The 115,343-nt window shown below is 61.4% G+C and carries 91 protein-coding genes and 5 pseudogenes (2 of these 96 cut by a window edge); 48 read left to right on the top strand and 48 right to left on the bottom strand.

All coding sequences use genetic code 11. The features are described from left to right. Positions 1–347, bottom strand: partial view of a helix-turn-helix domain-containing protein gene (locus AB5K84_RS14360; protein WP_028174327.1) — the 5' portion only. It extends 586 nt beyond the left edge of the window; only the first 347 of its 933 coding nucleotides appear in the window; its start codon is at positions 345–347; the stop codon falls past the left edge of the window. A 1,381-nt stretch (positions 348–1,728) separates the two neighbouring features. Here AB5K84_RS14360 and AB5K84_RS14355 point away from each other — a divergent pair. After that, positions 1,729–2,889: an MFS transporter gene (locus AB5K84_RS14355; RefSeq protein ID WP_028175692.1), complete on the top strand. Its 1,161-nt coding sequence runs from the start codon at positions 1,729–1,731 to the stop codon at positions 2,887–2,889. Positions 2,890–2,891: 2 nt separating this feature from the next. Here AB5K84_RS14355 and AB5K84_RS14350 read toward each other — a convergent pair whose 3' ends face one another. Continuing rightward, positions 2,892–3,881 carry a Bug family tripartite tricarboxylate transporter substrate binding protein gene (locus tag AB5K84_RS14350; RefSeq protein WP_110116856.1) on the bottom strand — a complete coding sequence of 330 codons (990 nt, stop codon included), beginning with the start codon at positions 3,879–3,881 and terminating at the stop codon, positions 2,892–2,894. 293 nt (positions 3,882–4,174) lie between these two features. Here AB5K84_RS14350 and AB5K84_RS14345 point away from each other — a divergent pair, with 293 nt between their 5' ends. Further along, the gene (locus AB5K84_RS14345; protein ID WP_110116857.1) at positions 4,175–7,015 is read left to right on the top strand and encodes an ATP-binding protein; all 2,841 of its coding nucleotides are present in this window, start codon (positions 4,175–4,177) and stop codon (positions 7,013–7,015) included. Positions 7,016–7,060: 45 nt separating this feature from the next. Here the strand turns inward: AB5K84_RS14345 and AB5K84_RS14340 are convergent, their stop codons facing one another. From AB5K84_RS14340 to AB5K84_RS14330, 3 genes are all read right to left on the bottom strand, one after another. Next, positions 7,061–7,999: an aldo/keto reductase gene (locus tag AB5K84_RS14340; RefSeq protein WP_011088996.1), complete on the bottom strand. Its 939-nt coding sequence runs from the start codon at positions 7,997–7,999 to the stop codon at positions 7,061–7,063. Positions 8,000–8,069: 70 nt separating this feature from the next. Next, complete coding sequence (locus AB5K84_RS14335) at positions 8,070–9,563, bottom strand: MDR family MFS transporter (RefSeq protein WP_011088997.1); 1,494 nt, start codon at positions 9,561–9,563, stop codon at positions 8,070–8,072. Beyond that, positions 9,560–10,633, bottom strand: coding sequence for an HlyD family secretion protein (locus tag AB5K84_RS14330; protein ID WP_375762219.1), 1,074 nt, complete (start codon positions 10,631–10,633; stop codon positions 9,560–9,562). The genes AB5K84_RS14335 and AB5K84_RS14330 overlap by 4 nt, the downstream gene beginning before the upstream one ends. A gap of 212 nt (positions 10,634–10,845) precedes the next feature. Between AB5K84_RS14330 and AB5K84_RS14325 the strand changes: the two genes are divergently transcribed. Beyond that, positions 10,846–11,487: a TetR/AcrR family transcriptional regulator gene (locus tag AB5K84_RS14325; protein ID WP_060912643.1), complete on the top strand. Its 642-nt coding sequence runs from the start codon at positions 10,846–10,848 to the stop codon at positions 11,485–11,487. Between the two features lie 178 nt (positions 11,488–11,665). Here AB5K84_RS14325 and msrA read toward each other — a convergent pair whose 3' ends face one another. The 7 genes from msrA to AB5K84_RS14290 form a co-directional block, all read right to left on the bottom strand. Beyond that, on the bottom strand, positions 11,666–12,181 hold the full coding sequence (gene msrA / locus AB5K84_RS14320) for a peptide-methionine (S)-S-oxide reductase MsrA (protein WP_038966770.1): 516 nt from the start codon (positions 12,179–12,181) through the stop codon (positions 11,666–11,668). Between the two features lie 29 nt (positions 12,182–12,210). Then, positions 12,211–12,651: a cupin domain-containing protein gene (locus AB5K84_RS14315; protein ID WP_011089001.1), complete on the bottom strand. Its 441-nt coding sequence runs from the start codon at positions 12,649–12,651 to the stop codon at positions 12,211–12,213. 21 nt (positions 12,652–12,672) lie between these two features. Then, positions 12,673–13,095, bottom strand: a complete 423-nt coding sequence (locus AB5K84_RS14310; protein ID WP_011089002.1) for an OsmC family protein — start codon at positions 13,093–13,095, stop codon at positions 12,673–12,675. A gap of 206 nt (positions 13,096–13,301) precedes the next feature. Further along, positions 13,302–14,150 carry an enoyl-CoA hydratase/isomerase family protein gene (locus AB5K84_RS14305; protein WP_110116859.1) on the bottom strand — a complete coding sequence of 283 codons (849 nt, stop codon included), beginning with the start codon at positions 14,148–14,150 and terminating at the stop codon, positions 13,302–13,304. 72 nt (positions 14,151–14,222) lie between these two features. Next, positions 14,223–15,536: an epoxide hydrolase family protein gene (locus tag AB5K84_RS14300; RefSeq protein ID WP_110116860.1), complete on the bottom strand. Its 1,314-nt coding sequence runs from the start codon at positions 15,534–15,536 to the stop codon at positions 14,223–14,225. Between the two features lie 237 nt (positions 15,537–15,773). Further along, on the bottom strand, positions 15,774–16,463 hold the full coding sequence (locus AB5K84_RS14295; RefSeq protein ID WP_110116861.1) for a VOC family protein: 690 nt from the start codon (positions 16,461–16,463) through the stop codon (positions 15,774–15,776). 151 nt (positions 16,464–16,614) lie between these two features. Next, on the bottom strand, positions 16,615–17,280 hold the full coding sequence (locus AB5K84_RS14290; protein ID WP_110116862.1) for a sensor histidine kinase: 666 nt from the start codon (positions 17,278–17,280) through the stop codon (positions 16,615–16,617). Between the two features lie 327 nt (positions 17,281–17,607). Between AB5K84_RS14290 and AB5K84_RS14285 the strand changes: the two genes are divergently transcribed. The 5 genes from AB5K84_RS14285 to AB5K84_RS14265 all read left to right on the top strand — a co-directional run bounded on the left by AB5K84_RS14285 (position 17,608) and on the right by AB5K84_RS14265 (position 24,173). Then, the gene (locus tag AB5K84_RS14285; protein WP_110116863.1) at positions 17,608–20,451 is read left to right on the top strand and encodes an ATP-binding protein; all 2,844 of its coding nucleotides are present in this window, start codon (positions 17,608–17,610) and stop codon (positions 20,449–20,451) included. Between the two features lie 118 nt (positions 20,452–20,569). Then, positions 20,570–21,277, top strand: coding sequence for a hypothetical protein (locus AB5K84_RS14280; RefSeq protein WP_011089008.1), 708 nt, complete (start codon positions 20,570–20,572; stop codon positions 21,275–21,277). Positions 21,278–21,458: 181 nt separating this feature from the next. Next, positions 21,459–22,160, top strand: a complete 702-nt coding sequence (locus AB5K84_RS14275; RefSeq protein WP_171463800.1) for a type 1 glutamine amidotransferase domain-containing protein — start codon at positions 21,459–21,461, stop codon at positions 22,158–22,160. An 82-nt stretch (positions 22,161–22,242) separates the two neighbouring features. Continuing rightward, positions 22,243–23,199 carry a heme-binding protein gene (locus AB5K84_RS14270; protein WP_110116864.1) on the top strand — a complete coding sequence of 319 codons (957 nt, stop codon included), beginning with the start codon at positions 22,243–22,245 and terminating at the stop codon, positions 23,197–23,199. Positions 23,200–23,216: 17 nt separating this feature from the next. Continuing rightward, complete coding sequence (locus AB5K84_RS14265) at positions 23,217–24,173, top strand: alpha/beta fold hydrolase (protein ID WP_110116865.1); 957 nt, start codon at positions 23,217–23,219, stop codon at positions 24,171–24,173. Between the two features lie 93 nt (positions 24,174–24,266). On the opposite strand, the gene AB5K84_RS14260 is transcribed toward AB5K84_RS14265, so the two are convergent. Continuing rightward, complete coding sequence (locus AB5K84_RS14260; RefSeq protein WP_162603708.1) at positions 24,267–24,407, bottom strand: hypothetical protein; 141 nt, start codon at positions 24,405–24,407, stop codon at positions 24,267–24,269. Positions 24,408–24,655: 248 nt separating this feature from the next. Here AB5K84_RS14260 and AB5K84_RS14255 point away from each other — a divergent pair, with 248 nt between their 5' ends. Further along, the gene (locus AB5K84_RS14255; RefSeq protein WP_162603709.1) at positions 24,656–25,642 is read left to right on the top strand and encodes a helix-turn-helix domain-containing protein; all 987 of its coding nucleotides are present in this window, start codon (positions 24,656–24,658) and stop codon (positions 25,640–25,642) included. Between the two features lie 316 nt (positions 25,643–25,958). Here the strand turns inward: AB5K84_RS14255 and AB5K84_RS14250 are convergent, their stop codons facing one another. The 4 genes from AB5K84_RS14250 to AB5K84_RS14235 form a co-directional block, all read right to left on the bottom strand. Continuing rightward, a complete protein-coding gene (locus AB5K84_RS14250; protein ID WP_162603710.1) occupies positions 25,959–28,280 on the bottom strand; it encodes a molybdopterin guanine dinucleotide-containing S/N-oxide reductase in 2,322 nt (773 codons plus the stop codon). A 212-nt stretch (positions 28,281–28,492) separates the two neighbouring features. After that, positions 28,493–29,542: an Ldh family oxidoreductase gene (locus AB5K84_RS14245; RefSeq protein WP_110116868.1), complete on the bottom strand. Its 1,050-nt coding sequence runs from the start codon at positions 29,540–29,542 to the stop codon at positions 28,493–28,495. A gap of 2 nt (positions 29,543–29,544) precedes the next feature. Continuing rightward, on the bottom strand, positions 29,545–30,426 hold the full coding sequence (locus AB5K84_RS14240) for an alpha/beta hydrolase (protein ID WP_110116869.1): 882 nt from the start codon (positions 30,424–30,426) through the stop codon (positions 29,545–29,547). 78 nt (positions 30,427–30,504) lie between these two features. Further along, on the bottom strand, positions 30,505–31,407 hold the full coding sequence (locus AB5K84_RS14235) for a VOC family protein (protein WP_028175707.1): 903 nt from the start codon (positions 31,405–31,407) through the stop codon (positions 30,505–30,507). Positions 31,408–31,430: 23 nt separating this feature from the next. Between AB5K84_RS14235 and AB5K84_RS14230 the strand changes: the two genes are divergently transcribed. Then, the gene (locus AB5K84_RS14230) at positions 31,431–31,724 is read left to right on the top strand and encodes a hypothetical protein (RefSeq protein WP_162603711.1); all 294 of its coding nucleotides are present in this window, start codon (positions 31,431–31,433) and stop codon (positions 31,722–31,724) included. Further along, positions 31,717–32,448: a GntR family transcriptional regulator gene (locus tag AB5K84_RS14225; RefSeq protein WP_028175709.1), complete on the top strand. Its 732-nt coding sequence runs from the start codon at positions 31,717–31,719 to the stop codon at positions 32,446–32,448. Before AB5K84_RS14230 ends, AB5K84_RS14225 begins: the two co-directional genes overlap by 8 nt. Positions 32,449–32,595: 147 nt before the next feature. On the opposite strand, the gene AB5K84_RS14220 is transcribed toward AB5K84_RS14225, so the two are convergent. Then, entirely contained in the window at positions 32,596–33,483 is an 888-nt protein-coding gene (locus AB5K84_RS14220; RefSeq protein ID WP_110116870.1) for a branched-chain amino acid aminotransferase, read from the bottom strand. A gap of 653 nt (positions 33,484–34,136) precedes the next feature. Here AB5K84_RS14220 and AB5K84_RS14215 point away from each other — a divergent pair. Beyond that, positions 34,137–35,009 carry an acyl-CoA acyltransferase gene (locus tag AB5K84_RS14215; RefSeq protein WP_171463801.1) on the top strand — a complete coding sequence of 291 codons (873 nt, stop codon included), beginning with the start codon at positions 34,137–34,139 and terminating at the stop codon, positions 35,007–35,009. Positions 35,010–35,046: 37 nt separating this feature from the next. Here AB5K84_RS14215 and AB5K84_RS14210 read toward each other — a convergent pair whose 3' ends face one another. Genes AB5K84_RS14210 through AB5K84_RS14190 form a run of 5 tightly spaced genes read right to left on the bottom strand, consistent with a single transcriptional unit; the run spans position 35,047 to position 41,147 of the window. Further along, entirely contained in the window at positions 35,047–36,411 is a 1,365-nt protein-coding gene (locus AB5K84_RS14210; RefSeq protein WP_171463802.1) for a cytochrome P450, read from the bottom strand. Beyond that, positions 36,408–37,556 (bottom strand): homoserine O-succinyltransferase MetA, encoded by a 1,149-nt coding sequence (gene metA, locus AB5K84_RS14205; protein ID WP_110116872.1) that lies wholly within the window; start codon positions 37,554–37,556, stop codon positions 36,408–36,410. The genes AB5K84_RS14210 and metA overlap by 4 nt, the downstream gene beginning before the upstream one ends. Before the next feature lie 26 nt (positions 37,557–37,582). Continuing rightward, positions 37,583–38,857, bottom strand: a complete 1,275-nt coding sequence (locus AB5K84_RS14200; protein ID WP_110116873.1) for an O-acetylhomoserine aminocarboxypropyltransferase/cysteine synthase family protein — start codon at positions 38,855–38,857, stop codon at positions 37,583–37,585. A 32-nt stretch (positions 38,858–38,889) separates the two neighbouring features. Continuing rightward, positions 38,890–39,894 (bottom strand): amino acid--[acyl-carrier-protein] ligase, encoded by a 1,005-nt coding sequence (locus tag AB5K84_RS14195; protein WP_110116874.1) that lies wholly within the window; start codon positions 39,892–39,894, stop codon positions 38,890–38,892. Between the two features lie 26 nt (positions 39,895–39,920). Next, the gene (locus AB5K84_RS14190; RefSeq protein ID WP_110116875.1) at positions 39,921–41,147 is read right to left on the bottom strand and encodes an acyl-CoA dehydrogenase family protein; all 1,227 of its coding nucleotides are present in this window, start codon (positions 41,145–41,147) and stop codon (positions 39,921–39,923) included. Positions 41,148–41,390: 243 nt separating this feature from the next. Between AB5K84_RS14190 and AB5K84_RS14185 the strand changes: the two genes are divergently transcribed. The 6 genes and pseudogenes from AB5K84_RS14185 to AB5K84_RS14160 form a co-directional block, all read left to right on the top strand. Next, positions 41,391–41,660, top strand: coding sequence for a phosphopantetheine-binding protein (locus AB5K84_RS14185; RefSeq protein ID WP_038966761.1), 270 nt, complete (start codon positions 41,391–41,393; stop codon positions 41,658–41,660). Continuing rightward, positions 41,657–43,540 (top strand): long-chain-acyl-CoA synthetase, encoded by a 1,884-nt coding sequence (locus AB5K84_RS14180; protein WP_110116876.1) that lies wholly within the window; start codon positions 41,657–41,659, stop codon positions 43,538–43,540. Before AB5K84_RS14185 ends, AB5K84_RS14180 begins: the two co-directional genes overlap by 4 nt. Before the next feature lie 34 nt (positions 43,541–43,574). After that, complete coding sequence (locus AB5K84_RS14175) at positions 43,575–43,820, top strand: acyl carrier protein (RefSeq protein ID WP_038966762.1); 246 nt, start codon at positions 43,575–43,577, stop codon at positions 43,818–43,820. Next, positions 43,807–45,192, top strand: coding sequence for an AMP-binding protein (locus AB5K84_RS14170; RefSeq protein ID WP_110116877.1), 1,386 nt, complete (start codon positions 43,807–43,809; stop codon positions 45,190–45,192). The genes AB5K84_RS14175 and AB5K84_RS14170 overlap by 14 nt, the downstream gene beginning before the upstream one ends. Next, positions 45,185–45,310, top strand: a pseudogene (locus AB5K84_RS14165) (SDR family NAD(P)-dependent oxidoreductase); the annotation flags it as partial. The gene AB5K84_RS14170 and the pseudogene AB5K84_RS14165, both read left to right, overlap by 8 nt. Then, positions 45,297–45,419 (top strand): annotated as a pseudogene (locus AB5K84_RS14160) (SDR family NAD(P)-dependent oxidoreductase); the annotation flags it as partial. The pseudogenes AB5K84_RS14165 and AB5K84_RS14160, both read left to right, overlap by 14 nt. Before the next feature lie 17 nt (positions 45,420–45,436). On the opposite strand, the gene AB5K84_RS14155 reads toward AB5K84_RS14160, so the two are convergent. Both AB5K84_RS14155 and AB5K84_RS14150 read right to left on the bottom strand, forming a co-directional pair. Then, complete coding sequence (locus tag AB5K84_RS14155; protein ID WP_161533867.1) at positions 45,437–45,697, bottom strand: hypothetical protein; 261 nt, start codon at positions 45,695–45,697, stop codon at positions 45,437–45,439. Between the two features lie 692 nt (positions 45,698–46,389). Beyond that, positions 46,390–47,076 carry a LuxR C-terminal-related transcriptional regulator gene (locus AB5K84_RS14150; protein WP_246790647.1) on the bottom strand — a complete coding sequence of 229 codons (687 nt, stop codon included), beginning with the start codon at positions 47,074–47,076 and terminating at the stop codon, positions 46,390–46,392. Positions 47,077–47,807: 731 nt separating this feature from the next. On the opposite strand from AB5K84_RS14150, the gene AB5K84_RS14145 reads away from it, so the two are divergent. Next, positions 47,808–48,707 carry a LuxR C-terminal-related transcriptional regulator gene (locus AB5K84_RS14145; RefSeq protein WP_246790648.1) on the top strand — a complete coding sequence of 300 codons (900 nt, stop codon included), beginning with the start codon at positions 47,808–47,810 and terminating at the stop codon, positions 48,705–48,707. Between the two features lie 1,322 nt (positions 48,708–50,029). Further along, positions 50,030–51,139, top strand: a complete 1,110-nt coding sequence (locus tag AB5K84_RS14140) for a Wzz/FepE/Etk N-terminal domain-containing protein (RefSeq protein ID WP_162603712.1) — start codon at positions 50,030–50,032, stop codon at positions 51,137–51,139. 151 nt (positions 51,140–51,290) lie between these two features. Here the strand turns inward: AB5K84_RS14140 and AB5K84_RS14135 are convergent. The 4 genes and pseudogenes from AB5K84_RS14135 to AB5K84_RS14120 form a co-directional block, all read right to left on the bottom strand. After that, positions 51,291–51,579, bottom strand: a pseudogene (locus tag AB5K84_RS14135) (hypothetical protein); the annotation flags it as partial. A 65-nt stretch (positions 51,580–51,644) separates the two neighbouring features. Continuing rightward, positions 51,645–52,652 carry an NAD-dependent epimerase gene (locus AB5K84_RS14130; RefSeq protein ID WP_110116884.1) on the bottom strand — a complete coding sequence of 336 codons (1,008 nt, stop codon included), beginning with the start codon at positions 52,650–52,652 and terminating at the stop codon, positions 51,645–51,647. A 12-nt stretch (positions 52,653–52,664) separates the two neighbouring features. Further along, complete coding sequence (locus tag AB5K84_RS14125; protein ID WP_110117350.1) at positions 52,665–53,948, bottom strand: nucleotide sugar dehydrogenase; 1,284 nt, start codon at positions 53,946–53,948, stop codon at positions 52,665–52,667. 393 nt (positions 53,949–54,341) lie between these two features. Beyond that, entirely contained in the window at positions 54,342–55,595 is a 1,254-nt protein-coding gene (locus AB5K84_RS14120) for a glycosyltransferase family 4 protein (RefSeq protein WP_110116885.1), read from the bottom strand. A 330-nt stretch (positions 55,596–55,925) separates the two neighbouring features. Here AB5K84_RS14120 and AB5K84_RS14115 point away from each other — a divergent pair, with 330 nt between their 5' ends. The 4 genes and pseudogenes from AB5K84_RS14115 to AB5K84_RS14100 form a co-directional block, all read left to right on the top strand. Next, a complete protein-coding gene (locus AB5K84_RS14115; protein WP_210268983.1) occupies positions 55,926–56,786 on the top strand; it encodes a hypothetical protein in 861 nt (286 codons plus the stop codon). A gap of 38 nt (positions 56,787–56,824) precedes the next feature. Then, positions 56,825–57,709: a heparin lyase I family protein gene (locus AB5K84_RS14110; protein WP_162603713.1), complete on the top strand. Its 885-nt coding sequence runs from the start codon at positions 56,825–56,827 to the stop codon at positions 57,707–57,709. Continuing rightward, the gene (locus AB5K84_RS14105; protein ID WP_162603714.1) at positions 57,706–59,199 is read left to right on the top strand and encodes an O-antigen ligase family protein; all 1,494 of its coding nucleotides are present in this window, start codon (positions 57,706–57,708) and stop codon (positions 59,197–59,199) included. Before AB5K84_RS14110 ends, AB5K84_RS14105 begins: the two co-directional genes overlap by 4 nt. 215 nt (positions 59,200–59,414) lie before the next feature. Then, positions 59,415–59,734: pseudogene (locus AB5K84_RS14100) on the top strand (IS481 family transposase); the annotation flags it as partial. A 225-nt stretch (positions 59,735–59,959) separates the two neighbouring features. Here the strand turns inward: AB5K84_RS14100 and AB5K84_RS14095 are convergent. Then, positions 59,960–60,228: pseudogene (locus AB5K84_RS14095) on the bottom strand (IS66 family transposase); the annotation flags it as partial. Between the two features lie 255 nt (positions 60,229–60,483). Here AB5K84_RS14095 and AB5K84_RS14090 point away from each other — a divergent pair. Both AB5K84_RS14090 and AB5K84_RS14085 read left to right on the top strand, forming a co-directional pair. Then, the gene (locus tag AB5K84_RS14090; RefSeq protein ID WP_110116889.1) at positions 60,484–61,278 is read left to right on the top strand and encodes a class I SAM-dependent methyltransferase; all 795 of its coding nucleotides are present in this window, start codon (positions 60,484–60,486) and stop codon (positions 61,276–61,278) included. A gap of 102 nt (positions 61,279–61,380) precedes the next feature. After that, complete coding sequence (locus tag AB5K84_RS14085; RefSeq protein ID WP_390895271.1) at positions 61,381–61,920, top strand: IS3 family transposase; 540 nt, start codon at positions 61,381–61,383, stop codon at positions 61,918–61,920. On the opposite strand, the gene AB5K84_RS14080 is transcribed toward AB5K84_RS14085, so the two are convergent. The 6 genes from AB5K84_RS14080 to AB5K84_RS14055 form a co-directional block, all read right to left on the bottom strand. Then, positions 61,907–62,746 carry a class I SAM-dependent methyltransferase gene (locus AB5K84_RS14080; RefSeq protein WP_110116891.1) on the bottom strand — a complete coding sequence of 280 codons (840 nt, stop codon included), beginning with the start codon at positions 62,744–62,746 and terminating at the stop codon, positions 61,907–61,909. The two genes, AB5K84_RS14085 and AB5K84_RS14080, sit on opposite strands and share 14 nt — an antisense overlap. 173 nt (positions 62,747–62,919) lie before the next feature. Continuing rightward, the gene (locus tag AB5K84_RS14075) at positions 62,920–63,105 is read right to left on the bottom strand and encodes a hypothetical protein (protein WP_110116892.1); all 186 of its coding nucleotides are present in this window, start codon (positions 63,103–63,105) and stop codon (positions 62,920–62,922) included. 510 nt (positions 63,106–63,615) lie between these two features. Then, entirely contained in the window at positions 63,616–64,401 is a 786-nt protein-coding gene (locus AB5K84_RS14070) for a GNAT family N-acetyltransferase (protein WP_162603715.1), read from the bottom strand. A gap of 23 nt (positions 64,402–64,424) precedes the next feature. Continuing rightward, the gene (locus AB5K84_RS14065; protein WP_162603716.1) at positions 64,425–65,933 is read right to left on the bottom strand and encodes a lipopolysaccharide biosynthesis protein; all 1,509 of its coding nucleotides are present in this window, start codon (positions 65,931–65,933) and stop codon (positions 64,425–64,427) included. 648 nt (positions 65,934–66,581) lie between these two features. Beyond that, positions 66,582–67,691 (bottom strand): glycosyltransferase, encoded by a 1,110-nt coding sequence (locus tag AB5K84_RS14060; RefSeq protein WP_162603717.1) that lies wholly within the window; start codon positions 67,689–67,691, stop codon positions 66,582–66,584. Between the two features lie 1,123 nt (positions 67,692–68,814). Beyond that, positions 68,815–70,563, bottom strand: coding sequence for a hypothetical protein (locus AB5K84_RS14055; RefSeq protein WP_110116896.1), 1,749 nt, complete (start codon positions 70,561–70,563; stop codon positions 68,815–68,817). Between the two features lie 149 nt (positions 70,564–70,712). Between AB5K84_RS14055 and AB5K84_RS14050 the strand changes: the two genes are divergently transcribed. From AB5K84_RS14050 to AB5K84_RS14000, 11 genes are all read left to right on the top strand, one after another. Beyond that, complete coding sequence (locus tag AB5K84_RS14050; protein ID WP_110116897.1) at positions 70,713–71,945, top strand: glycosyltransferase family 4 protein; 1,233 nt, start codon at positions 70,713–70,715, stop codon at positions 71,943–71,945. Between the two features lie 395 nt (positions 71,946–72,340). Continuing rightward, positions 72,341–73,459 carry a Gfo/Idh/MocA family protein gene (locus AB5K84_RS14045; protein ID WP_110116898.1) on the top strand — a complete coding sequence of 373 codons (1,119 nt, stop codon included), beginning with the start codon at positions 72,341–72,343 and terminating at the stop codon, positions 73,457–73,459. Continuing rightward, positions 73,446–74,105, top strand: coding sequence for a sugar transferase (locus tag AB5K84_RS14040; protein ID WP_110116899.1), 660 nt, complete (start codon positions 73,446–73,448; stop codon positions 74,103–74,105). The genes AB5K84_RS14045 and AB5K84_RS14040 overlap by 14 nt, the downstream gene beginning before the upstream one ends. Positions 74,106–74,146: 41 nt before the next feature. Further along, positions 74,147–75,325 (top strand): DegT/DnrJ/EryC1/StrS family aminotransferase, encoded by a 1,179-nt coding sequence (locus AB5K84_RS14035; RefSeq protein WP_110116900.1) that lies wholly within the window; start codon positions 74,147–74,149, stop codon positions 75,323–75,325. A gap of 23 nt (positions 75,326–75,348) precedes the next feature. Next, positions 75,349–76,074, top strand: coding sequence for a hypothetical protein (locus AB5K84_RS14030; protein WP_441232528.1), 726 nt, complete (start codon positions 75,349–75,351; stop codon positions 76,072–76,074). Between the two features lie 105 nt (positions 76,075–76,179). Next, a complete protein-coding gene (locus tag AB5K84_RS14025; protein WP_162603718.1) occupies positions 76,180–77,097 on the top strand; it encodes a glycosyltransferase in 918 nt (305 codons plus the stop codon). A 317-nt stretch (positions 77,098–77,414) separates the two neighbouring features. Further along, positions 77,415–77,678 carry a DUF968 domain-containing protein gene (locus AB5K84_RS14020; RefSeq protein ID WP_439711371.1) on the top strand — a complete coding sequence of 88 codons (264 nt, stop codon included), beginning with the start codon at positions 77,415–77,417 and terminating at the stop codon, positions 77,676–77,678. Between the two features lie 887 nt (positions 77,679–78,565). Next, entirely contained in the window at positions 78,566–79,594 is a 1,029-nt protein-coding gene (locus tag AB5K84_RS14015; RefSeq protein WP_110116905.1) for a polysaccharide deacetylase family protein, read from the top strand. 427 nt (positions 79,595–80,021) lie between these two features. Next, the gene (locus tag AB5K84_RS14010; RefSeq protein WP_162603719.1) at positions 80,022–82,307 is read left to right on the top strand and encodes a heparin lyase I family protein; all 2,286 of its coding nucleotides are present in this window, start codon (positions 80,022–80,024) and stop codon (positions 82,305–82,307) included. Positions 82,308–82,416: 109 nt separating this feature from the next. Continuing rightward, positions 82,417–85,065, top strand: a complete 2,649-nt coding sequence (locus tag AB5K84_RS14005; protein ID WP_110116906.1) for a type I secretion system permease/ATPase — start codon at positions 82,417–82,419, stop codon at positions 85,063–85,065. Further along, complete coding sequence (locus tag AB5K84_RS14000) at positions 85,052–86,476, top strand: HlyD family type I secretion periplasmic adaptor subunit (protein ID WP_162603720.1); 1,425 nt, start codon at positions 85,052–85,054, stop codon at positions 86,474–86,476. The genes AB5K84_RS14005 and AB5K84_RS14000 overlap by 14 nt, the downstream gene beginning before the upstream one ends. Positions 86,477–86,554: 78 nt before the next feature. Here AB5K84_RS14000 and AB5K84_RS13995 read toward each other — a convergent pair whose 3' ends face one another. Both AB5K84_RS13995 and AB5K84_RS13990 read right to left on the bottom strand, forming a co-directional pair. Continuing rightward, positions 86,555–87,895 carry a carboxylate--amine ligase gene (locus AB5K84_RS13995; RefSeq protein WP_110116907.1) on the bottom strand — a complete coding sequence of 447 codons (1,341 nt, stop codon included), beginning with the start codon at positions 87,893–87,895 and terminating at the stop codon, positions 86,555–86,557. Between the two features lie 10 nt (positions 87,896–87,905). Beyond that, complete coding sequence (locus AB5K84_RS13990; protein WP_162603721.1) at positions 87,906–89,183, bottom strand: NAD(P)-binding domain-containing protein; 1,278 nt, start codon at positions 89,181–89,183, stop codon at positions 87,906–87,908. An 829-nt stretch (positions 89,184–90,012) separates the two neighbouring features. On the opposite strand from AB5K84_RS13990, the gene AB5K84_RS13985 reads away from it, so the two are divergent. Further along, positions 90,013–91,395 (top strand): polysaccharide biosynthesis/export family protein, encoded by a 1,383-nt coding sequence (locus tag AB5K84_RS13985; protein WP_110116909.1) that lies wholly within the window; start codon positions 90,013–90,015, stop codon positions 91,393–91,395. 532 nt (positions 91,396–91,927) lie between these two features. Next, positions 91,928–92,986 carry a UDP-glucose 4-epimerase GalE gene (gene galE, locus AB5K84_RS13980; protein WP_110116910.1) on the top strand — a complete coding sequence of 353 codons (1,059 nt, stop codon included), beginning with the start codon at positions 91,928–91,930 and terminating at the stop codon, positions 92,984–92,986. Between the two features lie 903 nt (positions 92,987–93,889). Here the strand turns inward: galE and AB5K84_RS13975 are convergent. After that, positions 93,890–94,270 carry a VanZ family protein gene (locus AB5K84_RS13975; protein ID WP_110116912.1) on the bottom strand — a complete coding sequence of 127 codons (381 nt, stop codon included), beginning with the start codon at positions 94,268–94,270 and terminating at the stop codon, positions 93,890–93,892. A gap of 321 nt (positions 94,271–94,591) precedes the next feature. Between AB5K84_RS13975 and AB5K84_RS13970 the strand changes: the two genes are divergently transcribed. From AB5K84_RS13970 to AB5K84_RS13945, 6 genes are all read left to right on the top strand, one after another. Next, positions 94,592–94,813, top strand: a complete 222-nt coding sequence (locus tag AB5K84_RS13970) for a hypothetical protein (RefSeq protein WP_162603722.1) — start codon at positions 94,592–94,594, stop codon at positions 94,811–94,813. Positions 94,814–95,241: 428 nt separating this feature from the next. Continuing rightward, entirely contained in the window at positions 95,242–97,611 is a 2,370-nt protein-coding gene (locus tag AB5K84_RS13965; protein WP_110116913.1) for a hypothetical protein, read from the top strand. Positions 97,612–97,704: 93 nt separating this feature from the next. Further along, positions 97,705–98,748, top strand: a complete 1,044-nt coding sequence (locus AB5K84_RS13960) for a TAXI family TRAP transporter solute-binding subunit (protein WP_110116914.1) — start codon at positions 97,705–97,707, stop codon at positions 98,746–98,748. After that, entirely contained in the window at positions 98,745–99,365 is a 621-nt protein-coding gene (locus AB5K84_RS13955) for a hypothetical protein (RefSeq protein ID WP_171463803.1), read from the top strand. Before AB5K84_RS13960 ends, AB5K84_RS13955 begins: the two co-directional genes overlap by 4 nt. 36 nt (positions 99,366–99,401) lie before the next feature. Then, positions 99,402–100,007 carry a DsrE family protein gene (locus tag AB5K84_RS13950; RefSeq protein ID WP_011089058.1) on the top strand — a complete coding sequence of 202 codons (606 nt, stop codon included), beginning with the start codon at positions 99,402–99,404 and terminating at the stop codon, positions 100,005–100,007. Between the two features lie 819 nt (positions 100,008–100,826). Further along, complete coding sequence (locus AB5K84_RS13945; RefSeq protein ID WP_441232527.1) at positions 100,827–101,723, top strand: LysR substrate-binding domain-containing protein; 897 nt, start codon at positions 100,827–100,829, stop codon at positions 101,721–101,723. A 10-nt stretch (positions 101,724–101,733) separates the two neighbouring features. Here the strand turns inward: AB5K84_RS13945 and AB5K84_RS13940 are convergent, their stop codons facing one another. From AB5K84_RS13940 to AB5K84_RS13905, 8 genes are all read right to left on the bottom strand, one after another. Then, positions 101,734–102,813, bottom strand: a complete 1,080-nt coding sequence (locus AB5K84_RS13940) for an isocitrate/isopropylmalate dehydrogenase family protein (RefSeq protein ID WP_279084188.1) — start codon at positions 102,811–102,813, stop codon at positions 101,734–101,736. A gap of 81 nt (positions 102,814–102,894) precedes the next feature. Continuing rightward, the gene (locus AB5K84_RS13935; RefSeq protein WP_441232526.1) at positions 102,895–104,376 is read right to left on the bottom strand and encodes an aldehyde dehydrogenase family protein; all 1,482 of its coding nucleotides are present in this window, start codon (positions 104,374–104,376) and stop codon (positions 102,895–102,897) included. A 98-nt stretch (positions 104,377–104,474) separates the two neighbouring features. Next, entirely contained in the window at positions 104,475–105,386 is a 912-nt protein-coding gene (locus AB5K84_RS13930; RefSeq protein ID WP_271551602.1) for an NAD(P)-dependent oxidoreductase, read from the bottom strand. Between the two features lie 68 nt (positions 105,387–105,454). Further along, on the bottom strand, positions 105,455–106,948 hold the full coding sequence (locus tag AB5K84_RS13925; RefSeq protein WP_441232525.1) for a sugar ABC transporter ATP-binding protein: 1,494 nt from the start codon (positions 106,946–106,948) through the stop codon (positions 105,455–105,457). 4 nt (positions 106,949–106,952) lie between these two features. Beyond that, complete coding sequence (locus tag AB5K84_RS13920; RefSeq protein ID WP_441232524.1) at positions 106,953–107,981, bottom strand: hypothetical protein; 1,029 nt, start codon at positions 107,979–107,981, stop codon at positions 106,953–106,955. A gap of 50 nt (positions 107,982–108,031) precedes the next feature. Further along, the gene (locus AB5K84_RS13915) at positions 108,032–110,152 is read right to left on the bottom strand and encodes an ABC transporter permease (RefSeq protein WP_441232523.1); all 2,121 of its coding nucleotides are present in this window, start codon (positions 110,150–110,152) and stop codon (positions 108,032–108,034) included. 51 nt (positions 110,153–110,203) lie between these two features. Further along, positions 110,204–111,217 carry a sugar ABC transporter substrate-binding protein gene (locus AB5K84_RS13910; protein ID WP_028176110.1) on the bottom strand — a complete coding sequence of 338 codons (1,014 nt, stop codon included), beginning with the start codon at positions 111,215–111,217 and terminating at the stop codon, positions 110,204–110,206. A gap of 38 nt (positions 111,218–111,255) precedes the next feature. Further along, entirely contained in the window at positions 111,256–112,254 is a 999-nt protein-coding gene (locus tag AB5K84_RS13905; RefSeq protein WP_011089068.1) for an ABC transporter permease, read from the bottom strand. Between the two features lie 378 nt (positions 112,255–112,632). Here AB5K84_RS13905 and AB5K84_RS13900 point away from each other — a divergent pair, with 378 nt between their 5' ends. Next, positions 112,633–113,142, top strand: a complete 510-nt coding sequence (locus tag AB5K84_RS13900; RefSeq protein ID WP_404521450.1) for a hypothetical protein — start codon at positions 112,633–112,635, stop codon at positions 113,140–113,142. Between the two features lie 143 nt (positions 113,143–113,285). On the opposite strand, the gene AB5K84_RS13895 is transcribed toward AB5K84_RS13900, so the two are convergent. Next, positions 113,286–113,786 carry an Lrp/AsnC family transcriptional regulator gene (locus AB5K84_RS13895; RefSeq protein WP_011089070.1) on the bottom strand — a complete coding sequence of 167 codons (501 nt, stop codon included), beginning with the start codon at positions 113,784–113,786 and terminating at the stop codon, positions 113,286–113,288. A 125-nt stretch (positions 113,787–113,911) separates the two neighbouring features. Here AB5K84_RS13895 and AB5K84_RS13890 point away from each other — a divergent pair, with 125 nt between their 5' ends. Next, entirely contained in the window at positions 113,912–114,232 is a 321-nt protein-coding gene (locus AB5K84_RS13890; protein ID WP_028176112.1) for a hypothetical protein, read from the top strand. Beyond that, positions 114,229–115,343, top strand: the 5' portion of a protein-coding gene (locus AB5K84_RS13885; protein ID WP_028176113.1) for a 3-methyl-2-oxobutanoate dehydrogenase (2-methylpropanoyl-transferring) subunit alpha. The gene runs 118 nt beyond the window's last position; the window shows 1,115 of its 1,233 coding nt (coding positions 1–1,115); it begins with the start codon at positions 114,229–114,231; the stop codon falls past the right edge of the window. The genes AB5K84_RS13890 and AB5K84_RS13885 overlap by 4 nt, the downstream gene beginning before the upstream one ends.

The raw sequence follows: 115,343 nt of genomic DNA, 5'->3' as shown, positions 1-115,343 counted from the left end.
GAACGTGGAATGTAGAAGAACAGGGAATGGAACGGCTTGTCGATCACGTAGCGCGGATCGCACTTGAGGTCATACAAATAGGTCGTACCCGCATGGACGTCCGCGGTCATGATGCATTTGCCGCGCTCCCAGAGCTCGCAATCCGGGTAGTCGTGCAGCTTCAGGCTGACGAGAAAGGCGTCTTCGGCGGCGAGCGATCCGGACAGGCCGGGCACCGGGTTGTCATTCCGGGTTTCGGTCACCGCGAGCTCGGCGCTACGCAGCGAGCGCGTAACCAGCGAGGGCGGCGCATCCTTCAAACGCAGGAACTGCCCTAGCCTCTGTCCGTAGGCGCCTGCCTGTGTCATCGGGTCAGTCCTTCCGCGGGTCCAAGTGCAGGCCACAGCGCCCCGCAATTTGCCGAAGGTATTATCGGACATCCGCCGCAGGCTGTCCACGCGCGCACGAGGCGAACAGCTCTCGCCCGACACTTTCACATCGGCGCAACAGGACGATTTGGCAGCAACTTCAATGCGGTTTTGACGTTCCCTCTCCATCCGGAAGCTGATCACGCGTTTTCACAAATGCACGACAAAATGCCGCGACGTCCCGTGCGGGTGTCGCAGCGCTGGAACGAGGCTCCGCCGCCGAACCTGAACTCCTGGACGTTGTCGTATTTGCCCTTGGTCAGCGGCAGTATCAGACTTGCCGGTCGTCATTGCGAGCGCAGCGAAGCAATCCAGAGTCTTTCCGCGGAGGGATTCTGGATTGCTTCGCTGCGCTCGCAATGACGGAGGATGAGGTATGGGCTGGTTCTCCAGATGATACTCCCGCGAAGGCGGGGAATCCAGTACGCCGCAGCTTCTCGGCTCCATCACAACCGCTTCTGGAATACTGGATCGCCCGCCTTCGCGGGCGAGGACAGCGAGCGTGTGGTCGCAGACACGCCTTCGCATCCTCGCGGCGTAATTCGCCCGAGCTTTGCTTGATCTCTCCACCTCTCAATCAAGAGGGCGCAGGGAAGGCCGGGTGCCGGCTGGCACCCGCGGTCCGCTGCGCGAAAAGCACACGCAGGAAGAACCGCACAGCAGCATACAGGTGTAGCCAATCACTCGGCCTTCCCTGCGCAGTGGTTGGACGGCTTATGCCGTGCTCTCCCGGGAGCCGAGTTCGTTCTGGCCTCCCTCGTCCTTGCGAAAGTCACCGGCACCGCGCCGGTTGACGCGACTGCCGCATCCGCAAGCACTTGACCGTAGCAACGACGGCCAGGACCACACGGTTTTGCCGTACGCACGGCCCGCCATTTCGCCGCAGTTTTCCCGGCCCTGTCGACGGAGCCGGAAACTTACAGACGAGACGAACCTGACAGCGCCGCTCATCCAGCACGAAGTCTTGGGCTCACGGAGAGCAATCCGCCCTGCCCACGCCTCTCGCGCCCGACGCTGCCGCGTCCACCGCAAGCCCGGCTCGCGAAACGTGACGACACAAGATCGCCCCTCAAGGATGAGCCGGGATGGGCGACACATACGACAAATCAGAATTTCTGTAAATCGGAATATTTTCATGACGAGGGATTGACGGGGCAGCGAAACAGGGCCGGTGTGTTGCCCGACAGGCAATCCGCCGGCGCCGAGATGCTCCGCAACATCTGGGAACTGCTGCGACAAATCGGGCACATCAGGACATAAAGTCGCGGTAATCGTCGGGCTTGTCGACCGCGCCCTCCTTGCCTCTGCTTCCGGAGTTCTCATGCTTTCTGCCGACCGGCCGGCGACACGGCTTGCGACGCGACTTGCCTTCCTCGTCGCGGGCTTCGGCATCGCGTGCTGGGCGCCTCTGGTGCCGTTTGCGAAAGCACGGCTCGGCGTCGACGACGGCGTTCTCGGACTGCTGCTGCTCAGCCTCGGCATCGGCTCGGTCGTCGCAATGCTTCTGACCGGAATCATGAGCGCGCGTTACGGCAGCAGGCCGATCATCATCGCCGGCGGGCTCGGTCTGGCGCTGGTCCTGCCTCTGCTGGCCATCGCAAGCTCGCCGGCGACGCTGGCACTGGCGCTGCTCGCCTTCGGCGCCGCGCTCGGCTCCATCGACGTCGCCATGAACATCCATGCGGTGGAGGTGGAGCGCGCAGCGAAACGTCCGCTGATGTCCGGCTTCCACGCGCTGTTCAGCATCGGCGGCTTCGCCGGATCAGCGCTGATGACCGCGCTGCTCTCCCTGCAACTCGGCGCGCTCGCCTGCACGCTTATTTGCTCCGTCCTGATGCTGATTGCGATGCTTGTGACCTGGTCGCGCCTGCTTCGCTCAGTGCAGGTACAGGACGGACCGCTGTTCGTGCTGCCGCACGGCTCCGTGCTTCTGCTCGCGCTGCTCGGCGCCATCACCTTCCTGGTCGAAGGCGCGATGCTCGATTGGGGCGCACTGCTCGTCATCGGCGCCGGCCTTGTCTCCGAGGCGCAAGGCGGGATCGGCTACATCGTGTTCTCGATCGCGATGACGATGGGGCGACTCGGCGGCGACGCCGTCGTTGCGCGCATCGGGGATCGCACCACCCTGTTCTGGGGGAGCATCATTGCGGTCGCGGGCTTTGCGGTGCTGCTCACGGCTCCGGTTGCGGCGGTCGCCATAGTCGGCTTCCTGCTCATCGGCCTCGGCGCCTCGAACCTCGTGCCGGTGCTGTTCCGCCGGGCAGCCCGGCAGACGGTGATGCCCACGGGGCTCGCCGTCGCGGCGATCACGACCGCGGGCTACGCCGGCATCCTCGTTGGTCCCGCCGGCGTCGGCTTCGTCGCACGACTTGGCGGATTGCCGACGGCGTTCTGGCTGCTGGCTGTGCTGATGGGACTGGTCACGCTGTCGGCGCGCATCGTCACGACGGAGCAGCGCGAGGTATCACCTGCCGGCACGTGAGCTCATGACTTGCTCAATCCAATCGATCTGATCACGGGCGCCAGGCTTGCCGTTGTCGCATCGATAATGCGCTGGAATTTGTCCGGACTTGAATCGCTGTCCGGCTCCATGCCCTGGGCACGGTAGCTCGCCTGAAGCGCCGGATCGGCCATGGCGAGGCGCGTCGTCTGCGCGATCCGATCGATGATCGCATCATCGGTGAGTTTGGGAGCAAAGATGCCGAACCAGCCCTCATATCTGAGATCCGGCATGCCGGATTCGACGGCGGTCGGAATATCAGGTGCGCCGCTCAGCCGCCTTTCGGTCGTGACCGCAAGCAGCCGGATCTTTCCGGCCTGGCTCAGCTGCTGCAATTGAACCGACATGACGCCGATGACGAGCGAGATCTGGCCGCTGACGAGGTCGTTGGTCGCCTGCGCGATACCCCGATAGGGAACGTGGACGATGTCCAGTCCGCCCGCCTGCTGCTTGAACGATTCCCCGACGAGATGATTGCCGGTGGCGATCCCGGGCGTCCCGTAGGACAGCTTGCCCGGATTGGCCTTCGCGTAGGCGATCAGTTCGCGCAAATTTGCGGCAGGCACCGACGGATGGACGGCGAAAACCAGCGCACTGTTGATCAGGCGATAGATGGCCCGGAAATCGCCGACGGAATAGCCGGGATTTGACGAGGTCAGGGGAATGATGACCTGCGTGCTGCCATTGCCGAGCAGCAGCGAATAGCCGTCGGGCTCCTCGCGCGCGACCGCTGCGGTTCCGATCGCGCCACCGGCGCCGCCGATGTACTCGACGAAAGTCGGCCCGAGCAGCGCCGACATCTTGTCCACCCAGGGGCGCCCGATCTGATCGCCCGCTCCGCCGGCTCCATACGGAAGCACGAGGCGAATGGGACGAGACGGATAATCGGCGGTTTGTCCGCTGCGTGGGATGGCGGCGAGCGCCGCCGCGCCCGATAACACATGAACGACCTGTCGCCGCGAGTAGGAGGGCATGTCTCAATTCCGGAAGCGGTAGTCACTGTCGAGGCGGGACCGGCTCCCGAACCAAGCAATCGCAGCAATCCGCGACCGCCGTCAATGCTCCGCCCGGACAAGTCCCGGCGCGGTCGCCATGGGACGGCGACCTAACCCCTTACGTTCTAAGTCTTATTCCGGCGGGCCGGTGGCGACCCAAGCGATCTGCGCAGGTCTGCCAGCCATGCTGCTTTCGGACAGTTTACTGTACGCCTCGTTCTGCTAGACCAAAAAATAATACCTTTTGACTCCCGTCGTGGGGGCAATGGCGCGTGCCAGAGCATAACGAAGACTCGGCCATTTCATTTGGGCCATTTCGCCTGTTTCCAAAGTCCCGGCTCTTGGAGAAGGAGGGCTCGCCGCTTCATGTCGGCGGCCGCGCGCTCGATATCCTCATCTTCCTGGCCGGGCGCCCCGGTGAAGTCGTCGACAAGAGAGAGCTGGTCAAGCGCATCTGGGCCGACGTCAATGTCGACGAGGGCAGCCTGCGCTTCCATGTCGCAGCGCTGCGCAAGGCGCTCGGCGATACCGGCAAGTCGGCCCGTTATGTCGTCAATGTGCCCGGCCGCGGCTATTGCTTCGTCGCGTCGCTCGCTCAAGCGGCCGCTCCGGTCGCGCCGGTCTCCCTCGACATCGTTCCTCCGCGCTCCCTGCCCGTTCAGCTCGCGAAGATGGTCGGACGAGAGGAGGTCATCGAAAAGATCTCGAACGGACTGTCGCTCTATCGCTTCATGACCGTGGTCGGCCCGGGCGGGATCGGCAAGACCGCGGTCGCCGTCACCGTCGGGCATCGGCGTTCCCAGGATTTCGGCGGCCGCGTCTTCTTCGTCGACTTCGGCCCGCTGCGGGATGCCAGCCACATTGCAACCACCATCGCCTCCGCGCTCGGGCTGACCATCAGCGCGGAGGATCCGACGCCGGCCCTGCTGACATTTCTCAAGGCCGGCCCGGCCCTGCTGATCTTCGACAGCTGCGAACACGTGCTGGACAATCTGGCCCCGCTCGTCGAGCGCATCGTTCGCGAAGCGCCGCAGCTTCGTGTTCTCGCGACCAGCCGCGAGTCGTTCCGGAGCGAAGGCGAGCGGATCTTCCGGCTGTTCCCGCTGGATTGTCCGCCGGAACGGGAAGACCTGGGTGTCGCCGAGGTCCTCACCTACCCCGCGGCCCAACTCTTCATCGAGCGTATTGCCCAGAGCTCGGGTCCGTTCCAGCTCAGCGCGGAAGAGGCCCCGCTCGTCGCGAGCATCTGCCGGCGCCTCGACGGCATTGCGCTGGCAATCGAGCTCGCGGCGGGCCGCGTCAATGCCTATGGCATCGCAGGCACGGCTTCCCTGCTCGACAGCCGTTTTTCGCTGCAATGGCGCGGACGACGCACGGCCGTGCCGCGGCACCAGACGCTCGCCGCGGCCCTCGACTGGAGCTATGACCTGCTGCCCGCGGCGGAGAGCGCCACCTTGCGGCGACTATCGGTGTTCGCCGGCCCCTTCGCGCCGGAGGCGGCCGCCACGGTCGCGGCAGGCGACGGCGTCAGCGCATCGGAAACGCTCGAAGCGATCGACAGCCTGGTCACCAAATCGCTGATCTCGCCGTCCGGCTCGCGGACGTTGCGCTATCGCCTGCTCGACACCACGCGCACCTACGCGCATGGAAAGCTCAACGAGCTCGGTGAAACCAGGCAGTTCGCGCGGCGCCACGCGGAGCATTTTCGCGATTTCTTCGAGCGGGCCGAGGCCGACACGTCGACGCCGCTGCCCGAGTGGCTGCACGTGTATGGCGCGGAGCTGGACAATGTGCGCTCCGCGCTGGACTGGGCCTTCGGGCCCGACGGCGATCCCGCGCTGGGAATCGCGCTGACGGCGGCCGCAGTCACGCTGTGGGTGCGGCTTTCGCTGTTCGCCGAATGCCGCGAGCGCTGCAGAACGGCACTGGCAGCGCTCGGAGACAGCGGCGGTGACGGCCGCGTCCGCATGCAGCTCCTGTCGGCACTCGGCTGGTCGCTGATGTATGGCGAGGGCCGTGCGCGCGAGGCGCGCCCGATCCTCGAGACAACCCTCGAGATCGCCGACAGGCTCGACGACAAGGATTTCCGCCTGCGCGCGCTCTGGGGCCTGTGCATCGACCAGTTCAACAACGGACAGTTCGGCAAGGCCCGCGCACTCGCCGACCGTTTTGCGAACGCGGCGGCGAATTCTCCCGACAAGTCCGATGTCCTGCTGGGTGACCGGCTGATGGCCGTCGCGCTGCATTATCTCGGTGACCAGAACGACGCGCGGCTGTGCATCGATAGGGTGAACGCGTCGCTGCATGTGCTGGCGGAGAAGCCGAAGATATTCCCGCTCGACCTCAGGATATCGACGCAATATTTCCGGGCCCGCATCCTGTGGCTGCAAGGCCTCGCCGACCAGGCCCAGGCGCTGGCCGCACGAACCATCGAGGAGGGCCTCGCCAACGGCCACGCGCTGACCTTCTGCAGCGTGCTGGGACAGGCGGCCTGCCCGATCGCCTTCTGGGCCGGCGATTTCGCCGCCGCGGAACGCCACGGCGCCGAGCTGCTCGAACACACCGAGCGACACGCGATCCGGCTGTGGGGCCTGTGGGCACGCGCCTTCAACGCGGCAGTCGTTGCCAAGCGCGGCGACGTCGCGACCGGCCTGCCGCTGCTGCGCGAAGAGCTCAACCGCGCCGGCGATGCGCGCTTCCTGCCGCGCTTTCTTCCTCTGCTCGGTGAACTCGCCGCGTGTTTCGGCGAGGCCGACCAGACCGATCGCGGCCTGGAGATGATCGAGGACATATTGGCGCGTTGCAACGACCGCCAGGAGCGCTGGTATCTGCCGGAGCTGACGCGCATCAAGGCCGAATTGATGCTCAAGCAGACCAAGGGCCTGCCCGCCGCCGAAGCGGCTTTTCGCGAGGCCATGGACATCGCGACGCACCAGGGCGCACGATCGTGGGAGCTGAGATGCGCCATCGGCCTCGCGCGGTTCAGACTGGGACAAGGCCGCGATGCAGAGGCGCTGGAGGTTCTGGAAACCGTTTGCCGGCCGCTGACCGAGGGATCCCGCACCGCCGACATGCGCGAGGCCCGAGGCCTGATCGCGCAGCTCCGGAACTGAGGCAGCGCTGCTCGGCCGTCGAGCGATCGCTCCGCACTGCCCGGTTCATCGGGCCCTTGGAATAAATCCGGGCACGCCAGTCTCCACCACTGCGTTGAACCTGACGTTCGTCGTGATCCCGTCTCGTATCTCCCGCATCGCATCCTCGGGCAGAGCCGAGATGTCAAAATTCTCCCGGATTCGCGCGGGATTGGTCGAGGTCGTCAGGAACGCCGTGCCGCGCTGGACGGCCCACGCCAGGCAAACCTGAGCCGGTGTCTTCTGCACGCGCCGCGCGATGGCTGTGATCACGGGATCCTCCAGCACGCGCGGCTCCATGGCATGTCCCAACGCCGCGAACGCCTGGAGCACGATGCCATGCTCGCGACAGAAGTCGAGCAGGTCCCATTCGGGAAGATACGGATGCGATTCGACCTGCACCATGGCAGGCCTGATCCGCGCGACGGCAACGATCTCGCGCAGCTTCTCCAGGGTAATGTCCGACAGGCCGATCGACTTGCAGTGCCCCTCGTCAACGAGGCGCTCCAGCGCGTGCCACGTCTCCACCAATGTAACGCCGGAATCATAGATGACCCGACCGCTTGCGTCGCGCGGATCCTGCTCGTCACCGGGCTGAAAGGCAAAGGGCGTATGGATGATGTAGCAGTCGATCTCGTCGAGTTGCAGCCGTCGGCGGCTGGCGTCGAAGGCAGGCTTGACCCGCTCCGGCCGATGATTGGTGTTCCATAGCTTCGTCGTCACGAACAGCTCCTCGCGCCGGAGCTTCCCGGCCTTGAAGGCGTCCTGCATCGCATCGCCGACCGCCGCTTCGTTGCGATAGCGCTCCGCACAATCGAGATGTCGAAATCCGGCCTCCAATGCGGCCCTGATGGCCTGCCTGGTCACGAGCGGATCCGGAATGAGCGTGCCAAATCCCACTGCCGGAATCGTCACGGACTCATGAGTTGGAATCCTCGTGTCACGAAGCGAATCGGAGGTCGTCATGGTGATACTCCCTTGTTGTCTGCTCGCCGCCCTAGCGGACGAAGCGATCGAGGTTGGCGGCTCCCCGGCATTAACCGGCAGGCCGTGGCTTGCGGAGAAAGAACACCAGCGGGATCACGACGAGCATGGCGAACATCAGGATCTCGAACTGATCGATGACCGCGACCGTGGCCGCCTGATGCGTGACCATGCCGTTGAGCGCGGCAAGGCTTGGCTTCCCGATCGGGCCCGCGCCATGCGCCGCGACGCGGAAAGGCGTGAGATGCTTGGCGAGCGCGACGTGCACGGCCTGGGTGTTGGCATAGAAGAAGAGCTGGACCACCGCGATGCCGATGGTGCTGCCATAAAGGCGCGACAGGTTGATCAGCGCGCCGCCTTCCGGGCGAAGCTTCGGATCGAGCGTGCCGAACGCGGCCCTCGCGAGCGCCGGCAACAACATGCCGAGACCGGCACCCTGGAGCATGCCGGCTTCGACCACCGGCCGCCAATCCATCGCCGGCGAATAGCCGAGCATCAGCCAATTGGCATAGACCACCAGCGCCATGCCGCCCATGAGGAACGGCCGGTAGTCGACCTGCCCCGGAACCAGGCTCGTCAGCACCAGCGCTCCCACCAGCGCCACACCGCGCGGAATGGTCATGTAGCCCGTGGTGTCGACGGGATAGTTGAGCAATTCCTCCAGCATCGGAGACGTCAACGCCAGGGTCGGCAGCAGCACGAAGCCAAGCGCGAAGGAGATGACCGTCGAGAGGACGAGATTGCGATCCCTGAACAGCGCCGTGCGGAGAAAATGCTCCCGGGTCGTCAACACGTGCACGCTGAAGAGATAGAAACCCAGGACCGAGGCGACCGCCTCGGCCCAGATCTCCGTCGAGGCAAACCATTCGAGGCGCTCGCCGCGGTCCAGCAGCATCTGTAGCCCGATCATGCCGACGGAAAAGGTCGTCAGGCCGAAGAAGTCGAAGGGCTGGCTTCGCTCGGCCCGCTTCTCGCTCAGCAGCGAGGCCATCGTCATGAAGATGAAGGCCGTCATCGGCAGGCTGACATAGAAGATCGACGCCCAGCCGTAGTATTCACTGAGCCAGCCGCCAATGGCGGGGCCGGTGCTGATGCCGAGCAGGGAGCAGACCGTCGATGCCAGGCTCATGCGCGCATGCCGCGCCGGCGTCACCTCGAGCAGGATGGCCAAGGAGAGTGGCGCGAGCGGTCCGCTCGCCGCGCCCTGGAGGATCCGCGCCAGCACGAACTGGATCGACGTCGTTGCCAGCGTGTCGAGGACAAGACCGAACGTGAAGATGGCGAGGGCAGCCTGATAGACCGCCTTGCGGCCATAGCGGCCCGCGAGCCACTGCGTGATCGACATGGTCACGGCACTTGCCGCGATATACGAGGAGAACACCCAGCCGACCTCGTCATTCGCCATCGAGAGCGTCGCCTGAATGTGCGGCAACGCTGCATTCGGTATCGAGATGTTCACAGCCTGCATGTAGATCGCGATAAGGGCCGCCGCGGAGATCGCACGATGGTCGCCGGCCGCGCCGGTCGATGGGACGGTCGTGCTCATTTGACCTCCGTCGCGAGCGCGCCTTGGAGCAGATGCGGCCAGCTGCGGCGGTGGCCGGTATCGACCCGCGCCGTCACGCTGATGCCGGAGAACAACGGCCGGGTCGGATCGAGATCGTCGAGCTCGAGGCGCACCGGCAGCCGCTGCACGACCTTGACCCAGTTCCCGGTCGCATTCTCCGGCGGCAGGACCGAGAAGTCCGACCCGGTGCCGGGACTCATGCTGACGATATGCGCCCTGAACTTGCGATCCGGATAGGCATCGACGTCGATCGTCGCCTCCTGGCCCGGACGCATGTGGGTCAGGCCGGTCTCGCGAAAATTCGCCTCGATCCAGATGTCCCGGCTGGACATCAGCGAGAACGTCGGCGCTCCCGCGTTGACGAAGCCCCCGATCTGCAAGTCGTCGACCTTCGTCACGATACCGTCGTCGGGCGCAATCACCGTCGCGTAGGAGAGATCGAGCCGCGCCCGGTCGAGCTGGGCTCTTGCCGCGCGAACCGTGGGATGACGATCGGCATCGATATCGGGATCGCCGTTGAGCGCGACGACCGTGTTGGCAATCTGCTGTTCGATCGATGCCATGCGGTGGCGGGCGACCTTGAGATCGGTCTCGGCCCGCTCATAGACCGCACGCGGCGTGAAGTCGGAGGCGACCAGCATCTTCTTGCGATCGAACTCGCGTTCGTCGAAGGAAGCCGATTCCCTGGCCGATTGCAGCTCCGCCTGCTGCTGGCGGTGGGTCGCCTTGAGCGAGTCGATCTGGAGTCGCGCGCTGCCGAGCCGCGCCTCGGCCTGATCGACCGCAATCTGATAGGGCTCGGGATCGATCCGAAACAGGACCTGCCCCCGTCGCACGCGCTCGTTATCGCGCACGGCGATCTCGACCGCCTGGCCTGACACCCGCGCGTTGATGGTCACCTTGGCGGCACGCACGAACGCGTCGTCGGTCGAGACATATTGTTCCTGCGCAAGATACATGAAGGCGCCGAACACGGCGACCACGGTCGGCAGCGCGAGCATCAGGGGCCGGCGCAGCCGCCGGCCGAGGTCCGCTCCGAACAATGGCACAGCCCCCTCGCTCCCGCGGAAGCTGCGATCGCCCAACCAGCCGGCGATTGGCGCAAAGTTCAAACGCATCGTGAGCGCTCGTCTTATCTTTTTTACTAACGTACGTTACAAATATTGTACTGCAGTGCCGCTATCAAGACGCGCGGCCATTGATTTTTATAACGGTCCATACAAATATATGTGTGGAACAGTACAACCAGGATTTTGGCGACATGGCACGGAAGAAGAGCGAAGCGGGCCCGGCGCGCCGCGGACGGCCGCCCGCCTATGACGCAGAGACGGCCCTCAAGCGAGCGACGGAGACGTTCTGGAGAACCGGCTACTCCGGCACGTCCCTGGACAAGGTCGCCGCCGCGACCGGCATGAGCCCACCGAGCCTCTACGCCGTGTTCGGCAACAAGCACACGCTCTATCTCGAAGCGCTCGCGCGCTATTGGGAGATAAGCCTTGCCGCAACGCGTGAGGCCCTCGCGGGGGACCATCCCTTGGACGAAGCCCTGATGCTGGCCTATGACGCAGCGCTGTCGATCTATTTTTCCGGCAAGGGAACCGCGCGGGGCTGCTTCGTGGTGGGAACCGCGGTGACCGAAGTCGCAGAAGATACGGCGATCCGGAACAGCGTAGCTGCGGGATTGCGCGCGATTGACGCCGATTTCGAGGCCCGCTTCCGCCTTGCCCAGGACAAGGGCGAACTGAAGCGTGATGCCGATCCGGCAGCGCTTGCAATCCTCGCCTCTGCCACGATGCATACCATCGCCATTCGCGCTCGCGCCGGCGCCCGCCGCGCCGAGCTAAGGGAGCTTGCCCGGAAGGCCGTGGACGTGATCTGCGGATGCCGGGCAGATGCGCATTGAGCCGCGAGGCGTTCTCGGGATCGAAAACCTGCGTGCCGGTGACGGTCGGGAGCAACTCTCCCGCACAATGAAATGACGACAACCGGCACATTTGCATTCCTCGTCAATAGGCGGCTGCCGTCGCGAGCGGTCCGCGCGCAAGACCCAGCCTCTCCCCGGCAATACGTGACGATGCGATCTAGCCTCCCGCAGCCGCCGCCCGCCGCGGCAGCTTCCAGCCGGGCCGGATGAAGTGACAGGTGTAGCCGTCCGGATAGCGCTCGAGATAATCCTGGTGCTCCGGCTCGGCCTCCCAGAAATCGCCGGCGGGCGTGACCTCGGTCACCACTTTGCCGGGCCACAGATGCGAGGCCTCGACGTCGGCGATCGTGTCTTCCGCGATCCGCTTCTGCTCGTCGCTCGTCGTGAAGATCGCGGAGCGATAGCTCGTGCCCCAGTCATTGCCCTGACGGTTGAGCGTGGTGGGATCGTGGATCTGGAAGAAGAACTCCAGCATCGTCCGGTAGCTCGTCTTGGCGGGATCGAAGATGATCTCGATCGCCTCGGCGTGCCCCTCGTGATTGCGATAGGTCGCGTTCTTGACCTCTCCGCCGGTGTAGCCGACGCGAGTCGAAGTCACCCCGGGCTGCCTGCGGATCAGATCCTGCATGCCCCAGAAGCAGCCGCCGGCCAACACTGCGCGTTCCGTCGTCATTTGATGCTCCATTCGTTCAGTCGAGATATTCAGCGCTGGTCCGCAGCCGCATGCAAGCGCGGATCATCATGGTCATCGTGATATTCGAGGCCCAGCGGACCGATGGCGGAAACCTGCGTGACGTATTCGCCTGATTTCGCCCAGTGATAATGCCAGGTCTCGCCGGGCAGCACGATGACGCTGCCCGGCGGATAGGCCTTGACCTTGTCGCCATCAAAACGCTCGCCGAGCCCGATATAGAAGACACCCGACATGACCGTGTAGATGCGGTCCTCGGGATGCTTGTGCGGCATCAGCCTGGTGCCGCCGGGCACCTTCACCCGGACCACGTAAGGTCCGGGCTCGGCGGGATGGCCGACCATGACGGCGAGGCGCGCGCCGGATGGAAACGCCGGGAACGGCTGCCACGCGATATCCTCCGGCAGGATCGCCCGGAACCTGTCTTCATCCGGCTGATGTTGGCGAGGCATGGTGCTGCTCCCTCTGTTCGGTCAGATCAGCTTGGCGTCGAGCGTGATCGCGGCGTTGAGCACCTTCGACACCGGGCAGTTCTTCTCGGCCTCGCCGGCGATCTTGGCGAAACCTGCGTCGTCAAGGTTCGGCACCTTGGCGCGGAGGGTTAGTGCCGACTTGCTGATCTTGAAGCCCTTGCCTTCGGGCTCGAGCGTAACCGCGGCCTCGGTCGAGAGCTCGTCCGGCGTGAAACCGGCAAGCTGAAGACCGAAGGCCAGCGCCATGGTGAAGCAGCCGGCATGGGCCGCAGCGATCAACTCCTCGGGATTGGTGCCCTTCTCGTTCTCGAAGCGCGTCTTGAACGAATAGGGCGTCTCGGCGAGCACGCCGGATTCGCTCGACAGATGGCCTGTGCCATCGCGGCCGGTGCCCTTCCAGACTGCTGTTGCTTTGCGGATCATCTCAATTCTCCTTGTTGGGTTTAGCGCCGGCGCTCGGTACCGGAGGAAAGCGACATTGGCACGACCGCCTGTCACCATTCCAACCGGCCGAACGCCGCAGCGGTTCCGTCGGAGCCCCGTTCCGATGGAATCGGAACGACGCTCCGGATTCTTGTTTTGACGCGTTTTCTTCACGCGAACCGGTATCCACTTCGCTCGAAAACGCTCTAATTTCCGATCTGTCCGACGTGGAAGCCGAGCCGGTTCTCGACGTCGCCGGCGCGATGGAAGCCGCGCGCCATCAGCGCCTTGATACGGGCCTGGCTTGCCGGGCGGCCAAGCGCGGCCAGGAACGCATCCCACTCGGGCTTGATCTCGACATCGGGCGGAAGACTGGCGACATCGACCAGGCGCTTGGTCTCGGCAATAGCCTCCTTGTCGAACGACGCGATACGCATGGCGAGCGCCTCGACGAAGCCATCGAGCTCGGCATCCGGCAGCGACCGGTTCACATAGCCGTAGCGTTCGGCGAGATCGCCGCGAATGTCGTCGGCGCCGAGCAGCACTTCGAGCGCACGGCCGCGGCCCATCAGGCGCGGCAGCCGCGCCATCGGTCCGCCACCGGGCACGAGGCCCGCACCGACTTCCCATTGCGACAGGATCGCCTTCTCGCGGCTGGCAAAGCGCATGTCGCTGGCGAGCGCGAGCTCGCTGCCGACGCCGGTGGCGCGGCCCCGGATCGAGGCAATGGAAACCACCGGCGCACGACTGAGACGCACCAGCATGTCGGGCAGCGCCTGGAGACCGGTCGGCCCGGGCGGGATGCCCAGCGAATCCTCCAGCGGCGCGAGGAAGTCGTAATGCGTGATGAAAAAGCCGTCGACGGCACTGTCGAACACGACAACCTTGACTTCCGGATCGGTCTCGATCGCGGTGACGATGTCGCCCAGCAGCGGAAGCTGCCTCGGGCCGAAGATGTTCACCGGCGGCATATCGAAGGTGACGCGCCAATATGACGGCAGGCGGCGCTCCAGGCGGATGTCCTCGGTCGTGAAGGTACGTTCGGGGCGGTTCATTGTTTGCACTCCTGATATGGCGTCGTTCAAGGACGGGGGACACGCGCCGGGTGCGCGCGTCCCCCATGCGGTTCAGATCGACTGGCGCAGCGGGCGGAAGGCGGTGCGCATTTCCGCAGAGAACAGCGCGGGCTGCTCCCAGGCGGCAAAGTGGCCGCCCTTGCCGAGCCGGTTGTAGTGCATCAGCTTCGGGTAGACCTTTTCGGTCCAGCTGCGCGGGGCGGCATAGATCTCGTCCGGAAACACGCTGACGGCGACCGGGATATTGATGTGCTTGGGCTCGAAGAACACCAGCTTGTTCTCCCAGTACAGTCGGGCCGACGAGACCGCGGTGTTGGTGAGCCAGTACAGCGTGATGTTGTCGATCACATCGTCGCGCGACAGCCCTTCCGCCCCGCCGTCGAACACCCGCGCGATCATCGCAGCGCTGCGCGCATCGTGGTCGAGCATCCAGGACGCAAGGCCCGCCGGCGAATCCACGAGGCCATAGAGCGTCTGCGGCCGGTTCGACATCTCGATCGCGTAGCCGAGACCGTGCTTGTAGAAATCGTCGAGCTGGTCGTAGGCAATGCGCTCTTCGGCCGAGAGGTTTGACGGGCGCGTTCCGCCGGGCTGCAGCGCCTTGGCGATGTGATCAGGAACCGTGGCGGGCATGTTGGTGTGAATGCCGACCAATTCCGGCGGCGCGATCACCGCCATCTGCTCCGTCACCGCATTGCCCCAATCACCGCCTTGCGCGACGTAGCGATTGTAGCCAAGCCGCTTCATCAGCACGATCCAGGCACGCGCGATGCGCTGCGGATCCCAGCCGAGCGTCGTCGGCTTGCCGGAGAAGCCATGGCCGGGCAGCGAAGGGATCACGAGATCGAACGCGTCCGCCGCCTTCGCTCCATGCGCGGTCGGATCGGTCAGCGGGCCGACGATCTTCATCTGCTCGATGATCGAACCCGGCCAGCCATGCGTGACGATCATCGGCAGCGCATTCTCGTGCCTGGAGCGGACGTGGATGAAGTGGATGTCGACGCCGTCGATCTCGGTGACGAATTGCGGCAGCGCGTTGAGCCGCGCTTCCACCTTGCGCCAGTCATAATCGTTCTGCCAGTAGCGCACGAGCTGCTGGACCGTGGTCAGCTGCACGCCCTGCGACTGGTCGGCGACGATCTCGCGATCGGGCCAGCGCGTTGCCGCGAGGCGCCGGCGCAGATCGAGCAGATCCTCCTCGGGCACGTTGACGTGGAAGGGGCGGATCGCGCCGCTCGCCGCCGCCTTTGCCGGACGGAGCGGCAACAGGCTCGCAACGCTGGCGGCGACCGCGGTCATCGCGGCCTGGCCCAGCAATTGACGGCGGTCGGGGTTGAGGATGTCGGCGCGTGCTTGCGTGGTCATGTTGGATCTCCCTTGCTTTGGTCGGCACCGTTGACCGAATTCGAAATCGAGACGTCGGCTCGTCGTGCAAGGAGATTGGCGCAGGCACTTCCGATTTGCTCGTTATGGATTGTTAGACCGCGTTAGCCGTTGCGAGCCTGCGCGCTAGAGGCTAGCGATCTTGCGATGCGCGATACAACGCAACACGGCGCGCGATGTCCAAGTCATCGCGCGCCGTGAACGGAGAATGCCACAATGTCAGGAGGGCAGCGGCTGACCGGCCTGTTCGCGCACGATGTAGTCGGCGTACCAGGCCGCCCAGTTGTCGTCGTGTCCGCCGGTTCGCTTCTCGTGCTCGCCATGCGCCACCGCCGCGCGGCGCAGTGCCGCCGCCAGATCGGTCTGCGAGGGGAAATTCGTGCCGTCTGCCTCGATGCGTCCGGGCAGTCGTGTGGTGATCTCCTGGAACAGCCAGCCATTGCCGTCGGGATCGCTGAACGAGGCAAAGGAGCTGTAGCTGCCGCGCTTCGGGTCAACACCGCTGACCCGGATACTGCCGAACAGGTATGGCTCGTCCGGCCCGGCATGAACGTCGCCGCCGCCGTGGAACGGCTCGCTGACCGCGATGCCGCGGCCAAGCAGATCTTGTCGTGCCGCCTCCAGATCGGAGACGATCAGATACAGGCCGCGCACCGAGCCGGGCGCTGCCGCCGTGACGTTCCTGCCGAAGATCACCGAGCAGGCCGAGCCCGGCGGCGTGAACTGGATCACGCGCCAGTCGTCGCCAGAGGAAAAATCGGCGTCCAGTCGCCAGCCGAGGCGCATGTAGAACGCCTTGGCGCGGTCGACGTCGGACACCGGGATCACGACGACCTCGAGCTTCAGATCAACGCTGCGCGACGGCGAGGGTCTGGTCCCGGCTTCGCGATCGATTTCGAGTGTAGCCATGTCGAACTCCCTGATGTGAGGCGCGGGCTCTCAACCGAACCCATTCTTGCAGGCTCAACTTTGCTTTGCAGGCTCAACTTTGCGCAGAACGGCGAATGTCGCTCGTTCTCGAATGCTTGGGCTCGTTAGCGGTTCCGGATACAGTCGAACTTCAAGCGGCCGGCATCACGATGGTCACCCGCGTGCCGCCCTCCCCCGCCTCGCCATGCAACCGCGCGTGGATGCTGCGTGCGAGCCCTTCGAGAATGCGGATGCCGGTGCCCTGAAGCGGCCCGGTGGCGCCGATCCCGTTGTCGGCCACCGTACAGACCCAGGTGCCGTCGCGGTTGTCCATGTCGATGCGGATCAGTGCCCCATTCTTGTTCGGGAAGGCATGCTTTGCCGCGTTCGTGACCAGCTCCGTCAGCATCAGCGCGAGCCGATGACATTGCGATGCCGGCAGCACGCCGCTCTCGATCGCGGCCTCGCAGCGGACGCCCGCCGGCTCCAGCACCGCTTCGGAGAGCGCTCCGCAGAGATTTTCGAAAAAAGCCCCGACGGGGACGGCCGAGTCATCGTCGTTGTCGGACAGGAGCTGATAGAGCCTGCCGAAAGCAACGACGCGCCGCTCGAACCGATCCACCGCAAGCGACACGTCCCTGGTGCCGGCCCGCGTGAAGTCGCGCCGGACTGACGCACCCAGCAGCGTCAGCGTGTTCTTCATGCGGTGATGGGACTCCCGCAGCACGAGTTCCCAATCACGCGACTGATCGTCAAGGCTGGCGACAAATTGAGATCGAACGGCACTGGCGTCCGACATGGAGCCGATAACGGACATGATAGCCTCCCATTGGAATAGGACCTAACTCGGAAGCCATACTGGATGCATCGCGCGCGTTTTGCCCGTTAGACGTTGCAAGATTCTGTTATGATCGGCGGCATCACAAACCGGCAGCGGAGGCTGTCGTCGCGACGGTCAAGCCTGCTGACGATTTGTCGCAGTCGCGTCATAAACCGCTCGCGTTTAAGCAAAATTCGCGACGGGTATCCCGCCTGCATTCGGCCGATCCCCACGCGATTTCGCCACTTTCGGTCCGTTTACTGATAACCTCGCTCAGGTAGGTCAAAGCGCAGACGCCAGCCCTTTCACTGGAATCATTGGCCCGTGCCGGACACTAACGACCAGGATTCGACGATTGCCTTCGGTCCATTCCGGCTGCTCGCAAAGTCGCGGCTGCTGGAGAAGGACGGCGCCCCGCTTCACCTTGGCGGCCGCGCACTCGACATTCTGATTTTTCTCGCCGAGCGCGCCGGCGAGGTCGTTGACAAGCGCGAGTTGATCAAGCGCGTCTGGTCCGGCGTGACGGTCGACGAAGGCAGCCTGCGCTTCCACATCACGACGCTGCGCAAGGCGCTGGGCGATGCCGGCGAAGGTGCCCGCTACGTCGTCAACGTCCCCGGACGCGGCTATTGTTTCACCGCCCCGCTGCTTCACCCGGCTCCTTCGGAGAGCCGGACCAGCCCGCCTGTCGCGTCGCCCCACGCGCTGCCCTCACCGCTTGCGAGGATGATCGGGCGGGACGAGGCCGTCGAGAAGATTTCGGCCGAGCTTGCCCTGCATCGCTTCATCACAATTGTCGGCCCCGGCGGGATCGGCAAGACCTCGGTCGCACTTGCCGTCGCGCATGGCGAGCTCACGGCCTTCGACGGCCAGGTGAGCTTCGTCGATTTCGGAGCGCTGACGGATGCCCGACTCGTTCCCGGAACGATTGCGGCAACCCTGGGCCTGACCGTCAATTCCGACGACCCGATGCCGGGCCTGCTGGCGTTTCTGCGCAGCCGGCGGACGCTGCTGGTCTTCGACAGTTGCGAGCACATCCTCGACGAGCTCGCACCGGTGGCCGAGCGGCTCGTCCAGGAGGCGCCGGAGCTGCATATTCTCGCCACCAGCCGCGAATCCTTTCGCAGCGAAGGTGAGCGCGTCCATCGGCTGTTTCCGCTGGATTGCCCGCCAGAGCGCGACGGGCTCGGCATCGCCGACATCCTTGCCTATCCCGCAAGCCAACTCTTCGTGGAACGCATTGCCGAGAGCCTGAGCGAATTCGAGCTCAGCGAGGAGGATGCGCCGCTCGTCGCCGAGATCTGCCGGCGGCTGGACGGCATAGCGCTGGCGATCGAGCTCGCGGCCGGACGTGTGAACGCCTACGGCATTGCCGGGACCGCCTCGCTGCTGGACAGCCGCTTCTCGCTGCTGTGGCGGGGACGGCGCAGCGCAATCCCGCGGCACCAGACCTTAAGCGCCGCGCTCGCCTGGAGCTACGATTTGCTGCCGGCAGCCGAAAGCGCAACGCTGCGCGGATTATCGGTATTCGTCGGGCCCTTCACCCTGGAAGCCGCGCTTGCCGTCGCGTCCTGCCAGGGTATCGGCGAATCCGAGGCCGTCGAAGCCATCTCGAACCTGCTCTCCAAGTCCCTGATCGCGACCTCGCCCGCGGAGCGGCGGCTGCGCTATCGCCTGCTCGACACCACCCGCACCTTCGTCGCCGGCAAGCTGGTCGAGAGCGGCGAAGCGGCCCGCGTCGCGCGTGCCCACGCCGAATATTTCCGCGATTTCCTGCACGACATCGCGCTCAAATCCACGGGCATGCAGAGCGCGGGCGGCTTCCTTCCCTATGCCGACCACCTGCCCAATGTGAGGGCCGCGCTGACCTGGAGCTTCTCGGACGGCGGCGACCGGACGATCGGCGTGGATCTGGCGGCCTCAGCGGCCCAGTTCTTCCTCGAGCTGACATTGCTGACGGAATGCTACCGCTGGACACAGCAGGCGCTTGTATCTCTCGATAAGGGTGTGATCGACAGCCGCCAGGAGATGACGTTGCAGGCCGCGCTCGGCGTCTCCGTGATGTTCACGCAGGGCAATACGGAGGCGGTCCGCTCCGCCTTCACGCGCAGCCTCCAGCTTGCCAGAGAGCTCGAGGACCTGCACTGGCAGCTCTGGCTGCTGCGCGGCTTGCACATCTACCTGACCAGGGTCGGAGATTTTCACGGCGCGCTCGGAACCGGCGAGCAGGGCGAAGGCGTCGCGCGGAAGCTGAATGATCCAGCCGCCACACTGAACGTGGAATGGATGCTCGGCGTCGCCCACCATCTGATCGGCAACCAGGACAAGGCCGTGCAGTGCTGCGAGAGCGCGATGGTGCACAATCCCGGCTCGCAGCGGCTGAACATCGGCCATCTCGGTTATGACGACCGCATCGTTGCACTGGTGGCGCTGGCGCGCGGGCTCTGGCTCACCGGCCGGCCCGATCGGGCCGTCGAGGCGGCCAGATACACGGTGCGCGAGGCCGAGCTGCTCGAACAGCCGCTCACCCTCGGCATTTCCCTGATCTGGACCATCTACGTGTTCCTCTGGGTGGGCGACTGGGCCAGTGCCGAAAGCCTGATCGAGCGGCTGATCGACCATTCGGCGCGGCACTTCCTCGGCCCCTACCACGCGGTCGGCATCGGCCAGAAGGGCGAGCTGCTGCTGCGCCGCGGCGACGTCGCCGGCGGGATCGAGCATCTTCGCCGCAGCCAGGCTACGCTATACGCCACACGGCACCGGATCATGACGACGGTGTTTGCGACCGCGCTTGCCGAGGGTCTCGTCGCGCAGAACCAGCCCGATGAGGCCTTGCGCACGATCGATGAGGCCATCGCCCAGATCCCCGAGCACGGCGAATCCTTCGACATGCCGGAGATGCTCAGGGTCAAGGGCGACATCCTGGCCGGGTCGGGAAATGCCGCGGGGGCCGAGAATTACTTCCGGAAATCGCTCGATCTATCACGCCGGCAATGCGCGCTCGGCTGGGAGCTGCGGGGGACGATCAGCCTCGGCCGCGTCTGGCGTCATGCCGGAAAGGCCGGCGACGCACGCGATCTGCTCGCGCCGCTCCTCGCGCGGTACCAAGAGGGCCTCCAGACCCGTGATCTCGTCGCCGCCAGGGAGCTCCTGGGCGCGCTGAATTGAGAGTATCTTCAACGAGATACCGCCATACTGCCTGCTCGCAACTCCTAACAACTTCTAACACGCCAAGCCGCATCCGCCCCGCCATGGTGGTGACGTTTCACGGTGGATATGGCGGGACATGGCTCTCCTTCACGATGTAATCGATGCCAGCGGCGGTTTGGACCGCTGGAGCAGCTTGAACCGTTTCACGCTCCACCTTTCCGTCGGCGGAATGCTGTTCTCCAGTGCCGGACATGCCAGAGAATTCAAGGATGTGACCGCGGAAGGCTCGACCCGGACGCAATCCGTCCGCTTCACTGGCATCACCGGGGGAGAACACTCAGGCTCCTTTCAACCGGACGCGATCACGATCGAAAGCCTGGATGGCGAGGTGCTGCGGACCTGGCGCAATCCGAGCCTTGCATTTCCCGAGGCCAGTGCCCCCGCGCTTGCGGACGAACTGCATCTCGTCTTCTTCTGCGGCGTCGCGATCTGGAACTATCTGACGATTCCATTCCTGCTCGCTCATCCCGATGTCGTGTTGGAGGAGCTGTCACCGTGGTCTGAAGGCACTGAGACCTGGCGGCGGCTGCGGGCGCAATTCCCCGCGCACCTGATCACCCTCGCGCCCGAGCAGATCTTCTATTTCGACCAGAGCGCGTTGCAACGGCGGACGGATCACGATCTCTTCGGGATGAAGGTAGCGCATTATTCCTGGGCCCATGACAATTTCGCCGGCATCGTGGTGCCGACGCTTCGGCGTGTGCAGACGCTGCAGGCTGATGGAACCGTGATTGCCAGGCCCGTGCTGATGGACGTCGAGATCTTCGACGCCGTGTTCGAGTAGCCGCGGCGACACGCCGCCCTCGCAACGTCTAACACCACATAACGAGCCAACGGCCCAACTTGGGTGCAGATTACGCTTGCGAGCGGCGAACGAACGCAGCAGCTCGACGAAGACTTGCACCGATGTGCTCCACCAGGAGGGAGCGCGTCATTCAGCAAACGCAATCAAGGGAATCCGTGTCATGAAAGTATTGATGGTCATCACCTCCCACGACCAGCTCGGCAACACCGGACGCAGAACCGGCTTCTGGCTCGAAGAGCTTGCAGCCCCCTACTACGTCTTCAAGGATTCCGGCGCGGAGATCACGCTCGCCTCGCCCAAGGGCGGCCGTCCGCCGCTCGACCCCAAGAGCAACGAGCCCGAGTTCCGCACCGACCTGACGGTGCGTTTCGAGAACGATGCGGCGGCGGAGGCCCAGCTCGACGAGACCGTCCGCCTCGACAGCGTCCGGCAGGAAGACTTCGACACGCTGTTCTATCCGGGCGGCCATGGCCCGATGTGGGACCTCGCCGAAGACAAGAACTCGGTCAAGCTGATCGAGTCCTTCCTCGCCGCCGGCAAGACCATCGCCGTCGTGTGTCATTCGACCGGAGCGCTGCGCCACGTCAAGACGCCCGATGGCAAGCCGCTGGTCCAGGGCAAGGAAGTGACCGGCTTCACCAACGGCGAGGAAGAGGACGTGGGCCTGACCAAGGTGGTTCCCTTCCTCGTCGAGGACGAGATGTTGAAGCTCGGTGCCGTCTTCTCGAAAACGGCAAACTGGGGCGTGCACGTCGTCAGCGCCGGCCAGTTGATCACGGGACAGAATCCGCATTCGTCGGGCCCCGCCGCGCAGACGCTGCTCGCCGCCCTCAAGGGCAAGCCGATGGCGAAGGCTTCGTAAAATTCTGGATGCGGTCGCATCTCGGGAGGCGCCCGCGACGGCGCCTCCCGACGCCGCGATATTCCTCGGAGAGGACACGATCATGGACCTGCTTTCCTATGCGAAGACGATCGCAGAGCGCATCGAAGCGGAGGCTGCCCGCGCCACAGTTCCGATGGCGGTTTGCATCATCGACATTCACGGCAACATCATTCTCAAGCACCGTATGAGCGGCGCGCCGACCTTCTCGCTCGAGCTGTCGGAGCGGAAGGCCTATACGTCCGCGCTGGTGGGGCTGCGAACGGCGGAGCTCTCTCCGATGGTCCAGCCCGGACAGGCGCTGTTTCCCCTGATGGGAGTTGCGGGCGGACGCTTCTGCTCGATGGGCGGCGGCGCGCCGCTGCACATCGACGGACAGCTCGTCGCCGGCGTCGGCATCAGCGGCGGGACCGTCGAGCAGGACGTCGACATCCTCGAGGCGGGGCTTCGCGAACCCGCGGCCACCGATACGGTCGATATGAAGATCGAGGTCGTCGTCCTCCCGGTCTCGGACGTCGAGCGCGCCAAGCGCTTCTATGCCGACCTCGGCTGGCGGCTCGACATCGACTATCAGGGCCCAAGCAATTATCGCGTGATCCAGTTCACGCCTCCCGGCTCGGGCTGCTCAGTCATTTTCGGCAGCAACCTCACCATTGCTGCTCCCGGCTCCGTGAAGGGGCTCCATCTCATCGTGTCCGACATCGAGGCCGCATGCGACGACCTGTGCCGTCGCGGCATCACCGTCGGCGAGCCGTTCCACGACCCCGGCGGCATATTCCATCATGCCAGCGTCCAGGACCTTGCCGCCGGCCCGAACCCGCAGCGCAAGAGCTACGCCTCCTACGCCTCGTTCAGCGATCCCGATGGCAACGGCTGGGTGTTCCAGGAGATCACCGCGCGGCTGACGGGACATATCGAGGACGGCGACGAAAGCTTTACGCCCGAGCTCACGGACGTCGTGCGGCGGGCCGAAGCTGCCGCGCGCGCGAGCGCCGGAGCGGGCGATCGCGCCGCGGCCTGACATCGGAGCGACGACATATGAGCATTCCAGCCACCCTCGCCCTCTCTGCCGCCCTTGCCTGCGCGACCGTGCAGGCCTCGGCGCAGGAGCTGCGGTCGAGCCGGCGCTCGATCAGCTATCACAACGTCGAGATCCGGGGCCTCAAGATCTTCTACCGCGAGGCCGGGCCGGCCGACGCGCCGACCGTGCTGCTGTTGCACGGCTTCCCCTCCTCCTCGCGGATGTGGGAGCCCCTGCTGCCGCTGCTGGCCGACAAATATCACCTGATCGCACCGGACTATCCCGGCTTCGGCAACAGCAGCGCGCCGCCGCCGTCCGGCTTCGCCTACACGTTCGACAATATCGCCGGCGTGATCGGCGAGCTCACGGCGAAGCTCGGCCTGAGCCGCTACGTGCTGTTCATGCAGGATTACGGCGGCCCCGTCGGCTTCCGCATGGCGCTGGCGCATCCCGAACGTACCAGCGCCATCATCATCCAGAACGCCGTTTCGCATGAGCAGGGGCTGAGCCCGCTCTGGGAAGCGCGTCGCAGATACTGGGCGGATCCGGCGCACGAACTCGAGGCGCTCAAGGCCAACTTCACCTCTCTGGAGGCGACACGCCAGCGGCACCTCGGTTCCAGCCCGCGCCCGGAACGCTATGATCCGGATACATGGACCGACGAATACGCGTTTCTGACGCGCCCGGGCCAGGCCGAGATCCAGACCGCGCTGTTCCTGGATTACCGGACCAACGTCGCGTCCTATCCCAAATGGCAGGACTGGCTGCGCAAGACGCGGCCACCGACGCTGGTGGTTTGGGGCAAGTACGATCCATCCTTCGCCGTCGCCGGCGCCACGGCCTATCGCGACGATGTTCCGGAGGCGGAGGTTCACATCCTCGAAGCCGGTCACTTCGCGCTGGACGAGGCGACCGACGAGATCGCGTCGCTCGTCCGCGACTTCCTTGCGCGACTGGACGGACACAAGGGCTGAAGACGAAGGCAGGAGGCGCCGACGGCTTCCGCCGGCGCGGCTCTCGACGTCATGATCCACTGCTGCGGGAGCCATGTCCTGCCGAAAGCTCGTTCACTTCTCGCTCATCCTGACGACCACCTTCACCGCATCGAGACGCGCGGCGACCATATCGAGCGCCGAGGCGATGTCCAGTGAACGCCGAGCGCGAACCTCACACCGGTGGGTCGATCGCCACATCAGGTCCGGCGCCATCCTCGCGCCACGCCAATCGGCGCAAAGACTTGAAACATCTGAGAAAGTCGACCTCTCTGCGACGGGCTGTCACACCATGTTCGCGCACACAAAATCTAACACATCCTAATCATCACTAACGGGCTTCTTGTCCGGCTCACGCCTATCCTCTGAGCATGGAAAACCTTCTCGAAAGCCTTGTTGAAAGCTTTGGGCTTGGGGGTTTGCCGGTCGCCGCCAGCGGCCGCGATGCCAAGAGAGGACGAGCGATGTTTACCGACTTGCAGGCGGCGCCTGCCTGGATTGAACTTCAGGCCGAGCCGCGCGATCACCAGCTCCGCCAGGCAGCACAGGCGATCCCGAGGGAACGCGGGTGGCGCCGGATCGACCGCGGCCCGGAGGCGGCGATCGAGGACATCACGATTTCGCGATGGGAGGATTTCAGAGACAGCTCTTCGCACGACGCGACGACGCCGGAGGATCGCTACTTCGTCGGAATTGCCCTGAAGGCCACGCGTGCGAAATTGACCCGTGACCGCCAGGTCATTTTCGACGGCACCATGCCCGCAGGGACGCTTTATGTCAGCGCACCGTCGAAGCCTCTCGCCGCACAATTCCAGGCGCCTTGCGCTTTCCTGCACTTCCATATCTCCGCCGATCATTTCCCGGCGCAATCGCCTGCCGCGGAAGGACTTGGCGACCTCGTCCTGCTGCGCGACCCGCTCGCGGCCGAGCTCGCCAGGGCGCTGACCGAGCATGGCGATGCCGCGGACCGGGAGTTCACACGCTGCGTCGGCCAGACCCTTGCGATGCATCTGGCCCGGCTGGAGCCGCCGCGTGCCAGGGTCAACGCCTTGCCGAAATGGCGGCTGCGGCGCGTTGAGCAATATATCGCGGACAATTTCGACCGCTGCATCAGCCTGTCCGAACTCGCCAATGTCGCCGGCCTGTCCAGAATGCACTTTGCAGCACAGTTCCGCGCCGCGACCGGCTACCGTCCGCGCGAATATCTGCTCAATCACCGGATCGAGAATGCGAAGACGCTGCTCGCGACGACCGGGCGGCCGCTGGCCGAAATCGCGCTCGCCGTCGGGTTCAGCACCCAGGCGCATTTTTCGACCGTCTTCAAGCGCATCAGCGGCCAGTCTCCGGCACGCTGGCGCCTCGCCAGCAAGGCCGAGCCTCTCGCAGCGGAAGCGCTGCCGCGGCGCCGTCCTGCTGCAGACAGGGACTGGATGGCCAGCGCGGCCGCGTAGCTCGTCCTTTCGACACGACAGGCGACATGGCGTTGCGGAATACGCGTCTGGTTTGGTCTGCAACGTTTCGAACGTAGTGCCCTGCCACTTGTGCCGGCTCGCGCCCTCGTCCTCCCGGGCCTACGAGCCACTCGGGGCCGTCCCTGCTCCCACACAGGACGGCCCCTTTTCTTTGTCTGTTGACGGGGATGAAGTTGCGCTCACAGCCTCCACATCGTCATCGCGAGCGCAGCGAAGCAATCCAGACTGCCACCGCGGAAAGACCCTGGATTGCTTCGCTGCGTTCGCAATGACGGGGCAAGGGGCGAACGCCCCGCTACACCGGATCGAACGCCCGGATCGGCGGCAGATTGCCGGTGAATTTCTCCACCTCCACCGTCGTCAGCTGCCCCGTGCAGCCCTGCGCGAAGGACGAGGTGCCGACGTCGCGGGTGAGCACGTTCGGATTGCCGTGGACGCAGAGCGGCGCGTCGTCCTCGGGGTCCATCGGGTCGTACCAGGCGCCGGTCGGGAGCTGGACCACGCCGGGCGCGATGCCGTCGGTGACGTGGACCGCGGCGAGGCAGGCGCCGCGCTCGTTGAACAGGCGGATGATGTCGCCGTCCTTGATGCCGCGCGCGTCGGCATCAACGGGGTTCATGCGCGCGACCTCGCGGCCGCGATGCTTGGCGCCAAGCGAATGTCCGCCGAAATCGAGCTGGCTGTGCAGGCGCGTCACCGGCTGGTTGGCGACGAGGAAGCATGGCGCACCGGGCTTGGGCATGTCGGTCTTGTCGAGCCAGACCGGATGGCCCGGACAATCCGGATCGCCATGGCCGGCGATCTTCGTCGAGAAAATCTCGATGCGGCCGCTCGGCGTCGGCAGGGCGTGAGCGACCGGGTCCTCGCGGAAGCGGCGCAACCGGCCGCCGTCGTCGGGCTGCTGCGGCACGACCAGGCTGCCGCGCTGCCAGAATTCGTCGAAGCTCGGCGCTTCGAGGCCGCGCTTGGCGAGCGAGGCGCGGGTCGGCTCGTAGAGATGTTTTAGCCACTCCCGCGACGTGCGTCCTTCGGTAAAGGGTTCGCGCGCCCCGAGACGCTCGGCAAGATCGGCAAAGATCTCGTAGTCGTCGCGCGCGAGGCCAAACGGCTCGGCGATCCGGTGCATCGCGACCATGAGGGGATCGTTGCTGGAATAGCCGATGTCCTCGCGTTCCAGCGTCATGGTCGACGGCAGCACGATGTCGGCGTGGCGCGCCGTCGCAGTCCAGGCGAGCTCGTGCACGACGAAGGTATCGAGCTGCGCAAAAGCCTTGCGCAGGCGGTTGATGTCCTGGTGGTGATGGAAGGGATTGCCGCCGGCCCAGTAGACGAGGCGGATATCCGGATAGGTGCGCGTCTCGCCATTGTAGCGATAGGTGGCTCCGGGATTGAGCAGCATGTCGGCGATGCGCGCGACCGGGATGAAATCACGGACGCCGTTGCGGCCCTGCCCGAGCGTCGGCCCCGGCACGTCGTTGACGCGGCGGCCGTAATAGCCGATCGCCCCGAGCGAATAGGCGTAGCCGCCGCCGGGCAAGCCGATCTGGCCGAGCGCTGCCGCCAGCACCATGCCCATCCACACCGGCTGCTCGCCATGCTCGGCGCGCTGGAGCGAATGTGAGACGGTGATGAGCGCGCGCTTTCCGGCAAGGCGACGGGCGAGCGTGCGGATCGTGTCCGCGTCAACGCCTGAGACCGCGGCGGCCCACTCGGCGCCCTTCGGCTGGCCATCGCTCTCCCCGGTGAGATAACGCAGGAAGACGGGCCACCCTTCGGTGTAGCGATCGAGGAAGGCCTGATCGTGCAGGTTCTCGCTGACCAGCGTGTGGACGATGCCGAGCATCAGCGCGGTGTCGGTGCTGGGCACGCACGTCATCCATTCGGCACCGGCCTCGACCGGCAGGTCTTCACGCAGCGGGCTGACCAGGATGAACTCGCAGCCGCGCCGGTGCGCCGCCGCCATGGCGCCGCGCTCGACATGCTTGCTGATCGAGCCGCCGGCCACCATGGAGTTCTTCAGCGCCATGCCGCCGAATGCCAGCACGATGTCCGTCTCAGTCGCGATCTGCTCCCAGGTGACGTTGCGCTTGGTGATGTCTTCGTAGCCCGCGAGAATCTGCGGCAGCAGCACCGAGGAGGCGCCCGAGGAATAGGAATTCACCGAACGCACATAGCCGCCCATCGCGATATTGAGGAAGCGATGCACCTGGCTCTGCGCGTGGTGGAAGCGGCCCGCGCTCGACCAGCCATAGGAGCCGCCGAACACGGCGCCGGGCCCGCGCGTGTCGCGGATGCGGCCGAGCTCGTCGCCGAGGAGGTCGAGCGCCTTCTCCCAGCTCACGGAGACGAATTCGTCGCGGCCGCGGCGATCGTCCGGACCGGGACCTCGCTCGAGCCAGCCGCGGCGAATCGCCGGCTGGGCGATGCGCGCCTGGTGCCGCAGTGCGCCGGGGAAATTGTCGATGATGCCGTTCGGATCAGGATCGCCCGCATAGGCCCTGACCTCAAGGCCGGCTGCGCCGTTGCGCGCCGAGAACACGCCCCAATGCGAGGTGTGCGGCTTGAAACCGTCGGACAGGTCAAGGCCGGGGTCGGGGAAGCCAATCGTATCGTCCATCATCTGATCCTTGTTCCGGTACATGGTGGCAGTATACCGATCCACGTCCCGATGTCGTCGAGATCAGGGTTGACGGAAACGCTGGGCTCCCGCGCGCAACGCAGGCAGGTGGGGATGCGTGACGGAACGGTCGGCGACGGATCGCCAAAACACGCGATTTCACGCCGATAAGGGCGACCAGGTCGGCCCGGGGTGCGCCCGAGGGTCCTCGACTAGGCAACGCCTTCGGGCACCGCCACATTCAGTTTCGAGGCGAGCGCCAGCAATCGCGAAACAGTTCCCCGCGCGAGCGGAATCCCCGCGCGCGACCGTCTTTCCATTTCCTCAAAGCCGCGCTCGCCCGGCAGGTATACGCTGTCCACCCCGGCCGCGGGCGGCAGGCTCTTGATCGCCGCGCCGAGCCGATCGACTTCAAGGGTGAAGTTGTCGCCGAAGGCTGACGGGTCGAGCACAGCCACCAGACCGTTGCCGCCTGGATCGCCGCCGTGGACGAGCGCCACGGCGATGAGTGGGTTGGCCGTCAGGACGCTGGCGAGAACCTCTATCATCAGAGAGAGGCCCGAACCCTTGGGACCGGCCATCGGAAGGACCGCTTTTGCTTCGCGCGGGTCTGTTGTCGCCTGGCCATTCCCATCGACAGCCCAGCCAACCGGAATCGGCTGACCGGCATCCCTCGCAGCCATGATCTTTCCGAGCGCCACCGATGCCGTCGACATGTCGAGGAGCAAGGGACGATCGGGATTGCCGGTCGGCGCGGCAATCGCGATCGGGTTCGTTGAGACGCCCTCTGCGCTGGATCCGTGATAGATCATCAGCGGTTTCGAAGCCGTCATAACAATGCCGATCCGTCCCACCTGAGCGACCTGATGCGCGTAGTATCCGATCGCGCCGGCGTGGCTGATGGAGCGAACCGCGCACCAGCCGATCCCGTGGGTGTCCGCAAGCTCGCTTGCTTTTCGCGCAGCAAGGCTCATTCCGACGGCGCCAGGCGCGCGTTGTGCGTCGATCACCGCCACCGCGCCCTTGCCCGAAACCTGGCGCGGTTCGGCGGCGGGATTGATCAGACCAAGCTCGACCATCTCGACGTAGCGCGGGATCCGCAACACCCCGTGCGAATCGGCGCCGCGCAGATTGGCCCAGACGAGCATGGCGGCCGTCTGATCCGCCTGGTCGGCCGTGAAGCCGCCCGCCCTGAGAAGATCCGCCGCGAACGGTCGGAGCGCATCGGCGCCGATCGCGACCGTGTCTGAAGCGCCCGTCATGCTCAGGCACCGAGCGGAGACGGGAAGAACTTGTCGAGCCAGCCTTTGATGATCGCCTTGGTGCGCGGCGCATCGCCTTCGGCGAGCGGGAAATGCGAGGTGCCGGTGATCAGCACGAGCTCGGCCGGCTGGCCGGCCTTCTCGAACATGCGGATCGACTGCTCCGTCGGCGTGATCGTGTCGTTGGCGGTGTGCAGGAACAGGATCGGACGAGGCGCGATGTTGCCGACGACCTCGTCCGCACGAAAATTGTACATGCTCCACGCGGTCTCGACGGGAATCTCCATGATCGCCTTTGGCGAGAGATTCTTGCGCAGATGCTCCGGGATCGGGACGGCATCGAAGCGGGAGATCCACATGCTCTGGCCGGTGTCCTGCTTTTGCTTGCGTCCTTTCTCCAGAAGCGAGGTGAATTTTGCCCAGGCTTCGGGCGTCGGATGCTGGCCACGGAATTTCCGCTCCCCGTCGCCCCAGCCGCAGGACGAGATCACGCAGGCAAAGCGATCGTCGACGCCGGCGGCGTAGACGGAGACGGCCGCGCCGAAGCTATGGCCGACCACGCCGATCCGCCCAGGATCGACCTCTTCCCTCTCCGCAAGGAACGTCAGCGCGTTCTTGGCGTCCGCGACCTGGTCGAAGCAGCGCACCTGCGCACGTTCACCTTCGCTCTCCCCGCAGCAGCGGAAATCGAAGCGAAGCGCCACATATCCCATCTGCTCGAGCATGCGCGCCTGGATTTCGGCGTGGGATTCGTCCTTCGATCCGACAAAGCCGTGCAGGACGATGAAGGCAGGCAGCCGCTGGCCCGGCTTTCTCGCGTCCGGCACGTGCAGTACGGCCGATAGCTTGAGCCCGTCAGACCGGAAGGTGTGCTTCTCTTGCATTGGCATCTCTCTCGTAGGCTGCGACAGGGGCAGCGCGCTCACGCAGTGCGCACACGGGCAAGGCTGCCCGACTCCCCGTCAGGTGATGGCGGTGAAGGGAAAGTGGAACTGACGCCATTCGAGCGGCGCGGGCGTGCCCCAGACATTCATGCAGCGCACATTGCCCGGGCGCTCGAGATTGGTGATGACATTCGGCACGAAGCCGTCGTCGTCAGCGATGAGAGCCATCGATCCGGAGCACTCGATCATCGCGCCGCTGGAATCGGTGTAATAGGCGTAGGTGTTGTCGCCCGGCCGATGCCGGCCCGGCCCCCACAGCATCTGCCTGTCGAAGCGGTCAAGCAGGTCACCGAGCTTCAGGTAGTCGTTGAACTCCCTGAACTCGAAGGAGTAGTGGTGCAGCCCCACCTTGCCGCGAACGACGCCGACGATGTGATGCTGGCGATTGCCGCCGTACATCCAGCTCAGGCTGTCGTCGACCATGCGTTCGGATATGCGGAGGCCGCAGATCCTCTCGAGCTGCTGGCGCGTTGCAATCGGATCGGGCGACGTCAGATTGAGATGATCCATGCGGTTCGGTCCGACGCCGTGGGTCGGATAGCGCCGACCGTAGATCTGGTCGCGCGTCGGCGTATGCACCTCGAAGCGCAGCCCTTCCGGCGTGGCGAAGGTGACGCCCGCGGCCATGCAATCGAGGCTGGGTTTACGCGAGATGACGCGACATCCGGCGCTCTCGACGCGCGACTCCGCCTCGCGGACGGCATCGACGGTGAGCGCCTCCAATCCGATCGTATGGGTCGCATTCTCGTGCGACCTGAGCAGCACCAGTTCCGCCGCGCGCCCGTTGGAGCTCAACCAGGTCTGCCCCTCGTCCGTGTAGGTGATCTGCAAGCCGAGGATTTCGGTCGCGTCCCGGACCACGGCCTCGATCGCCGTGGTGTTGATTTTCACGTGCCCGACCGCATGAACGATAGGCGGCATTGCTCCCCTCCCAGGGCTCGACGATGTTTGATGTCCTGATACCGCATCAGGGCAATGCACACAAACATATTTTCGATGAAATGGTATTATTTCGAAATTATGTGACTTCGTCCGACCCTGCTCGCCGACGATGGGACCCGAAGCTGTTCGGAGAATTCGCAGCAATCCCGTCGCTTGCTGCAGGCTTCGATCCGTTCAACACCGTGGATACCGCCGTGCCAACCGGGCAATGGCAGCCCGAACTGTTTGATATTCTTTCGAAAATCGATGATACTGACTGGCAGCAGAGGGATGGCAGGACGGCGTCGGATGCGTGAGAGGGTCAAGCCAGCAGGTGAAACACGCGCGGCTGACGTGCTCCACCGGATGCGCGCAGACATCATCAGTTGCACTCTCAAGCCGGGCGCCAAGCTGCGGTTCGAGGCGCTACGGGACATGTACGCGGTGAGCTTTTCGACGCTGAGGGAGGCGCTGTCGCGCCTCGTGGCCGAAGGGCTCGTCATCGCGGAGGATCAGCGCGGCTTCGTCGTCGCGCCGGTTTCGATCGACGATCTCAACGACCTCACCTATGTCCGCGTGCTCATCGAGCGCGAATGCGTTGCGCTCGCGATCAAGAACGGCGACGACGCCTGGGAGGCGGACATCATCGGCGCATTCCACCGGATGGATCGCCTGCAGAACCGGCTCGGCTCAAATTATTATCTCTCGGAAGAATGGGGCAAGCTCCACGGCGATTTTCATTTTTCGCTTGTTGCCGCGTGCGGCTCGCCCAACCTCCTGGAGATCCGCCAGAAGCTGTTCGAACGCGCGCACCGCTACCGCCGCATGTCCTCGCAATTCCGGACCAAATGGCGCGCCAAGGATGTCGAGCACAAGATGATCATGGATTCGGTCGTCGCGCGCGATGCCGCGAAGGCCGAGGAGCTGATCGAGCGCCATATCCGCGAGACGACCGACAACGTGATCAAGCACGCAGGCCACCTCTTCGTCACATCCGACGAGGAACGCCCCCGCCGCACAAGCCGGGTCGCCGCTGAATAGGTGCCAGCAAGGACGGTCCTCCTGCTCGCCGTCACGCGCATCCCCTCACATTTCGCAATGCTTCTTGGCTCACCAGAGGGACCGCGAAAGCCATCCTGATCTGGAGTCGCGCCCTATCCTCTCGCAATGTTGCCCAGTGATGCCCTCTCACGCAGCAAGCTTCATTCCGTGGGCAAAATCCCAATACAGCTTTCGTGCCCGCGCATAAAAGCGCCCTGGCCTGAGTTGCCGGTCGTCGATCCGGATCACCGGCGCGACCTTTGCGAAATTGCCGGTCGAAAAGATCTCGTCCGCGCTGACGAAATCGGAGTAGCGCAGCGTTGCCTCCAACACCGTGATGCCGTCACCGCGCAAAAGTTCGATCACGCGCTGCCGCGTGATTCCGTTCAGGAACGTGCCATTCGGCGCAGGCGTAAAGACAACGCCGTCTTTCGCCATGAACACGTTGGAATTGCCGAACTCCGTGACGTTACCGAGCATGTCCAGCATCAGGCAATTCTGGAAGCCGCGCGAGGCGGCTTCCCTGAGCGCACGCGAACTGTTCGGATAAAGACAGGAGGCCTTGACATCGGCCGGCGCGCATTCGGCGGTCGGTCTGCGGAACGGCGACAGGGTAATCGCGCTGCCGACGGGCTCCGGGATCGGCGATTCGTAGATGCAAAGGCACCAGTCCGTCGTTTCCGGATCGAACAGCACACCGCCGCCGATGCCGTTCTGCGGCCAGTACATCGGGCGGATGTAGAGTTCGGCATTGACCGGGAAACGGGCGATACCTTCGCGCACCAGTCCGAGCCACGTGTCGAGATCGACGACCGGTTTTAGCCCGAAGTTGACCGCAGATTGATTGACGCGGGCGCAATGACGATCGAGGTCGGGCATAACGCCTTCGAAAGCGCGCGCACCATCGAAGATGGTCGAGGCGAGCCAGAGCCCATGGGTGCGTGGCCCCATGATCGGCACATTGCCCTCGTGCCACTGGCCTCGGAAGAATGTCCATGTCCTCGAATGGCTGATGGAATTGGTGGCGGAGACCATGACGAACCTCCATGTATGCGCAACGGACTTAGGTCCGTGGACCATAGCCTTCGCGGAAAGCGCCTTGCGGTCGACCGGTCCGGCCTCCGTTGCCGCAATCTCCGGGACAGCGACCGCCTACCGCCGGAACAAGGCGCGGTCGGGAGACAACCTAGCCGACCGAACCTGCCTGGTCGGGAGCGTAAAGGTGGACGTCGGAAAGTCCACGCTTTCCAGCGGGGTACCTCCGAAGTGGAGCTACTTACCCGAGCCGTGGTCAGGTAAGTTTGCAGCTGACCTTGTGGCACGCAGTGGTGGTTCGCTCGGTCGAGAGATGGTCAATGGCTCGTTCTTCCGAAAGACAGTACGTCAATGATGCGAGGGCCGTAGTCGGCTACGGAGATACGAAGGATTTGGCCTACAACGATTTGCTGGAGAAACTCAAAGCGCATGAAAGCGAGATTAGATGTGCTCGCTCAAATGAAGGCGAACTTCTTCGACCCTTTTTGTTTCCCCCGGCCGGCGTCAATTTCCGCATCTACTGGCGAAAGAGCACTGGCAAGATTCGTTGGCAGTGCTCGTGGGGCCCTGGCGTATTGGAATTCGAGTGCGCCTGTGCTCCCGAGTGCGAAAATTGAGATCACGGTCGCATGGGGTTGAGAGGTTGGTAGGCGTTGTCCTGCATCAAAATCCGTCTCATAACTGATGCCGACATCCCGGCGGCCATAGACCTGCTGACCGGCGGATATGGGTCAGGGCGCCCTCGCAGTTTCTGGGAGGATATTTTCTCCTGCTTGAGTCACCGACTACTGCCCGCAGAAGAATTGCCACGCTACGGATATGTGATCGACAGTGACGGCGAGCTTGTTGGTATCTTGCTCTTGATATTCTCGACAGTCTGGGAAAATGGCAAAGCCAAGATCCGTTGCAACGGGTTAGGCTTGTATGTTGATCCGGCATTTAGAATGTGCGCGCCACAGCTCATAAAAAAGGCCTCCGATTTCAAGGAGGCCACGGTGCTCAACCTGACGCCGGCGAAAAATACATTTCGCATGATAGAAGCCTTGAGCTACGTCAGATATTGCGGTGGACTCTTTGCCTCAATTCCCTTGCTCGGTCGAGCTAGCAAGGAGGCGCCCGCAAGGGTCGTCGATGTGCACACCAAGCTTGATGTTCGATTGGATCCACACGATCGCAACCTGCTGCTCGAGCACGCAGATTGCGGATGCATCAGTCTGTGGTGCATTACACCTCAAGATGCTTATCCTTTTGTATTTCGAATCCGGCAATTCAGCAGGGTTCCATGCGCGCAACTTGTCTATTGCCGCAGTGTGGATGACTTCGTACGCTTTGCGCGGCCGATAGGCTTATTTCTTGCCCGGCATACCTGGCATGTCGTGGTATTGCTCGACGCGAACGGACCAATTGACGGACTGGTCGGCAAATACTTCCCAGGGAAGGCCAATAGATATTTCCGCGGATCGGATCGGCCGCGGTTGGGAGATTTGGCTTATACAGAGATAGCGCTCTTCGACATCGGCCCCTGAGGCTTTCACCCTTCCCGGCGGCCGCGAGGCGCCGGGTTCACGCCCCTCCCCCGGAACTCATCGCTCGCGTCTCTGGTCCCCGCCGGCGGGTTTCATAACCATTCGCCGAAGCTCTGATCTCCGGGGTCATGACGAAATCATGCTTGCTGCGCAAGTTCACGGCAGCCTCCAGCTCGGGAGGCTTTTCTTCATCGTAGCCCAGCCGCAGCTGCCTGGCGATCATCACCAGGTGAATCTGCATTTCGAGGCGCGCAAAGATTTCACCGATGCAGTTCCTCGGCCCTACGGAAAACGGGAGCATCGTCGGCGGATGTCGTTCCTGCAAGAAATCGGGACCGAAGCGATCCGGACGGAAACTATCCGCTGCTTCCCAGAGCTTGCGGTGTCGCTGGATGTGGTAAGTGGAAATATATACTTCGGTTCCGGCAGGCACGAAATAGTCGCCAAGGTAATCGTCCTTCAGCGCCCTGCGCGTCATCAGCCAGCCGGGCGGATACAGACGTAGCGCCTCCTCGATAATGCGTCGCGTGTAGCTAAACCTCCCGAGATCATTGAGGTCAGGAAGCTCGCTCGCAGGCACATTGTCGAGCTCCCTCCATAACTTTTCCTCGACCTCCGGGTGCTGAGAGAGCAAGTACCAGATCCAATTCAGGGTGGAAGCCGTCGTTTCGTGTCCGGCGACAATCAGGGTCATCGTTTCGTTGACCAATTGGCGGTCTGGCATTATTTGGCCACTGTCCCGGTCGCGCGCTTCCATAAGCATGCCGAGCATGTCGGCGGATCTGATGTTCTTTTTCCTCCTTTCGGCGGCAACCCGGCTCACGATTTCTCCCAAAGACCTGAACTCTTTCGCAAACTCGAGGTTGCGCGCAGACTCGTCGGTCAGAATACTGAAATGCGGGCGCACGTATTCGTAGTCGGCTCCGAAGATTGCGCTGAGAACCGACTCCGCGACCATGCGGCTGATGTCGCGAGTGGCATTGACGCTCTTCTTCTCTCGAGCTCCCTGCTTCCATCTTTCAAGCAACGCCACATTGGCCGCCGTAATGACGTGACTGAACGCTCCGATCGCGTTGTGGCGGAAAGCAGGCTGGATCATCCGCCGCTGATGTTTCCAGAACTCTCCCTCGCTCACCATAAGGCCATTACCGAGGAGCCAGGCAATGCGCTTGATCGCCAGGCCTTTCTTGTAGTTCTGCCAATTCTTGCGAAGGACGTGCTCCGCGTACTCCGGAGTACTGATCACATACACGTCGGAACCGTAGACAGACGCCCTATAGATGTTGCCGTATCGTTTGAAGCATTTGCTCATCCAGCTCAGGAGATCTTGAGTTGGGCTGCAGGGCTCGTCCGGCCCTGGTGGATAAAGGTGCGCCGTTCTCGTACCTGTTTCGGACATCATACTCGTGTCCCTGACTTTGAGCCCGGCGCGTGGGGACCCCCGGATCGGACGGCGACCAACCGGTGTCGACTTTGACGGGCCGAAATTCCGGAATGCGGCCTCGTTCGGCACGTCCCGTTGGAGTGCAACGCTTTTGAGCGTTCGGCTCGCTGCGACGCCAGGTAAAGCAGCCAGTTGCGGTAGATGCGTCTGGCCGGAAGTTGCCAGCCGTTTTGCAGATCCCTTGCCAGCTGATTGGCAGGGAAATCATCGAAAAACTCCGGACGTCTGTCCAAAAGGGCCTTTCGCCGATAGGCGCCCAAGATCTCTTCTGCCTCCTCGTCCAGATAACCCGTCGGTATCGTCGGACAAACTTCGTTCTCGCCCCGGAGGAAACGGCCCATGTCCCTTCTGTATTCGCCCAGCAGGGTCTGCGTTTCGTATTCCGGGTGGCCCTGGAAATGGACGAAAAGGCTCTTCTTCTGTTGCTTGACGAAGCAATCGACACCAGCCTCCGCCGACCAGGTGAGAATGGAATATCCGCAGCTCTCGAGAGTTTCATCCTGCACCTCGTTCCAGCGGGCGTGCGGCATTCTGAAATTCGCAGGAACATCGTGCATCAACGGATGATTTCTCGTCTTCGTTTGAGTGAAGACACCGATGCATTTGGTAGGCAGCTTGTGGCGCGTAACGCCGTCCAGGTGCAGGACGGCCCCATGGACGGCCAGACAGGAAAACACCGACGACACCGTATTCTCCCGGGCCCAGTCCGCGATCTCGGCGAAGGTGGTCCAGTACGGCTCGTCCGTCAGACTGGCGGCTCTGGGTTCGGCGCCGGTCACGATCACGCCGTCGAGGCGTCTGTTCAGCAGATCGTCGGTGCCACGGTAGTATCGACGAACGTAATCGCGCCCCCATTCCGAACGGGGGGTCGCTTCCATCGTATAGAAATGCAGCCTGACGCAAAGTCGTCCGGCAGCCGCAGCCAGCAAGTCGAACAGCTGGCGCTCGGTCGACATCAAGGCCGCATCCGACATGTTGTTGATGAGCCCGATGTCGAGGCACTCCGCCCGGTTTCCCGGTGACGCCATCGCGCGGGCGCCGTTGCCGGGCGCTCTCGATAAGAGGTGGTGCTCGTCCGAGTCTACGTCGATCAAGACAGTCATGCGAGTGCCTTCATGGTTGACGAACGTCAATTCGCGGCGCAGAGGGCCTGATCGAGATCCGCGACGATGTCGTCGATGTGCTCAATTCCGACGCTCAGCCTGATCATCTCGGGCCGTACGCCGGCTTTGTCCTGTTCTTCGGCCGACATTTGCCGGTGCGTTGTCGATGCGGGGTGGCAGGCGAGCGTTTTCGCGTCGCCAATATTGACCAGCCGCTTGCAGAGCTTCAGCGCGTCGTAGAACCGCTTGCCCGCCTCGAAGCCTCCAGCCACGCCAAAAGTCAGCAGTGAACACGCCCGGCCACCCAGATACTTCTGCGTCAGCACGAAATAGGGGCTGTCGTGAAAGCCGGCATAGTTCACCCACTCGACACGGCGGTTGTTGCGCAAGAACTGCGCGACCTTTGCGCCATTCTCGACGTGCCGCTCGATCCGGAGCGCGACGGTCTCGATGCCCTGGAGCAGCAGGAAAGCGTTCATCGGCGCCAGGACGGCGCCGGTGGTCCTCTGGGAGACGGCGCGGCAACGCGCAATGTAGGCGGCGGCGCCGTAGCGCTCGGTAAAGACCAGCCCGTGGTAGGATTTCTCCGGCTCGTTCATCATCGGGAAGCGCCGGCGATGCTTCGCCCACGGGAACGTGCCGCCGTCGACGATAATTCCACCGAGCGTCGTGCCATGCCCGCCCATGAATTTCGTCAGCGACTCCACGACGATGTCTGCGCCGTATTCGATCGGCCTGAGCAGGATCGGTGTCGGCACCGTGTTGTCGACGATGAGCGGGACGCCGTGCCTGTGCGCGGCATCGGCCATCACCTGGATGTCGCAGACATTTCCGGCCGGATTCCCGACGCTCTCGCAGAACACCGCCCGTGTATCGTCGTCGATCAGCCTTTCGACGCTTTCCGGCCGGTCGTCGTCCGAAAAACGGACCGCAATGCCCTGCCTCGGCAGGATGTGCGCGAACAGCGTATGCGTGGTGCCATAGAGCTGCGGAACCGAGACGACGTTGGAGCCCATCTCCGCGAGGTTCACGACCGCATAGTTCACTGCGGCCTGACCACAGGCCACGCTGAGCGCCTCGATGCCTCCTTCCAGGGCGGCGACGCGCTTCTCCAGCACAGCGTTGGTCGGATTGCCGATCCGGGTATACCGGAAGCCGTCCACTTCAAGGTTGAAGAGCGCGGCTCCATGATCGGCACTGTCGAATGCATACGAGGCCGTCTGGTAGATCGGCACGGCAACGGCTTTCGTTGCCGGATCGCTTTCGAAGCCGCCGTGAACGGCGAGAGTCTCTCTCCTCATGGAGGCGCTCCCTTCCGCTCTCCGATCCCGGGCTAGCTCCCGGCTTCCTTGGCGCATCGGTACTCCTCGAATGCTGACGGTGCCCCGCGGTCGGTCTGCGCCAGGCCAAGCAGGTCCCGCACTGCGATCGGCCACAGCGCGACGTCTTTGCCGTGGGTATGGAACATGGCGACGGCGAGACGGTCCATTCCGAAGGCTACGCAGGCAGTGTGGGCCGGCTCGCCGGCCGCATCGACGATGCCCCAGGTGGTGCCGAAATGATCGCGGTGGTAGTTGAAGCTCATGCAGGCGGTCGGTCGCTCCTCGGAGCGCAGAGGCACCAGCAGCTCGAACTTCAGCGACAGCTGCTTTTGGCTCACCGCCATCATCTGCCCGACCCGGCCGAAGAACGGGTCGTTGGCATGGTCGATCCTGAAGGTCAGCCCGAGATCTCGGGCGATCTTCTGTGCGCGTATGATCCAGCGCTCCCGGAACGCCGAGACGTGATCGGCGCTCCCGATGCAGACGAATTCGCGCATCCTGAAGGACTGCAGCCGGTCGAGATGGCGCGAAGGTTCGCGACGGAAACAGTCGGCGGCCACGTCGAAGCTCCAGCCGGCTGCCGGCACGGGCCCTCGGCTCGCGGCGATCGGATAGAGCGGATAGCAGGCTGCCGGCGACAGCACGAGATCGGCTGGCGATAGCGATTCGGTCCAGTCGCCGCCGGCATCGAAGCGGCTGATCGCCGCGTCGATCTCGCTTTCTATGCCGTGCAGGCCACAGACGCAGCCGAGAAGATTGGGAAAGCTCTTCAGATAGCCCGACCTCTCAAGCTGGGCGCGGTTCATGACGGGCGGGAAGCGCATCACCTCGGTTTTCGGCTCGCGATTGCGCGAGATCACCGCCGCAATTCGCTCCACAACGTCTTCATAGAGTGCGGTGCGGCCATAGACGCCGGGAGAGCCCATCTCGTGGAACAGCGCATCCGCAAGATGGTCCAGCGGATCGGCCGGAGGCGGAGTGGAGTCCGCCGGTGCTTCGACAATGGCCAGGTTCATTAGGCCGTTTCCTTTTCAGAAGGAGATCAATCGCACAAAGAGCCCGGAACGGTGCTCATCAGCGTGGCGGTACCCATGCTGGAGAGGATGCGATCGTTATTGATCATGATCGGAGCGGAAAGCACGTCACGCAGGTGGCGACCGATACTGACGTCGGTGTCGTTGCGGTATCCGGACAGGCCGCAGGCGCGCATCGCGTGCATGACGGTCGCAACCGCGAGCTCCGAGGCCTCCACCTTGAGAAGATTGATCGAGGACTGGAAGTCGACGGACGAAAGCGCGCGCATGTCCCGTTCGCGTGCTCCATAGAGCTGGAGATTCGCGGCGATGACGGCGCGTAATTTCGTCAGGGTCATTTTGGCGGCGGTGAAGTGCGCCGCGCCGGGAGGCATGTTGCCGCCCGATCCGCGGGCGGCCTTGCGAATGAAGAGCTGCGCCCGGTCCACCGCCGCAGCCGCGATTCCCGCCCAGACCGACGACCAGCACAGGTGGGCGACGGGCGTCATCGTCTGCGCATGGATCTTTTCGTATGCTACGGGGAATATCTGGTCCGCGGCGCCCCTGAAATTCAGCTTGAAGCCGGCGCTGCAGGTCCCGCGCATGCCGAGCGTCTCCCACCCGAGAGTGGGCTCCAGCGTATAGTCGTCACGGGTGATGGCGAGTAACACCTGATCGGATCCGGCGGCGGAGTCCGAGCGGCGGGCGACGGTGATGATGCCGTCCGCCTCGGCGCCGTACGAAATCACGGTCGCGTCGCGCACCAGCGAAATCTCGGTGCCGGCGCTCTCCACTGCGGCCGAGCTGAAGCGTATGTTTCCGCCGTTCTGGCCTTCCGTGGTCGACGACGCCAGCAGCATCTGCTCGGCAGCCACGCGGCGCATGAGGCTCTCATGCCAACCACTGCCCGCGCCGTGGCGAACCAGGCACGCGACCTTGGTCTGATGCATCGCGAAGATCATCCCGACCGAAGCGCAGGCGCGGCCGAGCGCGTAACACATATCGGCCACCTCGGAGATAGGCGCACCGTCTCCGCCGAACTCGACCGGAATCTGGGCGCCCAGAAGTCCCTCCTTGCGCGCCGCGTCGATCGCCTTCCGCGGGAATCGCGCCTCGCGATCGACCGCCTCGGCCTCCGCCGCGGCGACCTGCGCGACATTTGCCGTTCGCTGCTGGAACGAGGAGCCGTCGGGAGAGAATGCTATTCGGCCAATTTCCGTGGCGACGTTGCGGAACTGAACTTCCTGCACAGTCATGGGCCCGAGCCTCCCGTTTCATGGTTGTCATGATTGGACAATGCGAGCCAGATCGAGATGAATGCCGCTCAAAATCGACAAGTAGCTCACTTCCCCTGCCGCGTCGCTGGCGCAGAAGTGGGTGTCAAGGAGCTTCCACTCCCGGGCGAGGTACCTCCGAAGCAGAGCTATTGACCGAAGGAACAGTTGGGTATCGTCGCCCCGAATGTGATCACGCCTGGCCACGGCAGGAGACCGGCTGAAATGCACAACACTGCCATCAACGTTCAGAACCGTGTTCTGTCGGTCGTCAGGAGCGTCCTCCAGCAGAACGCGATCAGCGCCGATGTCCACCCGGAGTCGCGACTCGTGGATATCGGACTCAGCTCGATGGGGATGGTCGAGTTGATGCTCAAGGTCGAAGCCGAGTTCGATCTCATCCTTCCCCAGTTCGAGATCACGCCCGAGAATTTTCGATCGGTAAAGGCAATGGAGCGGATGATCCTCAACCAGCTGGGATCCGGGTCGGGATGAAGCCAGTTGAACAGAGGTTCTGCTTCGACAACCAGGCGAGCCGCAATGAACGGGTGCGCACGCACCCCGAGCCAGCTCAGCCGCAGGCGACCAGACGAGACGCTCCGCGGCGCAGACGGTCCGCCGCCAAGACCTGGCTGCAAGCCATCGCACTCACCGCACGGCTCGAAGCCCAGCCGCATCGGTTGTTCGCCGACATCGTGGAGGATTGGGCACAACGTCAGCCCGGGCGGCCCGCGTTGCTCTCGGATAGCCAATCCTTCACCTATGGCGAACTCGCTGCCCGGATCAACCGGTATGCGCGCTGGGCGCGGGACGTCGGCCTCCAAGCCGGCCGCACCGTCTGCGTGCTGATGCCGAACCGGCCGGACTACCTCGCCTGCTGGCTCGGCATCAGCAGCGTCGGCGGGACGGTGGCACTGATCAACACCAGGCTGGTCGGCCAATCGCTCGCCCACTGTATCGACGTCGCTCATGCCGATCACCTCATCCTCGCTGCCGATTGCGTGGATGCGTTCGAGAGCTCACGTCCGCACCTGCACCGCGAGCCGCAATGTTGGAGCCTCGGCACCGGCGATCCAAGCGGCGATCTGGATGCGGCGCTCGCCGCATTCGAGCCACGTCCGCTGTCCTCCGCCGAACGCGGCGACGTCACGATCGACGAACGCGCGCTTCTCATCTACACCTCGGGCACCACGGGCCTACCGAAGGCGGCGAACGTCAGTCATCGCCGCATTCTCGCCTGGGGCGGATGGTTCTCCGGACTGACGGACGCGTCCATCGAGGATCGTCTCTACGATTGCCTGCCGCTGTATCACTCCGTGGGCGGCGTCGCCGCTCCCTGCAGCATGCTCTGCGCGGGCGGTTCGGTCGCGATTGCGGAGAAGTTTTCCGCTGGCAGCTTCTGGGACGACATCGAACGTTTCGACTGCACCGTCTTCCAGTATATTGGTGAGCTTTGCCGCTATTTGCTGAAGGCGCCAGCGTCTGAACAAGAGGCGCGACACCGGCTGCGGCTGGCGGTCGGTAACGGATTGCGCGGCGACATCTGGGAGACGTTCGCCAACCGGTTCGCGATTCCGCAGATCCTCGAATTCTATGCCGCAACCGAAGGCAATTTCTCGCTGTTTAATGTCGATGGAAAACCGGGCGCGATCGGCCGGATCCCGCCGGTTCTGGCGCATCGCTTTCCCGCCTCGATCGTCAAGATCGATGCCGACAGCGGCAGCCCGGTCCGGAGCGCTGCAGGGCTCTGCATCGCCTGCGCACCTGGCGAGATCGGCGAGGCCGTCGGACGTATCGGTGGCGGCGATCGCGACGGCCGGCCTTTCGAGGGCTACACGGATCCCGAGGAGACGAAGAAAAAGGTTCTGCACGACGTCTTCGCTGTGGGCGATGCCTGGTTCCGCACCGGTGATCTGATGTTGCGCGATGCGCAAGGCTACTTGCACTTCATCGACCGCGTCGGCGACACCTTCCGCTGGAAGGGCGAGAACGTCGCGACCAGCGAAGTGAATGACGCAATCAGGGACTGCCCCGGCGTTCTCGACGCCTCGACCTATGGAGTTGCGGTGTCCGGGGCCGATGGCCGCGCCGGCATGGCGGCCTTGGTGGTGGACCGAGATTTCGATTTCGGGATATTCAAAGAACACCTTTCGCATCGGCTGCCGCCTTATGCAGTTCCAGCCTTCGTCAGGCTGTGCCCGGCGCTCGAGACGACCGACACCTTTAAGCAGCAAAAGCAGCGGCTGATCCGCGAGGGATTCGATCCTTCGCTGGTGGACGATCCGCTGTTCCTGCGTGATCCGGCGACCGGCGGCTATCGTTCGATCGACCGGGCCGTCTACGCGCGCGTCGTTGAGGGCGAAATCAGGCTCTGACATCGGCTCGGAAAGCCGAAATGTGAGGTGTACCATGTCGGTCAAATCGAAGATCTTCTCCGCGATGGAGCAGATCGCCGAAGAACAGAAGGTCACGCTTCCGCCGCTCGAGGACGATCTGTCACTGAACGAAACCGGGTTCGATTCGCTGGCATTCGCCATCCTGGTTGCGCGGCTGGAGGACGAGCTCGGTATCGATCCGTTCACTGTCGCCGAGGACGCAGCCTTCCCGTCTACCCTCGGTGAGTTCGTCAGGGCCTACGAGAATGTCCCCGCCTGACATCATTGCGTTGCGCCAATATCTCGGCGCGGGGCCGAAGGACCGCACGATTTCCGATGCCCGGCACAGTGTATCGCTGACCGACATGGTCGAGCACAGCTGCCTGACCGGCGGGTCCTTCGAGTTGTCCGGCCGCTCGGTGCTGCTTGCGACGTCGAGGCAGCTGCTGTCCGCGCTTGCAATGATCGAGCTCGACGGCGTCGCCCGCCGCATCCTTCTAGGCCCGCCCGACCTCGATTGGGATCGCCTGCAGGTCCTGCTCGAGCAGGCCGGGATCGACACCATCGTCACCGATCAGCCGCTACACCGATGCAGTGCTGGCATGCGCGCTATTATCGGCGTCGACCTGCCCGAACGGAAGGCCGTGGGACGGAAGGTCGACCATGCGACCGAATGGTTGATGCTGACCTCGGGGACGTCGGGGCTGCCGAAGATCGTTCGACATACGCTCGATGGACTCGCCGGCGCGATTATCGCCGACGGGCCCGCGCGCTACCGGAACGCAACCTGGGCGACGTTCTACGACATTCGCCGCTATGGCGGCCTGCAAATCTTCCTGCGGGCCGTGATCGGCGGCGGATCGATGGTGCTTTCGGAGCCCGGGGAAGCCATTGCCGTGCATGTGGCGCGGCTGCGCGCGGGCGGCGTCACCCACATCTCCGGAACGCCGTCGCACTGGCGCAAGCTCCTGATGAGCGGCGCGTCCGCCAATTTCGCGCCGCACTATGTCCGCCTGTCGGGCGAAATCGCGGACCAGGCAGTGCTGGACGGCCTGGCCAGAGCATTTCCACATGCGTCAATCGGACACGCCTATGCCTCGACCGAGGCGGGCGTCGGTTTCAGCGTGGACGATGGGCGCGAGGGTTTTCCTGCCTACCTGATCGGGCAGAATCACGCCGGCGTCGAGATGAAGGTGGTCGACGGCTCGCTGCGGATCCGTTCCCGGCGTACGGCGCGCGCCTATGTCGGCACCGATGCACCGCCACTCGCCGACACCGAGGGCTTCGTCGATACCGGCGATATGGTCGAGCTGCGCGGCGAACGATACCACTTCGTGGGCCGTCGAGGCGGCATTATCAACATCGGCGGGCTGAAGGTGCATCCGGAGGAGGTGGAAGCAGTGATCAACCGGCACGCGTCAGTCGAGATGTCGCGTGCGCGGTCGCGCAGGAGCCCGATCACCGGAGCCATTGTGGTCGCCGACGTCATCCTCACCAACGGCACTGATGGAGACCGCCATGAGACGATCCGCGCGGAGATTCTCAGCCAGTGCAAGGACTGCCTGTCAGTATGGAAGGTGCCCGCGGTGATCCGCTTCGTCGAGCGGCTCGACGTCACGGCAGCGGGGAAACTGGCACGCACCGATGCGTAACGTCATCGTCACCGGCGGCAGTCGCCGGATCGGCCTTGCCATTGCGCGCAGGCTCGCCGCGTCCGGCGGATACAATGTGATCGCCGTCGCGCGCCGCGAGAGCGAGGAGCTTGCGGCGCCTGCCTGAAGCCGACGACGTCGCTTCCATGGTCGAATATCCTCTCGGCGAAGGCGGCCGGAACATCACCGGCACCGTGGTGACGGTCGACGCCGGCAACACTGCCTGAGCGCCGGCCTGGACGCGTCATTCCGGCGATAGCCCCTTCAGATACTCGAGCATCGTGTTGCAGGCTTTCTCCGCCTCCGCGAAGGTTGAAAACGCCGAACCGCCAATCTTGATCGCGCCGTTACCCCGATAGAGCGGCCGCCACGACGCCACATAGCCGGCACGACCATGAAAGCCGGCACCAGCAGGGGTCTCATACGTGATCACAAAGGAAAAGCCGTCGCCGGCCGCACTCCAGATTTCCATGTCCTCGACGGCACGGTGAAACAGAAGGGACATCAAGATGCGTCCGCGCACTCGCTTTCGGCTCAACCACAGAACTCCGGTCCTGACAGCAGGCCGTCAGGAGGGAACGACCCTGACCACTGGGGGGGCAGGAAGGAGGGCCAGGGCCGTCGCTCCGGATGTGCCGAGATCCAATCGGCACATCTCTGCGATCATGTCTGAAGTCGTTCGTTATAGCCCGCGACTACGTTTTACCTGACAGCGGACAAACTGCGATCGACCCAGAGCCGCAGATGACGACTAAAATACACGTCCCGCCCGATGCCTTGGCTGCGATTCTGGATCAGGCGCGAAGCCTGAGGGACTACCCCATTAGGCTTCCCGGACATCGACCTCGCCAATCAAGCGGCGCTTGAAATCAGTCTTCAGCCCCCACTTGTTCCTGCCGATCGACTGCGTTGCGGGGGTGGGGCGCCGCCATGACAGACGCACTTTCATCACCGGCCGCCAAGGAGACGGATGATGGGCCGGGTGGTCGCTATCGATCTTGGCCTGGGACCGGCTCAGTGGCCGTCGATGTTACGGATAGCCTGCCGCACGCGCGACTGAACCAGGGTCTCCGGCAAGAAAGCCGGCGTCGGGCCGGCTCACGAGGATCTTTCCGGCCGGGTCGCTGCATCCAATGGAGGCCACCTGCCCATTGCAGTGGGAGCGACGACCGGGAATGCTGGTGCGTGACGAGCCTCTCAGCGCTCCCCATTTGTCGATCCGGGATGCGGCGCCTTCTCCCGCGGGGCAGTCGCGCGATCATGTTGCGAGATGGCGAGGGCCGCGAGCACCGTCCGATTGCTGATTTCAAGTTTTTGAAAGATGTTGTGAAGGTGCACCTTGATCGTGCCGTCGGTCGTGTTCAACCGCCGCCCGATTTCCTTGTTCGACAATCCTTCGGAGACCAGACGCATGATCTGACGCTCGCGTTCCGTCAGCGCTGTCAGCCCGCTCTCCGAATTCGTGCCCTGCTCGCGCGACGCGATCGACTCGGATGGGGTCGATGGCAGCACGTTGTGACCATTGGCGATGTGCCGCAACGACTCCACCAGAGCCTCGGAATCGGTATCTCTTAGGATGATGCTACAGGTCACGGGCGTGGCCGAGAACACCAGTTCGCAATCTTCACTCGCGACGAAGAACACCAAATGCGTCGAACGATTTTCTGAGTTGACGGTCGAAAGAATTTTCGCGGCGGCGAGCCCGGGCATTGCGGGATCGACAATCGCCATATCGGGCGCCAGGCGCCGGATCGCTTCGATGCAGCTGGCGGCGTCGTTACAAGATGCAACGATATTGAAATCGGCTACGGCACCGAGCACCTTGCTCAGCCCCTCCAAGACCACCGGATGCCGGTCTGCAATGACTACACTGATACGTCGCATTGGGCGCTCCTCAGCGGATCGTCCCCTAAACATAAACCCCGCGCACCTGCTGCTGTTTCCACCACTATCGATAGAATCACCATAAATTTCTCTTAATACAAGCAGGATCGATATCGCATCGCAAGCTAGGATTAACATGCGCGCGGCTCTGCTCGCTTCCCGACTCTCACTCGGGCTGGAATGCCCGTAAGAATCCGGTGATCAGACTGCGGCGGACCAGCCTCTGTGGTTATCCAGTCCGGATAACAGCGTAAGTGCACACTCCGACATCTCCTCAACGTTCATATGCGCAGAGCCGTTAACTCGCTCACAGAATGCGTTCACGCAGAGATAGTATCGACGAACAAAGACCTTCGAAAAGTTTTTCAATGTTGAGTTAGCATCTCGATCTAATTCACGCAGAGGCTGCGCCAGACGGTATTTTTGGGCACCGTAACCGCACGGGTATACGCAGACCCATCTCTATAACCAACGATATATAGGGCGATCCGAAATTCGCATCTAACATTCATAAAAGCTTAAGCAAGATGGATTGCTCGAAATCCACCAACGAGACCAGGCAAAGAACGGAGGTCCATGATCGAGGTAGCTCAATATATCTAGAGACCACAAGCCGACGGAGAACGACCAACCGAACAACAAGGGCTCGTTCTTACGTCGAGGACCAAGAGAACAATTGAGTTCAACCGCCCATCGCTGTTGTGTCATTGCGTAGTAGGCTGGAGGGTAAAATGAGGAGGCGGCAGTCTTGCGAGACCGTTCTTATTGGAAAGAACGTTTTGATTAGAGAAGGCATTGCTAGAATCCTGCACACGGCAAATTTTCACATCCCGGTATCGGCGTCGAGCCCCGAGGAACTGCCGAGCACACTTCAAGCAGAAAAACTGATGTTCCTCATCGTCCATACCGGCGATGGCTTCAATGTCGCGATAGAACAAATCGGATTTGTGAAGGATCGGTATCCGGACGCGCGCATCGCGATCGTGTCCGACAATTATCGGCCGGTCGATCTTGCCTCCGCATTTCGAGCAGGGGCCAACGGATACTTCGTGAACGTCAATTCGTGCGACGCATTCATCAAATCCGTCGAGCTCGTGATGATGGGCGAGACCGTCTTCCCGCCTGCATTCCTGTCATTCGCCCTTGATGCCGGTCGCGATCGCGAACCTGAAACGGCAGAGCCCGGCGGACGAAAGGCCATCCTCGCCGCTGCAGACGACGCGATCTTGCCCCAGCTCTCTCCGCGAGAAAAGGCGATTCTATCCTGCCTTATCGAAGGCGACTCCAACAAGTGCGTTGCCAGAAAAATCAATATCGCCGAGGCTACCGTGAAGGTTCACGTCAAGGCGATCCTACGCAAGATCAGGGTCCAGAACCGGACACAGGCGGCGATCTGGGGCATGAACCATGAGTCGCTGGTGCGGCCGGCAAACGATCGCGCCCCCTCAGCCGTCGATGCGGGCAGAGGGATCGCGAAGCCCATCGAGATGATCTCTGAAATGGAGCAGCTCAACGAGCCGGCTCCATTGGTTCCCCACTCCAGCCACGTCGTGGTATCCCGTATCGACGGCCTAGTCCGCAAGGGTGTGGGCCGAGGGACTCTCGCGGCGGCTGCTCGGCTCTGCAAGTAGGTTCAGGGACCCGGAAACGATTGCCGTCGCGCGAGCGATCCGAGCGCGAAGTAAGGCTGCGACACTTTCGTTGAGTCCCGACTTCGTTGAGTCCCGACGCCTGGGCGCCTAGCAGGGTGCTCCCTATTGCCCTTGCGTAGACTAGCACGCGAGATCGCAGCGGATCTTGACGGGTGGACGACGCGCAACGCGCAGGCTGCGGGACATTTTTTTACCGCTCCCGCAGCGATTCCTGTTTGTACCTCGCCAGCGGCGAGAGAAGGTAGCTGATGATCGTGCGCGCGCCGATCTTGATCTAATTTAGACCGTCACCGCCAGGACTGTTCCGGTACCGCAGGGCGACCTCGACGGCGTCATCCGGCCGCAGCTCGGTATCTTCGCCTGCGAAAATCCGTTCCGGTCCCTCCTCGCCTCTTCTGATGATGGCACTCTCAGCTTGGTTCGCGGCTCCTCGCACGAGTTGTGATCGCACCATGCGGTGTACTGAAGCCTCTCGCCGACGTTCTGCAGCTTTCGCGAATTTGGTTGAGCTTCACGCTTGTCTGTTGCAGCTCACGGAGCAGATCGAGCCTCCGCCGGTCGTCGAGCTTTGCCAGCTTTCTGGTGAGTTCGTCCTGTTCTTTCCTGCAGCAGGTGCACAGAGGTCTGCAGCTTCCGTGTTGATGACAGCAGCACGGCGCGACGCACATCCGTAAAGCGAAGGCTAGTCACAGAACGCTTGCCCAAGAGATCAGACATTTTCTGCAGTCCTTCGAGGTCTGACTGAGGTCCCTCCTCCTCGTTCTTCTGCTGCTCTGAACAGCCCGCGGATCTCCTCGTCTCCCTCTCGGACGCCGCTCTGGAGGAAGGCATTTCCCTACTGATAGTCACTCTGCCTGGTCTTAAATATTCTGTTTCCGCATTGATGATTTCCGAAATCGCCGACCGTGCGGAAAACGCATATCCCATCGCAATCTACGACCCAGTCGCTCATCTCCGGCCAATCAGTACATTCCGGGTCACTGGACGGAAATCGGAAAAAAATGGGTAACTATCATGGTCCATTGAGTGGCAGCACTGCCGGATTAAAGTTCGACGCGCAATTCGCGCGCACCCCCGTTCCAAACCGCTCTGATGTGGCTGCGAACTGATGATCAACAGCCGATTGGACATGGAGGGTGCTCACTATCGATGAGGAATAGAACGTTTGTTTTGCCGATCGCCTGTCTGCCGTGTTGCTCGAACGGCATGCGATTTCCATGTGTTGCTGTCCGCGAACAGACTTGAAGACGCATCAACTTGAGCATCGTCGCGGAGCCTCAACTATCAGCAGTGGTATGACAATGCTCCAGACCAACGGCACAGATAATTGGGTAAGTCGTGACAATATGCCGCCTGAATTTCGCCCGGGGCCGGCCGTCTCGCTAGCAGAAGTGCTGGCCGTGCTGGCGTTCATCCGACGAAATCTATTTACCATGTCGCTGACGTGTTTTGCGGGGCTCGGCATTGCCATCCTTTACCTCGTCACCGCGGTACCGACATTCACCGCCAAGGCGCAACTCCTCGTAAACACGAAAGTGACCTTAGTGGACTCTGCGGCGGTGTCGACGGTCGTGGAAAGTCAGATCGCAATCATAAAGTCTGAGAGCATCGCTAGCGCCGTGATCGAGAAGCTCGGCCTTGCTCAAGACCCGGAATTTGCGACAGGCCAAGTTAGCGGCATGATATCCCGGCTGCTCGGCTGGAGTAAGCCGAAGACGGAAGCTAACGCCGCGCGCTATGCCGTGGAACCGTTCGAACGTAAGCTTTCGGCCAAGCGTATCGGCCCTACATATCTTGTCGAGATTACCTTCGATTCCCGAAATCCGGATCGGGCGGCGCAGATCCTAAACGCCGTTGCCGAAAAATACATTACTCATCAAATGGACAAGGCAAGCTTGCAAGACGAGAAATGGGTTACGGATCGACTGAACGAATTGAGCACTCAAGCTTTGGCTGCAGAAAAGGCCTTGAAGGACTACGACAGGAACAACAAGACGAAAGATGCAGCGGATTCCGCTGATACTCGCGATAGATTAGCCGCCGGTGCTGAATCAGCAAAAAACGCCTATGACAATTTTCGCCACGTGCTGCGTAAGACAGAAGCGACGCAACAACAATCCCCGCCGGTGTTTGAGGCGAGTCTCGTCACCGGGGCGTCGCCTCCTTTGGGGGCCAGCTCGCCAAAACCTCGAATCGTGCTTGGAATAGCGATCGTTGGAGGGCTGCTTCTTGGAATCGCGATAGGAATGCTGCGCGATCTGTCTGATCGCATCCGCACCAGCGGGCAGAAGGCTTGTCCAAGCGCAGAGGATGGCAGGATCGAGCGACCTCTTCCGGATGGGATTCGACCAGATCATCAATTTGAACCATCCGCAAAGGCAAAGCCAGTGCGCCTCACGGGTTCGGGGTGAAGGGGCTACCATCATCACCAATGATCGGGGTGTCCTGGCGGTCAGTTCCTGCTGGACACGAAGGCGTTGCCGTATCCTTGTTTTCGACGGACCCAGCTAGCCGATTTGATCGCGCTTTGGACGGCGGGCAGACGCCATAGCACGGCCCGGTGAGGGCGAGGCGAAGGTTGTGGCCGGCGGCGCTGAGGATGAGGTTGGTCGCCCCCCGTCGCGACCTTTGAGGTGACAGCGGCCGAGGTGGCCATCTTCCGTCTGCGCTGGCACTGCTGTCGGGAACGGATATGCTCGGCGCGCGCCAGCGGGCGCTCGAATGCCGCCTCAAGCTCGTCCTGGCCGATGATCTTTCCGCGGATGTCGCGGATAAGGCGGCCTTCCTGTCTCCGCAGCAGGCCCAATTGCCGACGATGGCGCTTGAACTGCCCAGCATAGGCATAGCGTCCCACCGTTTTTCGTTAGACCGGAAGCTCACCAGACGCGCGACCAACATCCTTATCGCGCCCTACCGCTAAAGCCTGTGATACTCACGATACCATGTCGCGAACCGTGCAACCCCCTCGTCGATTGTCGTGGACGGGCGGAACCCGAGGTCACGCTCAAGCTCGGCAATATCGGCGTAGGTTGCCTCGACATCGCCGGGCTGCATCGGAAGCATTTCCTTGATCGCCGTCCTGCCGAACTCTTTCTCCAGCAGCGATACCACATCCGTTAGATCTTCAGGACGGTTGTTGCCGACATTATAAATTTTCCAAGGAGCGCTGCTGGTCGCGGGATCCGCAGGCGCGCCCGGCCGGCCCTGGGGTGGACGATCGATCAGGCGTACGACCGTCTCGCTCACGTCATCGATATAGGTGAAGTCGCGCCGCATCTTTCCATGGTTAAACAGCTTGATCACCTCGCCGCCTAGGATTGCCTTAGCAAAGATGAACATCGCCATGTCCGGCCGGCCCCAGGGACCATAGACCGTGAAGAACCGCAAGCCGGTCGCTGGAATGCGATAGAGATGGCTATAGGCATGCGCCATCAGCTCGTTGGCTTTCTTGGAGGCGGCATAAAGGCTGATCGGATGGTCGACATTGTCCCGCACCGAGAAGGGCAGCTTCGTATTCGCGCCGTACACTGACGACGAGGATGCGAAGACGAGATGCCGGCACCCATTGTGACGACACCCCTCCAGCACATTGATGAACCCATCGAGGTTCGCATCGACATAGGCGTATGGGTTTTGTAGTGAATAGCGGACGCCGGCTTGAGCCGCGAGATGAATCACGATCGGGAATCGATGCTGTTTGAACAGTGCCATCGATGCTGCGCGATCAGCTAGATCATGCTTCACAAATGTGAACTTCGGATCGCGCTTGAGAAGCTCGATGCGCGCTTCTTTCAACTTGGTATCGTAGTAGGCATTGACACTGTCAGCGCCGACCACCTCGCGACCGTTAGCCAAGAGCTGTCGAGCAACATGAAAACCAATGAAGCCCGCAGCCCCGGTCACCAGTACTTTGTCGTTCAGCATCTTATCTCCGGATCAGAGCCGCCACAGTTCGATGACGGCGGGCTTTGCGGCACGATTTAGCTTTGCCTTGACGTCGAGCACGAGGCCCGAGCCATTGCGCAGCAGGCGCTGAACAAACGGCCAGCCACCGTCGACATAGGGCTGATGGGCGACGGCGAGAATGATAGCATCTGCAGGTTCCAGCGCATCCAGCTCGGTCAACATCACCCCATACTCATGCTGGCTATCGGCAACATTCGCCAGCGGATCATGGATCTGCACCGTGAGCCCGAAAGACTGAAGCTCGTGAACGATGTCGATGACGCGGGAGTTGCGAGTGTCGGGAACGTCTTCCTTGAAAGTCAGCCCGAGGATGGTCACGATCCCATTCTGAGCTCGGCGCCGCAATAGCCCACGAACGCATTCACGCGCCACTCGTTGACCCATGCCGTCGTTGATGCGTCGCCCAGCGAGAATTACCTCGGGATGATAGCCAGCTTTTTCGGCACGATAAGTCAGGTAATAGGGATCGACACCGATACAGTGGCCGCCGACAAGTCCCGGCTGGAACGGCATGAAATTCCATTTGGTCCGCGCCGCAGCCAGGACGTCGCCAGTATCGATATTTAGCGCCTGGAATATTAGCGACAGCTCGTTCATGAAGGCGATATTCAAGTCGCGCTGAGTATTCTCGATGACCTTTGCGGCTTCTGCTACGCGGATCGAAGGAGCACGATGAACACCGGCGCTGACCACAGATCCATAGACATCCGCCACGATCTCCAGCGTTCTGGCATCCTGCGCCGAGACCACCTTGGTAATCGTTTCAAAGCGGTGCTTCCGGTCGCCCGGATTGATCCGCTCGGGGGAGTAGCCGACCGTAAACTCTACGCCAGCCTTCAGGCGAGAGTTTTGCTCAAGTATCGGAACGCAGTCTTCCTCCACGGCGCCGGGATATACGGTTGATTCATATACGACGATATCACCTCTCTTGAGCACCGCGCCCACTGACCGCGACGCCGCCATCATCGCGCGCAGGTCCGGACTCCGAGCCTCGTCAATCGGAGTCGGCACAGTGACGATGAAGAAATCGGCCTTCACCAGTTCGGCTGGGTCGGCGGTAAACAGTAGCGTTTCTTGGCGCAAATCACCGCTCTCAGCCTCACGGGTCCGGTCCTTTCCTTCCCTGAGTTCAGCGACACGTCCGCAATCCACGTCGAATCCAACGACCGGCACTCCGGAACGCGCGAACGACACAGCCACAGGCAACCCAACATAACCGAGCCCAATCACCGCAATTTTTCGGCCGTGCATCATAATTGATGTCCAGTCGTCCGCGCGCCATTGACGCCGCTCGCCCCGCCTGAGAGCGACGTGGGACAACGCGTGTTCGGACAGGGCACGCTGATCTGACGGCACAGCGTGGATAGCATCCATCTATTCGCGAGATTCCGCGGCGTGCCGACTGATATATCGGGAAACATGAACCACGGTCGTAACATCACGGATCCTTCGCCGACCAACATGGCACCCAGATTATCCGTGGCAATGGGAGTCGTGGGCCTGTTCAGTTTTCTGCCGATCCTGATCATGGGCGTTTTCTTTTCGTATAATTTCACGCGACGCGTGAACCTTTTCGGATTGCCCCGTCGACTTCCCGCTTCACACTACTCGCCCTAATGCCATGAGCAGAAATCGATCGATTGTCGCTCACCGCGATTGCGTCCGCGAGGATCTCGGCCGCGCCGGCTGCCATGAGCGTTTTGACTTAGCAACAAGAGGCGTCAAAGCGGCAATCAACTCACAAGCTTTTACCGCCGGCGAGTGATTGGCCTTAACATAGGTCTGACATCGTCGCGCGAGCGCATTGTAGTTGTCCGCGTCGATATCCCAAATTGCCTTCACTGATCTGCAGAGTTCCAACTCATCCTCAGCCGATGCACCGAGTGCATGACGCAAGACGATCAAATCCGGATCGACAGTCCGGCGCGTCACGACGGGTGTGCCCGCGGCCAGAGCCTCCAGGAACGCGTTCGAGAAGCCCTCATAATGCGATGTGCAGAGAAGCATCGCCGATTCTGATAGGAATGCTTGAATGTCGGTCCTCCGGACATAACCAACCAATTTAACATTTGGGAGATGGCGCAGGCTATTCACGGCGTCCATCGTCGATTGATCAGCATTTTCGGACGGCATCCCTGCGACGCGAAATTCGATGGTGGGAAGTTCCTGGGCGATCCGAAAAAGTAGAGGCAAGTTCTTTGGATAGCGAAAGACTCCAAGCCACGCGACATATCCGCGTTCTGCGCGCGGCAAAGGAGCGGTCGCGTCCTCTGCAACGACAATAGGATTATGAATGATGTGAATAGGCTTTCCGGGAAAACGTGCTGCCAAGCGGTCGCGCTGATACTGATTTTGACAGAGAAATCCGGCTGCTCGATGCCGGGCCCAAGAATAAGACAAGCATTCAAACTGCCGAAGACCGATTTTGTATCGTTCATCGACGTCTGCGTCGCTTACAACGCGGTAAACGAACGGAATTCTCAATTGGTCGGCGACGAAAGCCATGATGGCGGTGCCGACCCCGCGTGCGCCCTGAATGATGATATCCGGATGATAGGCGCGAGCGGCTGCCAGTAGTTTGGGAATATGTGAGTAGAACCACCTCGCAACCCGCACCCCCTGCGTCGGATCATAGGTCTCGATAAGTCTTATTGGCGGGTTCGAACCAACGTGGGCCAAAGCGCCTTTCCAGGTAAGGACCGCGGCTTCGTGGCCGGCGTCTTCAAGAGCGCGAAGCCATGTTGAAAGTTCGATCGCCCACCCGCCGACCGGATAGTTCTCATCCTTCAGCAGATAAGGAATGAAATGATCTATCGAGAGAATTCGCACTTGATACCCACAGCGTTGATTGAATTTTAGCCCCGCGCCGCCGCGGCTCAATGGACCATCCTGACTACCCATTTATTGCCAATTTCCATCCAGTGATCCGGTATGTACTGATTTTAGCTGCAACGGAGTGGCTGAGTGGCAAAGTGCTGCAGATGCGTCCCTTAGCAGTTTGCTGGCCTCTGCCAGATTCCTCGGCACAGTGCTCGGTCGGTAGCGACGTCGACGTGCGGCTAAGGTAGAGTAGATGTCTTGAGAAGCTTTCTAATTACGATCGATACAGAGGGCGATAACAGCTGGAGCAGGCGTTCAACGGTCGAAACTCGCAATGCTTCCTTTCTTCCTCGCTTTCAGTCGCTATGTGAGAACTTCGGACTGAAGCCCACCTACCTGGTGAACTTTGAAATGGCCAACGATCGTGGTTTTGTTGAATTTGGCCGCGATCTAATCGCACGAGGTACCGGCGAAATCGGGATGCATTTGCACGCTTGGAATTCGCCCCCAATCCATCCTTTGACCAGCAATGATTCCTGGTACCAGCCCTTTCTGATCGAGTATCCAGAAGACGAAATCCGGAATAAAATAGAATTTCACACGCATTTTCTTGAGGACGTTTTCGGCGTCAAAATGTTGAGCCACCGATCGGGCCGCTGGACCCTTGATGGATTCTATGCCGATGTGTTGAGGGAGTTCGGATTTAAGGTAGACTGTTCCGTAACCCCTCATGTGGATTGGCGCAGCACGATGGGAGATCCGGACGGCGCGGGAGGGACCGATTATCGAGGGTTTCTTGAGCAGCATTATTGGATGAGTGAACGAAATATCGCGCTTCCGGGAAGGTCTTCGTTACTCGAGGTCCCAATGACGATCATCAACCGATCGCCCGCTTTTCTGACCCGAGCGACTCAAGCTTGTGAGGACATATCAGACTTACTGGATAGGGCCCGGCGCTACATTTGGCCGCTGGATTGGCTGCGCCCCAATGGGTCGAATTTGACGTCGATGCTGCGCATTCTTGACATCGCGATTTCGCAAGATCGGCCTTATGTAGAATTCATGACGCATTCCTCGGAGCTCATGCCTGGCGGAAGTCCCTACTTTCCGACGGTCGAATCAGTCGAGAAATTGTATCGGGATTTGAACGAGCTCTTTTCAAAAGTGGCGAACGATTTTTGCGGCAATACGCTGATCGAATTTCACGATAGAGTGTCGATGTCGTCACGCTCCGAGAACGGGGTAAAATACGGCCAAGAGGAATGGCGATGAAAGTGTTACTCGCTATTCTTGTCGCGGCTGGAAGCTCCATGAACATCGATGATGGATTGACGTTCGTCGCCGCGACGACGGCGGATGCAGGTGACTCCCGGATTTTTGTGAGTTCAGGCCTATCGGACGTTCATAGCTTTGCTGCGACGAATACCGACACGGCAAGCAATGCGACCGCAGCATCGCGGCCTGAAACTAGAACAGTTGTCTCGTCGATTACGTCGTTTTCGGCAACGCCGCGAACGCACTTTCAGATCGGTGGCGACAGTTATCAAGTTCAGGGCGCGGGCCGGAGCTATAGCCTGACCACTCCTGACCCACAGACTCTGCGCTTCGAAGTCCGACCGGGTGATCAAGCCTGGTACGATGCTGGACACGCTGTTGATCGCAACGACGTTGCACTAGATCCAACTATTCCGGTCGGAACGTCTATCAGCATAGATTATCAGTTCATGGTGGAGCCAAATGGGCCCAATGGGACATTTGTAAACACCGCATCATGGTTCACCACTGCAGAAATGAACGGCTACCCGGCCGTCTCCTCGCCTCCATTCGAGATCGGTCTCGTCGGCAATCGACTGCATGTAATGGCTAGATATTGCCCCCCGGGGCAGGTTCCCAGTAACAGGGCCGGCAATCTTACGCAGCTCACGCTCTGGACCGCCCCCGATCCAATTCAACCTGGCCAGTATAACGATATCAAAATGTCGGCCAATGTATCCAATAACAGCAGCGGGTATTTGGACGTCTGGGTAAACGGCACTCGGGTTGTGAACTATCATGGCCCCTTGGGCTATGGGACCCCCACCTATTGGGAGTACGGACTCTATCGGAGCGCAGGTCCACCCGAGACCGCTGCCGCCAATTTTCGAAATATGACGCTAACGACCGGGTCGGGGCCGCCTGGAGTCTCGGCACGGTGACCCTGAACTCATCATCGGCGTGGTTAGCTCCGGCAGCGCTGGCGCAGAAATTCCGATACGTAATGAGGGATTCTTTGAACTATAGCGGCCGGGCTCCTTATCATCCCACGTTTGCGCATTCAGACGCGCAACGGGAACAATTCTTTTTTCTCTTGTTTATTTTTATGTTGCCATTTTCTCGGTTACCGCTTCTAGACAACAACCTCTTTGGCATCCAGGGATTTAAGCCGTTCAACTTGCTATCAGGTGTAGTTTTGGCCTACTTGGTGTTCCAAAGTAGGCTCCTACACGCGACGGATAAAATTGAGCAAAGGTCTATCAGACTCTTTCTCCTGTATTTTGCAACTTTTACTGTTGCCCTCATTCGATCAATTCCAAATGCTCCGCTCCTTCATAGTCGCGCCCCTAATTCATTTGCCGAGTCCTATTTGGATTTTACACTGTCATCTTGCGTGGTTCCCGCCTTTTATGCGTTGCCGTTTCTTTTTATTCTAAAGCGCATGTGCTCCTTTCAGGAGCTTGAGAGGATCACGACCGTGATCTGCCTCTCAATATTGTCGTTGTCGATCGCGTTCATCACACTTGTCCTGATGAATCCGTCCGTGCTGCTTTCGGGCAGCCCGGACGAAATGACTGACCTGGCCGCCGGAGACAGCCGAATGGCTGCCGGCGGAATCAATGAGTTGTGCGCAACTTATTTTGGTATTCATTACAACACGATCGGAACCATATACATTTGTACTATACCCCTGTTGCTCCATAGAGCTCTTAAGCGCGGCGCATTTTGGATCGTTCCTCTCGGTCTATCGCTTCTGGCGGTTCTTCTCCTCGAGTCACGCAGCGCGCTTGTCACGGTGGCAGCTTCGTGTTCCCTATTTCTGATCCTACGGCGCAGGTTTGTCATTTTGGTTCTTGGTGCTGCCGCGGCTGGCGTCACATCGTTCCTGTGGATCGGACCAACCGTCGCCGCTCTTCTATCGATCGGGTTTGGAGACAGTTCCGCCGTCTCGGCTGATAGCTTGCTGACGGGCCGTGTTGAGTACGTCTGGGCTCCTCTGCTCAATGAATGGACGAGCAATATCGGCCTGTTCCTGCTTGGCGCTGGTCGTTACGGAGTGGTGACGAGTGAACTTTGGCACACAGGAGCCCTGATACAGGTCACTCATGCGCATAATGCAATTATCGATTTCTTTCTTGATTGCGGAGTTATTTTGACCAGTGTGCTTTTGGTCTTCCTTTGTGTTGGAACAGCTACCGCCTGGCGAGTTGGGCGAAGGCTGAACAGTGACCTATATTGGGCTCTGTTCGCGTGCATCTTTGGTTTTGGAGTTGGTATGGCGACTGAGCGTGAAATTTTTCCAACAGCCGCCAACATGTATGTATTTCCGATCATTGCGATGATGATCAACTTGGCGCGGTTGCGCTATCTGGATTTCTGTCGCAGCTTATCCAGTCCCACAAATTGTCTGACTCGTTGCGAGGCTCCGTAGACGCCAAGCCGGTGGTCGTTCAGGTCTTGAACTGCCAAGCATGAGAGCATCGTTTTGAGAGATCGGCCAACCCTGCGCGATTCGTCAGCGTGGCTGATGGTCCACCGCCGTGGCTGCCCGCAAAGTGTCTGCGGCGTTGCGCGCCGGCATGGACTAGGTGTTTGGTCCCAAGCTTGAATGGTGCATTCGAATTTGCGCGATTCGAAGGATGCGTTGTGGTTCAATTTTTACACGGCTGCGCCACGACGACGGAGGCAGTCCGTGCAATACAAAATAGTCAAGAGAGTCTGAGATCGCTAACCAAGCGCTACGGGATCAACCAGAAGATGGTCGCGAAGTGGAAGCAGCGCGACACCGTCGCTGATCTTCCGACGGGCCCGAAGGAGGCCAAGTCGACCACCTTCCATCGAGGAAGAGGTGATCATTGTCGCTTTTCAGCGGCATACGCCCTTTCGCTCGAGATTGCCCCTATGCATTGCAGCCGGCCATCCCTCATCTGACGCGGTCACCCCTGTATCGCAGCCTCCAGCGCCATGACGAGAGCACGAACTCGGTTGATATGGTCGATGTCTTCGAAGACTGGCAGCTGATCTGCGCTGTCCATTTCCAGACGATTGGAAGCCAATCGTTAGGACCGATGAGTTCGGGACAGGCCAGCAAACCGGCAATAAGCTCTTCGAGCAGCGTCGTTTCTCGCCGAGGGCGAGCAATTCCTCGTCAAACTGCCTGAGGCGACGCGATAGACCGGGCATTGGGCGCTCCAATTCCATGGCAGCAGTTCATGAAGCCGCCCCTGAGGGAAGCTGGCAATCCAGGCGAGCACGTCGGCAAGCCAGGCCGGCGTGTCGATATCGTTGGGCCTGTCCGTCACGATCAGTGTTGCCGTGACCGCGGCGCGATCCGAACCCAGGAACAGCCAGAACTTCCGTCCCAGCGCAAATCCGCGTAGAGCGCATTCTCGCATTGTTGCTTAAGGCAGATCCTGTCGTCATCGATGAAGCGGACAAACCGGTCCCAACGCTTGAGCACGTTTCGATCGGCTCGCCCGCGGCCCTATCATCCGCAAACCATGGGCAAAGTCGAACGCTTAGGGGCTCCGTTGGGCTACCTCTTAATAACGGTCGTTCATCTCCCGTTTGTAGCGCGAGGTTTCGGTCGGGGTCTTAAAATGAGATTGGATTGATAATATAAGAGGTTCGTCGCATCGGCCCCTCTTAGGCTGAATTGTGTGCAGGGCTGGAGCATAAGCGCAAAGGAACTTTCGTCCCAAAATCAGGAGGCTCGATGCCGATTGAAAGGATCCATGCCCACCAAGTCACCGAAGGCAGTTGCCCGCCTCCCGCTCTTATCGATTCGTACTTCTTCCCTGAAGTATCGGCTGGAGGCTTTTCGCGCAATGATAGCGCAGTTGCATTCTATCAGAGAATAAACGCGCTAGTATCCTCCAGCTCGGTGCTCATTGACTTTGGTGCTGGGTGTGGTGCCTCCCACTATGTCTCCTATCGCAGCCGTCTCCGTAACTTCAAGGGGCGCGTGTCCAAGGTGGTCGGCCTCGATGTAGATCCCGCGGTAATCGCCAATCCATCACTTGACGAGGCGTTTCTTCTTGATCCCGACGGACGCGCGCCGTTGCCGGCCGGAACCGCTGACATCATCTTTTCTGACTATGTGTTTGAGCACTTTCGCGACCCAACACAGAGCGTGGCTGAAATAGATAGGTTATTGAAGCCCGGTGGTTGGATCTGTGCTCGAACGCCAAATCGGTTCGGCTACATCGCCGTCGCTAACCGTCTTATTCCGGATCAGATGAGCAAGTTAGTTCTTAGAATTCTCCAACCTTGGCGGAAGTCAGAGCACGTGTTTCCGGCATTTTACCGCCTCAACACACCGGGTACGCTGCGCAAGTTTTTTCCACCTTCACGCTTCGAACACTTCGTCTACGCCTGGGATGCAGACCCTCTATATCACGCTAACAGCCGAATTCTATACCGCGCGTTCTTGGCCCTGAACTACCTTACGCCACCTCCACTAAAGCCTTTTTTGATGATATTCATTCGCAAAAAGTCTGGAGCCGGTTAAGACGGCTGAGGCATTTGAGCACTTCTCTCTCTCAGGATGGCGGCGGCCGGACGTGGGTCGCTACGCTTATTCAGTGATGATGAATGACGTCGATCCGCATGCCTGGGCGCACACGAACGCCCAAGCGGATCGCGCAGGGCTGCGGCGATGCAGCGGACGGAGTGGTGCATCGTCAATCGTAAGCGCGTGCGGCGGCTCATGCGCCAGATGGGAATAGCGGCGCTCGGGCCGAAGCCGCGCGCGATCCAAGCCGGCGCCTGCACACGAGATATTCCCTACCTGCTACAGGGGCTTTCGATCGAGCGGCCGAACCAGGTCTGGTGCGCGAGCACCACCTACATCGCAATCGGGCGCGGCTTCCTGACTTCTGGCGATCGTGCGATGCATGCCGACGTTCCGCAAGGCTTCGGAGCATCGGCGGTACGCCGAGAATGCGTCGCCTGCTTTCAAAGGCCAGCTGCAGACGGTTTCGCGCGCTATGCTCTGGATGTAGCGGCGGTGGCACCGGCCGATCCGCGAGTTCGCGCCGGCGGCTTCGTAAGGCCGGTTCGCTCGGCAGCCTCAAGAGCCACCTCCGTGTGGCTTCGGCCACCTCCGGCGTCAGGTGCGGGTGTCGACCATCAACGGTCTACATCGGCCTGAGCACGCAGTAGACGTTGTGGGCGATGAAATCCTGCAACACCGGAACGCGGGCAAGCGCGTTGGAGAGAGGCCGGATGAGCGGCAGCTCGATTGCGTTCACGTCGAGGTAGTCTAGCTGCCAGCCCGTGGCGCGGAGGTGCCCCAGGAACTCGGAATAGCGCATCTGGTTCAGGCCCCCGATGATCTCGCGCAGGCGGCGCGCCGGATCGGTCGGCCGGAAGCACTCACGCCGCACCCTGAGTATGGCCCGTTCCGAGAAGAAGACGCCGCGCCACGGAATCTGCAGGCGGAAAAAATACCCCATGTGATCGCCGAAGGGCGAATGGAACAGCGGACCGAAGCCGAGCACGGCGACGCCACTCGGCGCGACAAACTCCTTCATACGCGCGAGGAACTGGCGCGGCGCCTCGATGTGCTCGAAAGCGTCGAAGGAAAGCAGCACGTCGTACTTGTGCGGCGGGTTCCAGGTATGTAGGTCGCAGCATTCGAAGTGCGCGTTGGCGAGCCCCAGGCGCGCCACGTGCGCGCGTGCTGTCTCGATTGCGCGCGGCGTGAAATCGACGCCGGTGATCTGGCCCGCGCCCATGCGCGCGAGCGCGAGCGTGAGCTCGCCGGTGCCGCATCCCATATCGAGGTAGCGCTTCGCTGGATCGGCACTGAGCCGGCCGCCGAAGCGTCGCATCAGCTTGCGCATCTTCGGCATCGCCGCTTCGAAGGTTTGCGCGGTAGCCCCGCCGGCGCGCGAGTTGAGCTCTTCCTCGGTGGCGAGGTTGCGGCGGTGTGCGAGGCCTTTGAGCACCCAATAGTCGAGGGTCTCACCCAACATGAGAGCGTCTTTCGTGGCAGAAAACGATTTCGGTACGAAGCTGCGTCAGAGATCAGGTCAGGTCAAGACCATCTTGGGGGCAGCGATCGACGATCAGTGTTACCGATGTACTCACAAATGGGTAGCCACTCGCCCCCCAGGTGAACTTGATCGAGTGCTTTTATTCCCAACCCTCAAGGCGACGCCGTGCGATGTCCCGGCATGATTCCTCCTCCGACGCGCTGCCGCTCAATCGACAAGAACCACCAGTCGATCGTCAGCGAGAGCGTCATCAGCGGATGGTACATGACGATGATCGCGTCCAGCCGCGAGCGCAGAAGATCGGCCTGTCCGGTGTCGCGTCGTTCCTTCGATTTCATCGTGCCCTCCGATGTCTCCACGGAATCTCTACGCGCGACTCGATCGAATCCTGAAAATGAAATTGCAGGCTTTCGGGCCTTCAAGCGCGAAAAGCTTGCAATCTCAAACCTCGCTGCGCTCCAAAAAGCGACTCCCCACTGATGGCTTGGGAGGTTCTTTATGGCCGACTGATGGAGAGTGAAGATATAGGCGTCTGACTGACCATCCACCTACTCGGCTTGGCCCGGGCGGCAGCAGATCGCAAGATAGTCAGCATAGTTCACGACCTAGGCACCGGGCTGTTCCTGGTGCCCGTGGTCGCACCGGGCCAGCAGAAAGCGTCGGAAGTAAATGTTCGCCAGCAGAGGACTCAGAGGAGAGAGCCTTGCGGGGTCCCTTCTTAGATTGAAGAGCCGAAGAGCCCAGGGTTTTCGTCCAAAAGCGGAAGTGTCATTCTCAGAACACGGCTTTGATTGATCGCCTACGATAGGCCCCCCGGGAAGGAGTCGTTGGTCGAGTGTACGCGCGGTTCAGATCTTGATCCTTTGGTTGAGCCCAGTTGGAACACGTCCTAGCCAGGCTCGAAGCGGGCGTGCCCAGAGGTAGGCCCGCCCCAGGAGCGTCAACGCGCGCACGCCTTGAGCTTCCTGGCGCACGGTGCCGCCGAAGCCTTCCTTGAATCGGTTGATACGCAGCAGATCTTCGTCGTCATGTCCTGCGTACCAGCCGCCGAAGTCATACAGCGTGGCGCCCGCACCTCGGAAATGCTGCATTTCGAGCCAGTGCAGCAGCCGGTTCGCTCGGCCGATCAGGCTGCGGCGTGCCGGCGCCTGGCCTCGGAACAGCGAGGCGGAATGCAGCAGGCGGACACGGCTTCCGATCAGCAGATAGGAATGCCAGACGACGACCTCGCCCTCGTGCAACATCCTGCCCAGGCGCAGCACGCCGGCCCTGGCGGCGGCCCCTAGGTATTCCATGCGCACCGGCGACAGCCCCTTGTCGGCCGCGAACTGCGCGAAGAGGTCGTAGAAGGCCGCTAGCGAGGATGGGTCGGGAGCAGTGGGCGCCCAGAATTCCAGGGCATCCTTGTTCTGGGCGCGGCGGATCTCGTACCGCGTTTCGGACTGCATGTTGGCGAGCAGTTGCTCATCGGACAGCGTGAGATCCACGACGAGCGTGTATTTGGCCGACGGTTGGGTAATCTCCGGAATAGCGAGCCGCTGACACAACCAGGCCACGTCCACGCCGCGCTGGGGGATCGCCTCGTCGAACCAGAATTCCTCGATCCTCGGCCAAGCCCGCAGGACGATGCTCATCGGCGCGCCCTCTTGAAACAATGCTAAGATGTCTTGTTGGCGGCGACTTCAGGGAGCCCGAACTCCCCCACGGGACGAGACGTGTTAGCGAGTGCATTTCCCTCTCTTAGCATCTCGGCAAGCGTTCGATAATATCCCGTTGCAAACAAAATAGCGGCATAAAACACCAAAACGGCAGCAGGCCCGACTATCGCAGCAATTGGCGCCGATGGATTCAGCAGGTCGGCGGAAAAACGTGCCACGAGTGCGCAAACTGCCGATACGCTCCAAATTTTTCCAAGGCTTTTCCAATCCTGCAATCTTGCCACAGGAACGCTCATCACCTTTGAAAGCCTTGTCAGAAAAAGCGCATACACCACGAAAGTGGCCAATACCGAGCCCATAGCCGCACCCGGCAAACCGTAATACCAGACACCGACTAAACTGGATATTACAGCAACGGGCAAAACCGACGCTTCATAACGCAAGAATGTTGAACCTTGTCCGAACACATTCAGCAAGGTGGTGATCTCAACGGAAATCAAGGTCTGAACCAGATAAATGCGCAACACTGGCGAGCCGCTCAAGTACTCCTTCGTAAACAGGAACTGGATAACTTCGTCGGAAAAGGCGAACACCCCCGCAACGGCTGGGTACATGATCGCGCTGACGATCACATTGCCTCGATTGTTTAGGCGCAATAGCTCTTCGTGACGACCAAGTGAATGGAGGTGGCTCATTTTAGGCAGGAGCAAACTCCCCAATACGCTTCTCAGGATTTCAAACGGCATAATGAGCGTAGTTGCAATGGAAAAAATGCCGAACACCGCTGATGAAAACGCCGTAGCCACAATCCATTGCTCGGCCTGCTTCCGGCTGTGGAACAGCAAGCCGGCCACGTTGAATGGAAGAGCATAACGAAGCTGTACACGAAGTTGCTGCTTGTCCAGGGGGAACAGTCGAATACCGCAATAGCGTGCAATGAAATAACCCAAAAGTCCAAGGCGCATGCAGGCAGCAATCAATGTGGCAACCAGCACTTCTTCGAGCCGCTGAAAAATTACTGCTGCGGAAATGATGAGCGCAGCCCTGAGCACAGATGTGACCAGGATAGCTTGTGCCTGCCATCGAATCTGCCCTGCGGCGTTGGGTAACACGTCGAGTAACAAGCCCAAATTCCAGACAAGCAGGAAGAACGCAACCAAAAATCCCTGCTGGTGCAGCAGGTCTTTCATGCTCGAGGGCAGGGCATCGCCAAAGACAAAAATTAAAAGTGCCGCAATCACCGTTATGGCAAGTAATAGCAGCGCCGTCTGCCCGACATAAAGCCGGCGTCCCTCTGAATCCAAACGGACAAAGAAGAAAAGCAAGCTGCGTGGCAACTCGTTGAACAACACGGCCACACTAGTTACAAGCAGCCAGAACAGCCGATATTCGCCGAAGGCTGCGCTGCCGATCGTCCGCACCAGAACGATCGGCGTCAACAGCGTGATGGCCTGTTCGATGTAGCGCGCAGCGGAGAGTGCAATGCCTTGGCGCAATATCGATGCCATGGATCAGCGACCTAGACGCTAGCGGAGGTGGCGGCGATGAAAACAAGGCTGGTCAGAAACATCGGCCGCCCCGTCTTATGCCGCCAGCAGTCAGTCGCCGATGCATCGCCGCGCAGGTCATGGCCCTTGCTTAGGTTAGCACGCCGTTCAGCCGTTGCCATGATGTGCATCACGAACACTCATTGATTATCGATTGAGCTGCAGAGCGTCATCGGAGAAAACATATCAGAGCTCGCGTAGCGCCATTTTGAACAAGTGTAAGCAAAACGGTTAAGAATAGAAGCATCTCGATCGAGTCCACCGGTGCTGAGTGGCTACCCATTCGGGAGTAAGCCGGTAACAATAGTCAATGTTGACACAGACGATGGTCTTGACCGGACCGGACCTTTGATCCGAATTCTTCCTTCACTTGGCAACGGGTCGAGTCCCGAACTGATTTGCGCCCATTCGGCTCGATGGATCAATGGGACGACGGGGCGCGGAACCATCAGTGTAGCGCATGGTGCTCTTCGAGGCCCTGCGCTTTGCAATCTTGTCGTTGGACATTGAAACGGCCCCCGCAGCGCCGAGGGTGTCTCGCACTCCAATGTGAGCGCTAACTCTGGACCCATTCCTGGCATTCGTAACTCTAGCGATAAGCTACCTCGCTCAAGTCGCGCGCCCCCTCCTTTCCGCCACCCGCCGATAAAGGCAAAGATACGCGTTGGTCATCGCGTCGAGCGAGAAGGATGTTTCAATACGCCGACGCCCTTCCGTACCGAATTCGTCAGCAAGCCCACGGTTATTGAGGAGCCTGAGAACACGATCAGTCAAGGCTCCAGCATCGTGACGCGGCACAAGAAATCCCGTCCGTCCCTCGAGGACCAATTCAGGATTGCCCCCATCGTTTGTTGCCACAATAGGCTTACCCAACGCCATGCACTCGGTTATTGCGTTGGAAAAACCCTCCCCACTATTGCTAACGAGAACTCCCACAGTGAATAGATTAGCGATACTTTCTACATCTGTCCGCCGACCTAGAAACTTTATGCGTGGCGAATGTTCTGGTGGGACGCTATCGCGCACTTGCGACAACATTTGCCCTTCGCCGACGGCCACAAAAGTAACATCCTCCCTAACATCGCAAATGCGGCATGCCATTTCGACAAAGGATGCGTAATCTTTTCTTGGCGTGAAGTTAGCAACCATTCCGACAACGTGGGGAGTCGCGATTCCCAACATGCCGCGAAGCTCTGCCTCGCCCGTTAAGTTAGAGACTCTTCCAAGACTGAACCCATTGTGGATACATAGACCTTTGGGCTCGGGAATTTGGTAGGCAGCTAGGCCCGCGCGCGAATTGGCGACAACAATGTCTGAGAATGGGATGGTCAGCTTGCCCATCAAGTAGTTTTTATTCCATAGCGGAATATGCGGCGGCGCGTCTCGCACGAAGCCATTAACGAAAGCTGAGCCGCACAGTTTCGCAATCGGAGCTGCATAAATGGAACACATCGGGCTCCAGGAGTGAACGATATCTATTTTCAAATTGGAGACCAGTTCATGCAAACTCTTGAAAAGGCGCAAATCTCTCTTGCCTCTCCGAACGAGCTGAATAACTTGCGCGTGTTCACGCTCAATTTCGTAACGAACCTCCTCCTCGTCCGTAACCGCGACGAATGACTCTATGTCACGGTGAGCGAAAAGTCCCCTCAACAGTTCGACGATCTGTCGTTCCCTGCCTCCGGTGCCCAGAGATTCGGCAAGGTGCAATATACGCATCTCAGCGCTCTCCCGCCTGGACAGATTCCGCCCAAGTCGCAACGAGGTGTTCAGCGCACCCTTCAAGGTCGATGCAAAGCCTTCCCATTTTCGCCTTCACGTCGTCTCAAGTGCGGATCCTCAATGAGGCGCCGATGCGTACATCGATATGACGAGTGCAATGTTCAGAACTCTACACCCGAATGTATCGTTACATCCGCGCTGAGCTTCAACTTTTTAGGGCTACCTATTCATGGCTGTGCAACGGAAGACCGGGATGAGGGGTTGCTGGGTGGGCCTTGATCATGACCGCGCCGAGGCCCTGGTCGAGTGCCGGAGCCAGCCACATGAACGATGCCTATCGCGCCGCTTCTTCGCGCAACTCGGCCTGCCATCCCTCATAGGTCTTGATTGCAATCAACGCTTGAGACTGACTAAGTCATTCGTAAAGTGATGTGCGCGCGATGCTCCCGGTTCGGAGCGCGCCGCGGCTCCAAATGCACCTGCCGAGGGCAAGAAGCCTTACGCCTCGGCTGACTATGAAGTTTTTGTCAGCGAGCTGGTAGCAACTCCAGCCTGACCTAACGCTTCCAGCAGCCAAGCCGGCGAATCTCGTAAGGACGAACGGGAACACGGCATTCGGACCGGACGGCTGCCATGACCGGCTCAGCTCGCAGCAGCATCTGGCCGGCAACGAACCTGACCATGCTCTGACCGCGCTGCTCCTCGGACCGCCGTCTGCGTGCGCAGAATTGCGCGGACCAGCGCGCCAGGGAGGCGGCGGCGCTCTTGAGACCAGAGCAGGGCCTGATTCACGGCACAATCTCCTTCGCGCTACAGGAGGTTGCTTCGCCGCCACCCTCCAGCGACGTTACACATCTCGTGCCTCGATCGCCGTTCGACGTTTCCCGCAGCAGAACGCCCGATCCGCGGTACCGTCATACGGGAGACGACACCAGCAGCTTCCAACAACGCAACCAATATCAGGACCGACGGGTCGCGCGGGAAGCCGAGTGACGGGCCATTGAACGAGACGTATCGAGTCAGGCGTCGGAGTCCGCCGCCGGAGCAGGAAGCGATCTGCTAGGAGCTTCGTGCCTGGGCCGAAACAGCATGGCCACGCTCGTTGCGGCCCGCCTCCCGGCTACACGCGAAAACGGAAGATGTGCCCATAATTGTCACGCAGTTCGGATAGATATCGCCGAACCGCCACTCCAAGTCGGTATGAGACCGATTCTGAATCCGGGAAAGCATCCGGCAGTTCATGATAAACGCAGCGTATATCCGCCGTTCTGCCGGGCGTGATATCGACGATCACTCTAAGACATCCATCGATGTATTCGTGCGCGACGACCTCTTGATTGACTGTAACATTTTTCAAGGAGGCGATCTGTGATTCTTGCTTCACAACTCGGATCCGTCGCGTCATCGCCTCCACGTTTTCGATGCGGACTTGTTCAGCAAACATCTTTACCATGATCGTTCCGCCGTCGGGTCTAATGCTGTAGCTGCGGAAAACAGCGTTCCCGAGAGTCCGCCAACAGAGTTTCCACCGCAAGGATGCAAGCTGTTGGAGAAACTCCGCCAGTTCGCTGCCGTGATCTCGGAAAATGTCGTGATGTCCGGCAACGAAGCATGGCTTTCCCAGGATTCCGTCAAATGCGAAGTTTTCAATGCCGTGGGCGATGTACCGCCGGGTGTAAATCGAGAATCCGCCATACCGGACGATGGCGACACTCCACAGGTCGGCAAGTGTCGTTTCGTTCGACGCGTCATCGGATGGTGCGACTTCCGTGTTCACTGCCGCGACGAAGCCGTTTCGCTTGAGAGCCGACACTGCCTCGGGCGAGAATGCCCCTTGCGGAAAAACCATCACGTTTTCATGATCGAGCGCAGTCTTATTGAGAAGAGACTGCATCCGAGACCTGGCGGTCTTTAATTTTCTGTCGAGCAGTTCGGCTGAACGGGCTGCAAATTCACCACGGGTGTGATCGCAGCCGTGCACGCAGACGGACAGTTTTTCGCGATTTTGCCGAAAGGCGGCAACGGTGTCGCGATTTGTTCGTTGCCAGTTCCATGGAATGAAGGCGACGGTCGTCGCGAGCGTCCGCTCGTTGGCCAGGTGCAGTAGCTCGCCAAAATCGAGTAAGCCGTACCGTGGCCACAGAGGCGGATCGTCGATGATCAGGCACGCGTTTGTTTCGGAGGCGTTCCAGCAGACGTTGCGGAACGACCACTTCAGATACATCACGACTGGCACCGCACCGGCAAAACGCTTCTTCACGTCAAAATAGGTCGCAGCGCGTTCGCGAATGTCCACCATCGCCAGTGACGCATCGGCAAAAAAGCGCACGCCGGAATAAGAAAATCCGGCGAACAGGTGTCCCTCGGGTGCTCCGAGGATGCTCTGCAATTCGCCATCATCCCGGATGACAAGCGCCGCATCCGCAGCGCCAGGCTCCAGTTGGATCCGCAGGGCCGACATTGGACCGCACATGTCTGGAAAAGCATCAGTGACCGAAACGGTCATTGGCCACGCGTCGATGCCGCGGATGTCGGCCTGCGGGTCTCCCGTGATCTGGCGCAGCAGAGCCCTGCAGGAATCCGCAGCTAGAAATCCATAGACGAACACGGAAGCGGCTGCCGCCAACCAATCCGGCAACGTTCCGGCCCTGCGAGGCTGCATGGTTTCGGCGAGGCAGGCCGCGGAAGTCAGGATGGAGAACCGCGGATGACTTGCCGTCAGCGAGGCTACATAGCCTCCGTTCGCTTCGCTGACTGTCAGCGCCTTCCATGGAATTCCGAAAAACTCGAGCATTTCCGCCAGGTTGCAATCGTCGGACGATGGAACGTCGCTGCGGAGCAGAAGCGCGATCGAAGAGCCTGTGTCCATGGCGTCAGCGTTCCTTCGTAGGGTGTCGCATCATCCTTCGACAAGGCCACCGGGTATCCTGCGGATCGTCCGCGACCTCGAGATTGTGTTCCTCTTTAGGCAGTCCTATACGAAAGGTCGCCAAGTTTCCACTGAAGGGCGTAGGCGCAATGGCTCTGTCGGACAACATATCTGCGGTAGGCGGTGCGGCGGGCGCGGTTCTTATCATCGTCGAAAACCTGCCGGTTCCGGTCGATCGCCGAGTCTGGCAGGAGGCCACAGCGCTGCACCAAGCTGGTTACACCGTTTCGGTTATTTGTCCGAAAGGAAGGGGATATGACAAGGCATACGAGCAAATAGACGGTGTGCACATCTACCGCCATCCACGTGGTGTGGAGGGCTCGGGCGCCGTGACTTATCTTCTCGAATATACTGTCGCCCTTTTTTGGGAGTTCGTTCTCTCGTTGAAGGTGGCGCACCGGCATGGATTTGACATTCTTCATGCCTGCAATCCGCCGGACTTGATCTTTTTGATCGCGATTTTTTACAAGGTCTTCCTTGGCAAGAAATTTCTGTTTGACCAGCATGATCCCGTGCCCGAACTCTATGCGGTCAAGTTCGGCCGCAAGGATTTCTTTTATCGTCTCCAGCTCCGGCTTGAACGCTGGACGTTTCGATTGGCCGACGCGAGCCTCGCGACAAACCCTACCCTGAAGCAGCAGGCCGTGGAGCGAGGCGGGATCGCGCCAGAAAGGATCTGGCTCGTCAGAAGCGTCCCCGACCTCGAGCGCTTCTGGCAGGTCAAGCCCGATCCCTCGGTCAGGAAGGCCTTTCGATATCTCGTCGGCTATGTGGGAATGATTGCCGAGCAGGACGGTGTAGACCTGCTGGTCGAGGCGATGGAGCACATCGTCAAGCGGCTGCATCGAACCGATATCGCCTGCCTGATCATCGGCGACGGCCCGGAAGTGGGCCAGCTCAGGATGCTCGCAGGCAAACTCGGGATCGCCGACAATATCGAATTTGCCGGTTACATTTCGGGCGATGCGCTGCCCGCCAAATTGGCGGCTTGCGATATCGGCGTCGTTCCGGACCCGCCCAGTGCCGCCAACGTGACGATGTCGATGATCAAGGTCTTTGAATACATGGCCGTCGGGTTGCCGTTCGTCCTGTTCGACTTGGCGCAGGCGAGGCTTGATGCTGGCGACGCTGGTCTGGTGGCGGCGCAGCCGACGCCGCAGGCGCTGGGCGAAAGAATCGTGGCGCTGCTTGAGGACGAGGGTGCGCGCGAGCGTATGCGCAGCTACGGCAGGGAGCGTGCTCGCAGCGAATTTCAGTGGGAGGTCGCAAAACGTTCCCTCCTCGCCGCCTATGCGAGCCTGGTACCGAGGCACCCACGATGAGATAGTGCGGCCTGCGCAACGCCGCCGCCAATCGTCGACGCCTACCGAACATTTGTGCCAGATGGATGCGCCCAACTACTTCCTTGCCGCAGAATAGGGTTCAGCTTGAACGGAATCTGCAGTGAGGAGAGATCCCCCCACGCACCTCGTGGAGCGCCAAAACTCCCGGCGCCTCTTTCCAGATTTGTCAAAGTAACACTCTCCTTTTGGATTTCGAATTTCAGAATTGGCCAGTCCGCCAGATTCTTCAGCCCTTCCCGCCCCCGGCGCTGAGCTTGGTCGGGGGGTAGTACCCCAAAAGAGCACCGATCATAATCCGTGTTCTTCAGCAGCGCGCACGCCCCGTCGGCTATCTTGAATGAACGCACAATTAGGTCTTCAACCAAGGAGCCAACATGGCGAATTCTGAGGGGGACGCGCGACTTCAGACCACGAAAGATGGTCCGTCGCTCGCCGTCATCGGTTGCGGCTACTGGGGTTCGAAGCACATCCGTGTCAGCTGCGATATACGCGACGCACGGATGTCGATGGCCGTCGATCCACGCCCTGACAGATTGGAATATATCCGTTCGCAGTATCCTTCTGTCGCCGTTTCGCGTGATATCGGCGCAGTGCTGAACAACCCTTCTATAGACGGTGTCATTGTCGCCACTCCTGTGGAAACGCACTTTGAATTGGCGCGAGCGGTGCTCCAGGCCGGAAAGCACGCGCTCGTCGAAAAGCCGTTGGCCATGACGAGCGCGCAATGCCGCGAATTGAATGCGATTGCCGAACAGAGCAAGCGCGTGCTGATGGTCGGGCACACGTTCGAGTATCACCCGGCGGTCGGCGTCATGCGCCAGATGATCCAGAGCGGCTCTCTGGGCGAGCTCTACTACATTGACTCGCGGCGCCTAAATCTCGGTCTCTACCGGCAGGACGCCAATGTCCTTTGGGATTTGGCCCCACACGACCTCTCGATCATCTTCTGCTTGCTGGAGGAGGTGCCGCAAACCATCGGCGCCTGGGGTTGCGCGCACGTTCTGCCCAACGTTGAGGATGTTGTTTACGCCAAGATGGGCTTCAAGAGCGGACCGACGGCCCATGTGCACGTTTCCTGGTTGGACCCGGTCAAGGTGCGCCAGATCACGATCGTCGGAAGCGATGCGATGCTGGTGTTCGACGACGTGCAGCCGTCCGAGAAAGTGCGCGTATACCAGAAGCGATTCAGGCCGCGGATTGACGGCGACTCCTACGCCGACTTCCAGTCGGCCTATCATCATGGCGACGTTCATATACCCGCGATATCCAGCAGCGAACCGCTGAAGCTCGAGGTACTCGACTTCGTCAATGCGATCATGACCGGGGAACGGCCGCGTGCGGACGCAATGCACGGGCTGCGCGTTGTCGAGGCGCTCGAGGAGGCATCGGTGTGTCTACGGCTCAAGCAAAAGCACCGCAGCAACGGTAAGGAGCAACGGATATTTCGGCGGCGGAACATGCCGGCGGGAGGTCCCGAAATTGCCGTCGCATGAAGCCACGCGACGGAAGGCGACCCCTCGGGAATTAGCCAAGCGGGCGCTCGACGTCGCGATCAGCGTTGTCGCGATTGTGCCGCTGGCTCTCGTCTTCGTCGTGGTGTGGATAGCAATCCATCTCGACAGTCCCGGGCCAGCGCTCTTTCGCCAACGTCGGATCGGACGCGACGAGAAGCCGTTCACCTGCTTCAAATTCCGGACGCTCCGCCACAACGCCGACGAAAACGTCCATCGCGAGGCGATCCGGCGGTTTTGGGCGAATGAACCCCTCTCGGACGACCCCGATGCCCCATACAAGCTGACAGACGATCCTCGCGTGACGCGCGTGGGACGGTGGCTGCGGAGAACCAGCCTCGACGAGCTGCCTCAACTCCTCAACGTATTGCGGGGCGAAATGAGCATTGTCGGTCCACGGCCGGCGATTCCTTATGAACTCGAACACTTCCGCGACTGGCACCATATACGTCACATTGTGAAGCCCGGAATAACCGGAATTTGCCAGGTACGCGCTCGGGGTCGTGTCAGCGCCGAGGTGATGCTCGAGATGGACGTCGACTATGCAATGAACTGGACCTTATGGACCGACCTGAAGTTGATTGCCCTGACGTTTCCCGCGGTGCTGCGGGGGCACGGTGCCCGCTGACGTTCTCAAGACACAAAGACGGATTCTCGTGAGGTTCGAAAATGCAAATTCCGTTTGTCGATCTTAGAGCGCAATATGAGACGATAAAGGACGAGGTGGCCGAAGCAATTCGGGGGGTTCTCAACTCCGCGCAGTTTATAGGCGGCGAGGCGCTTGCCTCGTTCGAAAGAGATTTCGCCGCGTATTGCCAGGTGCGCCATGCGCGCGGCGTGGCGAACGGCACGGACGCGATTCATCTGGCGCTACGGGCCTTGGGTATTGGTCGTGGCGACGAGGTGATTACAACCGCCCATACCTTCATCGCAACTGCGGCCGCCACCGCGGCGACGGGAGCGCGCCCCGTGTTTGTCGATATCGATCCGGAGACCTACACGATCGATCCCAAGATGATCGAGCGCGCCGTAACGGATCGTACAAAAGCGATTATCGCAGTCCACCTCTTCGGACAGCCGGCTGACATGGGTCCAATCAAGGACATCGCGCGGCGGCGCGGGCTCTATGTAGTGGAAGACGCGGCCCAGGCGCACGGGGCGGAATATCAGGGGGTCCGAACCGGGGCGCTCGGCGACGTCGCATGTTTCTCGTTCTATCCGGCGAAGAACCTCGGGGCCTATGGCGACGGGGGAGCGATCACCACCAACAGTGCCGCGATCGCCGAGCGGATAGAACGATTGCGTGACCACGGTCGAACCACCCACTACAGCCACGCCGAGATCGGGTTCAACAGCCGGCTCGACGCTCTGCAGGCGGCAATCCTGCAGATCAAGCTCCGGCGTCTGGATGAATGGAACGCCAATCGGCGGCGCGCTGCGGAGTGGTACGCGGCGGAGTTGGCGCAATCGGGGATCAAGACGCCGTTCGTTCGAAAGGGGTCGACGCACGTCTACCATTTGTATGTGATCACCACGAACGAGCGGGACGCAATGCGGATCAAGCTCGACGAGGCCGGCGTGGCAACCGGGATCCACTATCCGTTGCCGCTCCACCTACAGCCTGCTCTCGCTCATCTCGGCTACAGGCAGGGCGACTTGCCGTGCTGCGAAGCGATGGCCGCTCGATCATTGTCCCTGCCCATGTTTCCCGAGCTCACACGCGACGCGGTGCGCCATGTCGCCGCGATTGCGTGCACTGCGGCCGAGCGCGACGGTCACAAGAACTTGCAGCGGAAGTCGACGTATTCGTTCGCCGCGCTACAGGCCGATGTCGGGAAGGAGTGGTGATGAATCGAATCAGCGCATGGGCGGTGGTCGAGACCGAGGCCATCGGTGCGGCCGTGACGATCGCCGAGTTCGCCGTGCTGCGGCCTGGTGTTGCGATTGGCAACGGGGTGGTCATTCACCCGCATGTCGTGATTGAGAGCGGCGCCAGAATCGGCGACAATGTCGAGATCTTTCCGGGAGCCTATATCGGCAAGGCGCCCAAAGGTGCCGGCGCGTTGTCGCGCCCGCCGCATTTCGAGGCGTGGGTCGATATCGGCGCCGATTGTTCTATCGGACCGCACGCGGTGATTTTCTACGACGTCTCGCTCGGCGCGGGGACCCTGGTCGGGGATGGCGCCTCGATCCGTGAACAATCGCGGATCGGCTCGAAGACCGTCATCGGACGTTACGTCACGGTCAACTACAATACGCGAATTGGCGATCGAGTCCGGGTGCAGGATCATACCTGGCTGGCGGGCAATATGACGATCGAAGACGACGTGTTCATTTCGGGCTGCGTCGGCACTTCGAACGACAATGCGATCGGCCGCAACGGCTACGACGGTTCGCCCATGCTCGGGCCCCATATCGCACGCGGCGCGGCAATCGGCCTGGGAGCCAACCTGCTGCCAGGCGTCAGAATCGGCGCTGGCGCCGTCGTCGGCGCCGGCGCCGTGGTGACGAAGGACGTGCCCGACGGTGCGCTCGTGATGGGCGTTCCGGCGGGGATCCGACGACGGCTCAGCGGAGTTAGCGACGCAGACCGGTGACTCGATGGCAGTTCGTGCCAAGCGTCGAGGGAAACACCAATCGTGAGAATCCTCTGTGTCACCAACATGTATCCGAGTCCGCAGAGGCCGGGCTCCGGAGCCTTCGTGTGCCAGCAGGTGGAGCAGCTGCGCCGGTTTGGCCACACGGTCGACGTCATCGATATTCTCGGATCCCAGTCCAAGATGAATTACCTGAGGTGCACTCTTGATGTCGTGCGAATGACGAGCGCGGTGGCATACGACATCGTCCATGCGCATTACGGTTATTCGGCATATCCTGCAATGTTTCGATTGCGGGCGCCGCTCGTCATTACGCTGCACGGGACCGACGTAATTGGACAGAGCATCTTTGAAAGGCTGAGCACGCGGGCTGTGTCGCGTTTCGCCGATGCCGTCATAGTCGTTTCGGAGGAGCTGCGGAGACGGATTCCGGGAATCGTGATTCCCTGCGGGGTCGACCTCGGCGTATTCAAGCCGTACGATCGCGATAAAGCACGAGCACGGCTGGGATGGCCGAAAGACAAGCATATCGTTCTGTTTCCATTTGATCCGGCGCGCCCTGAGAAGAGATATGATCTGGCAAGAGCGTCAGTCGAGCGACTTGTGCAGGAAGGCGTCGACGCGGAGTTGACGACGGTTGTCAATGTGCCGAACGGCGAAATGCCGTGGTGCTACAGCGCGGCCGACGCCCTGCTTCTCTGCTCGGATTATGAGGGGTCGCCGACCTCTATCAAGGAAGCTCTCGCGTGCAATCGTCCGGTGGTGGCGACGGACGTCGGCGACGTTGGCGAGCTGTTAAACGGCATCGCCGGAACGCGGATCTGTCCGCAGGAGGCCGGGACGATTGCCCGCAACCTTCGAGAGGTTTTTGACTGGTCGCGGAGCAGCGAGTTCCGGGGGCGGGCGGCAATGGCGAGGTACGACCAGGCGCTCACCGTGGAAAAGATCGTCGGGGTCTATGACGACGTTCTCTCCAACTTCAAGGCAAGGACGGTGGACAGACGTTTGCTGCGGAGCGGATGACGACAATGCGACGGCTGGACCTTCACCGACCAGCGGAGCGAGTGGCATTGCTGCGCAGACTAACGCCATGCTCGTGGGAGGCACCCTGGGCGTAATTCTGAGCCTGGTCCACAAGGCGCACGGCTTCGTTCGAGCAGGTAACAGGTAAATGGGCTTCGGTTCGCAAAGGAACGCCGCCGCCAGCCTCACTTTCGAGGGCGCACACTTGGTCCGCCATTGTTCTCCTCGATGAACTGAATACCTCCTTTTCGAGGGCGGCGCGTATCTTTTGCGCGGTTGCCTCTCAGTTCGCGATCGACCGACTCCAGCGAGCGATCGTGGGCGGAACGGAAATTCTGGCGCTGCGTCCAAGTGGCAAGCCCCCTCGCCTCTTCGGCATTGAGCCGTCATCCGCAAGCAGGTCGGTGAGCGCGATCGCAGACCATCTGAGGTTTGTGACCGCTCAGCTCTGCCTCGTCTGCGGCCGAACCACTTCTGATTCCCACCTCAAGTTTGCGGAGCAGCGGGCGATGGGCCGCAAGGTGAGCGAGCTCTTCACCGTACCCATCTCGGTTGCGTGTTGTGGCCCAACTGCAAAATGACGAAACGGACTCAATTCCTCGGCCAGAGGCACGATGACCTCCTTTCGGCAAATCGAGGCCGATCGGCGCTGGGCTGATCGCAGAGACTGTGATCGATGGGCTTGAGGAAGCCGAAGACTACGCGGCGCTCGAAGGGGCCATAACAGCCGACTACGACACGCAATCCGCTGTTGAACGAGAACTCGTGCTCCGACTGGCAAGCCTGTTGTGGAGGCTCCGCCGTGCCGCCGCGATCGAGAGTGGCCTGTTCAAGATTCAGCTTCGAAAGCGGCAACAGGCCCAAGGACCGCCAAAAGATCTTCGAGGGTAATGTACCTATCGAACACGGGATACAGCAGCACCAGGATGAGCTCGCGACCGGGGTAGAGGCCGAGTTAGTTCCGAAAGAAGCGCGCAAGCGATTCCGAGCAGTTGGATGCCCGCAAATCGCTTCCAACGGTCGTGCGCGAACGGCCTTTGACTCCGAGTTCGCGTGCGTAGCGAAGCATCGCGCAGACAGCGACCCTTGTTGCTCCAGCAGCGATAGCAAAGCTGGTCGAGCTCAGCGTTCACGCCATGAAGGCGAAGGAACAGAGCCAAGGCTCGAACGGCGATTGGCCCGCGGCAGTGCGAGATCGAGAAACCCTATTGGAAAGCTGTTCGATGGAGGCTCGAATTCGGAGGTACCTATAAGTGGGTAAATGATCAGCAGTTGCTTGTGTGAATCTCGTCGACTAAACAAAATTGCTCAATCGTCTCATATTCTGCAAAGGCGCCGCTTTACCCTGAGTTTCTACTCACAACGATTCTGAAGATGAACATTGGCGACCGACCGCGTACGGAAAAGCCATCGGAAATGTGCGGTCAATTCTCCAGGGCGAGCAGTGTCTTTCTGATGGGGAGTTAGAATGAAGCAGGTTCTCAAGGACAGCGCGATCGAATTGGCTCGTTGGTCTGGGCTAATGCCGACCTTCCGCAGGATCTTTGCTGGTAGGGCAGCTATCCTAATGTTCCATGAGATCCAACAAGATTGTCGCTCGGAATTGATGACCGGGACTTCAGTCGCCCTTCTTGAATATTCCCTCAATTGGCTGCGGCAAGAAGGGTGGGAGATTGTCAGTTTCGAAACATGTCTTGAGCGATTGGCCACTGGTCCCGGACCGGGCCGCTATGCGGTGCTTACCTTCGACGATGGCTACCAAGACAATGTCGCGACCGCGCTTCCAATCCTCGAGCGACACAACGCCCCATTCATGGTGTACGTTCCCACTGGCGCCCTAACTCGAACGTTGCAATCGTGGTGGCTGGGTTTGCGCGAAATATTTCGCATTGGAGACACGGTTACGATCGATGCGATGGGCATGCGTTTTCACTGTCCCGAGTTTCGCGAAAAGATGTTGGGCTTATGCAAGGTAACCGAGTGGATTCACCAGGATTATAACCGGGTTGCAATGCTCGCCCCAACGTTGAACAGGGCGGGAATATCGCTATCGGCTTTGAATGATGCATATTTCCTGAATGAACGCGAGCTTCAAATTCTGGCGCGGCATCCTCTCGTGTCAATTGGCGGGCACACCGCTTCGCATGCGGCACTGTCGTCTCTGGATGTTCTTTCAGCGCGAGCCGAAATGGCGGATAACCGCTACTATCTGGAGCAATTGCTGCAGCTTCCGGTTCGGCACTTCGCTTTTCCTTACGGCAACTCTAGAGCATGTGGCCCTCGGGAAGCACATCTCGCGAAGGAAGTAGGCTTTTCGACCGCAGTAACAACGCGGCATGGGCAAGTATCCGATCGCAAATCAGATCATTTTGCACTTCCTCGCGTCGGCGTTGGGGGGCAATTCGATACGAGAGCTAGGTTCGAGGCTCGCATGAGCGGCATTCAATCGACGGCTCACATGCTGCGTTCATTATGGATGGACCAGCCAACTTTTTAGGGCGGCACGGGCCCCGAAAAAGTGCACACACGCCGATCACGCGCTCGTCGTCGCTCGCGACCTCTCCACGACAACGAGCCATTCAGTCTTGTCCGATTGGTAGGCAAATAGTGCATCATTTCAGCGCCATACGTCGGGCAGTGGTCCCGTATACGTATGTATATCGTCACACTTTGAAATTTTTTTCGCCACACTTCCTAATTAACCATCCGGCCCAGCAGTAGGGGGGCCAGGTTCCAAATTTCCCGCTGCTTTGAAATAGGTCTGCCGTGCTTTGCGCTGCGGGCGTGCGCTGTGTCTCGCGCCTTCGCGAGGCGCGGCACAAATGTGTTCGCTTGCTGCGAGCATGCAATAGGTCGCGCGCCTTCACGATGCGCGGCAGCGGAATTCTCTTGTCAACGTCAAAGACAAACAACTCTGTAACTCGATGGAGATCCTGCAATTGGATACGACCGGCACAATCACCAATTTTTCGACGACGCCGCAATCGCACTTTCAGATCGGTGGCGACGGGTATGAAGTTCAGGGTGCGGGCCAGAGCTGGAGCCTGGCCAATCCTGATCCACAAACTCTGCGCTTACAAGTCCGACCGGGTGATCAAGCCTGGTACGATGCTGGACACCCTGTTGATCGCGACGACGTTGCACTAGATCCGACTATTCCGGTCGGTACGCCTATCAGCATAGATTATCAGTTCATGGTGGAGCCAAATGGGCCCAATGGGACATTTGTAAACACCGCATCATGGTTCACCACCGCAGAAATGAACGGCTACCCGGCCGTTTCCTCGCCTCCATTCGAGATCGGTCTCGTCGGCAATCAACTGCATGTAATGGCTAGATACTGCCCCGCGGGTCAGACCCCCACTAGCAGCAATATGACGCAGATGACGCTCTGGACCGACCCCAATCCAATACAACCTGGCCAGTATAACGATATCAGAATATCGGCCAATGTATCGGATAACAGTAGCGGGTATTTGCAAGTCTGGGTGAATGGCACTCAGGTTGTAGACTATCATGGCGCCTTGGGCTATGGGACCCCCACCTATTGGGAGTACGGACTCTATCGAAACGCGGGCCCATCCGAGACCGTTACGGCCGATTTTCGAAATATGACGCTGGTCACCGGATCGCAGGCGGTCGGCTGGACGGGTGTGGGCGGCACCTCCTCGCCCACCACCCCAACGGTGACACCGGCGGTGACTCAGGCCACGGCCTCTCCGGGAACGGGCATCGAGCATGCCGGAGATATCATCACCCTGTCGCTTGTCTTCAACGAGGCCGTGACGGTGACGGGCACGCCGACGCTGTCGCTCAACGACGGCAATATCGCCACCTATGCAGGTGGCTCGGGCACCAGCACGCTCACCTTCAAAACGACAGTTGCGTCGACCGACACGAACACCTCGGCGCTCGCCATCACCGGCGTCAATCTTCCGAGCGGTGCGGGCATCAAGGACGCGAGCGGTGTCGCTGCCAATCTTGCTGGCGCGGTGAAGACATTCACCGGCCTCCAGATCGATCCGGTCTTGCCGGCGGTGACGCAGGCCACGGCCTCGCCTGGAACAGGCACTGAGCACGTGGGAGACACGATCACGTTGGCGCTCGGCTTCAACGAGGCCGTGACGGTGACGGGTACACCCACGGTGTCGCTCAATGACGGCGGCACGGCCACCTATGTCGGTGGTTCGGGCACGGGTACGCTCACCTTCAAGACAACCGTCGCATCGACCAACACCGGCACCTCGGCGCTCGCCATCACCGGCGTGAACCTGCCGAGCGGTGCGGCCATCAAGGACGCGAGCGGTGTCGCTGCCAATCTTGCTGGCGCCGTGAAGACGTTCTCCGGTCTGCAGATCGACCCGACGTCATCGACACCGACGTCGCCAACGTCGCCAACGACGCCGACGTCACCGCCGACCCCAGCCGCGGCCACGCCTGTCCTCACGATCGCGGACGACTCGCTCTGGGTGGCCGGGAGAGGTGGTACCGTCGATCTCGGGACGAAGGTGACAACGACCGATTCCAACGACCTCGTGACCGTGAACATCACGGGGCTGCCGAAATATGAATCGATCACCGATAAGCTCGACGGCCGGACGTTCCAGGGAAAGGACATCACGTTGACGGCCGCGCAGGTCGACAGCGGTCTGACGCTGACCTCGACCTACAGGGGCGGGGGTCATCCGGTTGCGACACTTACGCTGACGGCAAGTGCGAAGGATCCGTCAACCGGTGCGGTTGCGACGGCTTCGCCGCAGACCATCACCGTAACGGATCCTCGACCTGCGACGGTCACGACCACGACAACGTCGTCGCACGACCACCACACCGCGATGGATCATCAGCCTGTTGCCACCACGACGGCCGCGACCCCGACGATCTCGCAGACGCTCGAGTCTACGGATCATCAGCAGACGGCCGCTGCAAACACGGGGTTCTTGGCAAGCCGGGGCTTTGCGCTGCTCCAGCAGCATTTTGACCCGGCCGCCAGCACCCTGGCAACGACCGCTGCCCATCCGGCCAATCAGGCAGATCATCCGGTTGCGATCGGCACCGCGATGGCGTCGTTCGCAAGCCAGAGCTTTGCGCTGCTGAGCCAGTACCTGGCCGCTCACACCGGCCAGGTGGATCCCGGTCAGATCGTGGCGGCTGTGTCGCAGGCGACCGGTTGGGGGCACGATTCGTTGCTGGCCCGACCGCAACACTAAGGCCGAGCCGCACCCAGGCTCAGCGCCTGGGTGCGGCCCCGTCAATGTTTGGGAATGCATGAGAAGGAACATCGAACGCGGCCGGTAGCCGCGAAGGGTTGAGTATTAAATGGCGATCCAGAATGGAAATGCCCATGCCGCAGATCTCGGGCTTCGATCCCTGGCTCTGTTCCTGCGCCTTCATGGCGTGAACGCGGAGCCCGACCAGCTCCGCGACCATTGCGGGGAAAGCGCAATCGGCATCCGTGCGATGCTTCGCTGCGCCCGCGATTTCGGACTGAAGGTCGGTTCGCGCACGACACATTGGAAACAGCTCGCAGGCATCAGCCTTCCCGGAATCGCAGCGCTGCGTGATGGCGGATTTCTGCTGCTCGGGAAGGTCGAGGACGACGCCGCGCTCGTGCTGCATCCGACCTCGCCACATCCGAAGTTGATGCCGCGTGCGGAATTTGAAGAAATCTGGGACGGCCGCTTGCTCCTGGCCGGATCTCAAAGCCTCGCCGATCGGGCGCAGCATGCCTTTGCCGGTCTGATTGCGCGCGGGCGTGACCTGGTTGCGCTCGCCGGCGATGCTCTGGCGTCTGCACGCTCCGCCGAACGTAGCGATATGCCCGTCCAGGAGTCGAGTCCTGAACCTACGGATGGCGATGAGTCGGGGCTCATTGCGATGGCGATATTGCTGCGGTGCCATGGCATTGCGGCCGACCCGGAGCAAATACGCCATCGCATGGGCACCTCGCGGATCGGTGTGACCGAAATCCTACGCTGTAGCAGGGAATTCGGGCTCAAGGCCAGGGCACAGCGGTCGAGCTGGAATAGGCTTGCGGTCACGCCGTTGCCGGCAATAGCTGCGCTGCGCGATGGCAGCTTCCTGATCCTGGGCAAGGTCGTCGACGACCGGCTTCTCGTTCAGCGTCCATTGGCTTCCCGCCCCGAATCCATGACGCAGGCCGAACTCGAGGCCGTCTGGGACGGCGACATCATCCTGATGACCCGGCGTGCGGCCCTGACGGATCTCTCCAGGCGATTCGATATCGGCTGGTTTCTCGGTGCGGTCCACAAGTATCGCCGTCTTCTCGGCGAAGTGCTGATCGCGTCGTTTTTCCTTCAGGTCTTTGCCCTCGTCGCCCCGCTGTTCTTCCAGGTCGTCATCGACAAGGTACTCGTGCATCGAAGCATCAGCACGCTCGACGTCCTGGTCGCGGGTCTGGTCGCGTTGACGTTGTTCGAGACCGTTCTCGGCACGTTGCGCGTCCACCTGTTCGCGCACACGACGAACCGCATCGACGTCGAGCTCGGCGCCCGGCTGTTTCGTCACCTGTTGGCGTTGCCGATCGCATATTTCCAGACACGCCGCGTCGGCGATTCGGTCGCGCGCGTTCGCGAGCTTGAGAACATCCGCCAGTTCCTGACGAGCTCGGCGCTCACCCTTGTCGTCGATCTTTTGTTCACCGTCGTCTTCCTTGCGGTCATGTTCTACTACTCGACGGCGTTGACGTGGATCGTTCTGGCGTCGTTCCCATTCTACATCGGAATTTCCGCCGGCGCCGCGCCGCTGTTTCGCCGGCGACTCGATGAGAAGTTCAATCGCGGCTCGGAGAACCAGGCCTTCCTGGTCGAAAGCGTCACGGGCGTTGAGACGCTGAAGGCGATGGCAGTTGAGCCCCAGATGCAACGCCGCTGGGAGGAGCAGCTCGCCGGCTATGTGGGGGCGAGTTTCCGCGTACTCAGCCTGAACAATACGGCGAGCCAGGCGGTCCAGATGATCAACAAGCTGGTCACGGCCGCAACGCTCTACTTCGGCGCCAGGTTCGTGATCGGCGGCGACCTGACCGTCGGAGAGCTGGTGGCGTTCAACATGCTGGCGACGCGGGTAAGCATGCCGGTGCTTCGGCTCGCGCAGATATGGCAGGATTTCCATCAGGCCCGGCTGTCAGTCGATCGTCTCGGCGACATTCTCAACACCATTCCGGAGCCAAGCTTCAGCTCGGCCCGCGCCGCGCTGCCGCCGATCCGCGGCAAGGTCGTATTCGAGCACGCGACCTTCCGCTACCGCGTCGACGGCCCCGAGGTGCTGCACGATGTGTCCTTCGGCATCGAGCCCGGCCAGGTCATCGGTATCGTTGGTTCTTCGGGCTCGGGCAAGAGCACCATCGGCAAGCTGATCCAGCGTCTCTACGTGCCGGAGAGCGGACGCGTGCTGGTCGACGGCGTCGACCTCGCGACGGTCGACCTGACCTGGCTTCGGCGCCAGATCGGCGTGGTCTTGCAGGAGAACGTGCTCTTCAATCGCTCGATCCGCGAGAACATTGCACTCGCCGACCCGGCCATGCCCATGGAGCGCGTCATCGAGGCGGCATCACTCGCCGGCGCTCACGACTTCATCCTGGAGCTGCCCGAGGGCTACGACACCATCGTGGGCGAGCGCGGCAGCAGTCTGTCCGGCGGGCAGCGCCAGCGTGTCGCGATCGCTCGCGCGCTCATTACCAACCCCCGCATCCTTATCCTCGACGAGGCGACCAGTGCGCTCGACTACGAAAGCGAGCGCGCCATCCAGCAGAACATGAAAAGGATTTCCGCCGGCCGGACCGTCATCGTCATCGCTCATCGGCTCTCTACCGTGCGCAATGCGAACCGGATCATCACTCTCGAGCATGGCCGCATCGTCGAGGACGGCAGCCATGATGAACTCATTCGCTCGAACGGGCGCTACGCAAATCTCCACTATCTGCAGGCCGGTATCCATGACGTCCGCTAACCGGAATATCGTTCCGTTTCCGAGAGCCGAGGTTCGACGGCGCGAGCATGAAATTGCATTTCTGCCCGCGGCGCTCGAGATCACCGAATCGCCGCCGTCGCCGATCGGTCGCGCGATCGGGGCAAGCATTATCGCCGTCTTTTGCGTCGCGCTGTTGTGGGCATCATTGGGCAGCGTCGACATCGTCGCCACGGCGACGGGCAAGATCGTGCCTGGCGGACGCACCAAGCTGATCCAGCCGTTCGAGACCGGCGTTGTCCGCGCCATTCACGTGCGTGATGGACAGAGCGTCAAGGCCGGCGACGTTCTGATCGAACTCGACCCGACGATGACGGAAGCCGATCAGGAGCGCCAGAGAAGTGATCTCGTTGCGGCCGAACTCGACGTCGCGCGGCTGCGAGCAGCCCTCACCGGCGATCCGCTTGCCGCCTTCCGACCGCCGCAGGGCGCGAGTGCCGCGGAGATCGAGATGCATCGCCAGTTTCTGATCAGCCAGCGCGCCGAGCAGAGTGCCAAGCTCGCGGAGATCGAGCGCCAGCAAGGCCAGAAGGAAGCGGAGCGGGCGACCACATCGGCCAGCGTGGCGAAGCTCCAGGCGACGATACCGGTGCTGCAGGAGCGGGTCGACATTCGCAAGGGTCTCGTCGACAAGGCCCTGGCTTCGAAGGTGGTCTATCTCTCCGAATATCAGGAGCTGGTCGGCCTTCAGCAGGATCTGGTCCTCCAGCAGAGCCGGCTCGGCGAGGCCGACGCCGCCATCGCCTTGCTGAAGGAAACGAAAGAAAGGACTGCCGCGGAGTATCGGCGTGCCACCTATGACGCACTCGCCAAAGCCGAGCAGAAGGCGGCGAGCGCCGCGCAGGAGGTGGTCAAGGCGGAGCGGCGCACGAAGCTCCAGCATCTGACTGCGCCGGTCGACGGCGTCGTGCAGCAACTCGCCGTTCATACGGTGGGAGGCGTGGTGACGCCGGCACAGGCGCTGGCCATCGTGGTCCCAAGCGAGAGTCAGCTCGAGATCGAGGCCATGCTCTCCAACCGCGACATCGGCTTCGTCCATCCCGGACAGAAGGCGGAGATCAAGATCGATACGTTCAACTTCACGCGCTATGGGCTCCTGCATGGGGACGTGCTCAGCGTGTCGACCGACGCCATCACGCGGGACAGGCAGGGCGGACCGAACGACCGCGCGTCGGGCACGGCGCAGGGCAGCAGCGAGCCGAAAGGCCAGGAGCTGGAATATGCGGCGCGCATTTCGCTCGACCGCACGCACATGCAGGTGGAGGACAAACTCGTCAAGCTCGGTCCCGGCATGGCGGTGACGGTCGAGATCAAGACCGGCGCACGCAGGATCATCAGCTACCTTCTCTCGCCGCTGGCGAGATACAAGCAGGAGGCGCTGCGGGAGCGATAGACGAAGCGGAGCATCATCGATGAGCATGCAGGTAACTGGAAGGCGGCCATTGGGAGCGGAGCAAGTGCGCGGCATCCGTCAATCCGACCACGGCCGTGTCAGAGACTGCCATAGTGGACCCATGATCGACGTCAAGCGGGACCGCGCACCGTATCCCGTAATCGGCATCGCCTGATCCGGTTTGGACGCTTGACCCGCGCTAGTCGACTGACGAGCGGCGTTGGACTTGAACGGTCCAATCCGGAGTATTTTGCGGATGCCCTGGATCGCAATACGGGGCCACACCATCAGGAAAGGCAGAGGGTCATCCCAGCTGAACCAGGCGAACTCCTTGCGACCTTTGAATGATTGCAACCAGGCACGGGCCGACAGCTCGCTTCGCCTGGCATAGTTCACGCTCGCACGGAGATCCTCCGGTTCCAAGACGAAAACGCGTCCGTCGACCTGTTTCGAGCGTCGCACGGTCTGTCCGGTAAGGTCACGGTACAGTGCTCTCGCGACGTCCAGGCCATTGTCGTCCACGAACACGCGAAACTGGGCTCCGATGCGCGGATTGAAGTCCAGAAGCTTGTACTTTTGATCTCGCTCGTCGAAGCGAAAGTCCAAATCCATGATGCCCGCATAGGATATAGCCTTGAGCAAAGTCTGGGCGTGATGGAGCAGAATGTCATTGGTTATGGATCTGCCCAATGTAGTCATTCCGGCGTAGGGCGGATGGGATCGCAGTTTAATTCCCGTGAAGCCCGCCAAGCAATCCGACGCGCCATTGCAGTAGCCGTGGAAGAACCAGTCGGCTCCAGGAGGAATGTATTCTTGAAGCAGGAGGTTCGGATTCTGGGAGCTGCCCACCCGATGCCAGACATCGACAAGCTCCTGCTCTGAGTGGACAATTGACACCCTCAGCTTCGGATGGAGCCATCCCGCTACCGGTTTGACAACAATCGGGAATCTCGCGGATGCTGCAAATTCGTGCACATCTGAGATCGATGTGGGGCACTGCGTGTTCGGACAGGGCACGTTTATTTGACAGCAGAGCGCGTGCAGCATCTGCTTGTTCGCAAGTCTACGCGGCGTGCCGATCGATATATGGGGAAATACGAACCACTGCCGCAGCGTTGCCGACTCTTCGGCGACCAAGATGGCAGCCAGATCATCGGTGGGAATGAGAATGGTGGGCTTGTTGAGCTTTCTGCCAATGCTGACCAAAGCTTCAAGCAGCTGCGGTCTTGGTAAATTACCCGCATGCCAGACAAAACTGCCTGCCAAGTATCTTGAAAACCCCGCTGGGGTCAGGTGATCCTCTGCAACCGTGTATACGGGTATACCTAGCCTTCCCAGGCTCCGGATGATGCCAAGCTGCCCGTGGTGAATAGCATAGCTCCCGGTCTTCAGGATAAGCACGGGGGTGGGAGCGGTCATGGGCGATGTCTTATGAGCTGTTCGGGTTGTGCTCGGAAACCAGCGCCGCCAAAGTCGAACGGGATGGCGCTTGCCTTTCGCCAATACTGCGGCAGATGCGCTCGGCCGTGTACTGACATCCACACAGGAAGCGCATCACCGGCCCAAAGTTGTAGGCGCTCGCGATCCCGGTGAAATAGAGACCCGGGATTGAAGACTCGAAGCTGGTAGACAGTAGTGGGACCTGCTCGACGCAACGGAGATCGCGCAACAATGTTGCATCGATGAACGGCAGCGAATGGGCTACAAATCGGTAGCCGGTTGCAGCGATGACATGGTCGGCGGCAATATCGCGTGATCTTCCATCCTGTCCACTGACGTGGAGGACTGCCCTCCCGCCTCTCATCGTCGCGCCTAACACGGATTGGCCCAACAGGATCGGGATCGGGAAACGGCCGAGGACCCGCTCCCGAAGCCACCACGCGCCCGCGGGACCCAGCACCGCTTCGCGGCGCCTGCTGCCCCGTACCATGTCGAGACGCTCCCTTTGAGGTAGGTAGTAAAACAGGAACGGGGCATTTGCGCAGAACCACGTTCGAAGCCCGGCTCCCAGTGTCGAATCTGGCCGCCGCGTTCGTTGCCAGAGCGATCGCGGATCAGGCGAGGGAATCCCATTCCAGCTAATCGAGGGCGCGCGCACGAGCAGGATGACCTTTGCCTGGGACTCGTTCAACAGAGCTGCAGTCTCGAGAGCCGACTGTCCAGCGCCGATGATAATGACATCGCGACCTTTAAAGTGGCTCAGGTCGCGATGGACACTGCTGTGTGACCGCAACTCTCCGGGCAACTGCGCCAGCTCCTGCGGAATATACTCGGCGTGGGACAAGCCGGTCGCGATAACAACACTTTTCGCCCTGATTCTTTGCCCGTCCGCCAGCCTCAAGTCAAACCCGTCTGGTCTTCTGTCGAGCGCCGTCACCAATACGTCTTCCACCACGGGAACGAAACGCTGCTGAAATGACAATGCGTATCTGGTGAACGTGTCGAGCGGAATGGGAGCCGGCGCGTGGGACAATCCTTCCGCTGCGCAGAACTGCCGTAGAGTGTAGTGCCCGGACGGATCGGCAAGGCTCGAGGCGTGCTCTTCAGATTTCAGAAACATCCCAAGCGGCATTTGCTCTCGCCACCGACGCATCGGCGTACCGAAGATCCGAAACGGCACACCACAGGAGCGCAAATGCGCCGCGACGGAGAGGCCATAAGGCCCTGCCCCAACGATCGCTACCGGCAGGTCCGACGGACTAGCCATTGTCGCCCCCAATCGCAATCCCTGGCGCATAGGACAAACGCGCAGCGACCGCCCAAACCGTGTGCGGAAGCTACGATGCCATCGTCCCACACGCAGGCCCGTGTTCCATGGTAAAATTGGTCTGAGCTGCAGACCCTTACGGATTACCCCGTTGGCTCCCTGCTTCGCGCTCGCATCAGCCCGACGCCGCCGCGAGAGATCACTTTCTCCGGGCACGCCAATGCCCGGGCGATGCCCTGCGCAGTCAGAGTCTACTGCCATGAGATCGGCGACTGACAATTCAAGCGACACCATCTCGGCTCGACGGTCTGCCACCAGTATCAATAGAGCAGCCGATCTACCCCTTCCCACGGCTCATGCAATCGCCCCGCCGCCATCGACCGAATGTACCGGAAGCCTGGCAAACGTCGGAAAATTGGTGAAGGACGCACAACTCATAGCAGTCAGGCACCCGATCACTCGCCACTTGGCCTGAATCCGTACAATCCGGGTCACTGGAAGGAAATTGGCAATAACTGGATGGGAAGGGCAACAAGTGGGTAACTACGATGGTCGATTGAGCCGCTACGACGCGGGATTAGATTCGGGCAGCCATCGAAGCGCCCGACCCAATGGGCTCGATGGGAATGATCAATATCAATAGAGGACCAATCACTCGAACAGAGCGGACGAAGGCGCCGATCGGTTTGGCGTCAATGAGAGAACAGAACGTCGTTTTGCGGATCGCTTGTCTGGACGGTCACTCGGACGGTTGTCGACGTGCTGCCTTCCGCGAACAACTTGAAAGACTTTCACTTCGGTGACCACCGTTCGTACAGGGAATGACGCCATGCCGAACTCCAGACTGCGCAATAGCTTCCATGTCGACGTCTCTGGCAGCGACCTGGGTCGTTGCATCAAATGGATCTTGGTGGCTATTGGCCTGACAATCTCCGTTACTCAAGCAAAGGCCGAATATCTGGTAGACATCGGAGATGTGCTGGAGGTTGCGGTGGCGGGCGTGCCGGAGCTGCGGCATCGTGCTGCCGTCCAAATGGACGGGAACGTTTCGTTACCACTGGTCGGAACGCTTCCAGTGGCCGGCCTGCCCTTACCGCAGATCCGAGCCAAAATCGGGGCTGCACTGGCGAGCAAGGTATTTCGACAGAGGGCGTCCGATGGACGTGAGACGGTCGTCGTGATCGACGCAAACGAGATCACAACGGTCATCGCGGAATACAGACCCATATACGTAAATGGGGACGTATCGAAGCCGGGCGAGTACCCCTATCGTCCGTCTATCACCGCACGTCAGCTGGTCGCCGTGGCAGGCGGCTACGACATCATGCGCATCAGAATGAACAACCCATATCTCGAGTCAGCAGACCTGAGAAGCGAGTATGGTTCGCTTTGGACGGAACTGGCCAAAGAGCAGGCGCGCATGTGGCGCATCAAGACTGAACTTGGAGAGGGAGCCCAGATCAGTCCCGGCGCTCTGATGGACCCGCCCTTAGCTCGATCGGCGATTTCGGAAATCGTGAATTCCGAAAAGGAATATCTGAAGACCAAGCAGAGTGATTATCAGCAGGAAAAAACGTTCCTTCAGAGCGGTATTCGACAGGGAGACGACGAGGTCCGCGTGCTGTCAGAGCAGCAGAAGAAGGACGAAGAGGGACTTCAGGGGGATCTTGAAGAGCTGCAGAAAGCGACCGAGCTCTTCGGCAAGGGATCCCTGATCAGCCCTCGCGTTACGGATGCGCGTCGCGCGGTGCTGCTGTCATCAACCCGGAAGCTGCAAACCTCTGCGCAACTGCTGCAGGTCAAGAAGCAGCAGGACGAGTTCGTCAGAAAGCTGGCAAAGCTGGATGACCAGCGGAGGCTCGACCTGCTCCGTGAGCTGCAAGAGACCAGCGTAAGGCTCAATCAAATTCGCGAAAAGCTGCAGAGCGTCGGCGAGAAGCTTCAGTACACCACAATGGTTCGATCACAACTTGTGCAAGGCGCTGGCAACCACGTAGAGATTTCCGTCATCAGGAAGGGCGATAAGGGGCAGGAACGGATCACCGCAAGCGAAGATACCGAGCTGCAGCCGGGTGACGCTGTCGAGGTCAGCCTCCACTACCAGGATGGTCCTGTCGTCTCTCCTCGCATGCTAGGCAGTTCAAATATTCCATCAGGAACGAGCCGGACCGATTCGGCCGCCGGCGATTCGGTGCACGTCGGACAGAGATGATGAGCGCCGACGTAATTCGGGAACGGGAAGCTGCGGAGTCTTCCCGTATATCGTTGCGCACACGGAAGGTGTCCAGCGAAATGATTCTGTTAGCCGGAGGCGCTCGTAGTATCTCATCGACGGCGGGGCCACTTGCACGGTCAATTAGGCCAATGAGCGGGGCTAATCGGTACTTCAAGTCGTGGCGACGGCTGAACGCGTTACGGGCGAATCAATCCGCGTCGCGCTTGTGCCGAGACGGGCTGGCGATCCCGCGGTCCTGATCGGCACTCACGAAAAGGCACGAACCTGCCCGGCTGGAAGCCGGAGCGATCTGACCTGGAGGTTCAGATCCGCGACGCGTGGCAATGGATGACACGACAATCGTGAGCGCTCGATGGCCCGCCCCCCGGCGGGTGGCGCCGCGCGCGATGCTGTCCATCAGAGGTAGCTCATAAAGTCCAAAATCTCCACGCCTCACGGGCGCAACTTGCAAGTAATGTGATGTCGCATTGCACAGAGCCTCGTTGAGCGAAAGTGGAAGGTATCCAAGATGATCTTGGTAACAGGAGGTGCCGGCTACATCGGGTCCCACGTTTGTATCGCGTTGCTAGACGCCGGGTTCGACGTCGCCGTCGTCGATAACCTCTCCAACAGCAACAAGGCCTCGCTTGAGCGGGTCCAATCCATCTGCGGGCGATCGCTCGTCTTCCGGCACGCAGACATCCGGAATGAAGGGGTGATCTGCGACACGCTGCGTGCCTGCGGAGTGACTGCTGTCATTCACCTTGCAGGGTTGAAGGCGGTGGGCGACTCCAACCTACGGCCCATGATGTACTACGAGAACAACGTCCTGGGCACGATGCGGCTGGTGTCGGCCATGAAGAGGGCGAATGTAAAGACGCTCGTCTTCAGCTCGTCCGCGACCGTCTACGGGATACCTAAATACCTGCCGCTCGACGAGAAACATTCTCTCGGTCCGACCAATCCGTACGGCCGCACAAAGCTCGTCATCGAAGAGATGCTGAAGGATCTGTGCAGGTCCGACGACGGTTGGCGGATCGGCAATCTGCGCTACTTCAATCCGGTTGGCGCGCACGAAAGCGGGCTCGTCGGGGAAGACCCGCTCGGCGTTCCCAGCAACCTGTTGCCGTTTGTGGCGCAGGTGGCGATTGGACGGCGGGAGAAGCTGCGGATCTGGGGAAACGACTATGATACGCCTGATGGCACCGGAATCCGCGACTTCATTCACGTGGTCGATCTCGCATCCGGGCATTTGAGTGCCCTGCGCCATCTCAGGCAACTCGGCCTGATCACGGTCAATCTTGGAACGGGCAACGGCAGCAGCGTTCTGGACATCGTCCGTACGTTTGAATCGGTGAGCGGGCGATCAATCCCCTATGAAATCGGGGAACGCCGGGCCGGTGATGTCGCCGCCTGCTATGCCGACCCGACGCTTGCGAAGGACGTGTTGGGCTGGGCATCGACGCGGTCGTTGGAGCAAATGTGTGCGGACCATTGGCGTTGGCAATTGCAGAACCCCAACGGCTATCAGGGCTGTGAGCTTCCGAAGGTCCGGGAGCGGTCCAGGCATCTCCGTCGTCATGCGTGAGCCTGCGCGTCCGAGGTGTTGGAACGCGCACCGGAGGGGCTGACCGCGTGAGTGGAGTTCGGGGCGAGCCGCGGCAGCACGCATGCCCCCATCAGAGGTAGCTCGTAATGACCCTCACCCCAGATCGAGCCTGCAGGTAAGATGCAGTCGCGCCTGGGGATTTGCGATGCCACACTATCGTGCGTACGTTCTGGACGAACACGGCCAATTGGGAAGCGTGGTCAACCTTCACTGCCCTGACGACGCGTCCGCAACCAAGCGGGCCGGGCGGTTGGCGGATGGTCACGAGGTTCAGCTTTGGCGACTGGTTGCCGAGCTCAAATTCGACGAGCCGCAGCACCGATCCAGGCGGCGGCGGAGTATCCGCGCGCCAATGCACTGAGCTCGATTGAGCGTTGCGCGTTCGCCTCGGTCAGCTCCACAGACAATTTGTATTGCGGTTCGACTGCCAACTACGCGGCGCGATCCCACGGATGCGCATCGGCCAAACTGCACGCCATCGCGCTGACCTCGTGGGTCGAAGCCGGCCGCATAGGTAGTTCGCGGACGTCCTGCAGAAATCGTCCAGGAGCAGCCCGAATGCCCTGCTTCCGATGATCAATCCCTCACCTGCGAATAACTCGCCCTAGCCCACGAAGTCGGTAGACTCGGCGTCACAGGGCCATCGCGCGGGCTTCATCATCCTGCACTGCGACGGCCACCGCGCATCGCCGGCGTTAGCGCGTCGCGCCGCCTGCCGGAGGTCGAGGACGTCGCTTCCATGGTGAACTATCTTCTCGGCGAAGGCGGCAGGAAACACCCGTAACACCGCCTGACCGTCGTGGCTGCTCACCGTGCTTTAAAGATTCCGCGCGTGGTATGTGACGCGCAAGAAGCTTTGGTTGAGGCAGATCAGTCTGCTCATTAAGGACGTTCGCGTGTCAACGGGTCGGGATCTTCGCCAACTTGCGCCATCATCCGGCCGGCCGCGGCGGACAGTGCGAAGCCAGCGCAGGCCGAGAGCGCATCGACTACAAAATCCTCAAACCTCGCGTGCCGTCCCGGCGCCCATAGTTGCATAATCTCAAGCAGGCCGATCAGGGCAACGGCGACCGCTGAAACAGTCCAGCGCCGCTGCGGATAGGCTAGGGCAAAGAGAATCCCGATCAGAAGAAAGGCGAGCGCGTGATCGCCTCGCTGCCCGAGAACAGGGTGAGGCCGAACGTCCTCAGGTCCGAGCGTTACGAAAGTGACGATGGCCGTGAGCAGCCACGCGACAAGCCGAAGAAGAGCAGTACGAACCATTAAAGCGCCTCGATTGGTAGCCCCAGCCGGGGCCTTTCATTTCCGAGACTCGATATCAAGAGCATGTTCCCTCCACCCACCGCAAACGGCAGCATCAATACTCATGACGCTTCAGCGAATATTCTTCGTACGCCGCGTGCAAAACATCATTGGACGCTCGACGCACAATTTCAAATAGCGCTTGACACAGGCTGCCGTGCATAGGGAGTACCCATCCATGGCAGTTGTTCTGAAGGGCTCCTTTTTGGCAACAATAGTTGCTTTCCTCAGGGGCGAGGACAATGCAATGGCGACCCAGGAAGACGCTACTCGGAGGCCAGCTTGTCGATTAGTCGCACGCAGACCATTGAATGGGACGGCAAAGCCCTGAGCGGCTGGGTAAACCTTGGCGGAACGCCGACGAAAGTCTCGGCAGACCGGGAAACAATCCATACCCATGCGCCTGGCTTTAGTGACGCACTCAACCGCGAAATCGACCGCCATCGGGATGAGATTTTCGAGAAGCTGCTGCCGTTCTTCAAGCAGCAAAAACGAGATTTCTAGCGCGGTTGATTGTGGTTGCACGTAAGATTGTCGACCCGTTTGGTTCGGCCGAAGGCAGTATCAACCTGTAGTGCTTGCTCCGCGCCCCTATCCGGGCGCGATAGAAGCGCGCTTGCGGTTCTTGTTCTTGGTGCACCCTGAAGGCAGGCCCGGAATGGGCGGCCCCAGGCTCGAGCTCACCGGCGCCGGTCATTGGCGAAAACGGCGGGCCCGCCACCGTTAGTTGGCGATCAGTTCCATTCGCGAAACACAGATGCACGGGAGAGACCTTCGAGCAGTTCACAGCTTCGATGATCGGACACAATCTGCGGCCTAACCCGAAAGTGGTGGGGAGGGTCCTCCATCCGAGCTATATGATTCGCGTAAAGATGCTGGGCATAATGATGCATCAGGGGGAAATCGTACCACCACGCGACAGGTGATTGCAGATGAGTCGCACGGTCATGTTCAACGAGAAAGTGGTGAAGATCTCCCTTACGCGGCGAGAACGTGCACCCCTGTGTATGGCAGCGGTCATGCTCGCTATGACATGGGCCTCGGAAACGGACGCTTCCCCGCGTCAGGCGCGGCACCTCGCAGACGCGCAGCAGGCGACGACTGCCCGCGATCGCGGTTCTGACGAGTTCGAGACCTGGCCGCCGCGCTCAGGAAGGGACAACTCGATACAGATTGCGCAAGCGACGACCAGCCACACAGGAGCCCTGCAGCCATCTCCGGAGCAGCAACGCGATTGGGCAGAGTCACTGTCTTGCGAACTTGCCCTTGCAAGGCGCGACATCACGTTGCTGCAACATTTCGAGCAGGAGCGCGATCGGGCCGAGTGGCTCGCGCAGGATCTTGACGCTGCGCGGCGCGAGGTCGAAACGCAAAAGGCGGTGGTGGCGAAGGCCGTCGAGGAGGCTTCCCGCCTGAAGGAAGCTTCCCGCCCGAATCGAGCGGGCGAGAGTGGCCCGGCTGAGTTGCAGGCATCGCTGCAGGAGGAGCGTGAGCGGTCGGTACGGCTGGAGCAGGATCTCGCAGCCGCGCTGCGCAATGTCGAAACGCAGACTGCGCTGGCGACGAAAGCGGGTGAGGAAACGTCCCGGCTGAAACAGGCGGGAGAGAGCCAAGCCGTGGAGCTGCAGAAGGCCCTGCAACAGGAGAGCGAGCGAACAGCGCGGCTGGAGCAGGATCTCGCAGCCGCGCGGCACGATGCCGAAACCCAGACTGCGCTGGCGACGAAAGCAGGTGAGGAAACGTCCCGGCTGAAACAGGCAGGAGAGAGCCAAGCCGTGGAGCTGCAGAAGGCCCTACAACAGGAGAGCCAGCGGACAGCGCGGTTGGAGCGGGATCTCGCAGCCGCGCGGCACGACGCCGAAACCCAGACTGCGCTGGCGACGAAAGCAGGTGAGGAAACGTCCCGGCTGAAACAGGCAGGAGAGAGCCAAGCCGTGGAGCTGCAGAAGGCCCTACAACAGGAGAGCCAGCGGACAGCGCGGTTGGAGCAGGATCTCACAGCGGCGCGGCAAAACGTCGAGTCCCAAACTGCGTTGGTGGCAAAGGCAAACGAGGCAAAAGAGGAAATGTCGCAGCGAAGTCGGGCGGCGGAGGCCAGCGCCGCAGACTTGAGGCGATCGATGCAGAAGGAGCGCGAAAGGGCCGACACGCTTGCGCAAGATCTCTCCCTGACGCGAAGCGCCATTTATGCATATCAGGCGCAAACCGCGCTGTTGGCGAAACCCAGCGAGGGCCCGTCCCGGCTGAAAGCGGCAGCAGGGGGCGATGCGGTGGAATTGCAGAAATTCATGCAACAGGAGCGGGATCGGACCGGCCGGCTGGAGCAGGCGCTTGAGGCCGCGCAACGCGATATCGATGCGCAGACCGCCCTGGCGGCAAAAGCGAGCGACGAGGTCGTCAGGCTGACGCAGGCCGCAAAAGCCGGCGCCGCGGAGCAGATACGATCGATGCAGAAGGAGCACGAGAGAGCCGATGCGCTGGCGCAGGATCTCTCGATGGCACGCAGCAAGATCTACGCATACGAAGCTCAAGCGGCCAAAGCCAGCGAGGAAGCGGCACAGCACAAGCAGACTGAAGCGAGCGAAGTCGCCTCCTTGGGGCTATCGCTGCAACGGGAGCGCGAGCGGGCCGAGCAGCTGGCCCGGGATATCGCGAAAGCAGGCCGCGATCTCGACGCGCAGACCGAGCGAGCGTCCAAGGCGAGCGAGGAAGTCCTACGGATCAAGCAGGCCGGAGAGCGAGACTCGGCCGAGCTGCGCGGCTTGTTGCAGCGTGAGCGCGAGCGGGCCGAAGGACTGGAGACGGAGATCGCATTGGCGCGTCTCGACAACGGCGCCTTTGTGGCGAAACATCCCTCGCCCGCGTCTCAGCCGGCGACGACCGGAAAGGCCATGCGTGAGCCGTTCGCAGCGCCGGCGCGACAAATCCAGGATCAGCCGGTCCAGGAGAAGCCAGCCCAGGATAAGCAAGTCCAAGATCAGGCCATAGTGGCGCGCAGCCCAGGCGACGCCCGGGTCAATCCTGACGAAGCAGTGCAAGTCGCGAGGCTGATCGCGCGCGCGAGCTTGCTGCTCGAACAGGGAGACATCGGCGCAGCGCGGATCGTGCTGGAGCACGTCGCCGGGATGGGCAGTGCGCAGGCAATCTTCGTACTCGCTGAAACCTACGATCCGCTGATCCTACCCAGTCTTGGAACGTATGGAACTCACGGGGACGCGACCAGGGCGCGAGATCTCTATGCGCGGGCCGAAGCCGGCGGAATCAAGGAGGCGAAAGCGCGCTTCGAAGCCTTGCGTCGATAACACGGTCTTGTGCGGCGATTTTCCAAACCGGCCACGCGCAATCAAGGATCGAAAGCGCCGACACGGATGCAGCATGTTTAGAGGAGTTGGTCGATGAAAAGGCTTACAGGATTGCGTCGGCTGCTCCTGCTCGCGTCGTTCGCACCATTGCTGCTGGCGATTCAACCTTGGGCGGATGCGCGGCCGCAAGATACTCGACCTCACAAGATTCGTCTGGCACGGCCCGAGCCGCCGCAGCCAAGGCCTCAGGTGATCTCCATGAACGCCTGGACGATCGGCCTGGCCGGAGGTCTCCTCGAGGGCGCGCCGATCCGCCTGGCGGCGGAGATCGCCCGTGTGGTCGACGATGGAGATAACCTGCATGTTCTGCCGGTTGTCACTCGTGGCGCTGCGGAGAACCTCAATTCCCTGCTCTATTTGCGCGGCATCGACGCGGCGATCATCAATTCCGACGCGCTCGAGGAATACAAGATCCAGGTGCCGGACATCCAGCGACGAATTGCGTATGTCCTCAATCTATTTCCGTCCGAGCTGCATATCTTCGTTCGACCCGAGATTCGAACCTTGAACGATCTCGCCGGCAAGAAAGTCAACTTCAATACGCTGGGCACCGCTGCGGCGTATTCGGGGCCGCTGATCTTCAGTCGCCTCAATCTCGAGGTCGAGAAGACGTTCATTCCACATCAGGTCGCGCTCGAGCAGATGCGCAAGGGCGAGATGGCCGCCGTCGTCTTCATTACTTCGAAGCCGGTGGATGCTTTCGTGCGGGGCCGTTGGGAGCCAGGTTTCAAGTTCCTGCCCCTCCCCTACGAGAGCAAGTTCGAGGACTACTATCTTCCCGCCGCCCTCGATGGGACCGACTATCCCAATCTGATCAAGCCGGGCGAACGGGTTTCAACGATCGCCGTGCCGACCGCTCTGGTCGCCTTCAATTGGCCGGCCAACTCGAACCGCTCTGAGCGCGTCGCGCGCTTCATCGATCACCTGTTCTCCCGGATCGACAGATTGCAGGGGCCAGGCTTCGATCCGAAGTGGAAATCCATCAACCTTGCTGCGACGGTTCCGGGTCTCACGCGCGTCCCTGCGGCGCAGCTGTGGCTGGATCGCCAGCCCCGCGCAACACAAGCATCGCAATGAAACGCGCCGCGGTCCTTCTTCTTATTGTGCTCGGAGCTACAGGCGGCATTGCGTTGGCCCAGGATCCCATGACGCAGCTCCGTTCCTGCCTTCAGAAGGACCACGCGGAGCGCCTGGCGTGTCTGAATAAAATGACGCGTACCATCGCGCCTCAGAATCGCCCGACGCCCGAAGACGACTGGATCGTCAGCCAGACAACCTCCCCCATCGACTATTCACCGATCGCGACCGCTACGACATCGTCGCGCACCGGGACCGGCGAGTCCGCGATGCAATTATCGATCCGCTGCCGCGGCGGCCGGACGGAGCTGGCACTCGCGGGACCCGGCATCTCCCGCGGAGGCGGTGACGATGCAATTTCCTATCGCGTCAATGACAATCCGGCGGTGCAGGTTGCGGCAGCCGTCCCGGCATTCGGTCCCGGCATCGCGTTCACCGGGGACGTTGTTCGCTTACTGCAGTCGCTTCCAGGCAGCGGGGACCTTATTGTCCTGCTCTCACCACGGGGCGGCGCTGCCCGTGACGGGACGTTCTCCCTCGCCGGGCTGGATGCGGCGCGTGCGAAGATCGCCGCGGCGTGCAAATGGCCGCGCGCGATCGCGACACCAAATCGTTGATGGTGTGCATATGATTTTCTTCGATGGAGGCGGATAATGATCAGATTTCAACATATCGCCAAATCGGTCGTGATGGCAGCGATCGCCGTTCTGGTTTCCGCATCGTTTTCGGCCGCGGAGCAGGGCGGAAAGTACTGGACGCCGGCGGACGGGCAACCCGTCCCGCACAAGGCGGGCCATGCGAGGCAACACGTGGCGAAGCCGACGACGGCGACGGCGACGCGGAAGCAATCCGCGTTTGCCCGCATGGAGGATTCGGCCGCAGCAAAGAAAAGAGAACATCATTTGATCCTGCAGGTGAATACCAACGACCCCGCAGCGATGAATCTCGCGCTCAACAACGCGACCAATGTGGCGCAATACTACAAGGACGCTGGCGAGAAGGTGAAGATCGAGGTCGTCACGTTCGGGCCCGGCCTGCACATGCTGCGTGAAGACACCTCGCCGGTAAAGACGCGCATCGAGGAGATGGCCCTGAGCACGCCCGAGGTTTCGTTCAAGGCCTGCGGCAACACCCAGGAGAAAATGCAGAAGGCCGAGAGCAAGGACATACCGATTGTTCGGCAGGCGGAGGTCGTGAAGTCGGGCGTCGTGCGCGTGATGGAATTGCAGGAGATGGGCTGGACCTACGTCAAACCGTAGGCCAACCATGTCAGGATCGGCCCAAACCAACCCCAAATTTCCATCGGGGTCGCGTATTCAGGTAAAGCCCACAGCGGGCCCTCGCTTGGCTGGAAAAACCGGGAGAGTGATTGGCGTTGGATACTATCCGAAGAGTCTCCGTGTGGTTCTCGACGGATCGAAGGCTCCGCTTACTCTTCACGCAGACTATGTGGTCGCGATTGATGCGCGAACCGACCATCCACGGTCGGATTGATGGATGGCGTCTCCGGTATGGACTTGAAGATCACCTGACTTCTTACCGATTGAAGAACGGGGATTCTCGCTCCAGTCCGTCAAGGTCCGGATCGCCCTCTCCGGCGGGTGAGATCGTCCGCGCGGTAAGATCACGTCACCGCCAGCGCAGTCACTTTGATGCAGGACCTCAAGCTATAGCGCGGGGTAGCCTTACACATCGTCAGGGCCCGATATCGGAAAAGACCGTCCGAGAAATCAGCTGCTCAAACGGTTCCCCCCGTTAAGCCGCCGATTTGGTGGGCGCACCAGGGCTCGAACCTCGGACCCGCTGATTAAGAGATTGCGACGGGTTGAGAGCAATCAATGGCTTGCCGGCCTCAGACTGGAGCTTATCCGGCCGAAAATGGGCGTCTGTCGCACGATCACAACGCTGCTTTTGCCCGGCCGACCGGGACTTGCTGCACCGCAACCTGGCTGCAGATTTCTTCGTGCGCGTGCCTGCCAATCAGCACTGGATATTGCGGGTGGCCCCATTCCGGGCAAAGAGAGGAACCCTCGTCCCCCTGCGATAAACAGCATAGACGCCGAACAAGGTAGCAGCCGTTGTCGAACATCAATCTCAAGCTTCTCCATACCTTCCTGCTCGCGGCGGAGCACGAAAGCTTCAGGAAAGCCGCACAGGAATCGAACCGGTCTCCGTCCGCGGTGAGCATGCAGGTCCGCGGGCTGGAGGAGCAGATCGGCGTCCAGCTCTTTCGCAGAACGCCGCAGAAGGTCCTACTGACGCCCGAGGGCCGGATCCTGTTCGAACAGGCCAAGCGCGCCCTGCAGGAGGTCCAGTCAGGGCTCGATTTGCTGACGGAAGCAGCTCAGTCGCGCAGCCGCCACATTCAGATGGCCTGCGTCCCGACGCTTGCGACCGGCTGGCTTCCGAACATCCTGGCGACTTTCAAGATCCGTCATCCGAACACCCAGGTGCAACTCATGGAGTTGCCGACCGGGCCCATGCTTGAACTGCTGCGACGGCGGGATGTCGAATTCGGAGTTGGTCCGCAGATTCCTGGCATGGAGGATTTCGAGTTCGAGCCGATCCTCGAGGATCCGCTCTATGCTTGCTTGCCGCCCGTCTTCGACGAGGGACAATCGAGCGTCTGCTTTGCCGACCTCGTCGACAAGCCCACGATCATGCTGTCGAAATCGACTGCTGTCCGGGGATTGATCGATGACACGCTGGAGACACTCGGAATCCATCTCGATGTCCCGTTCGAGGTCCAGCAGGCCACGACGGCAATGGCCCTTGCGGCGTCCGGGCTCGGCATTGCAATCGTGCCCCGGGTCGCGCTGGTGCAGGCCGGAGTGCAGCAATTTCGCATGGTGCCGATCTCCAACCATGTCGGGCTCCGTCAGGTCGGCCTGATCACCGCGCGCGGGCCGATCCTCCGCCCCAACACCGAACGGCTGATTACCTTGATACGAACCAGCCTTGCCCAGCTCCGCTGAGCCCGGCGCATCAAAGCCGTTTCAGCAGAGCATCCACGACCTGATTGGTCGGCGCGACGCCGCCGATGTCGCGGGTCCTCAATGCGGGGTCCTCCAGCCCGGCGCACACCGCAGCTTCGATCCTGTCGGCCCCAAGCTTCAGCCGGCTATCGCGATGGCGCTGATCCAGACGCCTCAGCATCAGGATCGATGCCAGGATGGTTCCATAGGGATTGGCGAGTCCCTTTCCCGCGATGTCGGGCGCCGAGCCGTGCGAGGCCTGGAAGAAACCGATCCCGTCACCGACCTCTTCCGATGGAGCCATGCCCATGCCGCCGACCGTCGCCGCACCGAGATCGGAAATGATGTCGCCGAACATGTTCTCGGTAACGATGACGTCGAAATGAGAGGGCTTGTTGACGAGATGAACCGTCATCGCGTCAACTAGGACGTGCTCGGCCTCGATGTCGGGATATTCCTTCGCCACCTCGTCGAACACGGCACGGAAGAACGCGTAGGTCCGCAGCACATTGGCCTTGTCGCAGCAGGTCACGCGGCGTCGTCCGTCCTTCGGCGAGCCGTTGCGCGTTCTGGCCAGTTCGAACGCGAACCGTACGATGCGCTCGACGCCCTTCCGGGTCTGGACGAGGGTATCGACAGCCACTTCTTCCCTCAGTAGCGCACCCGCGCCGCGCGCGGCATAGAGCCCTTCGCTGTTCTCCCTGACGATGACGTAATCGATCGGACCCGGCCGCCCCAGGGGCGACGGAACGCCCTTGTAGAGTTTGATCGGCCGCACATTGGCAAAAAGGTCGAGCTTGAAGCGGAGCGTCAACGTGAAGTCGAGCCCGGCCTCGGTCCCGTCGGGATGGACCACGCCGGGAATGCCGGCCGCACCGTGCAGAATGGCGTCGGCTGTCCTGCAGCCCTCGAACGAGGCTGCCGGGAACGAGTCCCCCGTCTTCAGGAAATGATCGGCGCCCGCGGGATAGTCCACGAACCGCAGCGTGCCGGCCTGGACGCCGGCCTGCAGCACCGCGACCGCCGCACGCGCCACTTCAGGGCCGATGCCGTCGCCATGCACGACAGCAATTGTGTAAGTGTCTTTCATGATACTCGCTCGGTGAATTGCATCTGTGGTTGCCTCAGATTGCGCACGGCAGGCACGCATGCGATCGCATGCGTCTCAAGGTCAGTCCAGCTTGATCCAGACACCCTTCGTGTGCAGATATTCGTCGAGATGCTCGGTGCCGCCCTCGCGGCCATATCCGCTCATCTTGTAGCCGCCGAATGGCATTGCGGGATCCAGCGCGTGGTAGGTGTTCACCCACACCGACCCTGCGCGGAGGCTGCGAGAGATGACGTGGGCCTTGCTCACGTCGCGCGTGAAGACACCTGCCGCGAGCCCGTACGGCGTCGCATTGGCTCTTTCCACTGCCTCGTCGAGGGTGTCGAACGGCAGTGCGGAAATAACCGGCCCGAAGATTTCGTCACGGGCGATCTGCATATCATCGGAGACGCCGGCGAACACGGTCGGCTCGACGAAGTTACCCTTCGCAAGATTCCCCTCCCTCACGCGCCGGCCGCCGGCCACCACCTTCGCGCCCTCCTCGCGCCCGCTTTGCAGGAAGCCCTCGACCTTGTCGAGCTGTCGCTGGGAAACGAGAGGTCCGATCTCCGTCGTCGGATCCGCGCCATCGCCGATCTTCAGGGCCGAGGCGAACTTCCCGAGCCGCTCGACCAATTCATCATGGATTTTACGCTCCACCAACAGGCGCGAGCCGGCGATGCAGATCTGGCCCGAATTGGCGAATGCGGCCATCGCGGCGATCGGCACGGCCTTGTCGAGATCAGCGTCGGCACAGACGATGACCGGTGACTTTCCGCCCAGCTCGAGAGACACCCGCTTGAGGTTTCCGGCCGAAGCCCGGATGATCGCCTGGCCGGTCGCGGTGGAGCCGGTGAAGACGATCTTCTCGACATCGGGATGCTCGGCCAGCGGTGCGCCGGCCTCCACCCCGGTTCCGGTCACCACGTTGACGACGCCGGGCGGCACGCCGGCCTCGTTCATCAGGTCCGCGATCAGCAGCGGCGTCAGCGGCGCCTCTTCCGACGGCTTCAGCACGATCGTGCAGCCGGTTGCGAGCGCGGGCCCGATCTTCCAGACCGATGCGGCCGTCGGCGCATTCCAGGGGATGATGGCGCCAACCACGCCGACGGGCTCCTTCCGCGTGAACGAGACGATGTCCCCCGGAAGCGAATTATCTACCGTCTGCCCATGGAGCGCGGTCGCCATGCCGGCGTAGTATCGCAGCATGCCGATCACGCGAAGCTTGTTTGCGCGCGTCCGGGCGATCGGCATTCCCATATCGGCCGTATCGGATTGGCTGATCTCCTCCCAGTGCTTCTCGAACAGGTCGGCGATACGCAGGAGCAGCGCCTGCCGCTCGAACGGCTTGAAACGGCTCCACGGTCCTACGAAAGCGCGTCGGGCCGCAGCGACCGCCACGCTGATGTCGGCCGCCTCGCCGCGCGGCACGCGACCGATGACCTCGCCGGTCGCGGGGTTATGCGTCTCGAAGACCTTGCCCGAGCGGGCTTCCACCCACGCGCCATCGACGAACATCTTTCGGGCTCGGCCGTCGAGCGGAAATCGGATCTCAGCTTTCGTCATCGTAGTACTCCTGTCTCAACAGAGGCGATGGACGGATGCCTCGCCGTTGTCTGATTTCGCGCTTTCATAGCGGTGATTCTTCGACTCGGGCAGGGCCTCTAGGCGGCCGGGTGCGGCTTCCGCAGAAAGCGCGCCAATTCCGGTATGTACGCCTCGCCGTGACCGCTCTCGACCACTGCCGCGATCGCGCCGGCAACGCCGTCCGCGATCGTCCTGGATGCGCCGGATGCGCTTGCCATGGTCCGGTAATAATCGATGTCTTTCAACGCATTGCCGATGAAGAACGGGACCGTGCCGACGTCGTCCGTCACGATGGCTGGCGTCATACGCTGTAGCGCAGCGCCGGCCCCACCTCCTTTGGCGAGGACATCGACGAAAACCGCGGGATCGACGCCCGCATCGGCCGCCTGTGCGGCGGCTTCGCTGAGCAGCGCCATGAACCCGATCGAGACATAGTTGTGGAGCAGCTTGAGCCGATGACCAAAGCTCACCGGCCCAACTCTTTCGACCCGCTCGGTGAAGGATGCGAGGACCGCGCAGGCATTCTGAAAATCTGTTTCGTCGCCTCCAACCAGAAGGTTCAGCGCCCCATCTTCCGCATGCTTTGCCGTGCGGGTCATGGGCGCATCGAGGAAGGCCCCGCCGGCGGCGCGGACGGCCGCGGCCATCCGCAATGTCGATTCCGGCAATGCGGTCGAACAATCGACGATGATGGTTCCCTTGCGCAGCCGGGACAAGATGCCCGCGTCACCGGTGAGAACCGCCTCGACCTGGGGCGAACCGGTGACGCAGAGGATGATGATGTCCGATGCTTCCGCGACGTCAGCAGGAGTCTTGCAGGCTGTGGCACCGAGTCCGACGAGATCGTCGACGGGCTGGTTGCCCGGGTGATCGAGAAACGCCAGGGGGAAGCGGCCCCGCGCCAGGACGTTCTTCGCGATGCCGTGGCCCATCAGGCCCACGCCGATAATTCCGACCCTCGTCACGGTGACCTCGTTCATCTCTTGCATGTCCGGTCGCCGGTGTCGTGCCCCACATGATCGTGTTGGGACAGCCGGCATATGCTGTGGCAGGCCGCCTAGTGGACGGCGGCGTACATGATCTGCTGCTCGGTTGCCTCGGCTGTCTTGATCTCTTCGACGATCTTTCCCCGCTTTGCGACCAGGATGCGGTCCGAGAGTGCCATGACCTCGGGCAGGTAGGAGGAGATCACGACCACGGCGAGACCGTCGTCAGCCAGGCTATTGATGAACTGGTGGATCTCGACGATGGCGCCGACGTCGACACCGCGGGTCGGCTCGTCGAAGATGATCAGCCTGGGCTTCTGGATGAGCGACCGCGCGATGACGACCTTCTGCTGGTTGCCGCCGGAGAGTTCGATCACCCTGGCCTTTTCATTGATCGACCGAAGCTGAAGCCGCCCGGCCCATTGTCGCGCCAGCTCCTTCGCCTGTGTCATCGAGATCACGGACAGCGGGTTCGAGAAGCGCGAGAGCTCGCCCAGATGCAGGTTCTCGGCCACCGTCATTGTCTCGAAAAAACCGTCGAACTTGCGGTCTTCCGTGACGTAGACGATGCCCTCGCGGACCGCCATCCGCGGAACCCGGTAGCGGACCGATTTGCCGCGATACTTGATCTCTCCACCATGGAAGATGTCCCGCTTCAACACGCCAGCGACCACCTTCATCATTTCGGTGCGACCGGCGCCGACCAGCCCGAAGACACCCGTCACCTGTCCTGCGAAGATAGAGAATGACGTGTTGCGGACCATCGTGCCCGAAGACAAATTCTCCACGCTGAGCACCCGTTCACCATACGGCCTGGGCGGGCGGCCGTGATCGCCATGCAACGTCTCGGTCAGGTTTCGTCCGACCATTGCCTGGATGACCGTATCGCGCGTGAACGTCTCCTTGACATCCGATGCGACCAGCCGCCCGTCCCGGAGAATTGTAATGCGATCGGCCAGCTGCAGCGCCTCTTCAAGCGCGTGCGAAATGAAGATGATCGCGACCTTGTCGGCCACCAGACGCCGGATCAGGTTGAAGAAGTGCCGCTTCTCCTCCGGCGTGAGCGTCGCCGTCGGTTCGTCGAAGATGATCACCTTCGCCTTGTGATGAACGGCGCGCGCGATCTCCACCATCTGCTTTTGCGCCGCTCCGAGCTGCGAGACCTGTGCCGTGGGATCGACCTGGAATCCCATGCCAGCCAGGAATTGTCGGGCCTGGATGTAGAGTCCCCGCAGCCTATTGAACACCTTCTCCTCGCCTAGGTAGATGTTCTGTGCCACCGTCATCGACGGCACGAGATTGGTCTCCTGGTAGACCATGACAACACCCTGCTTCAGGCCTTCGGCAGGCGTCGACAACTGCACCGGCGTCCCGTTCAGGAGCATCTCTCCGGACGTGAGCTTGTAGACGCCGGCAAGAACCTTCGTCAGCGTCGACTTGCCGGCACCGTTCTCGCCGAGAATGGCGTGTACCTCTCCCGGCGAAACGGCGAAATCGACTTCCTGGAAGGCGGGGATCCTTCCAAACAGCTTCGTTCCGTTGCGGATCTCCAGAATGGGCTGCATGCGATTACTCCGAGAGGGCCGTCGCCGGATCGCGGATTTCCAGGACCGCGTTCGAACCGCGGCTGGCGAGGTAGAGCGCACCTGCGCATTCGGCGGCCGCCACGACACCATGCCGCGTGCCGTCCGCGCGGGAGTGGAAGGATCCGATGGGCGTCATGCTCGCGTCGCAATACGCCATCAGCCCATAAGACCGCGTGACCGAATAGGGCTTCAGGATGCCCATCTGCTTCAGCTGGCTTCCCTGCATCGGCTCCTTGAAGCTGCGTCCTGAACAGAGTGACGGGGCCACCCAGTGCTCTTCCGGCAGCTCGTTGACCATGCGGGTCCTGTATTCATCCTCGCGCAGGATGAACTCCACGAGCTGGTTGCGCACGGAATAGAAGGAAAGCCAAATACCACCGGCAGCCGCGCGCGTCAGGCGTGCGGGATAGCCAGGCAGGCTGGTGACAAGCTCAACGGGCTTTCCAGCCGGAAGCGCCAGCGCAAGGACGCGGTGACGCAGACACTCGGAGACGAACACCTGTCCGTCTAATGCCGCCAATCCGGATGGCCACCCCAATCCAGTCGCTGCGATCGTAACCCGGTCCTCGACGAGATCGACGACGACGACTGAGCCGGAAAGATCCTTCGTCATCAGCGCACGCCGCCAGTCGAGTGCACCGACATGTTTCGACCCGTTGCACACGGCGAGCGTCGACTCGTCCAGCCACGCGATCGCGGTCGGGCAATGCAGGACGTCACCAGAAGGCTGAACCACCTTGCCGTCGAAGCGACCGCCCCGCACGACGAGTCCCTTGCGGTCCAGCCCGATCGCCAGCGCATCCCCGAGTCCAGCCATCGCCGAGATCGGGGCATCGAACCTTGCCATTGTCTCCGGACCTGAGGAGGAGGTCGGCCGCAGACGGAGCAGCCCGGAGCCGCTCGAGGCAAAGAGGTTGGCACCGAGAGCCACGAGGTTGTCGACCTGATCGACCTGGCAGAGGACCGGCGCGGCCTCGAGCTTCTGGTTCGGCAGGAACGGGCCGTCGAGCACTGGCACCGTGACCGCGCCTTCGCGGCGCCCCAGCACTTTGTCGATCCATTTCACGAGCGGTGGCCCCAATAGCTGTCCACACCGCAGAACGCGGGGTCGGCTCCCTCCAGCCGGTATGTCCCCATCCTGTTGTTGAAGATTCCGCAGAGATAAAGCACGCCCTTGTGCTCGCGCATCGAGGTGATCATGGGATGCTTCTGACCGCCCTGATCCCAATAGCTTTCGAGGATCTCGCCACGCTCGTTGAACTTGAGAACACAACCGGTGTTCAAATTCGGCATCAGCCAGGCATCTTCGGAGCACCGCCGCGACATCCTCTTGCGGAAGCCCGGCATCTCGAGCGACAGGTCGAGCGCCGGTGTACGCATCCCCATCAAGGCCAGCCAGTAGCACCCGTCGGACGCGCGATTGATGTTGTCGGGGTAACCGGGAAGGTTCGGAATGACGACCTCCACCTCGCCCTTCTTCGGTCCATCGAAATAGTACCGACTGATCCGGCAAGCCCAGCTTTCCGCGAAGAGCAGGGACTCGTTATCGTAGGACATGCAGATGCCGTTCGGAAACACCAGGTTCTTCAGAACGGTCCGGGTCCTTCTGGTCTTCGGATCGTAGCGGATGATACGGCCGTTGCCGCGACTCTCGAGCGCGTCCGAATACCAGTCGTGCATCTCGAACCGCGTCGTCGCCTCGCTGAAATAGATGGTGCCATCGGGCGCGATGTCGAGATCGTCCGCGAGCTTCATGTTGGAATCGTCGATGATCGACAGCAGGCTCCGGTTCGTCTCCGCGGTCAGGCGGCGCACCGTGCCGTTCATCTCGACCTGATAGAGGCCCATTCCCGCGACGCAGATGTTGAGATGTCCCTGGCGATCGAACGCCATCCCCAGCGGCGAGCCGCCGATATGCGCCAGCACCTCCCAGCGCTGATAATCGGGCGGAAGCCAGCGCACGATGTCGCCGTGACGGTTGCCTGTGTAGAGGTTGTCGTGGCGATCGAAGATGACGTCCTCGGCGCCCTCCAGAATGCCAAGGCCGATGACGCCGACGTCGCGCAGCCTGTCGTTCGGTGCCATGGCGCCCGCGCCCGGGTCCGTTGGGACGGGGTCGGGCATGCGGGCATAGGCCGGGGAAATGTAGACGCTCCGCAGCAGCTTGTGGCGGTTCTTGACCCAGCGCACGTCAAGGAAGACGGCGGCGACAAGGATCAGACCCAGCACGAGGTCGGCCCCGGGGCCGGAGATCGCGAGCGCGAGGAAGCTGTTCGACAGGAGCAGCACGAAGACGGCCCCCATGATCGCCTTGGAGACCGTGCCCCGCCCGCCGCCCAGCGAGATACCACCCAGCACCGTGGCCGTGAGCGCCTGCAGCTCGAGTCCCGCCCCGACGTCCGACGCCGCGCTTCCGATCCGGCTTGCGAACAGGAATCCGGACAGGGCGACGAGGGTGCTGCAACAAACATAGGCGCTGAAGATCGTCCAGCGAACATTGATGCCGGCATTGTACGCCGAACGGCGCGCCCCACCGACGGCGAGTAGATGCCAGCCATACCGTGTGCGCGAGAGCACCACGTGAACGCCGATTGCGATGGCGGCAGTGATCAGGAAGGAGACCGGCGCCAGCCCGATATTCGCGGTGCCGAGATATTCAAACGCGGCGGAGTCGGACATGTTGGTCACAATCGCCGTCGAGAACTCGGGAAAGACGATCTCGAACAACGATCGGAAGATGATGAGGGTGACCAGTGTCGTGAGGAACGCCCGCATCCTGACATAGCCGACAAGCAGCCCGTTCAAAGCACCGCATGAGGCTCCGACAGCCAGTGTGGCAACGAGACCAGTACCAGCGCTCCATCCCTCGACATTCATGCCTATCAGGGACATCAGCACGGACAGTGCGAAAACCGAACCGACGGACAGATCGATTCCGCCCGACATCATCACGATCGTGAGGCCGAGAACGATCAGCCCAAACTCCGCAAACTGGCGCGCGAGGTTTCCGAGCGTGGTCCATTCGAAGAAGTGCGGAACGAACGGCCCCAGACCGAACACGAGCAGCGCCAGCGCCAGGAACGGGATGGCGCTGTCGACCCACTTCTTGGTGAGGACCTCCCCGATCACGTGATCGGGGAGGAGCTTGTACCGCCAGCGAACGATATCGGTCGATAAACTCATCTCGTCCATTCCCTGCGCGCGCCGGCCTGGGGCCGTAGCGCCACATGCCCCTTACTTGAGTTCGTCGAGCGTCCAGCAGTTGCGGCCCGTCGCATTGTTCTTGTCGACCCGCGTCACCGGCCCGAAGAACACGTCCTTGACGGCGGCGGCCTTGCGGTTGCCTTGCAGCAACTCGGATATCTGGCCTGCCGCGATCTCGCCCTGGATGTCGGCATGGAAGTTGTAGACGACGGTCAGGAGCCCTTTCTTGATGCTGTCGCAACCGGTCTGGCTTCCTGCGCCATTCGTGACGATCGTGACCTGCCCGGTCTTGCCTGCGGCTGCCACGGCAGCTCCGGCGCCGACCTCGGCGTTGTCCCAGATGCCCATCACGCCGCAGAGATCGGGATGCTGCTGGAGAACCGTCGCAGTGATCTGGCGCGCCTTGTCGGAGTCGTAGTTGGCGGCCTGATCAGATACGAGCTGAAGGTCGGGATTGGCGACCAGCACCTCGTTGATGCCCTGGCGCATGTAGATGTTGGCCGCACCGGTCTCCACCCCGGCGAGCCAGACGACCTTGGTGGACGGGCCCTTGCCCTTGGCGCAGGCCTTGGCCAGTTCGCCCATCTCGAGCCGGCCCATCTCGATCCAATCGTTTCCCACATACGAATCCGTCTGGGTCGCCGACTGCATGTTGACCTGAAGCACCGGAATTCCGGCCTCCTGAGCCTGCTTCAATTGGCGCGCATAGGTCTGCACGTCCGGATTCTGCACGATCAGCAGATCGGGCTTCTCGGCGATCGCGCCGGTCAGCGCGCGAATGCCCGCCTCTGTATTCATGTTGGGATCGCGCACTTCGAGCGTGAAGCCGTAGCGTTGAGCATGCCGCTGCCATACCGTCACCCAGGCCTGGTTGAGGTCGAAGCCCTGGGAGATCGGAACGAAGATCACCTTCTTGCCCTTGAGGGCCTTCAGATATGCCTCTCTGCCGACCTGCTGCACCTCGGCGGCGATGCTCGGCGTCGCGGACGCAAGGCCCCCGAGCACGAGGCCCGTCAACAACAATTTTCGCAGAACTGAAACCATGATGTCCTCCCGGTTTGTAATCGCTTGAGGCGTTCGCCCTAGATATCGCCACTCTGCGAGGTCTGTTCGTCGCGCGGATTGAGCAGCGCATCGATCGCCAGAGCGCCAAGCAGGATCACGCCCTTGATGAGGTTCTGGGCCGTGAAGCTGATGTTGAGGATCGTCATGCCGTTGGTGAGAACGCCGACGAGGATCGTGCCCACGATCACATTGCGGACACCGCCCTGCCCGCCGCTGAGGCCAATGCCACCAAGCACAACGACGAGAAGCACATCGTAGATCAGCGTCGAGTTGTACAGGCGCGTGTTGATGCCGGAGACCACCGCGCACATCAGGATGCCGGACAGAAATGCGATCAGGGCGCTGGCGGCATATTGCGAGATGATGACCGGCCGGGCCGGCAATCCCATGGTGCGCGCGGCGAAAGGATTGTCGCCGGTCGCGTAGATGAACCGCCCGAAGCGGGTCTTCCGCAGGAACAGGGCCACGAGTCCAGCCAGCACCGCCGCCACGCAGACCGAGACGGGAACGCCGGCGATCGTCCCTGTTCCGAGGAACGTGAACCAGCCGTGCCCCGTCGGAGCATAGACCACGTCCGACTTGAAGACGATTCGCCCCGCGCCGTAGACCACCGATGCGAGGCCGAGGGTCGCAAAGATCGGCGGCACGTCCGCCACCGCGACGAGCGTTCCGGTGCCGACGCCGACGAGGATGACGAGCAGCCCGCCAACCACCAGTGCCCAGCCAAACGGCAGGCCGGTGGTCGACAGCCAGATGCTGAACGCAACGCCGATCACCATCACCGCGATCATGGTCAGGTCGATGCCGCGCCCGACGACGACCAGCGCCATGCCGACCGCAAGGATGCCGAGCGTCGCGACGTTGTTCAGCAGCGTGAGGATGTTCCCGGCGGTGAGAAACCTGGGCAGGAAGATCGAGAAAGCCGCGATCAGGACGAGCGTGATGCAGAAGATGACCTCCTCCTGCGTCAGCCTGAACGATGGAATTCCACGCACCAGATGCTCCGAGCGGCTCATGTTCCGGTCAACCGTTTCCGGCTTCGGAGGCGCGACCGGGCCGAGCCCTCGCGCAGGATTGACTGCTCGCGATCATCGTTGTTTCCCCGCCTGCAATAGGCTCTTCTTGGTGGGCAAGATGAGCGAGGTCTCCCCGCCTCATGCAAGGCGCTTTTTCTGACCCCCTGTTTCGTTTTTCTGATCCTCCGGCATTTTCACGCTCACACCGGCAGTGTCGTCGAGATCTCGGCCGTTGAGAAAAACTGACACCCCCGTCAGAAATACTGCGCTTCGCCGGCATTGCCTCGGCGCTTCGTCTACTTGAAGATCGAAACGCGATCGGCGCCTCGACCAATCACAACGAAACAGAGCCGATTTCACCTGACAGGGAGGTAAAGTATGAAATTCCGCAGACTGCTCGCGCTCGCGGGTGTGTTTTTTGGCATGAGCACCGTTGCGCTCGCTCAAACTCAGACCGACGATGAGTGCCTGAATCCCGGAAACGACGAACTCTTGAAGCAGGGATGCTCCTATCTCGACGAGTTCATGAAGGCATTCAACTCGCGAGACGCGGAAGCCTGGGCCAAGACGGTCCATTATCCGCACATCCGGATCGCCGCCGGCCAGGTTCAGATCTGGAACACGCCGGAAGAATATGCGCAATCGAACGACGCGAAGCAGTTGGCGCAGGCCTCGACCTGGGCGCGTTCGGCATGGACGTATCGCAAGCTCGTGCAAAAATCCGACGACAAGCTGCACTTCATCACGCGGTTCACGCGCTATGACGCCAACGACAAGCCGATATTGTCGGCCGATTCCTTCTATGTGATCGTCAAGAAGGATGGGCGATGGGGCGCCCTGGTGCGATCGAGCTATGTCGGCATCATCGGCAAGAAGACCGCGTTCTGATGCTCCGCTGGCTTCCGCTCGAACACGGGAGCTGGCGTCGAACCGAATGCTCCTGGCTTAGGCGCGCGGCGCCACGAGCATCTTTCGTCGGGCTCCCGATCGCGGGAGCCCGCCCCTCAGGGGCCCGTTCGAAACAGCCGCGCTTACGGCGGACCGGCCTTGGAGGGATCGATCGAAATCTGGCGCTTCAGGGTGCGCAGGCCGAATGTCGTTCGCGACTGCCGAATACCCGGTATCCTGTACAACGACTGTCGCAGGAAGCGCTCGTAGTGATCGGTGTCTCGCACGACGACCTTGATGAGATAGTCGTAATCGCCGGTCACCAGGTAGGCCTCCATCACCTCCGGAATCCGCGACAGGGCAGTACCGAAGCGATCGAGCACCTTGTCGTCATGCTTGTCCAGCGTGATCTCGACGAAGGCGATGTTGTTGTATCCGAGATTGGCGTGATTGAGCACCGCGACATATTTCTCGATCGCTCCGTTTTCCTCCAGGCGCTTCACTCTGGTCCAGCATGGAGAACTCGAGAGCCCGACCTGCTCCGCCAGCGCACTCGTCGTCAAGCGGCCGTTCTCGCAAAGCGCAGAGAGAATCCGGCGATCCAGATGATCGAGATCCTCGACGGGGCTGCGCTTGGAGGGCATGGGTCAATCCTTCTGTCTTTTTGCATTCCGGCGGGAAACTTTTCCGCGATTCCGGCCAATACACCGGAATTTTGGGAAATTTTCTCGAACCAGGAGATTATCATTGTGCGGCGGGAGAACGTGACATGCAACCTCAACAGCGCCGATCCGTCAGCGTGATCGCCACCACATCCGACCCCTTTGACGGGATCGTTCGGCTCGTCCTCGACGCGGCGCGGTTCGGCTTCGGCCTCGACCAGGTCGCGATGACGACCTGCCCCGGTGGCGGCCGGACGATACGGATGGTCCTTGAAGTCCAGCCGTCGGCCGATTGCGCTGACATCGCGGAACGGCTGTCGCGCCATCCGGCGATCACGGACCTTCGCGTCGTGGGGCTCGCGCGCGAGGAATCCGGTCGGCCAGGCGTTGTCTCTGCAGAACCGGCAAACGAGCGGATGCTTCCATGAACAGCCCCACGCCACTTCGCTTTCACGTTCCGGAGCCTGCAAGCCGTCCGGGGGGCAAGCCGGATTTCTCCGGCGTCTCGATTCCGAAGGCAGGCTCAGTCCGGCGCCCGCCGGTCGACGTGCTCCCTGAGGAGATTCGTGACCTCGCCTACTCGATCATCCGCGTGCTCAATCACGAGGGCCGGGCAATCGGGCCATGGGTGCCGGACCTCTCCCTGGACGAACTGGTCGCCGGCCTGCGCCACATGATGACCCTGCGCACGTTCGACGCGCGCATGCAGATGGCGCAACGTCAGGGCAAGACGTCTTTCTACATGCAGCACACCGGCGAGGAAGCGGTGAGCTGCGCGTTCCGCATCGCGCTCGGCCCCGACGACATGAACTTCCCGACCTACCGTCAGGCCGGCCTGCTGATCGCGCATGACTATCCGCTCGTCGACATGATGTGTCAGATCTATTCCAATGAGCATGATCCGCTAAAGGGCCGGCAATTGCCCGTGATGTACTCCTCGAAAAAGCACGGCTTCTTTTCGATTTCGGGCAACCTCGCCACGCAGTTCGTCCAGGCGGTCGGCTGGGCCATGGCGTCGGCGATCAAGCGCGACAACCGCATTGCCGCCGCCTGGATCGGCGACGGCTCGACGGCGGAATCGGATTTCCATGCGGCGCTTGTCTTCGCCTCGACCTACAAGGCGCCGGTCGTCCTCAACGTGGTCAACAACCAGTGGGCCATCTCGACCTTCCAGGGCATCGCGCGTGGCGGCTCGGGCACCTTCGCGGCGCGCGGCCTCGGCTTCGGCATCCCCGCGCTCAGGGTTGACGGCAACGACTATCTCGCGACCTATGCCGTCGCAAAGTGGGCGATCGAGCGGGCGCGGCTCAACCTCGGGCCAACACTGATCGAATACGTCACTTACCGCGCCGGCGCCCATTCGACGTCGGATGATCCTTCCGCTTACCGGCCGAAGCACGAATCCGAGGAGTGGCCGCTGGGCGATCCCGTGATCCGGCTCAAGCAGCATCTCATCGCAGCCGGCGCCTGGTCGGAGGAGCGCCACAAGCAGACCGAGGCCGAGATTCTTGCCACCGTCATCGCCGCGCAGAAGGAAGC

Origin of the sequence: Bradyrhizobium sp. 1200_D9_N1_1, from assembly GCF_052075915.1 — a bacterium.
GTDB lineage: Bacteria > Pseudomonadota > Alphaproteobacteria > Rhizobiales > Xanthobacteraceae > Bradyrhizobium > Bradyrhizobium diazoefficiens.
Note: the sequence above shows the minus strand (reverse complement) of the source record. Positions and strands in the feature narration are given on the sequence as shown.

Coding starts and splice junctions, on each gene's coding strand:
- AB5K84_RS14050 (WP_110116897.1), top strand. CDS start 70,713: ATGGCTCTGTCGGACAACATATCTGCGGTAGGCGGTGCGGCGGGCGCG.
- AB5K84_RS14340 (WP_011088996.1), bottom strand. CDS start 7,999: ATGACGACCTCCGATTCGCTTCGTGACACGAGGATTCCAACTCATGAG.
- AB5K84_RS14090 (WP_110116889.1), top strand. CDS start 60,484: ATGCCGATTGAAAGGATCCATGCCCACCAAGTCACCGAAGGCAGTTGC.
- AB5K84_RS14225 (WP_028175709.1), top strand. CDS start 31,717: ATGCGTGAGAGGGTCAAGCCAGCAGGTGAAACACGCGCGGCTGACGTG.
- AB5K84_RS13910 (WP_028176110.1), bottom strand. CDS start 111,217: ATGGTTTCAGTTCTGCGAAAATTGTTGTTGACGGGCCTCGTGCTCGGG.
- AB5K84_RS13955 (WP_171463803.1), top strand. CDS start 98,745: ATGAAACGCGCCGCGGTCCTTCTTCTTATTGTGCTCGGAGCTACAGGC.
- AB5K84_RS14075 (WP_110116892.1), bottom strand. CDS start 63,105: ATGAAATCGAAGGAACGACGCGACACCGGACAGGCCGATCTTCTGCGC.
- AB5K84_RS14315 (WP_011089001.1), bottom strand. CDS start 12,651: ATGCCTCGCCAACATCAGCCGGATGAAGACAGGTTCCGGGCGATCCTG.
- AB5K84_RS13890 (WP_028176112.1), top strand. CDS start 113,912: ATGCAACCTCAACAGCGCCGATCCGTCAGCGTGATCGCCACCACATCC.
- AB5K84_RS14250 (WP_162603710.1), bottom strand. CDS start 28,280: ATGGACGATACGATTGGCTTCCCCGACCCCGGCCTTGACCTGTCCGAC.
- AB5K84_RS14355 (WP_028175692.1), top strand. CDS start 1,729: ATGCTTTCTGCCGACCGGCCGGCGACACGGCTTGCGACGCGACTTGCC.
- AB5K84_RS13965 (WP_110116913.1), top strand. CDS start 95,242: ATGAGTCGCACGGTCATGTTCAACGAGAAAGTGGTGAAGATCTCCCTT.
- AB5K84_RS14245 (WP_110116868.1), bottom strand. CDS start 29,542: ATGACGGGCGCTTCAGACACGGTCGCGATCGGCGCCGATGCGCTCCGA.
- AB5K84_RS14155 (WP_161533867.1), bottom strand. CDS start 45,697: ATGTCCCTTCTGTTTCACCGTGCCGTCGAGGACATGGAAATCTGGAGT.
- AB5K84_RS14065 (WP_162603716.1), bottom strand. CDS start 65,933: ATGGCATCGATATTGCGCCAAGGCATTGCACTCTCCGCTGCGCGCTAC.
- galE (WP_110116910.1), top strand. CDS start 91,928: ATGATCTTGGTAACAGGAGGTGCCGGCTACATCGGGTCCCACGTTTGT.
- AB5K84_RS14170 (WP_110116877.1), top strand. CDS start 43,807: ATGTCCCCGCCTGACATCATTGCGTTGCGCCAATATCTCGGCGCGGGG.
- AB5K84_RS13905 (WP_011089068.1), bottom strand. CDS start 112,254: ATGAGCCGCTCGGAGCATCTGGTGCGTGGAATTCCATCGTTCAGGCTG.
- AB5K84_RS14080 (WP_110116891.1), bottom strand. CDS start 62,746: ATGTTGGGTGAGACCCTCGACTATTGGGTGCTCAAAGGCCTCGCACAC.
- AB5K84_RS14035 (WP_110116900.1), top strand. CDS start 74,147: ATGCAAATTCCGTTTGTCGATCTTAGAGCGCAATATGAGACGATAAAG.
- AB5K84_RS14060 (WP_162603717.1), bottom strand. CDS start 67,691: ATGCGTATATTGCACCTTGCCGAATCTCTGGGCACCGGAGGCAGGGAA.
- AB5K84_RS14305 (WP_110116859.1), bottom strand. CDS start 14,150: ATGAACCGCCCCGAACGTACCTTCACGACCGAGGACATCCGCCTGGAG.
- AB5K84_RS14140 (WP_162603712.1), top strand. CDS start 50,030: ATGCTCCAGACCAACGGCACAGATAATTGGGTAAGTCGTGACAATATG.
- AB5K84_RS13950 (WP_011089058.1), top strand. CDS start 99,402: ATGATCAGATTTCAACATATCGCCAAATCGGTCGTGATGGCAGCGATC.
- AB5K84_RS14280 (WP_011089008.1), top strand. CDS start 20,570: ATGGCTCTCCTTCACGATGTAATCGATGCCAGCGGCGGTTTGGACCGC.
- AB5K84_RS14265 (WP_110116865.1), top strand. CDS start 23,217: ATGAGCATTCCAGCCACCCTCGCCCTCTCTGCCGCCCTTGCCTGCGCG.
- AB5K84_RS13960 (WP_110116914.1), top strand. CDS start 97,705: ATGAAAAGGCTTACAGGATTGCGTCGGCTGCTCCTGCTCGCGTCGTTC.
- AB5K84_RS14180 (WP_110116876.1), top strand. CDS start 41,657: ATGAAGCCAGTTGAACAGAGGTTCTGCTTCGACAACCAGGCGAGCCGC.
- AB5K84_RS13925 (WP_441232525.1), bottom strand. CDS start 106,948: ATGCAGCCCATTCTGGAGATCCGCAACGGAACGAAGCTGTTTGGAAGG.
- AB5K84_RS14195 (WP_110116874.1), bottom strand. CDS start 39,894: ATGAACCTGGCCATTGTCGAAGCACCGGCGGACTCCACTCCGCCTCCG.
- AB5K84_RS13995 (WP_110116907.1), bottom strand. CDS start 87,895: ATGACCGCTCCCACCCCCGTGCTTATCCTGAAGACCGGGAGCTATGCT.
- AB5K84_RS14120 (WP_110116885.1), bottom strand. CDS start 55,595: ATGGGTAGTCAGGATGGTCCATTGAGCCGCGGCGGCGCGGGGCTAAAA.
- AB5K84_RS14005 (WP_110116906.1), top strand. CDS start 82,417: ATGGCGATCCAGAATGGAAATGCCCATGCCGCAGATCTCGGGCTTCGA.
- AB5K84_RS14145 (WP_246790648.1), top strand. CDS start 47,808: ATGAGGAGGCGGCAGTCTTGCGAGACCGTTCTTATTGGAAAGAACGTT.
- AB5K84_RS14110 (WP_162603713.1), top strand. CDS start 56,825: ATGAACATCGATGATGGATTGACGTTCGTCGCCGCGACGACGGCGGAT.
- AB5K84_RS13975 (WP_110116912.1), bottom strand. CDS start 94,270: ATGGTTCGTACTGCTCTTCTTCGGCTTGTCGCGTGGCTGCTCACGGCC.
- AB5K84_RS13915 (WP_441232523.1), bottom strand. CDS start 110,152: ATGAGTTTATCGACCGATATCGTTCGCTGGCGGTACAAGCTCCTCCCC.
- AB5K84_RS14055 (WP_110116896.1), bottom strand. CDS start 70,563: ATGGACACAGGCTCTTCGATCGCGCTTCTGCTCCGCAGCGACGTTCCA.
- AB5K84_RS14150 (WP_246790647.1), bottom strand. CDS start 47,076: ATGCGACGTATCAGTGTAGTCATTGCAGACCGGCATCCGGTGGTCTTG.
- AB5K84_RS14000 (WP_162603720.1), top strand. CDS start 85,052: ATGACGTCCGCTAACCGGAATATCGTTCCGTTTCCGAGAGCCGAGGTT.
- AB5K84_RS14275 (WP_171463800.1), top strand. CDS start 21,459: ATGAAAGTATTGATGGTCATCACCTCCCACGACCAGCTCGGCAACACC.
- AB5K84_RS14220 (WP_110116870.1), bottom strand. CDS start 33,483: ATGGTCTCCGCCACCAATTCCATCAGCCATTCGAGGACATGGACATTC.
- AB5K84_RS14255 (WP_162603709.1), top strand. CDS start 24,656: ATGTTTACCGACTTGCAGGCGGCGCCTGCCTGGATTGAACTTCAGGCC.
- AB5K84_RS13985 (WP_110116909.1), top strand. CDS start 90,013: ATGCCGAACTCCAGACTGCGCAATAGCTTCCATGTCGACGTCTCTGGC.
- AB5K84_RS14240 (WP_110116869.1), bottom strand. CDS start 30,426: ATGCAAGAGAAGCACACCTTCCGGTCTGACGGGCTCAAGCTATCGGCC.
- AB5K84_RS14310 (WP_011089002.1), bottom strand. CDS start 13,095: ATGATCCGCAAAGCAACAGCAGTCTGGAAGGGCACCGGCCGCGATGGC.
- AB5K84_RS14295 (WP_110116861.1), bottom strand. CDS start 16,463: ATGGCTACACTCGAAATCGATCGCGAAGCCGGGACCAGACCCTCGCCG.
- AB5K84_RS13900 (WP_404521450.1), top strand. CDS start 112,633: ATGAAATTCCGCAGACTGCTCGCGCTCGCGGGTGTGTTTTTTGGCATG.
- AB5K84_RS14235 (WP_028175707.1), bottom strand. CDS start 31,407: ATGCCGCCTATCGTTCATGCGGTCGGGCACGTGAAAATCAACACCACG.
- AB5K84_RS14045 (WP_110116898.1), top strand. CDS start 72,341: ATGGCGAATTCTGAGGGGGACGCGCGACTTCAGACCACGAAAGATGGT.
- AB5K84_RS14335 (WP_011088997.1), bottom strand. CDS start 9,563: ATGAGCACGACCGTCCCATCGACCGGCGCGGCCGGCGACCATCGTGCG.
- AB5K84_RS14270 (WP_110116864.1), top strand. CDS start 22,243: ATGGACCTGCTTTCCTATGCGAAGACGATCGCAGAGCGCATCGAAGCG.
- AB5K84_RS14210 (WP_171463802.1), bottom strand. CDS start 36,411: ATGATGTCCGAAACAGGTACGAGAACGGCGCACCTTTATCCACCAGGG.
- AB5K84_RS13895 (WP_011089070.1), bottom strand. CDS start 113,786: ATGCCCTCCAAGCGCAGCCCCGTCGAGGATCTCGATCATCTGGATCGC.
- AB5K84_RS13930 (WP_271551602.1), bottom strand. CDS start 105,386: ATGCAAGAGATGAACGAGGTCACCGTGACGAGGGTCGGAATTATCGGC.
- AB5K84_RS14325 (WP_060912643.1), top strand. CDS start 10,846: ATGGCACGGAAGAAGAGCGAAGCGGGCCCGGCGCGCCGCGGACGGCCG.
- AB5K84_RS14125 (WP_110117350.1), bottom strand. CDS start 53,948: ATGATGCACGGCCGAAAAATTGCGGTGATTGGGCTCGGTTATGTTGGG.
- AB5K84_RS14115 (WP_210268983.1), top strand. CDS start 55,926: ATGGCCAACGATCGTGGTTTTGTTGAATTTGGCCGCGATCTAATCGCA.
- AB5K84_RS14015 (WP_110116905.1), top strand. CDS start 78,566: ATGAAGCAGGTTCTCAAGGACAGCGCGATCGAATTGGCTCGTTGGTCT.
- AB5K84_RS14175 (WP_038966762.1), top strand. CDS start 43,575: ATGTCGGTCAAATCGAAGATCTTCTCCGCGATGGAGCAGATCGCCGAA.
- AB5K84_RS14200 (WP_110116873.1), bottom strand. CDS start 38,857: ATGAGGAGAGAGACTCTCGCCGTTCACGGCGGCTTCGAAAGCGATCCG.
- AB5K84_RS14190 (WP_110116875.1), bottom strand. CDS start 41,147: ATGACTGTGCAGGAAGTTCAGTTCCGCAACGTCGCCACGGAAATTGGC.
- msrA (WP_038966770.1), bottom strand. CDS start 12,181: ATGACGACGGAACGCGCAGTGTTGGCCGGCGGCTGCTTCTGGGGCATG.
- AB5K84_RS14230 (WP_162603711.1), top strand. CDS start 31,431: ATGTTTGATGTCCTGATACCGCATCAGGGCAATGCACACAAACATATT.
- AB5K84_RS14070 (WP_162603715.1), bottom strand. CDS start 64,401: ATGAGCATCGTCCTGCGGGCTTGGCCGAGGATCGAGGAATTCTGGTTC.
- AB5K84_RS14300 (WP_110116860.1), bottom strand. CDS start 15,536: ATGACCACGCAAGCACGCGCCGACATCCTCAACCCCGACCGCCGTCAA.
- AB5K84_RS14260 (WP_162603708.1), bottom strand. CDS start 24,407: ATGGCGCCGGACCTGATGTGGCGATCGACCCACCGGTGTGAGGTTCGC.
- AB5K84_RS14130 (WP_110116884.1), bottom strand. CDS start 52,652: ATGCTGAACGACAAAGTACTGGTGACCGGGGCTGCGGGCTTCATTGGT.
- AB5K84_RS13940 (WP_279084188.1), bottom strand. CDS start 102,813: ATGAAAGACACTTACACAATTGCTGTCGTGCATGGCGACGGCATCGGC.
- metA (WP_110116872.1), bottom strand. CDS start 37,556: ATGACTGTCTTGATCGACGTAGACTCGGACGAGCACCACCTCTTATCG.
- AB5K84_RS14350 (WP_110116856.1), bottom strand. CDS start 3,881: ATGCCCTCCTACTCGCGGCGACAGGTCGTTCATGTGTTATCGGGCGCG.
- AB5K84_RS13990 (WP_162603721.1), bottom strand. CDS start 89,183: ATGGCTAGTCCGTCGGACCTGCCGGTAGCGATCGTTGGGGCAGGGCCT.
- AB5K84_RS14010 (WP_162603719.1), top strand. CDS start 80,022: ATGGAGATCCTGCAATTGGATACGACCGGCACAATCACCAATTTTTCG.
- AB5K84_RS13935 (WP_441232526.1), bottom strand. CDS start 104,376: ATGACGAAAGCTGAGATCCGATTTCCGCTCGACGGCCGAGCCCGAAAG.
- AB5K84_RS14290 (WP_110116862.1), bottom strand. CDS start 17,280: ATGTCCGTTATCGGCTCCATGTCGGACGCCAGTGCCGTTCGATCTCAA.
- AB5K84_RS14185 (WP_038966761.1), top strand. CDS start 41,391: ATGCACAACACTGCCATCAACGTTCAGAACCGTGTTCTGTCGGTCGTC.